Annotated in this window: 102 protein-coding genes and 6 tRNA genes; 44 read left to right on the top strand and 64 right to left on the bottom strand. The window is 60.7% G+C overall.

Annotated features, from left to right (window positions below; genetic code table 11):
• Positions 1–110 precede the first annotated feature (110 nt).
• Complete coding sequence (murA, locus tag WMP96_RS06025; protein ID WP_023019848.1) at positions 111–1,379, bottom strand: UDP-N-acetylglucosamine 1-carboxyvinyltransferase; 1,269 nt, start codon at positions 1,377–1,379, stop codon at positions 111–113.
• Between the two features lie 21 nt (positions 1,380–1,400).
• A complete protein-coding gene (gene ramA / locus WMP96_RS06030) occupies positions 1,401–2,240 on the bottom strand; it encodes an acetate metabolism transcriptional regulator RamA (RefSeq protein ID WP_005325834.1) in 840 nt (279 codons plus the stop codon).
• Positions 2,241–2,504: 264 nt separating this feature from the next.
• Between ramA and cysK the strand changes: the two genes are divergently transcribed.
• Complete coding sequence (gene cysK, locus WMP96_RS06035) at positions 2,505–3,440, top strand: cysteine synthase A (protein WP_023019849.1); 936 nt, start codon at positions 2,505–2,507, stop codon at positions 3,438–3,440.
• Positions 3,441–3,510: 70 nt separating this feature from the next.
• Positions 3,511–4,074: a serine O-acetyltransferase EpsC gene (epsC, locus tag WMP96_RS06040; RefSeq protein WP_034655513.1), complete on the top strand. Its 564-nt coding sequence runs from the start codon at positions 3,511–3,513 to the stop codon at positions 4,072–4,074.
• Between the two features lie 40 nt (positions 4,075–4,114).
• Here the strand turns inward: epsC and WMP96_RS06045 are convergent, their stop codons facing one another.
• The 6 genes from WMP96_RS06045 to WMP96_RS06070 all read right to left on the bottom strand — a co-directional run bounded on the left by WMP96_RS06045 (position 4,115) and on the right by WMP96_RS06070 (position 5,287).
• Positions 4,115–4,405 carry a GNAT family N-acetyltransferase gene (locus WMP96_RS06045; RefSeq protein WP_023019851.1) on the bottom strand — a complete coding sequence of 97 codons (291 nt, stop codon included), beginning with the start codon at positions 4,403–4,405 and terminating at the stop codon, positions 4,115–4,117.
• A gap of 49 nt (positions 4,406–4,454) precedes the next feature.
• A tRNA-Phe gene (locus WMP96_RS06050) sits at positions 4,455–4,527 on the bottom strand.
• A gap of 19 nt (positions 4,528–4,546) precedes the next feature.
• A tRNA-Asp gene (locus WMP96_RS06055) sits at positions 4,547–4,620 on the bottom strand.
• A gap of 83 nt (positions 4,621–4,703) precedes the next feature.
• Entirely contained in the window at positions 4,704–5,018 is a 315-nt protein-coding gene (locus WMP96_RS06060) for a DUF4288 domain-containing protein (RefSeq protein ID WP_023019852.1), read from the bottom strand.
• An 84-nt stretch (positions 5,019–5,102) separates the two neighbouring features.
• Positions 5,103–5,176 (bottom strand) — tRNA-Asp (locus WMP96_RS06065).
• A gap of 35 nt (positions 5,177–5,211) precedes the next feature.
• Positions 5,212–5,287: transfer RNA gene (locus WMP96_RS06070), tRNA-Glu, on the bottom strand.
• 82 nt (positions 5,288–5,369) lie between these two features.
• Here WMP96_RS06070 and WMP96_RS06075 point away from each other — a divergent pair.
• The gene (locus WMP96_RS06075) at positions 5,370–5,702 is read left to right on the top strand and encodes a metal-sensitive transcriptional regulator (RefSeq protein ID WP_023019853.1); all 333 of its coding nucleotides are present in this window, start codon (positions 5,370–5,372) and stop codon (positions 5,700–5,702) included.
• A gap of 31 nt (positions 5,703–5,733) precedes the next feature.
• On the opposite strand, the gene WMP96_RS06080 is transcribed toward WMP96_RS06075, so the two are convergent.
• A tRNA-Lys gene (locus tag WMP96_RS06080) sits at positions 5,734–5,806 on the bottom strand.
• A gap of 109 nt (positions 5,807–5,915) precedes the next feature.
• Positions 5,916–7,418 carry an acetyl-CoA hydrolase/transferase family protein gene (locus WMP96_RS06085; RefSeq protein WP_340432395.1) on the bottom strand — a complete coding sequence of 501 codons (1,503 nt, stop codon included), beginning with the start codon at positions 7,416–7,418 and terminating at the stop codon, positions 5,916–5,918.
• A gap of 191 nt (positions 7,419–7,609) precedes the next feature.
• On the opposite strand from WMP96_RS06085, the gene dusB reads away from it, so the two are divergent.
• Both dusB and phoU read left to right on the top strand, forming a co-directional pair.
• The gene (gene dusB / locus WMP96_RS06090; RefSeq protein ID WP_301716351.1) at positions 7,610–8,755 is read left to right on the top strand and encodes a tRNA dihydrouridine synthase DusB; all 1,146 of its coding nucleotides are present in this window, start codon (positions 7,610–7,612) and stop codon (positions 8,753–8,755) included.
• A 101-nt stretch (positions 8,756–8,856) separates the two neighbouring features.
• The gene (gene phoU / locus WMP96_RS06095; RefSeq protein ID WP_023019856.1) at positions 8,857–9,585 is read left to right on the top strand and encodes a phosphate signaling complex protein PhoU; all 729 of its coding nucleotides are present in this window, start codon (positions 8,857–8,859) and stop codon (positions 9,583–9,585) included.
• A 69-nt stretch (positions 9,586–9,654) separates the two neighbouring features.
• Here the strand turns inward: phoU and pstB are convergent, their stop codons facing one another.
• The 5 genes from pstB to mshD form a co-directional block, all read right to left on the bottom strand.
• Positions 9,655–10,428, bottom strand: a complete 774-nt coding sequence (gene pstB / locus WMP96_RS06100; protein ID WP_023019857.1) for a phosphate ABC transporter ATP-binding protein PstB — start codon at positions 10,426–10,428, stop codon at positions 9,655–9,657.
• Between the two features lie 52 nt (positions 10,429–10,480).
• Positions 10,481–11,395, bottom strand: coding sequence for a phosphate ABC transporter permease PstA (gene pstA, locus WMP96_RS06105; RefSeq protein WP_005325819.1), 915 nt, complete (start codon positions 11,393–11,395; stop codon positions 10,481–10,483).
• A 14-nt stretch (positions 11,396–11,409) separates the two neighbouring features.
• On the bottom strand, positions 11,410–12,456 hold the full coding sequence (gene pstC, locus WMP96_RS06110; protein ID WP_301716352.1) for a phosphate ABC transporter permease subunit PstC: 1,047 nt from the start codon (positions 12,454–12,456) through the stop codon (positions 11,410–11,412).
• Positions 12,457–12,577: 121 nt separating this feature from the next.
• A complete protein-coding gene (gene pstS / locus WMP96_RS06115; RefSeq protein ID WP_179386949.1) occupies positions 12,578–13,681 on the bottom strand; it encodes a phosphate ABC transporter substrate-binding protein PstS in 1,104 nt (367 codons plus the stop codon).
• A gap of 214 nt (positions 13,682–13,895) precedes the next feature.
• Positions 13,896–14,813, bottom strand: a complete 918-nt coding sequence (gene mshD / locus WMP96_RS06120; RefSeq protein ID WP_284798074.1) for a mycothiol synthase — start codon at positions 14,811–14,813, stop codon at positions 13,896–13,898.
• Positions 14,814–14,846: 33 nt separating this feature from the next.
• Here mshD and WMP96_RS06125 point away from each other — a divergent pair, with 33 nt between their 5' ends.
• Positions 14,847–15,674 (top strand): LmeA family phospholipid-binding protein, encoded by an 828-nt coding sequence (locus tag WMP96_RS06125; RefSeq protein ID WP_200288673.1) that lies wholly within the window; start codon positions 14,847–14,849, stop codon positions 15,672–15,674.
• Here the strand turns inward: WMP96_RS06125 and WMP96_RS06130 are convergent.
• Entirely contained in the window at positions 15,658–16,695 is a 1,038-nt protein-coding gene (locus WMP96_RS06130; protein WP_340432406.1) for a diacylglycerol/lipid kinase family protein, read from the bottom strand. The two genes, WMP96_RS06125 and WMP96_RS06130, sit on opposite strands and share 17 nt — an antisense overlap.
• A 53-nt stretch (positions 16,696–16,748) precedes the next feature.
• Between WMP96_RS06130 and WMP96_RS06135 the strand changes: the two genes are divergently transcribed.
• Positions 16,749–17,444, top strand: coding sequence for an FABP family protein (locus WMP96_RS06135; RefSeq protein ID WP_023019863.1), 696 nt, complete (start codon positions 16,749–16,751; stop codon positions 17,442–17,444).
• On the opposite strand, the gene WMP96_RS06140 is transcribed toward WMP96_RS06135, so the two are convergent.
• A complete protein-coding gene (locus tag WMP96_RS06140) occupies positions 17,441–18,304 on the bottom strand; it encodes an aminodeoxychorismate lyase (protein ID WP_301716353.1) in 864 nt (287 codons plus the stop codon). The genes WMP96_RS06135 and WMP96_RS06140 overlap by 4 nt on opposite strands.
• A 30-nt stretch (positions 18,305–18,334) precedes the next feature.
• On the opposite strand from WMP96_RS06140, the gene ygfZ reads away from it, so the two are divergent.
• Both ygfZ and WMP96_RS06150 read left to right on the top strand, forming a co-directional pair.
• Positions 18,335–19,399: a CAF17-like 4Fe-4S cluster assembly/insertion protein YgfZ gene (ygfZ, locus tag WMP96_RS06145; RefSeq protein ID WP_086588952.1), complete on the top strand. Its 1,065-nt coding sequence runs from the start codon at positions 18,335–18,337 to the stop codon at positions 19,397–19,399.
• Positions 19,400–19,539: 140 nt separating this feature from the next.
• The gene (locus tag WMP96_RS06150; RefSeq protein ID WP_023019866.1) at positions 19,540–19,734 is read left to right on the top strand and encodes a DUF3073 domain-containing protein; all 195 of its coding nucleotides are present in this window, start codon (positions 19,540–19,542) and stop codon (positions 19,732–19,734) included.
• An 86-nt stretch (positions 19,735–19,820) separates the two neighbouring features.
• Here WMP96_RS06150 and purM read toward each other — a convergent pair whose 3' ends face one another.
• The 3 genes from purM to WMP96_RS06165 are packed head-to-tail and all read right to left on the bottom strand — an operon-like array spanning position 19,821 to position 22,803.
• Positions 19,821–20,873 (bottom strand): phosphoribosylformylglycinamidine cyclo-ligase, encoded by a 1,053-nt coding sequence (gene purM / locus WMP96_RS06155; protein WP_023019867.1) that lies wholly within the window; start codon positions 20,871–20,873, stop codon positions 19,821–19,823.
• 18 nt (positions 20,874–20,891) lie between these two features.
• The gene (gene purF / locus WMP96_RS06160; RefSeq protein ID WP_301716354.1) at positions 20,892–22,388 is read right to left on the bottom strand and encodes an amidophosphoribosyltransferase; all 1,497 of its coding nucleotides are present in this window, start codon (positions 22,386–22,388) and stop codon (positions 20,892–20,894) included.
• Positions 22,389–22,398: 10 nt separating this feature from the next.
• Positions 22,399–22,803 carry a sterol carrier family protein gene (locus WMP96_RS06165; RefSeq protein WP_301716355.1) on the bottom strand — a complete coding sequence of 135 codons (405 nt, stop codon included), beginning with the start codon at positions 22,801–22,803 and terminating at the stop codon, positions 22,399–22,401.
• Between the two features lie 33 nt (positions 22,804–22,836).
• Between WMP96_RS06165 and WMP96_RS06170 the strand changes: the two genes are divergently transcribed.
• Positions 22,837–23,847, top strand: coding sequence for an acyl-CoA thioesterase (locus WMP96_RS06170; protein ID WP_239205537.1), 1,011 nt, complete (start codon positions 22,837–22,839; stop codon positions 23,845–23,847).
• 134 nt (positions 23,848–23,981) lie between these two features.
• A complete protein-coding gene (locus WMP96_RS06175; RefSeq protein WP_301716356.1) occupies positions 23,982–25,142 on the top strand; it encodes an asparaginase in 1,161 nt (386 codons plus the stop codon).
• On the opposite strand, the gene trhA is transcribed toward WMP96_RS06175, so the two are convergent.
• From trhA to purS, 8 genes are all read right to left on the bottom strand, one after another.
• On the bottom strand, positions 25,139–25,852 hold the full coding sequence (gene trhA / locus WMP96_RS06180) for a PAQR family membrane homeostasis protein TrhA (protein ID WP_340432510.1): 714 nt from the start codon (positions 25,850–25,852) through the stop codon (positions 25,139–25,141). The two genes, WMP96_RS06175 and trhA, sit on opposite strands and share 4 nt — an antisense overlap.
• A 117-nt stretch (positions 25,853–25,969) precedes the next feature.
• The gene (locus WMP96_RS11740; protein WP_436407013.1) at positions 25,970–27,004 is read right to left on the bottom strand and encodes a type ISP restriction/modification enzyme; all 1,035 of its coding nucleotides are present in this window, start codon (positions 27,002–27,004) and stop codon (positions 25,970–25,972) included.
• Positions 27,005–27,027: 23 nt separating this feature from the next.
• Positions 27,028–30,900: a restriction endonuclease gene (locus WMP96_RS06185; RefSeq protein WP_445292944.1), complete on the bottom strand. Its 3,873-nt coding sequence runs from the start codon at positions 30,898–30,900 to the stop codon at positions 27,028–27,030.
• 88 nt (positions 30,901–30,988) lie between these two features.
• Positions 30,989–32,197: an alpha/beta hydrolase gene (locus tag WMP96_RS06190; protein ID WP_200288664.1), complete on the bottom strand. Its 1,209-nt coding sequence runs from the start codon at positions 32,195–32,197 to the stop codon at positions 30,989–30,991.
• A 247-nt stretch (positions 32,198–32,444) separates the two neighbouring features.
• Positions 32,445–34,079: a histidine-type phosphatase gene (locus WMP96_RS06195; protein WP_301716358.1), complete on the bottom strand. Its 1,635-nt coding sequence runs from the start codon at positions 34,077–34,079 to the stop codon at positions 32,445–32,447.
• Between the two features lie 232 nt (positions 34,080–34,311).
• Positions 34,312–36,621, bottom strand: coding sequence for a phosphoribosylformylglycinamidine synthase subunit PurL (purL, locus tag WMP96_RS06200; protein ID WP_301716359.1), 2,310 nt, complete (start codon positions 36,619–36,621; stop codon positions 34,312–34,314).
• A 13-nt stretch (positions 36,622–36,634) separates the two neighbouring features.
• The gene (purQ, locus tag WMP96_RS06205; RefSeq protein WP_301716360.1) at positions 36,635–37,318 is read right to left on the bottom strand and encodes a phosphoribosylformylglycinamidine synthase subunit PurQ; all 684 of its coding nucleotides are present in this window, start codon (positions 37,316–37,318) and stop codon (positions 36,635–36,637) included.
• Positions 37,319–37,561 carry a phosphoribosylformylglycinamidine synthase subunit PurS gene (purS, locus tag WMP96_RS06210; protein WP_049360085.1) on the bottom strand — a complete coding sequence of 81 codons (243 nt, stop codon included), beginning with the start codon at positions 37,559–37,561 and terminating at the stop codon, positions 37,319–37,321.
• Between the two features lie 232 nt (positions 37,562–37,793).
• Between purS and WMP96_RS06215 the strand changes: the two genes are divergently transcribed.
• The gene (locus tag WMP96_RS06215) at positions 37,794–40,571 is read left to right on the top strand and encodes an ExeM/NucH family extracellular endonuclease (protein ID WP_340432419.1); all 2,778 of its coding nucleotides are present in this window, start codon (positions 37,794–37,796) and stop codon (positions 40,569–40,571) included.
• A gap of 213 nt (positions 40,572–40,784) precedes the next feature.
• Here WMP96_RS06215 and WMP96_RS06220 read toward each other — a convergent pair whose 3' ends face one another.
• The 5 genes from WMP96_RS06220 to purD form a co-directional block, all read right to left on the bottom strand.
• Positions 40,785–41,468 carry a DUF2334 domain-containing protein gene (locus WMP96_RS06220; RefSeq protein WP_023019880.1) on the bottom strand — a complete coding sequence of 228 codons (684 nt, stop codon included), beginning with the start codon at positions 41,466–41,468 and terminating at the stop codon, positions 40,785–40,787.
• Between the two features lie 56 nt (positions 41,469–41,524).
• Positions 41,525–43,648, bottom strand: coding sequence for a S9 family peptidase (locus WMP96_RS06225; protein ID WP_301716362.1), 2,124 nt, complete (start codon positions 43,646–43,648; stop codon positions 41,525–41,527).
• Between the two features lie 52 nt (positions 43,649–43,700).
• The gene (locus WMP96_RS06230) at positions 43,701–44,594 is read right to left on the bottom strand and encodes a phosphoribosylaminoimidazolesuccinocarboxamide synthase (RefSeq protein WP_340432422.1); all 894 of its coding nucleotides are present in this window, start codon (positions 44,592–44,594) and stop codon (positions 43,701–43,703) included.
• A 134-nt stretch (positions 44,595–44,728) separates the two neighbouring features.
• Positions 44,729–46,159, bottom strand: coding sequence for an adenylosuccinate lyase (purB, locus tag WMP96_RS06235; RefSeq protein ID WP_023019883.1), 1,431 nt, complete (start codon positions 46,157–46,159; stop codon positions 44,729–44,731).
• 41 nt (positions 46,160–46,200) lie between these two features.
• Complete coding sequence (purD, locus tag WMP96_RS06240; protein ID WP_340432424.1) at positions 46,201–47,475, bottom strand: phosphoribosylamine--glycine ligase; 1,275 nt, start codon at positions 47,473–47,475, stop codon at positions 46,201–46,203.
• Positions 47,476–47,510: 35 nt separating this feature from the next.
• Between purD and WMP96_RS06245 the strand changes: the two genes are divergently transcribed.
• Positions 47,511–47,942, top strand: a complete 432-nt coding sequence (locus WMP96_RS06245) for an HIT family protein (RefSeq protein WP_023019885.1) — start codon at positions 47,511–47,513, stop codon at positions 47,940–47,942.
• On the opposite strand, the gene WMP96_RS06250 is transcribed toward WMP96_RS06245, so the two are convergent.
• The 3 genes from WMP96_RS06250 to WMP96_RS06260 all read right to left on the bottom strand — a co-directional run bounded on the left by WMP96_RS06250 (position 47,939) and on the right by WMP96_RS06260 (position 52,093).
• On the bottom strand, positions 47,939–49,444 hold the full coding sequence (locus WMP96_RS06250) for a sensor histidine kinase (RefSeq protein WP_239205521.1): 1,506 nt from the start codon (positions 49,442–49,444) through the stop codon (positions 47,939–47,941). The two genes, WMP96_RS06245 and WMP96_RS06250, sit on opposite strands and share 4 nt — an antisense overlap.
• 12 nt (positions 49,445–49,456) lie before the next feature.
• Entirely contained in the window at positions 49,457–50,161 is a 705-nt protein-coding gene (locus tag WMP96_RS06255; RefSeq protein ID WP_023019887.1) for a response regulator transcription factor, read from the bottom strand.
• Positions 50,162–50,347: 186 nt separating this feature from the next.
• A complete protein-coding gene (locus WMP96_RS06260) occupies positions 50,348–52,093 on the bottom strand; it encodes a pyruvate dehydrogenase (RefSeq protein WP_239205519.1) in 1,746 nt (581 codons plus the stop codon).
• Between the two features lie 172 nt (positions 52,094–52,265).
• Between WMP96_RS06260 and WMP96_RS06265 the strand changes: the two genes are divergently transcribed.
• Complete coding sequence (locus WMP96_RS06265) at positions 52,266–53,777, top strand: MFS transporter (protein WP_239205517.1); 1,512 nt, start codon at positions 52,266–52,268, stop codon at positions 53,775–53,777.
• Positions 53,743–54,297, top strand: a complete 555-nt coding sequence (locus WMP96_RS06270; protein WP_284835443.1) for a TetR/AcrR family transcriptional regulator — start codon at positions 53,743–53,745, stop codon at positions 54,295–54,297. The genes WMP96_RS06265 and WMP96_RS06270 overlap by 35 nt, the downstream gene beginning before the upstream one ends.
• A gap of 27 nt (positions 54,298–54,324) precedes the next feature.
• Here WMP96_RS06270 and WMP96_RS06275 read toward each other — a convergent pair.
• A tRNA-Thr gene (locus tag WMP96_RS06275) sits at positions 54,325–54,397 on the bottom strand.
• Between the two features lie 151 nt (positions 54,398–54,548).
• Between WMP96_RS06275 and thrE the strand changes: the two genes are divergently transcribed.
• The 5 genes from thrE (at position 54,549) to otsB (ending at position 59,501) form a co-directional block, all read left to right on the top strand.
• On the top strand, positions 54,549–56,285 hold the full coding sequence (thrE, locus tag WMP96_RS06280) for a threonine/serine exporter ThrE (RefSeq protein ID WP_239208062.1): 1,737 nt from the start codon (positions 54,549–54,551) through the stop codon (positions 56,283–56,285).
• A gap of 86 nt (positions 56,286–56,371) precedes the next feature.
• Positions 56,372–56,731, top strand: coding sequence for a hypothetical protein (locus WMP96_RS06285; RefSeq protein ID WP_023019892.1), 360 nt, complete (start codon positions 56,372–56,374; stop codon positions 56,729–56,731).
• Between the two features lie 14 nt (positions 56,732–56,745).
• Positions 56,746–58,188 carry an alpha,alpha-trehalose-phosphate synthase (UDP-forming) gene (locus WMP96_RS06290; RefSeq protein ID WP_301716369.1) on the top strand — a complete coding sequence of 481 codons (1,443 nt, stop codon included), beginning with the start codon at positions 56,746–56,748 and terminating at the stop codon, positions 58,186–58,188.
• Positions 58,185–58,703, top strand: a complete 519-nt coding sequence (locus WMP96_RS06295; protein WP_239205507.1) for an META domain-containing protein — start codon at positions 58,185–58,187, stop codon at positions 58,701–58,703. Before WMP96_RS06290 ends, WMP96_RS06295 begins: the two co-directional genes overlap by 4 nt.
• Before the next feature lie 18 nt (positions 58,704–58,721).
• On the top strand, positions 58,722–59,501 hold the full coding sequence (gene otsB / locus WMP96_RS06300; protein ID WP_301716370.1) for a trehalose-phosphatase: 780 nt from the start codon (positions 58,722–58,724) through the stop codon (positions 59,499–59,501).
• Positions 59,502–59,526: 25 nt separating this feature from the next.
• Here the strand turns inward: otsB and WMP96_RS06305 are convergent, their stop codons facing one another.
• A complete protein-coding gene (locus WMP96_RS06305; protein WP_340432436.1) occupies positions 59,527–60,624 on the bottom strand; it encodes a LacI family DNA-binding transcriptional regulator in 1,098 nt (365 codons plus the stop codon).
• An 80-nt stretch (positions 60,625–60,704) separates the two neighbouring features.
• Between WMP96_RS06305 and WMP96_RS06310 the strand changes: the two genes are divergently transcribed.
• The 5 genes from WMP96_RS06310 (at position 60,705) to WMP96_RS06330 (ending at position 65,189) form a co-directional block, all read left to right on the top strand.
• On the top strand, positions 60,705–61,673 hold the full coding sequence (locus tag WMP96_RS06310) for a metal ABC transporter solute-binding protein, Zn/Mn family (protein WP_301716371.1): 969 nt from the start codon (positions 60,705–60,707) through the stop codon (positions 61,671–61,673).
• A complete protein-coding gene (locus tag WMP96_RS06315; RefSeq protein ID WP_023019898.1) occupies positions 61,673–62,374 on the top strand; it encodes a metal ABC transporter ATP-binding protein in 702 nt (233 codons plus the stop codon). The genes WMP96_RS06310 and WMP96_RS06315 overlap by 1 nt, the downstream gene beginning before the upstream one ends.
• Complete coding sequence (locus tag WMP96_RS06320; RefSeq protein WP_239205497.1) at positions 62,352–63,266, top strand: metal ABC transporter permease; 915 nt, start codon at positions 62,352–62,354, stop codon at positions 63,264–63,266. Before WMP96_RS06315 ends, WMP96_RS06320 begins: the two co-directional genes overlap by 23 nt.
• Before the next feature lie 11 nt (positions 63,267–63,277).
• Positions 63,278–64,114, top strand: coding sequence for an alpha/beta hydrolase family esterase (locus WMP96_RS06325; protein WP_301716372.1), 837 nt, complete (start codon positions 63,278–63,280; stop codon positions 64,112–64,114).
• Positions 64,115–64,178: 64 nt separating this feature from the next.
• Positions 64,179–65,189: an HNH endonuclease signature motif containing protein gene (locus WMP96_RS06330; RefSeq protein ID WP_301716373.1), complete on the top strand. Its 1,011-nt coding sequence runs from the start codon at positions 64,179–64,181 to the stop codon at positions 65,187–65,189.
• A 16-nt stretch (positions 65,190–65,205) separates the two neighbouring features.
• Here the strand turns inward: WMP96_RS06330 and rlmB are convergent, their stop codons facing one another.
• Genes rlmB through WMP96_RS06355 form a run of 5 tightly spaced genes read right to left on the bottom strand, consistent with a single transcriptional unit; the run spans position 65,206 to position 69,390 of the window.
• A complete protein-coding gene (gene rlmB / locus WMP96_RS06335) occupies positions 65,206–66,153 on the bottom strand; it encodes a 23S rRNA (guanosine(2251)-2'-O)-methyltransferase RlmB (protein WP_023019902.1) in 948 nt (315 codons plus the stop codon).
• A gap of 23 nt (positions 66,154–66,176) precedes the next feature.
• Positions 66,177–67,565: a cysteine--tRNA ligase gene (cysS, locus tag WMP96_RS06340; protein WP_340432441.1), complete on the bottom strand. Its 1,389-nt coding sequence runs from the start codon at positions 67,563–67,565 to the stop codon at positions 66,177–66,179.
• A gap of 44 nt (positions 67,566–67,609) precedes the next feature.
• On the bottom strand, positions 67,610–68,092 hold the full coding sequence (gene ispF, locus WMP96_RS06345; protein WP_023027768.1) for a 2-C-methyl-D-erythritol 2,4-cyclodiphosphate synthase: 483 nt from the start codon (positions 68,090–68,092) through the stop codon (positions 67,610–67,612).
• Positions 68,085–68,834, bottom strand: coding sequence for a 2-C-methyl-D-erythritol 4-phosphate cytidylyltransferase (gene ispD, locus WMP96_RS06350; RefSeq protein ID WP_301716375.1), 750 nt, complete (start codon positions 68,832–68,834; stop codon positions 68,085–68,087). Before ispD ends, ispF begins: the two co-directional genes overlap by 8 nt.
• Positions 68,806–69,390, bottom strand: coding sequence for a CarD family transcriptional regulator (locus tag WMP96_RS06355; protein ID WP_005325718.1), 585 nt, complete (start codon positions 69,388–69,390; stop codon positions 68,806–68,808). The genes ispD and WMP96_RS06355 overlap by 29 nt, the downstream gene beginning before the upstream one ends.
• A 191-nt stretch (positions 69,391–69,581) precedes the next feature.
• Here WMP96_RS06355 and WMP96_RS06360 point away from each other — a divergent pair, with 191 nt between their 5' ends.
• Together WMP96_RS06360 and radA are read left to right on the top strand one after the other, a co-directional pair.
• Positions 69,582–70,169 carry a hypothetical protein gene (locus tag WMP96_RS06360; RefSeq protein ID WP_034655526.1) on the top strand — a complete coding sequence of 196 codons (588 nt, stop codon included), beginning with the start codon at positions 69,582–69,584 and terminating at the stop codon, positions 70,167–70,169.
• Positions 70,170–70,242: 73 nt separating this feature from the next.
• Complete coding sequence (gene radA / locus WMP96_RS06365) at positions 70,243–71,604, top strand: DNA repair protein RadA (RefSeq protein ID WP_301716376.1); 1,362 nt, start codon at positions 70,243–70,245, stop codon at positions 71,602–71,604.
• A gap of 3 nt (positions 71,605–71,607) precedes the next feature.
• Here radA and WMP96_RS06370 read toward each other — a convergent pair whose 3' ends face one another.
• Both WMP96_RS06370 and WMP96_RS06375 read right to left on the bottom strand, forming a co-directional pair.
• A complete protein-coding gene (locus tag WMP96_RS06370) occupies positions 71,608–72,300 on the bottom strand; it encodes a hypothetical protein (RefSeq protein ID WP_301716377.1) in 693 nt (230 codons plus the stop codon).
• 63 nt (positions 72,301–72,363) lie between these two features.
• On the bottom strand, positions 72,364–72,978 hold the full coding sequence (locus WMP96_RS06375; RefSeq protein ID WP_023019909.1) for a carbonic anhydrase: 615 nt from the start codon (positions 72,976–72,978) through the stop codon (positions 72,364–72,366).
• 35 nt (positions 72,979–73,013) lie between these two features.
• Here WMP96_RS06375 and WMP96_RS06380 point away from each other — a divergent pair, with 35 nt between their 5' ends.
• Positions 73,014–73,874: an A/G-specific adenine glycosylase gene (locus tag WMP96_RS06380; protein ID WP_340432445.1), complete on the top strand. Its 861-nt coding sequence runs from the start codon at positions 73,014–73,016 to the stop codon at positions 73,872–73,874.
• Between the two features lie 56 nt (positions 73,875–73,930).
• Here WMP96_RS06380 and WMP96_RS06385 read toward each other — a convergent pair whose 3' ends face one another.
• Positions 73,931–74,101: a DUF4236 domain-containing protein gene (locus WMP96_RS06385; protein WP_080970400.1), complete on the bottom strand. Its 171-nt coding sequence runs from the start codon at positions 74,099–74,101 to the stop codon at positions 73,931–73,933.
• Positions 74,102–74,174: 73 nt separating this feature from the next.
• Here WMP96_RS06385 and WMP96_RS06390 point away from each other — a divergent pair, with 73 nt between their 5' ends.
• Positions 74,175–75,371, top strand: a complete 1,197-nt coding sequence (locus WMP96_RS06390; RefSeq protein WP_275434314.1) for a lipase family protein — start codon at positions 74,175–74,177, stop codon at positions 75,369–75,371.
• Between the two features lie 82 nt (positions 75,372–75,453).
• Here WMP96_RS06390 and WMP96_RS06395 read toward each other — a convergent pair whose 3' ends face one another.
• Entirely contained in the window at positions 75,454–78,210 is a 2,757-nt protein-coding gene (locus WMP96_RS06395) for an ATP-dependent Clp protease ATP-binding subunit (protein WP_239205481.1), read from the bottom strand.
• A 222-nt stretch (positions 78,211–78,432) separates the two neighbouring features.
• On the opposite strand from WMP96_RS06395, the gene WMP96_RS06400 reads away from it, so the two are divergent.
• Positions 78,433–79,662 carry a serine/threonine protein kinase gene (locus WMP96_RS06400; RefSeq protein ID WP_301716380.1) on the top strand — a complete coding sequence of 410 codons (1,230 nt, stop codon included), beginning with the start codon at positions 78,433–78,435 and terminating at the stop codon, positions 79,660–79,662.
• A gap of 66 nt (positions 79,663–79,728) precedes the next feature.
• Here the strand turns inward: WMP96_RS06400 and WMP96_RS06405 are convergent, their stop codons facing one another.
• Entirely contained in the window at positions 79,729–81,150 is a 1,422-nt protein-coding gene (locus WMP96_RS06405) for an MDR family MFS transporter (protein WP_239208073.1), read from the bottom strand.
• A 111-nt stretch (positions 81,151–81,261) separates the two neighbouring features.
• Here WMP96_RS06405 and WMP96_RS06410 point away from each other — a divergent pair, with 111 nt between their 5' ends.
• From WMP96_RS06410 to crtI, 3 genes are read left to right on the top strand one after another with little or no spacing between them, the layout of a single operon-like run.
• Positions 81,262–82,698: a GuaB1 family IMP dehydrogenase-related protein gene (locus WMP96_RS06410; RefSeq protein ID WP_301716381.1), complete on the top strand. Its 1,437-nt coding sequence runs from the start codon at positions 81,262–81,264 to the stop codon at positions 82,696–82,698.
• A 25-nt stretch (positions 82,699–82,723) separates the two neighbouring features.
• The gene (locus WMP96_RS06415) at positions 82,724–83,599 is read left to right on the top strand and encodes a phytoene/squalene synthase family protein (RefSeq protein ID WP_301716382.1); all 876 of its coding nucleotides are present in this window, start codon (positions 82,724–82,726) and stop codon (positions 83,597–83,599) included.
• 10 nt (positions 83,600–83,609) lie between these two features.
• Positions 83,610–85,139 (top strand): phytoene desaturase family protein, encoded by a 1,530-nt coding sequence (gene crtI / locus WMP96_RS06420; protein ID WP_023019917.1) that lies wholly within the window; start codon positions 83,610–83,612, stop codon positions 85,137–85,139.
• A gap of 4 nt (positions 85,140–85,143) precedes the next feature.
• Here crtI and WMP96_RS06425 read toward each other — a convergent pair whose 3' ends face one another.
• Complete coding sequence (locus WMP96_RS06425; protein WP_301716383.1) at positions 85,144–86,067, bottom strand: hypothetical protein; 924 nt, start codon at positions 86,065–86,067, stop codon at positions 85,144–85,146.
• A gap of 132 nt (positions 86,068–86,199) precedes the next feature.
• Positions 86,200–87,777 (bottom strand): lysine--tRNA ligase, encoded by a 1,578-nt coding sequence (lysS, locus tag WMP96_RS06430; protein WP_086588204.1) that lies wholly within the window; start codon positions 87,775–87,777, stop codon positions 86,200–86,202.
• A gap of 190 nt (positions 87,778–87,967) precedes the next feature.
• Between lysS and WMP96_RS06435 the strand changes: the two genes are divergently transcribed.
• From WMP96_RS06435 to WMP96_RS06460, 6 genes are all read left to right on the top strand, one after another.
• A complete protein-coding gene (locus tag WMP96_RS06435; RefSeq protein WP_200288635.1) occupies positions 87,968–90,070 on the top strand; it encodes a PhoX family protein in 2,103 nt (700 codons plus the stop codon).
• A gap of 221 nt (positions 90,071–90,291) precedes the next feature.
• Positions 90,292–92,004 carry a carbon starvation CstA family protein gene (locus WMP96_RS06440; protein ID WP_301716385.1) on the top strand — a complete coding sequence of 571 codons (1,713 nt, stop codon included), beginning with the start codon at positions 90,292–90,294 and terminating at the stop codon, positions 92,002–92,004.
• Complete coding sequence (locus WMP96_RS06445) at positions 91,988–92,245, top strand: cory-CC-star protein (protein WP_239205465.1); 258 nt, start codon at positions 91,988–91,990, stop codon at positions 92,243–92,245. Before WMP96_RS06440 ends, WMP96_RS06445 begins: the two co-directional genes overlap by 17 nt.
• Positions 92,236–93,177: an ArsA family ATPase gene (locus tag WMP96_RS06450; protein WP_301716386.1), complete on the top strand. Its 942-nt coding sequence runs from the start codon at positions 92,236–92,238 to the stop codon at positions 93,175–93,177. The genes WMP96_RS06445 and WMP96_RS06450 overlap by 10 nt, the downstream gene beginning before the upstream one ends.
• A 51-nt stretch (positions 93,178–93,228) precedes the next feature.
• Positions 93,229–94,527, top strand: a complete 1,299-nt coding sequence (locus WMP96_RS06455; RefSeq protein WP_301716387.1) for a C1 family peptidase — start codon at positions 93,229–93,231, stop codon at positions 94,525–94,527.
• A gap of 13 nt (positions 94,528–94,540) precedes the next feature.
• Positions 94,541–95,842, top strand: coding sequence for a C1 family peptidase (locus WMP96_RS06460; RefSeq protein ID WP_301716388.1), 1,302 nt, complete (start codon positions 94,541–94,543; stop codon positions 95,840–95,842).
• Here WMP96_RS06460 and WMP96_RS06465 read toward each other — a convergent pair.
• From WMP96_RS06465 to dacB, 13 genes are read right to left on the bottom strand one after another with little or no spacing between them, the layout of a single operon-like run.
• On the bottom strand, positions 95,839–96,459 hold the full coding sequence (locus WMP96_RS06465) for a GNAT family N-acetyltransferase (RefSeq protein WP_340432464.1): 621 nt from the start codon (positions 96,457–96,459) through the stop codon (positions 95,839–95,841). The genes WMP96_RS06460 and WMP96_RS06465 overlap by 4 nt on opposite strands.
• Positions 96,459–97,361, bottom strand: coding sequence for a pantoate--beta-alanine ligase (locus tag WMP96_RS06470; protein ID WP_301716390.1), 903 nt, complete (start codon positions 97,359–97,361; stop codon positions 96,459–96,461). Before WMP96_RS06470 ends, WMP96_RS06465 begins: the two co-directional genes overlap by 1 nt.
• A complete protein-coding gene (locus WMP96_RS06475; RefSeq protein WP_340432469.1) occupies positions 97,358–98,032 on the bottom strand; it encodes a 6PGD fold domain-containing protein in 675 nt (224 codons plus the stop codon). Before WMP96_RS06475 ends, WMP96_RS06470 begins: the two co-directional genes overlap by 4 nt.
• A complete protein-coding gene (locus WMP96_RS06480) occupies positions 98,033–99,070 on the bottom strand; it encodes a DUF6779 domain-containing protein (RefSeq protein ID WP_340432472.1) in 1,038 nt (345 codons plus the stop codon).
• Positions 99,071–99,075: 5 nt separating this feature from the next.
• Complete coding sequence (locus WMP96_RS06485) at positions 99,076–99,549, bottom strand: DUF3180 domain-containing protein (protein ID WP_023019930.1); 474 nt, start codon at positions 99,547–99,549, stop codon at positions 99,076–99,078.
• The gene (gene folK, locus WMP96_RS06490; RefSeq protein WP_023019931.1) at positions 99,546–100,031 is read right to left on the bottom strand and encodes a 2-amino-4-hydroxy-6-hydroxymethyldihydropteridine diphosphokinase; all 486 of its coding nucleotides are present in this window, start codon (positions 100,029–100,031) and stop codon (positions 99,546–99,548) included. The genes WMP96_RS06485 and folK overlap by 4 nt, the downstream gene beginning before the upstream one ends.
• Positions 100,031–100,411, bottom strand: coding sequence for a dihydroneopterin aldolase (gene folB, locus WMP96_RS06495; protein WP_284835460.1), 381 nt, complete (start codon positions 100,409–100,411; stop codon positions 100,031–100,033). Before folB ends, folK begins: the two co-directional genes overlap by 1 nt.
• Before the next feature lie 3 nt (positions 100,412–100,414).
• Positions 100,415–101,377, bottom strand: a complete 963-nt coding sequence (gene folP / locus WMP96_RS06500; protein WP_301716393.1) for a dihydropteroate synthase — start codon at positions 101,375–101,377, stop codon at positions 100,415–100,417.
• Between the two features lie 36 nt (positions 101,378–101,413).
• Positions 101,414–102,007: a GTP cyclohydrolase I FolE gene (folE, locus tag WMP96_RS06505; protein WP_023019934.1), complete on the bottom strand. Its 594-nt coding sequence runs from the start codon at positions 102,005–102,007 to the stop codon at positions 101,414–101,416.
• Positions 102,007–104,364, bottom strand: a complete 2,358-nt coding sequence (gene ftsH / locus WMP96_RS06510) for an ATP-dependent zinc metalloprotease FtsH (protein ID WP_301716394.1) — start codon at positions 104,362–104,364, stop codon at positions 102,007–102,009. The genes folE and ftsH overlap by 1 nt, the downstream gene beginning before the upstream one ends.
• 12 nt (positions 104,365–104,376) lie before the next feature.
• A complete protein-coding gene (gene hpt / locus WMP96_RS06515; RefSeq protein ID WP_023019936.1) occupies positions 104,377–104,964 on the bottom strand; it encodes a hypoxanthine phosphoribosyltransferase in 588 nt (195 codons plus the stop codon).
• 12 nt (positions 104,965–104,976) lie between these two features.
• On the bottom strand, positions 104,977–105,924 hold the full coding sequence (tilS, locus tag WMP96_RS06520) for a tRNA lysidine(34) synthetase TilS (protein ID WP_301716395.1): 948 nt from the start codon (positions 105,922–105,924) through the stop codon (positions 104,977–104,979).
• Positions 105,914–107,200, bottom strand: a complete 1,287-nt coding sequence (dacB, locus tag WMP96_RS06525) for a D-alanyl-D-alanine carboxypeptidase/D-alanyl-D-alanine endopeptidase (RefSeq protein WP_301716396.1) — start codon at positions 107,198–107,200, stop codon at positions 105,914–105,916. The genes tilS and dacB overlap by 11 nt, the downstream gene beginning before the upstream one ends.
• 82 nt (positions 107,201–107,282) lie before the next feature.
• Here dacB and WMP96_RS06530 point away from each other — a divergent pair, with 82 nt between their 5' ends.
• The 5 genes from WMP96_RS06530 (at position 107,283) to WMP96_RS06550 (ending at position 113,583) form a co-directional block, all read left to right on the top strand.
• Positions 107,283–107,756 (top strand): inorganic diphosphatase, encoded by a 474-nt coding sequence (locus WMP96_RS06530; RefSeq protein ID WP_005329894.1) that lies wholly within the window; start codon positions 107,283–107,285, stop codon positions 107,754–107,756.
• A gap of 254 nt (positions 107,757–108,010) precedes the next feature.
• The gene (locus tag WMP96_RS06535) at positions 108,011–108,832 is read left to right on the top strand and encodes an endonuclease domain-containing protein (protein WP_301716397.1); all 822 of its coding nucleotides are present in this window, start codon (positions 108,011–108,013) and stop codon (positions 108,830–108,832) included.
• Between the two features lie 55 nt (positions 108,833–108,887).
• On the top strand, positions 108,888–109,184 hold the full coding sequence (locus WMP96_RS06540) for a rhodanese-like domain-containing protein (protein WP_086588224.1): 297 nt from the start codon (positions 108,888–108,890) through the stop codon (positions 109,182–109,184).
• 37 nt (positions 109,185–109,221) lie between these two features.
• A complete protein-coding gene (locus tag WMP96_RS06545) occupies positions 109,222–109,680 on the top strand; it encodes a MarR family winged helix-turn-helix transcriptional regulator (RefSeq protein WP_023019947.1) in 459 nt (152 codons plus the stop codon).
• Positions 109,681–113,583: a Pls/PosA family non-ribosomal peptide synthetase gene (locus tag WMP96_RS06550; protein ID WP_250410823.1), complete on the top strand. Its 3,903-nt coding sequence runs from the start codon at positions 109,681–109,683 to the stop codon at positions 113,581–113,583. It begins immediately after the preceding gene.
• Between the two features lie 49 nt (positions 113,584–113,632).
• Here the strand turns inward: WMP96_RS06550 and WMP96_RS06555 are convergent, their stop codons facing one another.
• Positions 113,633–115,279 carry a metallophosphoesterase family protein gene (locus WMP96_RS06555; RefSeq protein WP_301716399.1) on the bottom strand — a complete coding sequence of 549 codons (1,647 nt, stop codon included), beginning with the start codon at positions 115,277–115,279 and terminating at the stop codon, positions 113,633–113,635.
• Positions 115,280–115,343 lie beyond the last annotated feature (64 nt).

The following is a 115,343-nucleotide window of genomic DNA, read 5'->3' on the forward strand; positions in this document are numbered from 1 at the left end:
ATCAAGTAACCTCCCGGCTACCTCCCGGCGACTTGGATTAATGTAGTCCACCACAACCAAACAACACAAATCCCCAGCACACAACGGAAAACTGTGTACTGGGGACGTCGTTAAAAGAGCTCTTCTTCCTGAGTTCTTTCGATCGTGGCGCCGAGACGCTGCAGGTTTTCTACAAAATTCGGATAACCGCGGTCGATGTGGAAAACATCGTGAACCGTAGTGGTCTCATCCGCACACAACGCAGAAAGCACCAAGCCCGCACCTGCGCGGATATCGGAGCTCCATACGTGAGTAGAAGACAGCCGCTCTTTGCCGCGGACTACTACATGGTGTCCATCAACCTGGGCATCGGCCCCCAGGCGCAGCATTTCATCTACAAAGCGGAAGCGGGATTCAAAGACATTCTCTGTAATGACCGTCGTTCCGTCCGCAATGGCGGAGATGCCAATGGCCATAGGCTGCAAATCAGTAGGGAACCCCGGAAATGGCAGGGTCTGATAGTCCACCGACTGCGGGCGCTGATCCATGCGTACGCGGAAGCCGTTCTCATAGGTTTCCAGTTCGGCACCGGCGGACTTCAGCTTTTCCAGTGGCAGGTGCAGGTGGCGCGGCGAGATACCGCCCACCGTGATGTCCCCCTGAGTCATGGCGGCGGCATATGCCCATGTACCTGCCACGATGCGGTCACCGATAACCTCGTGCTGGGTGGGCTGCAGCTTATCGACGCCCCGGATAGTCACCACCGAGCTTCCTTCACCTTCGATATCGGCACCCATGGACTTGAGCATGGTGCACAGATCGACGATTTCGGGCTCACGAGCCGCATTATGCAGAACGGTTTCCCCCTCAGCGAGAACCGCGGCGGTGAGGATGTTTTCGGTTGCACCCACTGACGGGAAATCAAGGCGAATATTCGCGCCACGTAGGTGGGTGGCTTCTGCCACGACGGCACCGTGCTCAATACGAGTGGTAGCGCCCAGCTTTTCCAGGCCCGTCTGGTGCATGTCTAGCGGGCGGGAACCAATCGCGTCGCCGCCGGGCAGCGCTACCTTGGCATGACCACAGCGGGAGGTCAGGGGTCCGAGCACACAAACGGAGGCGCGGAACTGGCGGACTGCATCAAAGTCCGCATTAGATTGTGGCTGCGCAGGAGTAGTAATCCGGACTTCAGAGCCCTCGATAACTACCTCGCAACCGAGCCCCTCGAGGACCTTCTTCATCAGGGGGACGTCCAGAATTTCTGGGCAGTTGGTCAGCGTCGTAGTGCCCTCCGCCAGCAAGGATGCGGCCATGAGCTTTAAGACGCTATTTTTTGCGCCATCTACTTTGACGGTGCCCTCTAAGCGGGCACCGCCGGAAACAATAAACTGATCTTTCACAACTGCCTACGCTACCGGTTCTTAAGGCAACGCGCCGATGCGACGGGCGGCATTGACCGCCTCGTAGCGGGTGTGCGCACCGAGTTTACGCATTACCGAGCGCAGATAAGACTTCACAGTTTCTGCGCCGATTCCCATTTCCTCAGCCGCTTCCACGTTGGTGTGGCCCAGGGCCACACAAGAGAGAACGTCGAGCTCGCGGGCGGAGAGCTTGGTGGATTGCTTCACGCGCACCGGAGAAACCATCTGGTCACATAGCGTCTCCAGTTCCTTGCGCAGCTCCTCGTCTTCCACGCGGTTAGCCAGCATGCGCAGCTTGGAGTGGGTGGAGCGTACCTGTTCCCACTCAGCACCGTTCATAACGTGGCCGCGGGCGGCTCCGCCTTTAGACCCATCGGCGCGGCGCATCGCGGAATTTACAGCTAGGTCCTGCTCAAGAGTGCGCGCGGTCATCGTCACTTCTTCGATGACCTTGTCGCCCAGGCGAACTGGTGAATGCACTCCCACGTAGAGGACGCCGCGGATTTCGCGCTGGACCGTAACGGGCACAGCCACGATGGAGTGCAGGCCCTCGTCTTGGATTACGCGATCATTCTCGTGCGAAATGGTAGTAGCACGGGTGTAATCGGAGACGCCTACCGCGCGGCGAGTGCTCACCACTCGCCCACCCACACCAACGCCTGAGTCAATGATCAGATTCTGCAGCGCTGGGGTACGTAGGCCCACCCACTGCGTAATCTGCAAGCGATTGTCTGGCAGCAGCGTGGCATACATCGTCACCGGAATACCTGTAGCGGTTTTCAGGGACGATAACGCCGCGCGTACGGATTCTTCATCATCTTTGAGGCGATGCGACTCCATGAGACTCTTTCCTCGTCGGGGGTAACCAAGCAGGTGTACCCGTCTTCCCCCGGGAATTTGGGGGCCAGCGGGCAACTGAGTGGAAGTATAGACAGCATGTGGGGGTAATTCGAAATCGCCCCTGGCTTATCCGGTGTTGTAATCCCACATGGAATGCCCGAATGCCCGGTCTAGAATATATATACTGACTGGTCTACTTGTGTAGTGTACCCTTGCGTTGTACACGATTTGAATCCAAATCCGATTCCCAAAGGAGTCAATACAATGGCTGTCTACAACAACATTATGGAAACCATCGGCGGTACCCCGTTGGTCCGCCTAAACCGTCTTACCGAGGGCAAGGGTGCAACCGTGCTTGCCAAGGTTGAATCGTTTAACCCCGCTAACTCCGTGAAAGACCGCATCGGCAAGGCCATCGTTGAGGCCGCTGAGAAGTCTGGTCAGCTCAAGCCGGGCGGCACCATCGTGGAAGCCACGTCCGGCAATACCGGCATTGCCTTGGCTCTGGCCGGCGCCACTTTGGGCTACAAGGTCATCTTGACCATGCCGGAGACCATGTCCAACGAGCGCAAGGTACTGCTGCGCGCCTACGGCGCAGAGATTGTGCTGACCCCAGGTGCGGCGGGCATGCAGGGCGCCGTCGACAAGGCGAATGAAATCGTCGCCGAGAACGACAACGCAATCCTGGCTGCACAGTTCGCCAACGAAGCAAACCCGAAGATGCACGAGGAGACCACCGGCCCGGAGATCTGGGAAGACGCCGAGGGCAAGGTTGATGCCTTCGTTGCTGGTGTAGGCACCGGCGGCACCGTTACCGGTGTAGGTCGCTTCCTGAAGTCCAAGAACCCGGACCTGCACTTGGCCGCCGTCGAGCCGTCCGACTCCCCTGTCCTGTCTGAAGGCCACGCTGGCCCGCACAAGATCCAGGGCATCGGCGCCAACTTCGTTCCTGAGGTACTTGACCGCGAGCTTCTCGACGAAGTCTTTACCGCCACCACCGAGGAGTCCATTAAGGCCTCCCGCGACCTGGCCACCCAGGAAGGCCTGCTGGTGGGCATTTCCGCCGGCGCTAACGTCTCTGCAGCTTTGAAGCTGGCAGAGCGCCCAGAGTTCGAGGGCAAGACCATCGTGGTTGTCCTGCCGGACTTCGGTGAGCGCTACGTCTCCACCATCCTCTTCGAGGACATCCGCGAGGCTTAAATCACTTCGGATGAATAAAAGCACCCGCCAACCTTGGCGGGTGCCTTTTTTATGCCAGTACTATGTGAGCATGAACATTATGAGCTACATCCGTGAAGACTTAGCGAATGCAAGAGATCACGATCCAGCCGCTCGCGGCGACGTCGAAAATGCAATAGTGTACTCCGGCCTCCACGCGGTGTGGTCTCATCGCATTTCGCACTGGATGTGGAAGCGCGGCCTACGCGGGCCCGCGCGCATATTAGCGCAAATTAACCGCTTCTTTACCGGCGTGGAAATCCACCCGGGCGCCACTATCGGTCGCCGCTTCTTTATTGACCACGGCATGGGCATCGTCATCGGTGAAACCGCCGAGATTGGCGATGGCGTCATGCTTTACCACGGTGTCACCCTCGGTGGCCAGGTACTCACTCAGACTAAGCGCCACCCCACCATCGAGGACAATGTAGTCATCGGCGCAGGCGCTAAGGTACTCGGCCCCATTACGATCGGTGAGGGATCGGCCATTGGCGCCAATGCCGTAGTGACGAAGGACGTGCCCGCCGAACATATCGCGGTGGGCATCCCAGCCAAGAACCGCCCACGCAATCCAAATGAGCGCATTAAACTGGTCGACCCCGATTACTACATCTAAGTTCTCTCCCAGCGGCCCACAGGCAACTGTGGGCCGCTTTTTATATGCCTTCTGGGCGCAGCAGGTCGCGGTATTCGGGGTTCTTTTCTATAAAGTGTGCCACGGCGGAGCAGGAAGCGATGACTTGCTTGCCGACGCCCCGGGCATCATCAAGCGCAGCCTTAATCAACGGCGCAGACAGTCCTTGGCCGCGAAAAGCGTCCTTGATGACCGTGTGGTTGAACTCGCGGGTATCGCCCGCGTCTACGTAGTAGCAAGCACCCGCCTCAGTACCGTCCACGGTGAGGACGTAACGGGATTTATCGGTCTGGTGTGCAATAGCGTGTTCCATGCACCCATACTAAAGCAAAAATGGCCCCTCTTAAGAGGAGCCATTGTTGTGGCCAGAGCCAGGATCGAACTGGCGACCCCACACTTTTCAGGCGTGTGCTCTACCGACTGAGCTATCTGGCCAGAAACCCGAAGGTTTCCGCGACCTTGACGGGACTTGAACCCGCGACCTCCGCCGTGACAGGGCGGCGCGCTAACCAACTGCGCCACAAGGCCATTTTAAATTATGTGTGCTCTCTGGCACGGATAGTTACTTTACAGAAGACTCCCAACACTCACCAAATCAGCACGTCATAACACTATTCGGGAGCCTGAAGAGGATCGCTTCCTCCTAATTTCATCTCAAAGCGCTCATAGTCTTCCAGTGCGGCAAAGTGTCGCGAGTAAAGGTCGCAATCTCGGTCCACATAGCCATACAGGGCCGGAGCAACATCTACAATGTGGCGCAACTTCAGCTCTTCATACTCTTGCTCGTGAGCTCGGTTAGCAACTTTGTGGTGCGCCTCCTCCTCAGAATCTGCGTAGACGAGGAAGAAGTCTTCCCGATAGAAATTCCTAAGCTCCGAATCCTGCGACACGAGCTCAAAGACGACAATCCCTACGTATGGTTCCACAGTGCTGACTCTCCTAATTCCTTAGTTGGCGCCAGCGTACCAAAACAAAAAGCAGCAATCGTAGAAACGATTGCTGCTTTTCTGCGACCTTGACGGGACTTGAACCCGCGACCTCCGCCGTGACAGGGCGGCGCGCTAACCAACTGCGCCACAAGGCCAATCGAATATTTAATTCGTACCAACACTTTCATGTTGGTACCCCCAACGGGATTCGAACCCGTGCCGCTGCCGTGAAAGGGCAGTGTCCTAGGCCGCTAGACGATGGGGGCCCGTCGCGCTATGGCGACCTCTAGAAATATACTGGAGACCTCACCTAGTTACAAAATCGCTCCCCCAGAAAGATTAGGAACCATGTCTGACCAGCATCAAACGTGCTCCTGTCACGAGCCACACGTGCACGGATATAACGCAGATTCACAAAGTAAAGATCGCTACCTCGCACGGCTCAAACGTATTGAGGGCCAAACACGCGGCATCCATCGCATGATCGAGGAAGACCAATATTGCATTGACATTATTACCCAGATTTCGGCCGTGAAGTCAGCGCTAGAAAATGTCTCACTCGCGCTCCTAGAAGACCATATCGAGCACTGCGTGGCCGGTGCTGCCGCCGAGGACGGCGAAGTGGCCACGGAGAAGCTAGAAGAGGCTATGCGCGCCATCAAGAAGATGGTGAAAAACTAAAAGGAGCCACCCGATAAGGTGGCTCCAGTTGTGGGCCCTGTGGGGATCGAACCCACGACCTGCGGATTAAAAGTCCGTAGCTCTACCAACTGAGCTAAAGGCCCAACGTCGCTACATCTTAGCTTGCGGCATTTGCAAAGTCCTAATTAGGGGGGCGTCGGCAAGCGAAAGGCGCCCAGCTTAGCACTGAGCGCCTGCCAGGACGCAGCTAGATTAGCCGCGCATATCGCCCTTTTCCATGAAGTTCACTTGGAAGTCGAAGGCGGTCTTCAAATCGTGCGGGGTGTGCTGGAACTTGTTTTCCTTGGCACGCTTGAAGTAGTCCTCCAGCAGCGGACGGTAGTCCGGGTGAGCCACAGAGATGACCTTCTCCACGCGCTCCTTCGGAGCCAGTCCGCGCAGGTCAGCTACTCCATACTCGGTAATGATGACCATGGTGTCATGTTCGGTGTGGTCCGTGTGGGACACGAAAGGAACCAGCGCGGAAATGGCGCCATCCTTGGCCACGGACGGCGAGACGAAGGTGGAGATATAGGCGTTGCGGGTGAAGTCACCCGAGCCACCGGTGCCGTTCATGATTCGGGAGCCGGAGACGTTGGTGGAGTTGATATTGCCGTAAATATCGGCCTCAATCATGCCATTGGAAGAAATCAAGCCGACGCGGCGAATGACCTCTGGGTGGTTGGAGACCTGCTGTGGGCGAAGAATGATGTGCTTGCGGTAGCGCTCTGCCTCCGCGTTCATCTTCTCGGCATACTCCGGGGAAAGGGCAAAGGAGGTAGCAGAGGCCATGGTCATCTTGCCGGCGTCAATAAGATCAAGCATGCCATCCTGGATAACCTCGGTGTAGGCCTGGATATTTTCAAACTTGGAATCCAAGAGGCCAGCCATCACGGCATTTGGCACGTTGCCCACGCCGGACTGCATGATGAACTTGTCATACTCAAGACGGCCGGCGGCTACCTCGCCTTCAAGGAACTCGATGAAGTTCGCGGCGATCTTTTCCGAGGTCTCGTCCGGCTCCTTAAATGGCGCGTTGCGATCGGGGGCATCGGTCTTGACCACTGCGACAACTTTGTCCTCCGGTACCTCCATGTAGGTGGTACCAATGCGGTCGCCCGGCTTGGTGATAGGGATAGGCTGACGGTTCGGCAGCTTTTCAATGCGGTAGATATCGTGCATGCCCTCGAGGTTGATGGACTGCCACTCATTAATCTCGATGATGATCTTATCCGCAGCCTCAATGTATTCGAGGTTATTGCCCACGGCGGAGGACGGGACGACGTGGCCTTCCTCGGTGATGCGCACAGCCTCGATGATGGCTACCTGGAAATCACCGTAGAAGCCCTCCTCTACTTGCTGGCCAGAGTGAGACAGGTGAATGTCCTGGTAGAGCGCGGTTCCGTCATTGAACTGCTTACGCAAGGTGGGATCGGAGTTATAAGGAGAGCGGAAGCGAATCGCCTCAGTTTCCGCGAGGACGCCATCGCAATCCGGAGCAGTAGAGGCACCAGAGAAGACATCGATCTTAAATTCCTCGCCCTTTTCGTGCAGGGCCTTGGCCTTTTCTGCAATGGCGGTAGGCAGGCCCTTAGGGTAGCCAGCGCCGGTAAAGCCGGAAATGCCTACGCGATCACCGTGGTTTACGTGCTGAGCAGCCTCTTCTGCCGAAACTACGAGCTTTTGAAACGGGGCATACGCGATTCTTTCGGACAAGGGTAATCCTCCTTCATCGAGAGACTAGCCAAAATAACGGCCGTCCTAATTAGTTACACAGACCACATTAGCGAATCTTTGCAAGATTTCCACCACATTTGTGTGACCCCCACCCCATAAAACGGAAATAAGGAACGCCACCACTGTGGCCCTAGTTGCTATTTTGGCCCGTCAACTAGCACAATTGGGGCGTGAATCTGCGCATTGGACACTACGATCTCTCCTCCCCCGTCATCCTCGCCCCGATGGCGGGGGTAACCAACGTTGCTTTCCGCACGTTGTGCCGCGAGCAGGAATTGGCGCGCACTGGCACGGTTTCCGGCCTCTACGTCTGTGAGATGGTCACCGCCCGCGCGCTAGTAGAGCGCAATGAAAAGACGCTGCACATGACAACCTTTGCTCCGCAGGAGGATCCCCGATCACTGCAGATTTATGCGGTGGATCCGGAATATACTTACAAGGCAGCAAAGATGATCGTGGACGAGAACTTGGCGGACCACATTGATATGAACTTTGGCTGCCCGGTTCCCAAGGTGACCCGTCGCGGCGGTGGATCCGCTTTGCCTTATAAGCGACGCCTCTTTGGCAATATTGTCTCCGCCGCCGTCAAAGCTACTGAGGGCACCGACATCCCAGTAACGGTAAAGATGCGCGTAGGCATTGACGATGAACACCATACGCATCTTGATGCGGGGCGCATCGCCGTCGAATCCGGCGCCGCCGCCGTTACCTTGCATGGCCGTACCGCCGCCCAGCGCTATTCCGGTGAAGCACGGTGGGACGAGATCGCCCGACTAAAAGAGCACCTAGCAGACACTGGAGTCCCGGTTTTGGGCAATGGCGATATCTTCCGCGCCGAGGATGCGCGCCGCATGATGGAACAGACCGGTTGCGACGGCGTGCAGGTCGGGCGCGGCTGCCTCGGCCGCCCGTGGCTCTTTGCGGAGCTCGGCGCTGCCCTTCGCGGCGAGTCCATCCCAGCTGAGCCCACCCTGGGTGGGGTTACCCAGGTTATTCTCCGCCACGCAGAGCTACTCGCAGAGCACGATGGCGAGGATAATGCTTCCCGCGACATTCGCAAACACATTGGCTGGTACCTGCGCGGCTTCCCAGTCGGCGGCCAAGTACGCGCGGGCTTGGCCAAGGTGGATTCCCTCGACGCACTGCGAGAGCTCCTAGCCCCATGGGCAGATTCCGACGCCTTGGCTGCCGACGCCGACGGTGCCCGAGGCCGCCAAGGTTCGCCTTCCAAGGTGGCATTGCCAGATGGCTGGCTCGACGATCCGGAGGATGAATGCGTTCCCGTCGCCGCAGATATTATGAATTCCGGCGGTTAACCTTATTAGGGCATCAGAGCACCCTGGGGTATATAGGTATCGTGCATTTATTTTCCACTTAAGTTGCGCGGGAATGGAAAGTTTTCGCTATTATTTCTGGCATGCGTGCTGCCTACAGGGAACACTTAGACAACTTCTCCCATGACCTCATCGTCATGTGCGATACCGTGCGCACCATCATGGATAAGGCCTCACAGGCGCTAATCCAGGGCGTTTTGGAATCTGCCGAAGAAGCTCTCACTATGACTGAGGAGCTCGATGAGATCCGCACTCGATGCTCGGAGCGCGCCGTAAAACTTTTAGCACTAGAAAACCCCATGGCGCAGGATCTCCGCCAAGTTGTCTCTTCCATCTATATCGTGGAAGACCTCTACCGAATGGGAAAGCTTGCCCAACACATCGCGGATTCCGCACGCCGCCGCCACCCCGATCCCGTGGTGCCTGCGAACTACATGGGCTACTTTGAGGAGCTGTACCGTCTCACTGAAGAGATGGGTTCTGTGCTGCACAATATTCTCGTTACTCCCGACGCGGATCTATCCGTGAACCTTCGCGCCGATGACGACGCCGTGGACGATATCAACTCTCATCTTTTGCGCCTCCTGACCCAGCGCGAGTGGGAAGGATCCGTCCGAGAGGCAGTGGAGACCTCGCAGATTACGCGCTATTACGAGCGCTATGCCGACCACTGCGTTTCGGTTGCCGGCCACATTATCTATTTGATCACTGGGCTGCTGCCCCACGACTATGCCAAGAAGCTAGAAGAGAGCAAGAAGGACGCGGAGTTCGAGGCCCGTATGGCCGAGCTGGAGCGTCAGTTCCGCCGCTAAGGAATAAAAACTAAGAAACGGGCCGGTTCGAATGAACCGGCCCGTTTTCTCGGACAATCTCTCTACTCTTTAGCCAAAGCGGCCAGAGATATAATCCTCGGTCTCCTTCTGGGAAGGATTCTCGAAGATCTTGGTGGTGTCATCGAACTCCACCAGGTGACCCGGCTTGCCGGTTGCTTCCAGGGAGAAGAAGCCGGTCTTATCGGACACACGGGCTGCCTGCTGCATATTGTGGGTCACGATGACGATGGTGAAGTTCTCCTTCAGCTCGTGGATAAGGTCCTCCACGGCGAGGGTGGAAATCGGGTCTAGGGCGGAACAAGGCTCGTCCATGAGCAGCACCTCTGGCTCCACGGCGATGGCGCGGGCGATGCACAGACGCTGCTGCTGACCACCGGAAAGGCCGCCGCCCGGCTTGTCCAGGCGGTCCTTGACCTCGTCCCACAGGTTGGCGCCGCGCAGGGACTTCTCCGCGACTTCCTTGAGCTTCTTCTTGTTCTTCTCACCGGAAAGCTTGAGGCCAGCCACGACATTGTCCTCAATGGACATCGTGGGGAACGGGTTAGCCTTCTGGAAGACCATGCCGATGGTGTTGCGTACGGATACTGGGTCAACCTTTGGTCCGTAGATATTGGTGCCATCGAGCAGGATTTCACCCTTTACCGAGGCGCCGGGAATGACCTCGTGCATACGGTTGATGGTGCGCAGCACGGTGGACTTACCGCAGCCGGAAGGGCCGATGAATGCGGTCACGGCCTGGGCCGGGATCTGCATATTCACGTTCTGCACGGCGTGGAAGTCGCCGTAGAAAATGTTCACGTCATTGAGCGCGAGCTTAGACATTTGGGAGTTTCTCCTCTAGCAAGTGTATGGCGGAATCGAGTGTTACGGCGTTTTACTTCTTAACCGAGAACTTTGCGGACACGATGCGGGCCGCAATATTGAGGACGGCGATGAGGATAACCAGCGTCAAAGCTGCACCCCAAAGCTTGTCCAGCACGGCTGGCTGAGCGCCGGCCTTGTACATATCCAGCATCATCAACGGGAGCGAGGACTGAGATCCCTTGAAAGCGTCCCAGTTGATGACGGAGGAGGAACCAACCAAGACCAGCACCGGCGAGGACTCACCCATCACGCGGGCAATCGCCAGCATGATGCCGGTGACAATGCCGGACAGGGCGGTAGGCAGAACGATACGGGCGATGGTCTTCCACTTTGGTACACCGAGCGCGTAGGACGCCTCACGCAAGTCCATTGGGACCACGCGCAGCATCTCTTCGGTATTGCGCACCACAATCGGAATCATCAGCAGTACCAGGGACAGCGCCACGGCGAAGCCAGAGCGGCCGAAACCGAAGAGGGTAATCCACATGGCGAAGATGAACAGGGCTGCGACGATGGAAGGCACACCGGACAGGATGTCCACCATGAAGGTAGTGATGCGGCCAAGCCATCCACCCTTGGAGTACTCCACCAGGTAAATAGCGGTGAAGATGCCGATGGGAATGGAGATGACGGAAGCCAAAATGGTTTGCACGAAAGTACCCACGATTGCGTGGGCAGCACCGCCGCCAGCCGAGCTATTCATGATGCCGCGCTGGGAGGCGGTCCACCACTCAGGGTTGAGGATTACGCCACTACCGCGGGCGATGAGTTCCCACAGAACCCACACCAGCGGGACCATAGCCAAAATCATTGCGCCCCAGACCACTGCAGTGGCGATGTTATTGGTCATCTTGCGGGAGCCGGAGATGTCCAGGAATGTCGCGCCGCCTTGGGAGGCAGGCTTGGCATTAGTTGTCGTAGTCATTGATCCTCCCCTCCTTACTTCTTCTTCACGATGGCGCGGGCAATTGCGTTGACCACGAAGGTCAGCAAGAACAGCATGAGGCCGGCGGCGATGTAGGCACCAGCGCGCATCTCGTTACCGAACTCGGCAGATGCCAGGGCGATGGCCGTGGCGAAGGTCGTGCCGCCATCGAAAAGCGAGAAGCGGAAGTCAATCAGCGGGGAGACGACCATGTACAGCGCCATGGTCTCACCCAGCGCACGGCCCAGGCCGAGCATGGAGCCTGCGATATAGCCGGACATGCCGAATGGCAGCACGGTCATGCGGATAACTTCCCAACGGGTAGCGCCCAGCGCCAGGGCGGATTCCACCTGGCCTGGAGGGGTCTGCACGAAGACCTCGCGGGCGGTGGCCGCGATGATCGGCAGAATCATCACGGCGAGCACGATGCCACCGGTAAACAAGTTGCGGCCGGTAGCAAAAGAGGGCGAGTTATCGAAGACATGGAAGAGGAAGAAGCCGCCGGCCCAAGACTCCATCCAGGAGTAGAAGCCGGATAGCGCCGGGCCGAGAACCTGCCAGCCCCACAGACCATAAACAATGGAAGGAACCGCAGCGAGCATGTCCACCAGGAAGCCGAGAGGTTTGACCAAGCGGGCAGGCGCGTAGTTGGACAGGAAGATGGCAATGGCCAGGGCCACCGGCATAGCCAGCAGGAGGGCGAAGACGGAGATAAGGACGGTGGTACCGAACATGGTCGGGATACCGAACTTCATCGCAGAAGTATCGGTGGTCTCCCAACGGCCACCATAGGTAAAGAAACCCAAGATGCCGCCGTCGTTGACTCCCAGGGCGGGAACTGCACGCCACAGCAGGAAGGCGGCAATAGCCGCAATCATGACGGTAATAAGTGTTGCCGAAGCAGTGGACAGGAACTCAAAGACACGATCGCCTGGGCGCTTTACGCCGCTATTGGAACTGGTGGTAGCTACTTCTTCGTGTCCGCTGGTGGAGACTCGCTCGGCAGCGGTGGTATTCGCGTCCGCCTGCTCTGGAGCCGTGGTGAGATTATTGTCTGCCATGAGACTGTTAATCCTTTTCAGCGTTGAAAATGGAAAATATCGTTACATACCTGCGCCCCCAAAGCGCGAATCGTGTGCGGCAGTGGGGGCGGGAGGTATTAAGCTTTTACAGCTTTAGCGCTTACTGCAAAGCGTCAACAGCAGCCTTCAGCTTGTCCAGGTGAGCACCCTCAACCGGGATGAAGCCTTGCTCAGCCAGCTGGTCGTCCTGGTGATCCAGGACGGTGGTGAAGAAGGACTTGACCAGCTTGGAGGTCTCCTCATCGTAGCCCTTGGAGCAGACGATGTTGTAGGTGGTCAGGATGAGCGGGTATGCACCCTCGTTATCGGAGGAGAACAGTGCCTCAGAGTCAACAACCATGTTGTGCTCGGAGTCGGTCTTCTTGAACTCCAGGTTTTCCAAAGCCTTGTTGACGGACTCGGTGGAGAGCTCAACTGGGCCGTGGCCGAAGTCAATCTTGGCCTTCTTAACGCCCTCGCCTTCCTTCTGGTCTGCAAAGCCAGCCTCGACGTAGGTGATAGCACCGTCGATGCTTGCAACCTGGTCAGCAACGCCGGAGGAACCGTTAGCGCCCTCACCAACAGAATCCGGGAACTGCTTGCCCTCGGAGTCCCAGTCGCCCGTAGCGGCCTTCAGGAACTTCTGGAAGTTTGCGGAGGTACCGGACTCGTCGGAACGGAAGATGACGGTGATGTCCTTGTCCGGCAGGTCGGTGCCCTCGTTGTCAGCGGCGATAGCCTTGTCGTTCCACTTCTTGATTTCGCCCTTGAAGATCTTGCCCAGGGTCTTGGTGGAAAGGTTGATCTCGGTGTCACCCAGGTTGTAGGCGATTGCAACCGGGCCGATGGTGGTTGGCAGATGCCATGCCTCGTTGCCGTCGCAACGCTTAGCGGCAGCCTCGACCTCGCCCTCGTCTTCCTTCAGGGCGGAGTCAGAACCAGCGAAGTCAGCCTGACCGTTGGTGAAGGCCTCAACGCCGGCGCCGGAACCGGAAGCATTGTAGGACAGGGAAGCGTCTGGGTGATCCTCGGAGAACGCGGTTTGGAAGTAAGACATTGCGTTCTGCTGGGAGGATGCACCGTCGCCGACGAGCTCGCCGGAGACGTCCTCGCCGCCAGCGGAATCGGAGGAGGAGCCAGACTCCTCAGAGCAAGCTACGAGAGCGGTAGAGGTTGCGGCTACGATGCCGAAGATTGCGGCGGTGCGCTTGAAGTTGCGAATCACGGGAAAACCCTTTCCGGTGCAGATCAGAGATTGATTGTCCGAGGAAACCGCATCTCCTAGAGAGATATTTCCCGCATCCCGCTTCGCTTTCTGGGGCGAGATGCAGGTGCGCAGGTGCGGTTAACTCACAAGGTGTAAAGCTATCCGCAGGATCTGACCAAAAGGGTGCCAATAGGTGAACACTGAGTGAACAAACACGGCTCACCCCATGACTTTAATCACATACACCCCATACGACGTGTTCTTCATCAACTTTAAAGCCCAGGCGCTCATATGCTTTCAGCGCCGGATCATTGTCCGCTTCCACATAAAGAATTACCCGCTGAGCACCCTTTTCCACCATGCGACGCAGACCAATCTGCAGCAGCGGTCCACCCAATTTCTTGCCGCGATAGTCCGCAGCCAAGCCCACCACGTAGACCTCACCGAATCCCGGGGCTTCCTCCGCATGCCATTTGGTCCAGTGGAAGCCGGCTAGGACCGGATCTCCTGCCGTATCCCACAAGAAGAGCAGGTCAGCGGGATCAAACCAATCCGCCTCCATGCCGCGGTGCAGGCGATCTATATCCCAGCCACCTTGCTCAGGGTGCCAGGAAAAAGCCTCATTATTTGCCTTGAGCCACTGCTCCTCCACAAACTCCTGCCCCCATTTTGCTACCGACTCGGAGTAATTGAGCGCCGTCAAAGGCACGTCCTCGGGACGGGCGACAGCAGCGAGCTCTTCTCCCCCAATACCCATAACCACTAGCTTACGGGTGACCTGCAGACCTCGGGAGTGTGCCAGGGCCTGTGCGGCCGGCAGGTTCCCGTGGGCCCAGGCCTGGAGATTGGGGGTTTCCGCGGCGGCGTCGTAAAGCAAAGCCCCATAGCCCTGTCCGCGGAAATCTGGGGCGATAAATAGCTCGGCGGTGGAACCATCCAGCCCAGCCACGCCGCACGGCTTCTTATCTACCCACGCCACCAAGTGGCGATGCTGCAGGCGGGAATCAGTGAGGCCATTAAGGAACTGCTCTGAAAGGGGCGCCATTCCATCCACACGTTCGGCCTGCTCAGCAAGCTCTTCTAGGCGGCTCGCCAGCTCCGGGGAGTCCGGCAGGTTTTCTTCCGTGATACTAAAGGCATTGCTAGTCATAGACCCCAGAATACGTAGGGTAAGAATGAAGGGGTGAGTGTTCTAAGAATTGACCGGCGCATCGTACACATCCTCCTCGTGGTGTGCGTATTCATTGCGGCCTGGGTGGCGGATGCCTGCGTGGCTATGCACACGGAACACAAGGTGGCACAGGCCGTAAAAGCCAATTCACGGCTGGAAAATACGCCAGATGTCTTTATCGGTGGCACCCCCTACGTGTGGGCTGCGGCCTCGAAGGAAATTCCCTATTTGGAGGTCAAGGCGCTCGACGTGGAGGTGCCCAAGCTGGGAATGGTCAATGCTTCGACCGTACTGCGCGATATTACGGTGACCCCAGAACAAGTAATGAACGGCGATATTGAGGGCGCGCCTGTTTCTACCTACTCGCGCGGCATTTCCTTAGACGGGGTGGCGTTGGGCCGCCTGCTGGGAATTACCGATCTATCCATTGCCAACCCAGACGATATCTCCCCTTCCGGTGGCACCTCCGCGGAAGCTGAGCTGACAGGCACCCTGCCTGGCGATACTCACAAGTCCACCGCCAAAGTCACCCTCCGCTTAGTCGGGCCGGAGTTTCGCATGCAGGTCTATGACACCGATGACGAGCGCCTGCAAAAGGCCTTTTCCCTCAACTTTGATACTCGCCAGCTTCCGCTTCCGGCCCAGGCTACCGCAGTAAAAATGCAGGGCGGCACCATCTCCTTCGAAATACAGCGCCGCAATATCAAGGTGCAGCTGGCCCAACTCTCTCCTCTGGAGATTGAAGGCTCGGAGCAAAAGGCCGTGGAAGAGGCAGAAAAGAAAGCCGCCGACACCAAGCACCGGGTGGGACCTGCGCCGCAGGCTAGCGCAGGCGGATAAAGTCCCGGAGCACTTCCTTCATCGTGCGCTTATGGACTTCTCTCCTATCCTGCGGGGCGAATACCTCGATGGCTTCCTTTACGGAGGCTAAGGTAACGGCATCGAAGCGCCCCTCAGATTCCCCGTCGGCCTGGAAGCGCTGCGGTTCGCGGCAGACCAGTTCGACGCGCATGGCATCGTCGAAGGCCACGGTCTTTTCTTTGGTGAGCTTATTGAGCCATCCACGTTTATCGGCACCAAAGAGGTGCAGCAGGCCGACGACGCCGCCAAGTCCGCTAAACTCCTCCAGGCCAAAAAGAGCAAGGCCCTCATCAAAAGAATTGCGCGGATTGGTCACAACCGGCAGAGGGCCTAGGAAGGTCCACGGGTTGGTATTGGAGGTAAACATGAGCGGCACATCGTCTTTGCGCAGCTGCTCGCCGATGCTGGATTCGGCCTTAACCGCAATATGCGGTGGATTCTTCCGCGCGCGGCTCCACGCCCGAATGGCAACATTGAGATAGTGCAGTGGAGTGGCAGAAAATCCTTGCTCGCGCGCTCGGTCCACGCGCGCCAAAACATCCGCATCCAAGCCGAAGCCGGCATTGACGGCAAACCAGCGATCGTTCCACGTGCCCAGGTAAATGGTGCGACGGAGGTTGCGCTCCAGCATGCGCGCCAATACGTGAGTGGCTTCCACCGGAGTGTTGGGAAAACCTAGAGCGCGCACGAAAACATTGGCAGACCCGGTAGGAATTACGGCCAACGCGGGGATGGAGTGGGGGTCGGGGCGCTGCCCATCGGCCGGGCCGAGGAGCCCGTTGACTACCTCGTTGACGGTCCCATCTCCGCCTACAGCGATAATGACGTCATAGTCATCCCTGGTCATTCCCTTGACCATCTCTTCGGCGTGGCCGGGGTGGTGCGTAAATTGCACCTTCAGGCGCAGCCCCTCCACCGCTTGTAGGCAAGGAACGATTTGGCGGAAAAGGGCGTTGGTTTGTGAGGTCGAGTTGGGATTCGAGATCATCAATGCATGCACGAGGCCCAAGTCTAGTAGTTAAATAGGCGGGTTCACGACTAGGCTGGACGCCCATGAGCGAAAATAAAAATGAAACCACTCCCGAAAACATCGAAACCACCGCGGCTTCCCACCCGGAAAATGATCCGGGAAAGCTCAACGGCAACGATGCCGTGAACCAGGCCGCCGAGCAGTGGAAAGACGCCGCTAGCCGCAATATCCCCGCTCTCGAGCTGGGCGATACCCCGGTACCGGACGATACCGCTAACCTGCGCCAGGGCCCATCGCTGCACGACGGCCTGCTAGGACTGCTCCCCCTCGTGGGCGTCTGGCAAGGCGAGGGCCAGGCACACGATACGCAGGGCCAGGAATATACCTTTGGCCAGCAGCTGGTCATCGCCCACGATGGCGAGAATTACCTCACGTTTAGCTCCCGTACCTGGAAGATTGATACCGAGGGCAAGCCGGAAGGCCCCTCCGTGCGCGAGACCGGCTTCTGGCGCATTTCTGAAAAGGATGAAATCGAGGTCACTTACACCTCTTCCAACGGCATTGTGGAAATCTTCTACGGCGAGCCGTTCAATGACCGCGCATGGCAGCTGGAGTCCGCCTCCACCATGGTCACCGAAACCGGACCGAAAAACCTGGGGCCGGGCAAGCGCATGTACGGCCTGATGCCCAATAACAACCTGGGCTGGGTAGACGAGCGCATGGTTGATGGGGAAATGCGCCCCTACATGTCCGCGGAGCTCACCCGTATCGCTGGCTAGTCCCCCAGCGCTTTATCAATAAGGTCTCGAATGACGTCCACGTTATCCGGGGCCTTTAATTTTTTGCCATTAAGCCGGGTGACCCGGGCGGCAACGCGCACCGAGGACACCAGCCACACTGAGTCCGCCTTTTCCAGATACTCCACGGTGAGCGGCTTGGCTTTGCAGCGATAGCCCTCCTTAGTGGCGTGGGCGAAAAGGGCCGCCTGCGTGGTTCCGGGAAGGATGCCGCGGCCGGCGGCGGTGCGCAGTTTCTCTCCCTTGACGGCCACCACGGTCGAGGTTGCGCCCTCGAGGATTTCTCCGGTGTCCGGATCGGTGAGGATGAGATCCTCAAAGCCCTTCTCTCGCGCCATGCGCAGCATCGCCATCGTGGCCGCATAGTTGAGCGTCTTGGCGGGTAATTCCTCAGCTACGTGCCACAGGCGCGGGCTGGTCATTACGGCTACGCCGTGCGCGCGCTGTTCTAGGACCCTTTCCTCGATGGGCTGCACCACGACCCAAGCGCTCGGCCGCCCCGTGGAGGCGCGTCCGCGGGTATAGGTCCAGGTGCATTTAGCATCCCCTGTCTCTTCCCCGCAGAAATCCGCAATTGCAAGGCGCGTGGCTTCTTCCCACTTCTCCATGGGTGGTTCCGGCAGATTCATGGTGCGCGCCGAATCGCAGAAGCGTTGCGCGTGCCGCTGCAGGTTAGCGGCTTTTCCTCCGCGTACGAGCAGGGATTCAAAGATGCCATCACCGCGGGTGACCGCGGCATCATCCGCATAGACGAGAGGCAGCGTGGGCATATGCCTGCGTACCGACCCTCCAAAGGGCTCCACAACGTAGATGACCGGCTCTTTTCGCGGCGAGAACTTCATAGTTTTGATTATGCCCTACCATCGGTAGTTGTGAGTTATTCTTCGCCTCTTTTGCAGCGCGCCGGTGCCGCAGAGCACCAGGACGCGACCGTACTCGATGCCCAGGGCGTGGCCTGGCACTATGGCAATCCGCTGGGTGAGCAACGGGCTGCCGATGGCGGCACCATAGTCATCGACCGCTCCCAACGCCGCGTCATCCGTGTCAGCGGCAAGGACGCCGCCGAGTTTCTTAATAATTTGCTTTCGCAAAAGCTGGATACCGCCCCCGTGGGCTTTAGCGCCGGTGCCCTTGACCTAGACATCCAAGGACATATCCTCCACCACATGGATATCGTCCGCACCGAAGACGCCTTTCTTATCGACGTCCCTGCGGCCCAATTCGACTCCCTTTTCAAGTTCCTCACCATGATGGTCTTTTGGTCCGAGGTCACCGTAGAGGAAGCCGATATCGCCATCCTCACTCTCCTGGGTGAGACCGATATTGCGCCCCCACCCATGGTGGAGTTTTCCCGCCAGGTTCAGTGGACCGGAATCAATCGCGTTGACCTGGGAGTTCCGCGCGAATCCTTGGTTGAGGCAACGAAGCTCTTGGAGGAATCCGGCGCGCGACTGGCCGGGCTTATGGCGTTTACCGCCGAGCGTGTGCGGGCCCGTGAGCCGGAGCTGGCAGCGGATCTAGATAATAAATCCATCCCCCACGAGGTACCGCAGTGGATTAGCCGTAGCGCAGATAATCCGGCCCACGTCCACCTCAATAAGGGCTGTTACCGCGGTCAGGAAACGGTAGCGCGCGTGGAAAACCTCGGCCGCTCTCCTCGCCTATTGGTGCAGCTACACCTCGACGGCTCAGCCCCGCAACGGCCGAATGTGGGCGATGACATTACTTTCAATGGACGTAAGGTAGGCCGCATCGGCACGATCGTGGATGACTGCGATTTTGGCCCCATTGCCCTAGGCCTCGTGAAGCGCTCTGCGCTGGACGCCGGCACCCTAGAGGTGGGCGATACGGCGGCTTCAATTGATCCTTCTTCCATCCCCGAAGATGAGGGCCCCAAGGCCGGACGTGAGGCGGTAAACCGGCTGCGCGGACGTTAGATCTCCCACTAGCTAGGGGGCGGTGCGGAATTTTTTCGTCACACAGGCTATTGTGTCTTACAGGAAGATACTCAATAGACAAGTCGATGGGGCGCCCAAGAATCCCTGGCGCGCCCTACTAACCCAAGGGGGTCATGCACATGGGACGCGGACGCGCAAAGGCAAAGCAGACCAAAGTTGCACGCCAGCTCAAGTACAACTCACCCGAGATGGATATCGAGTCCCTACAGCGGGAACTCGCCGCACAGCAAGAGGGTGACTCCCGCGATTATGAAGAGGATGACCCATACGCCGACTACGTCGATGAATGGGATGACGACCGCGACGAACGCTAATCTTCCGCTCGCCGCTGGATAGTTCAAGGGCCCTAGGATTTCCTAGGGCCCTTCCTCATGCCCTCCCTTGGCAGGGCAAGGCACTTTTAGAAATTTGGGTGCTCGCCGTGCATGAGCACGCGCGGCTCTTCGCCAGACGCGGAGCGAACGGTGCCCAACTCCCAGGCATCGATGTGGCGCGCGGTAAGCATTGCTAGGGCGCGGTCGCGGTCTTCAGGGTTGACCACGGCAATCATGCCCACGCCCATATTGAAGGTCTTCTCCATCTCAGCCAGCTCCACCTTGCCCACTGAGGAAATGAGCTTGAAGATCTGACCCGGAGTCCACGATGCGCGGTTAATATCGGCGGCTAGGCCTTCCGGGATGACGCGCTCAAGGTTGCCGGCCAGCCCACCGCCGGTGACGTGGCAGAAGGTGGATACAGAGCACTCACTGGCCAAAGCCAGGCAGTCCTTGGCGTAGATGCGGGTAGGCTCCAGCAGTTCCTCTCCGAGGGGACGGCCGAGTTCCTCCACGTGGCCGTCGAGAGGCATGCCAGCCTGCTCCAAAAGGACGTGGCGGGCCAAAGAGTAGCCATTGGAGTGCAAGCCGGAAGACCCCATGGCGATGAGCACGTCGCCATCACGGACCTTATCGGGGCCGAGCACGCCATCAGCCTCCACGACGCCTACCGCGGTGGCGGAAACATCGTATTCATTTTCTTCCATCATGCCGGGGTGCTCGGCGGTCTCGCCGCCCAATAGCGCGGCACCGGCCTGCACACACCCCTCGGCGATGCCCTTGACTACCTCGGCCACCTTTTCCGGCACGACCTTGCCCACGGCAATATAGTCCTGCAAGAAAAGCGGCTCCGCACCGCAGACGACGAGATCATCGACGCACATGGCGACCAAGTCGATGCCGATGGTGTCGTGCTTGTCCATGGCCTGGGCCACGGCCAGCTTGGTGCCAACGCCATCGGAACCCGCGGCCAAGATGGGCTCCTTATAATCGCCGAGCTTAAACAGGCCGGCAAAGCCGCCGAGGCCGCCAAGGACCTCGGGGCGGGTGGCGCGCTTAGCGTGCGGGGCGAAGAGCTCAACGGCGCGGTCGCCCTCTTCGATGCTGACGCCGGCTGCGGCGTAGGTATTGTCACTCATGGTTTCAAAAGTCCTTTGTTATTTGGTGCCGAGCAGGGTGCGCACGGCGTCTGCATTGGAGTTTCCGGCGGGCAGGCCGAGGGGGTACTCGCCCGTGAAGCAGGCGGTGCACAGCTCGGAACGGGGCTGCTCGGTGGCGGCCACCATCTCTTCAACGGAGACAAAGCCCAGGGAATCGGCGCCGATGGTGTCGCAGATAGTGGCGCAGACGGTTTCCGGATCGTCGGAGGGGCTGGCATTGGCAATCAGCTCGCCTGGGGAGGCGAAGTCAATGCCGTAGAAGCACGGCCACTTCACCGGTGGGGAGGCGATGCGCACGTGCACCTCGGCGGCACCGGCCTCGCGCAGCATGCGAATGAGCGCGCGCTGGGTATTTCCGCGCACGATGGAATCATCCACCACGACCAGCTTCTTGCCGTTGATGACCTCGCGCAGCGGGTTGAGTTTCAAGCGGATGCCCAACTGGCGCAGGGTCTGAGTCGGCTGGATAAAGGTGCGGCCCACGTAGGCGTTTTTGACCAAACCGTGAGCGAAGGTAATGCCAGATTCGCGGGCGTAGCCCACGGCGGCGGGGTTTCCGGATTCCGGGACCGGGATGACGAGGTCCGCACCCTCTGCGGGGTACTCGCGGGCTAGGCGGCGCCCGATGTCCACGCGGGAGGCATTCACGGAGCGACCCTTGATATCGCTATCCGGACGAGCCAGATAGACGTATTCGAAGACGCAGCCGTGACGCTTGGCCGGCGCGAAGTTTACGGAGCGGATGCCAGCCTCATCGATGGCGACGAGTTCACCAGGCTCAATCTCGCGGATGAACTGGGCGCCGCAGATATCGAGCGCACAGGTTTCGGAGGCCACGACCCAGCCCTTGGCCAGGCGGCCAAGGACAAGCGGGCGCACACCGTGCGGGTCACGGGCGGCGTACATGGTGTGCCCGTCAGTAAAGGTCAAGCAGAACGCGCCCTTAACGCGCGGCAGCAGATCGCGGGCGGAGTCAAAGACGGAGGTGTCTTCATCCACGCCGTCGGCAAGCAGTATGGACAAGCACATGGAGTCAGAAACGGATTCCTCATGCGGCTTGATGAGGCCGCGTTGCACGGCCTCCTCGCGCAGCTCCAGATAGTTGACCAGATTGCCATTGTGCCCAAGGGCAATATCTACCCCGGTGGAGGAGGTAGAAAACATGGGCTGCACGTTGGACCATTCCTTGCCGCCGGCGGTGGAATAGCGCGTGTGCCCCACCGCTACGTTTCCTTGGAGGGCAGACAGGGTGGATTCATCAAAGATATTGGCCACCAGGCCCATGTCTTTGAATACGACGATGCGGTCATCATCGCCCACCGCGATGCCGGCGGCCTCCTGGCCACGGTGTTGCAGGGCGAAGAGCCCGAAGTAGGTCAGCTTGGAGACTTCCTCCCCGGGAGCCCAAACGCCGTAGACGCCGCATTCTTCGCGGGGCTCCTGCTCGTTGTGATCGTCAAGATTGGTGATACTAGGAGTATGTACTTCTACCACGGCGTTTATATTAGCCTGTCGCGCCGCCGGAAACTAACGGAATGAGCGGCAACCACTGCGCGATTTCGCCCGCGCGGGAGCCGGAAGCATCCACGCTACCAGTGCCTACGGCCTCTTCCCAGTCCGCCAATCCGGTGGCAAGGCGCAGCCAGGTTTCCGGATCAGTCTCCACCACATTGGGTGGGGTGCCGCGGGTATGGCGGGGTCCCTCAATGCATTGCACCGCAACAAATGGGGGTACGCGCAGCTCCACGGAGTGACCCGGCGCGTCGGCTTCGAGGGTGCGAGCGGTGCGCCGGACGGCGTCGGCAAGCAGGGTCCTACCTGGCTTATCATGCTCCGCCGGGGCGGCAATCCAGTCTTTGATGGCCATGACGGCCGCGCGGGTGGCAGCGGGATCGACGGGCTTTTTCATAGCTACATCATAACTACTGTTATCTTGTTGTTTATGTCACCTACGCCTTCCGTTGCGGAAAATCAGAAATCGCCGGCGCTGACGCTGCGCTTTATGGCATCGCCAACCGACGTCACCATGGCCGGCGCCCCCGGCATCAGCGGCGGACGCGTCCTGGAATGGATTGATAAGGCCGCCTATGCCTGCGCCGTGCAGTGGTCCGGCCAATACTGCGTGACCGCATACGTGGGCCATATCCATTTCACTCGGCCGATCCCCTCCGGGCACATCGTGGAGGTACGCTCGCGCATCGCCATGACCGGCCGGTCTTCCATGCACATCGTCAATGAGGTGCTTTCGGCTGACCCGCGCGAAGGCATCTTCACTCGCGCCTGCGATTGCCTGGTCATCTTCGTAGCCAAGGACCCTGCCACTGGCAAGTCCACCCCAGTTCCGCCCTTCGTGCCGGAAACCGATGAACAGTGCCGCGTAGAAGAAGCAGCCAAGTCCCGCATTGAGCTGCGCAAGGCCATCGAGGCGGAGATGGAAGAGCAAACCTATGACGGGCCTTCCGATGCCCCGCGCATGGTCAACCGCTTCCTAGCCAAGCCCACCGACGTCAACTGGGGCGGCAAGGTCCACGGCGGCACCGCCATGCAATGGATCGATGAGGCCGGTGCGGCCTGCACCATGGAGTGGTCCGCCGAGCGCACCGTAGCTGTCTATGCCGGTGGCATCCGCTTCTACCGCCCGATTTCCATCGGCGACCTCATCGAGGTCGACGCCCGCATGATGCGTACCGATACCCGCTCGATGCAGATGTCCATCCACGTCCGCTCCGGCAACCCCCGCGGCGGCCGTGAGCACTTGCAAACCGCCATCCATGCCACCGTGGCCTATATCGCCCTCGATCATGATGGTCAGCCACAGGTGGCCCGCCCCTTCCATCCGCATACCGAGGAAGATAAGCGCTTGGCCGAGCACGCCACCGTGCTGCGCGAGCTACGCGCCAAGTACTCGCCAAAACCTTTGGTGGTGGCGCCGACAAATCAGCACATCGATTAACTGCTCTCCCCTCGTTTCGGTGTTAATAAGTCCATAGTGGGCGGCGAACACGCCTTCTTTCTGCTTTAGATGGACTTATACGCAGACGACGTTTCCTGCCGTCTGCTCTTATATCCACACAGAAACGAGGGAATATGCACACCCCAACTTTGCGCCGGTCGGTACGCACCGGCCTTGCCCTGATAGCTTCGGCCTGCCTCTTGGCGTCCTGCCAGAATCCGGATAACCGCCCAGCGGACGAAACTTCGGCCACCACACCCGAGTCTTCCGCCTCGCACAGCCCCACCAGTTCTGAGCCCGCGACCACAGAAGCAACCGAAACCTCCGCCACGGAAAGCGAGGGCCCACGCGCCACCGCCGAGGGACACGTGGTGGTCCTTTCTACCGGCGGCACTATCGCCAGTACACACGATAAGACTGGCGCGGTGGTGCCTACCGTTACTGGCTCCAAGTTGGTGGAACCGCTTTCTGACACCTTTGATAACAACAAACTCACGTTAGAGGTCAAAGACATTGCTAAGCTGGATTCTTCCGCGATGACCTTGGACGATACCGATAGCATTATCACGGCCGTAAACAAGGAACTGCGTCGCGATGATGTCGATGGTGTTGTGGTAACCCATGGCACCGATTCCATGGAAGAGACCGCCATCGCTGTCGATACCTTCCAAGACAGTGAGAAGCCGGTGGCCTTAACCGGTGCAATGCGCCCCTTTGATGATCCGAATCCAGATGGCCCGGATAACTTGGCGCTCGCGGTGAAGACCGTCACCGATCCCGCCAATAGGGGCCGCGGCACGTTTATCGCCTTTGCGGATCAGGTCATTCCTGCCCGCGGCGCTTTCAAGTCCGATACGTCCAAAGCCGATGGCTTTGCCAATAACAATGGCGAGAAGCAGCCTCAGCGCCCGAAGGCTCTGAAGTTTAAGCCACTGGGCAATACCCGCGTCGATATTATCGCCGCCTACCCCGGCGCGCCGGCTGATCTCATCCAGCGTTCCTTGGACAGCGGCGCCGAAGGCATCGTCATTGAGGGCATGGGCGCCGGCAATATTGGCGACGAGCTAGCCCAGGCTGCTCAGGCCGCGGCCAAGAAGGTTCCGGTGGTGCTCACCACCCGCGTGGATCACGGCCCAGTGGAGGGAATCTACGGCGGGGCCGGTGGCGGTGCCACGCTTGCCGACGCCGGCGTTATCTCCTCTGGCACCCTGCGCGCTCCCCAAGCCCGTATGCTGCTTGCCGCCGCGATTACGACCGATACCGATCCCGCGGAGCTTTTCCCTGACGCTGACTAAGCAGCGCCTTGGACTACGACCATCCACACCGCCACGAGGTGCACCACCGCGGCCGCGATGGTCGCGGTGTGGAAGTGCTCATGGTAGCCGTAGTAGCGCGCATTGCGCCCGGGCCATTTAAAGCCATAGACCAGGGCACCTAGCGAGTACACCACGCCGCCGGCAAAGAGCAGCCAGATCACCGCGGCCCCCGCCTGCGTCCACAGTGTGGGCAGAAGCGGCAGCACCAGCCATCCCAGCGCTAGGTAGACCACCACGTCTAACCAGCGCGGATGACTAATCCATACCAGGTTCAAAATCACGCCAAGAATCGCCCCTGCCCAGGCAACGCCTAGCATCCATGCCGCTTGCACCGGCGATAACACGATGAGGCACAGCGGCGTATATGTCGCGGCAATAAATACCGAGATGGTCGCGTGGTCCGCTCGCCGCCACCACTGCACCGCACGCGCGCTCGCCCACGGGTAGCGGTGATAGAGCGCTGAGACACCAAAAAGCCCCACCAGCCCCACGCCGTAGACAGTCACGCCAAGCCCTTGCCACCAGTGCAGCGTCATCCATGCATAGGTAATGAGCACGGTGGAGGCAATCACCGACAATAGCGCCGCTATTGCATGCCCCCAACCATGGCTAAGCGGCCTCGGGCCACGATCTGCCATCCAATAGGTTCGCTGGACAAGACCCGGCCCCGGCGCGCTATCTGCATGCATCTGTGCCACGAGGTACTTCCCTTCTGCTAGCCGCAACCAACCCCAATAAGAAACTTACGATACCGTAAGTCTACGGGCGTGGCCGGAGGGCTTCAAGGAAAATCGCCTCAAATGCTGCTAACTTTCCGCAGCCGAGCCTTCCTCTACCAGCCCATCAACAATGCGCACCGTCTCCATCGCCACGCGAGTAACCTTGCCAATTAGGTCCACGATGTAGCGCGGATTGCCCACCTCATCGGCCCAATCATTCGGGTCATTGACAATGCCGGAGGCCTTATCTTTTTTGACCTGGTAACGGTCAATCAACCACGCCACCGCTGAGCGCGAACCCAGCATGTACTCATCTGCCTCCGCAGGAATGCCAGCGATAGTCACGCGTTTGTTGTAGATCAACTTCGTCACGTCATTGACATTCTTGCCCGTCTCCGCGTCCTTGCGCTTGGCCCACTTCATCTTGAGCACGCGCCACGTCTCACGGTCGGACTCATCACCCTTGACCTGAATATCCAGCGGCCACGGCTCCACGGATTCATAGTTCACGTGCAAGTCCATTAGCTCTTTGCCCGCCGCAGCAAACTTGTCGAACTCCGCACGCGACGACGGCGTCTCAATATGCGGCAGCATCTTCTTCAAATCCGCCGCATACTTCGTGCGATAACCAGGATCATGCAGCTTGCCGTAGACAAAGTGGAAGATGTCGTCACCCGTGACATCAGCGCCCAACGCCTCCCGATACAGCGCCTTAATCTCATCAGTGATGTTGTCCACGCGCACGTACCCATCAACAACCTCACCGACCTTGCCATAGATGCTGGATTCGCTCTGCTTGACGACGTCCCCCTCACTAAACAGTCCTCCGTCGTCGGCCTCGACGGCGGACCAGGTGAAGCGGGGAAAGAATTGACTCGCAGTGAACACGTTCAAATCCGGAAGCAGAGTTGTTGCCAACAGACTGCCCGCAACGTTTGGATAAGGTCCGGCGATTGAGAACCCGATGTTGCTGTGTATTGGAGTCGGAAACATTGACGGCAATCGCCCCAACCGATCATTGTATTCTGAAGAATAATAGACATACTCTTTTGAATAAGGGCGGTATTGAGCAATACGTATGGACTGAGCTGAAAACCTCATCTGCGCTGCTCGGCGTTTCATTGCATCAAATTTCGAGGACCACTTTATGTTTTTTGATCAAAGGAACTTTCGTCAACAGCTTCATTGAATGCAATCATTGATGTATACACATTACGGCTAAGCTTCGCTCTAGAAAATTGATAAGCCCAAGCATCCCGGTTAGTTTTCAGGCCTGCCGAAAATTCATTGAAAAATTTGGTTGAGCCATTCTTCCTCTCACCAATAACCGGCCACCCTTCGAACTCTTCAGAGCGCTGGTTTAGCCAGTCACCTTCTTTGTTTGGTGTAATGGATCGCCAGTCAGTGGTTTCAATTGAGGAAGATTCGACGATACTAAGCTTCTCCTCGGCGGTGAGATAGTCGCCGATGTCACGGTAGTGCAGCGCGAAACCTGACTTTGTTGGATCTTTAACACAGACCGTTATAGCTACAGTACTGCGGGAACCAGATCCGAAGACTTTGCCGCCTTCCTTTCGTGATTGCTCACCTGCGGTACGTTGATTCCCTCGAAGGTTAACGACATAAAGGTCAGTGAAGTCCTCAGCCATCGATAAGCGCACACCGTCGCCAGTGTTGCCGTCTATCCATCCGCCATTGGACACGAAGGCTACTACGCCCTGGTCGCCGATGCGGTCGGTGGCCCACCTAAAAGCGCGCAGGTACGAGTCATACAAGGAGTTCTTCAACTGGGCCGTAGACTTCTCCGCGTAGGTTTCCGCAATGCGCTTATCCAGGCTCGGGTATTTCTGGTTGGCGTTCAGGTCATTAGCGGACTTCTGTCCTGCTGAATACGGCGGGTTTCCAATTACTACGTTGATGGGCGCATTCTTTTGGCGCTCAATGGTGGCGTTGTTTTCGCGGAAGACGTTAAGGTCCGGAATGTCGCCTTCCTCGTGGATTTGGAAGGTATCCGCTAGAGCGATGTTGGTAAAGGGTACGTAATCCGGAATTGGTTCCCCGTTGCGCTGCGCGGCTTCCTCGCGCAGGGCGTTATAGGTGGTCTCAATGTTGACGGCGGAGACGTAGTAGGCCAGCAGCATGATCTCGGTGGCAAAAAGCTCGTTGGCATACTTACGGGCAAGGTCCTCCGGCTTGATGAGGCCCGATTGCAGCAAGCGGACCATAAACGTCGAAGTACCTGCGAAGGGATCGAGGATGCTTACGCCTTCATCGCTCAGGCCCCTACCAAAGTGCTTCTGGGAGACCTCATCGGCCGCGCGCAGGATGAAGTCCACGATTTCGACTGGGGTGTAGACGATGCCGAGCGCCTCAGCTTGTTTCTTGAAGGCCTTGCGGAAGAAACGCTCGTACAGCTCCTTAATCACCTGTTGCTTACCGGACGCGGAGGTCACCTCAGAGGCGCGGACGCGTACGGACTCGTAAAACTTCTCCAGGGATTCGGTCTCGGTATCAAGGTTCGCTTTGGACAAGGCGTTGACCATCTTCTCCATGACCTGAGCCACGGGGTTATGGGTGATGAAGTCATGGTTTTCAAACAATGCGTTAAATACCGGTGCGGTGATGAGATGCTGAGAGAGCATCGAGATGGCATCGTCGTCGGTGATGCCATCGTTGAGGTTATTGCGCAGGCCTTCGACAAAGCTGTCGAATTCTGTGCGCAGGCTTCCATCGGCGCCATCGAGTAGCGTCTTGATGCGGGTGATCTGGTTCTCCGCGATGGTGGCCACGTCATCGGCCCAATCTTCCCAGTAGGTGCGGGTGCCCACCTTATCCACCAACTTGGTATAGATAGCCTCTTGCCATTGCTCTAACGAGAACAATGCAATCTGCTGCGTCATGGCCGTAGAATCGTCGAATGCCTCAGGGGACTTGGTGTTATCCGCCCCATCAAGCTTTTCTTTATCGTTTTTCTCTTTGTCACCAGACACGTGGTTGACGTCAATGGGCAGTTCATCTTGCGCATTCGCTCCGTTAAGCGCAATCGAATTCACCTTGGCGTTAAAGCGATCATCGTGGGCGCGCAGCGCGTTGAGGATCTGCCACACCACTTTGAAGCGCTGATTATCGTTGAGCGCTTCCGAAGGCGAAACATTCGGTGGCACCGCCACCGGCAAGATGATGTAACCGTAATCCTTGCCCGCAGATTTACGCATTACGCGACCAACGGACTGAACCACGTCCACCATGGAGTTGCGTGGGTTAAAGAATACGACCGCATCCAACGCCGGCACATCCACACCCTCGGACAGGCAGCGGGCATTGGTAAGCATGCGGCTTTCGTTTTCATCCGCCGGGGATTCGATCCAGGAAAGCTTGGTGCCACGCTCCATGGCGTTCATACCACCATCAACGTGCTGTGCAGCAACGCGCAGATCAACGTTGGTCAAGGAGACATCGTTCAGCACTGCCTTATCCTTGAGCAGCTCTTGGTGGGTGGCAATGAGCGAAGGATAGGTATCAGCGATGAGCTGTGAGGACTTAATGTCCTTGGCAAAGGCCACAGCGCGCTGCATAGGCTGGGCGTTTTCCTCAAAGCCGCCTTTTTTCCCCTGCAATTCACCAGAGCGCTTGGCCAAACCATTCCAGGCACCGATCATCGCCGAAGCCGTGGTGAGGTTTATCTGGTTGTCGTCGCTGCGGGCCATCGCTTCCGCAGCCACTGACTCATCAACCGTCATGACAAGAACCTTGTAATCAGTCAATAAGCCCTTGTCCACGGCCTCACCAAAGCCAAGGCGGTAGAACTCGGGGCCGTAGATGCCCTCATCATCCATGGAGGTCAGCTCGGCGGAGTGCTCAGCGGCCTTGCCCTTTACCGCGTCGTCATAAAGCCTTGGCGTGGCGGTCATATAAAGACGCTTTGCCGCCCTGATATAGCCAGCATCATGGATGCGTACAAAGTTGCTGGCATCTTCACCAGCCAAGGTGATGCCGGTGGTGCGGTGGGCCTCATCGCAGATGACCAAATCAAAATCATCTAGACCCTGCTGCTGTGCCTCGTGGACCGCCGGCAGGGACTGGTACGTAGAAAAGACGATATTGAGGCCCTTAGCGCGCTTGCCTGAAGCAAAGCGCTGAGTAATCTCCTCACCGTCCGTAGATACTGGAACCTCGAGGTCATAGACCGCAATGTCCTCCGCCTTCTTTGAGACCTTTGAATCCGAGCACACCGCGAAGGCACGCATGTCTAGGCGGCCTTGAGCGGTCCACTCCTTTAGTGTCTGCGATAACAAGGAGATGGAAGGAACGAGGAACAGAATGCGGGCTTTGCCACCATTCTCTTCTGCGACGCGCTCCGCCAGGCGCAGCGCGGTGAAGGTCTTGCCGGTACCGCAGGCCATGATGAGCTTGCCGCGGTCATGGGTCTTAAATCCTTCAATGGCCTTATCAATGGCCGTTTGCTGGTGCGGGCGTGGTTCAAAGGTTTCGCGCTGCGAAAGGTTGATTTGGATATTTTTGTCCCGGACCTCAGAGCCCGGGAACGCCACGTCCCAGTTGATCGGGGACTCGGCAATGGTCGAAATGCCGATGCGGCTGGTGGGAATCATCTGATTGGCCAACGCCGCTTCCGCATGTGAAGACCAATGATCCGTGGTGGAGATAATCATGCGGCTGCCAAAATATTCGCTGCCGTTTTCGGTCTCAAAGGAATGCCCTGAGGCCTCAAAGAAGGAATCGAGATGAGATTTCTGGATGCGAGCATTGGAAGCGTAGAACTTGCACTGGATGGCCATCCACGTGCCGTCATCCACGCGGCGGGCAACCAAGTCAATTCCCGTATCCGCCTTGCCGCCGTTATAGCGCCAATCAACCCAGCGGCTGACCTCATCAAATTGCGTTCTCAAAGTCGGATCGGTACGGAAAAAATTCACCATGAGCTTTTCAAAGGCGATGCCGTACTTCGCCTTTGGTTGGTTTTCGCGCAGCTGATCCAGTACCTCGGAGAATTTTGACATAAAGCATTATGCCTGACCTGCCAGCCATCCACTGGCTTACGCCGCCTAACTCTGGTCAATTTAGCACCGAGCGTTTAGGATCCTTCCCTTATAGGTCATCTTCTAAGTCATTGGCTTGAAAGAATTCAGTCATAGCCTGCAACAGGTGCTGGTTCCATACGCCGTGTGCGCTCAAGGCGGAAGCATGATCGGCATGCGGGCGCACGTACTCTTCAAGCTCTACGCCTTTGTCCTTCGCCCGCTGGCGAAAGTCATCGTAACTAGCCGGTGGAACTAACCGGTCGTGGTCACTGCGCACGATCATGATAGGCGGCATATCCGAGGTCAGATGCGTAGCTGAAGTCACGAAGTCCGCGCGGTCTGGATATTCCTTAGGCGTTCCACCCAGGTATTTCTCCACGGTATCGCGGGAGCCCTGCCCGGCATAGGGGTCGTCAGAATCATAAATGTGGCGCACATCCAAGGCCGGTGAATCCGCATAGACGGCGCTGGGAACAGCCGGCGTACCGGAACAGTCGGTGAAAGGCAGCTGGCTGGGGTGTGCGGCGACATCGGCAGTCGCATTCAGGACCAACTGCCCACCGGCGGATTCACCATAGGTAAAGAAGCGCTCCGAGTCGCCGCCATAATCTGCGGCATGGGCGTTGACCCAGTTCATCGCGCAGCCCACCTGCCCCGCCGCCACCTTCCACGTGGGCTGTTCCCAGCTAGACAATGTGTAGTCAATGGATAATACGAGGTAACCACGCTGGGCCATCTGCCGCATATTGAAAGCCTGGGAGCGCTTAGTCATCTGGTCCCAACCGCCGCCGTGGACATACATCATCACCGGGTGCTTGCGCGGATGGCTGCTGCCGGAGCGAATACTGTGTGTCTCCGGAGAGTAGATATCCATGGTGAGGTCATCGCCGTTGAAGGAGTCATATGTCACCGTATGATCCGGGCCTTCATCGGCCTTCTCAACGCCGGTCCAAGTAAAGGCCGCCGGGATATCGACGTCGGTTCCCTGCTCTTTTGCGGCATGAATCTGTGTTCCCAATAAACCCACGCTCGCTACCAAGGCAATGCCAGCTAACACACTTGGCACGTAGCAGCTGCGCGAGGCCAACGCGCCCAGCGCCGCCAAGATCACCAATACCAGCGCGATCAGCAACAGCGGCCCTATGTACTGCGGCCCGATGAGCGATCCAGCGCCCCAATATGAAATGTGCGGGGTAAAGGGCGAGACCGCTAGCCACAGCACCAGCATTGCTATAAGTGTCAACGGAATCGAGAGCAGCCGGGCGATAACCTTCATGCCCGCCAGGGTAGACCCTGGTGCTTAGAGTTCGTTGTGGCGGAGCCTACCTGGCCTTTGACAAAGACAAAGCAGGTTAGAAATACGGCTTAGCTGGCTGTGTAGCTCGCCTACAACGCCACTGGCACGCTATCCCGAACATAAGTCGGAATGAATGTGTATTGTTCCCGTCTCCCCACACCTATAACAGAGGCCAAGAGCGCCCAGCATCAACTCGGCAGTGGCCACTCAGTAAACCTTGCCGATACTAAAAGGGAAGTTGGATGCCGAACTTATGTAGCAGACTTTCTATCTGCTGCCGGTTAATGTACACAGTTCCAACTGCAATAGTCAGTACGCTGAAGAGGGCACCAACTACCGCCCATATCTTCGGCTGTGAAGAGGCAACGCTACTTCCTGTTTGTGGCTTGTACCCGCTGTCCGCTGTGGACTCGATATGGGCTTGGGAGTGGTCAGAGACAGAACCAAGCGGCAGACAAGCGGACAGCTCATCGATGGTATAAAACGTCGAGCCCTCACTTATTGGCTCACACCCCTCCTTGAAGGGAATTTCCTTCTCGTTGTACAGCATGCGCACGAGGGTCTCGCCATTGTCATTCTGGAAGGCATCCCACTGGATATTTGCTCCCATTGGGGAGACCTCGTCACCACGCCAATCCGAGTTCTGCCAGGTGTAGAGCTCTCCTGCGGGAACTCCATTCTCTGAGCCAGGCGTTTTCAGCAATGCGGCGAGCGGAATGATGGTTTCCGCGTGACCAAACCTATATTCCGCAGCTATATCACCACCGGCCGCGCGTTCCTGTACGCCCTCAATCATTTCCTCAAGCAGTGGCTCATAATTGTCGTAAGAAACAGTGCGACCCTCGATAGCCGGCCCCTTCTCATAGAAGTCTTCTACATCCAGTAGGTATGCAAAGGTGGGCCCGCTCGCATCGTCCATGTACTGATCAAATATCCACCCCTCAGCAGGGGTTTTCTTCTCATGAGCAAGTGCTGGAGCAATGATGTACAGGTTGTAGAACTGCAGCGCGGCGTCCACTATTCCTTCTACTGTCTTGCCATCCTTTTCACGGGCGCTAAATGAAATGGACCCATCTTTTAACTCATCGATAAAATCCGAGGTGAAAATCTTGGACAGCAACTCCTGCGATGCTTCTTGGGAGGCCGGCTTGGAATAAGCTTCCTGGATCTTTTCCTGTAGCTGCGGTGAGTCTTTCCACGCCGAATATTTTTCGTACGACGGTGACTTCTTATCTTTATGCGCATACATCAGGTCAGTGCGTGGCTCGATGGTGACATGACCATCGTTGGTTCCGTCCACGAGGTTGTCAGCAAGAGTGGGAGCTTCCTTCAGCCACGCCGCACCGAAATTCCAACCAGAGTCATTAGCGCGGTCCTCACCCGAAGAGATGAATTTCACCTTGGAGTCGTCCCTGTCGATGCTGTGCATAAGCTCAGCATTGCGTTGCGCATTGCGCTGACCAATCCCCCGCAGTTCTTCCCGCCCAACTGCGGTGAGGTTTCCGTATCCGGCGTCTTGTCCGGCGCCACCGGCCAATTCCTCATTCACGGAAATCATCGCTTCTACCTGCGGAATGAGCTTTTCTCCTAAATCCGTGAGCTCACCACGCTCCTGAGCATACTCCAGCATCTGCTGCGCGAGGTCGTCATACTTAAAGCTAGACAGACCACGCGAGCCATGCCGGTCCACCGTGGAGGTATAGATCTGTCGGAATCCTGCGGGAGCTTCGGAGTACTCCCGCCCCTGCGGTTCATAGTGCTGTTTGGTGGAGTAATAGGAACCATTCTCGGCGGCGGTGGCGGGCACTGTTACACCAGCACACGCAACGGCGGCAATAAGAGCGAGAGTACGAATACGCATTGGACGTTGGCTTCCATGAGTAGTGGATATCTTGAAGAGGGACACACCCACGGTAGGCCGCTGACGTTACGGAAAGGTTGCCTGAAAGGAAAATGATTGAAAAGAACTCGTCCCGACGCTGTTCTCTATAAGGCCGAGCCTTTGTCCCGGCTCCTAACGAGCATAAAAAGCCCGGCCGAAGCCGGGCTTTCCGCATTGTCGCTTAGTTGCGTTTGTCCAACGCCGGGAGTTTTTACTCCACCACGGAGTTAGCACCCACGGCATGGTCGAAGAGGTCCGGCAGAGTGGCGGACCAGGCGGAGACCAGCTGGGAGATGGCGACGGACTCGCCGCCGAGGGTAAGGGCGCCGGTTTCGGTGGTCTCGCCAACGATGGCGGCAGGAATGCCTAGCTCGCCGGCGCGGGCGAGGACTTGATCGGCGCGGTCGGCGGTGGTGGCCACGAGTACGCGGGAGGCGGACTCGGAGAAAGCGGCGACAAACTCGTCCTCGTGGACCGCGGTGAGGTCCAGGTTGAGGCCGAGGCCGGCGCCGTCGGCAGTAGCACCGGCGCGCTTTGCCATCTCAAAGGCGGTGACGGCAAGGCCGCCCTCGGAGATATCGTGCGCCGCGGTGAGCAAATCATTGCCGTGGAAGAACTCGGCCAGGCGCTTCTCGTTGGCCATGTCCACCTGCGGCGGCAGGCCATTGAGGGAGGAAGCCTCGGAGGTATCGGCGCTGACCTGCTGCCAGATGGAGCCGCCGAACTCGTCCTTGGTCTCACCTAGGGCGATGAGAACTTCCTTTTCACCTACGGTGCCCAGCTCATTGCCAATGGCCTTGTGCACGTCATCGATAACGCCCAGCACGCCCACCACCGGGGTAGGCAGGATCGGCTCCTCGCCGGTCTGGTTGTAGAAGGAGACGTTGCCGCCGGAAACGGGGATGGAGAGCTCCACGGCGGCGTCGGCAAGCCCATGCACTGACTCGCGGAACTGCCACATAACGTCGGGGTTCTCCGGGGAGCCGTAGTTTAGGCAGTTGGTAATCGCGACAGGCTTGGCGCCGGTGACGGCCACGTTGCGGTAGGCCTCCGCCAGCGCGAGGCGGGCGCCCATGTTCGGATCCAGCTTGGTGTAGCGGCCGGATGCATCGGCGGACACGGCCACGCCGCGGCCGGTCTCCTCATCGATGCGCAGCACGCCGGCATCCGCATGGTGAGACTGGACGGTATTGCCGCGCACGTAGCGGTCATACTGGTTCATGATGAAATCGCGCGAGCACAGCGCCGGAGAAGACACGAGCTTCTGCAGGGACTCAACCAAGCCGCGCTTGTCGGTGCCCTGGTACTTCTGCAGCTCGTCCTGCCACTCCGGGCGGGCATACGGGCGGTCATACTCCGGAGCCTCATCCGCAATGGTGCCGGCCGGGGCATCCACGACGACCTCGCCCTGGTGGCGGATGACCAGGTGATTACCCTCGGTGACCTCGCCGATCTCAGCACAGGTGACATCCCAGTGCGCGCAGATTTCGCGGAACTTCTCCACGTTCTCCGGAGACACAACGGCGCACATGCGCTCCTGGGACTCGGAGGCGAGGATCTCGGCCGCGGTCATATTCTGCGCGCGCAGCGGCACATTATCGAGGTTGACCTCCATGCCGCCATCGCCGGAGGCAGCCAGCTCGGAGGTAGCACAGGCCAAGCCCGCACCGCCGAGATCCTGGATACCTACGACCACGCCGGCGTGGTAGAGATCCAGGCAGCACTCGATAAGCACCTTCTCCGCGAAGGGATCACCTACCTGTACGGCCGGCAGCTTACGCTCGGCGCCGTCCTCGAAGGTATCGGAGGCCAGCACGGAAACACCGCCGATGCCGTCCAAACCGGTGCGGGAGCCGAAGAGCATGACCTTATTGCCCTTGCCGGACGCAAAGGCCAGCTTCAGGTCCTCCACCTTGAGGGTGCCCACGCACAGGGCATTGACCAGCGGGTTACCGGCATAGGTCTCATCAAAGACGGTCTCGCCACCAATATTGGGCAGACCCAGGGAGTTGCCGTAGCCACCCACGCCGGAGACCACGCCGGGAAGGACGCGCTTGGTATCGGGGGCGTCGGCAGGCCCAAAGCGCAGCTGGTCCATCACGGCAATCGGGCGAGCGCCCATGGCCATAATGTCGCGGACGATGCCGCCCACGCCGGTGGCCGCACCCTGGTAAGGCTCCACGTAGGAGGGGTGGTTGTGGGACTCCACGCGGAAGGTCACCGCGTTGCCGTCTCCGATATCCACCACGCCGGCGTTCTCACCGATGCCGGCGAGGATCTTCTCCCCCATCTCCTCGGTCATGGTCTCGCCAAAGTAACGCAGGTGCGTCTTGGAAGACTTATAGGAGCAGTGCTCCGACCACATGACGGAGTACATGGTCAGCTCCGCATCGGTGGGGCGACGGCCCAGAATATCGTGGATGCGCTGGTACTCGTCGTCCTTCAGGCCGAGTTCCGCGTAGGGCTGCTGCTCGTCCGGGGTGGACTGCGCCTTTTCTACGGTGTCATTATGAACGGTCATGAAAATGGCCTCCTTAAACCGCCGGCGCCTGGGCGACGGCCTTGATGGCGGATACGAAAAGTCCCAGTCCGTCGGTGGATGGGCCGGTTAGCGTGTCAATGGCGTGCTCGGGGTGCGGCATTAGGCCGACGATGCGGCCGGACTCATCGCTCACACCGGCAATGCCGTTGACGGAGCCGTTGTAATTGTCGGTATAGCGGAAGACCACGCGGCCCTCGCCTTCGATGCGGGCGATATCATCATCACCAGCCTGGAAGCGGCCCTCACCGTGCTTGGCGGGCACCAGGATCTTCTGGCCCTGCTCAAACTCGCTGGTCCATGCGGTGGTGGAATTGGCCACCTCGAGGTAGGTATCGGTGCAGTGGAAGTGCAGGCCCTTATTGCGGGTCAGCGCGCCCGGCAGCAGACCCGCCTCGGTAAGGATTTGGAAGCCATTGCAGATGCCAAGCACCGGCATGCCCTGCTTCGCACGATCGATAACGGACCGCATCACCGGCGCGAGCGCGGAAATCGCACCCGAGCGCAGGTAGTCACCATAAGAAAAACCGCCCGGCACTACGACCGCATCCACGCCGTGCAGATCCGTATCTGCGTGCCAGAGGCTTTTCGCCTCTGCGCCGGCGGTGCGGGCAGCGCGAGCGGCATCCACATCATCCAGGGTTCCGGGGAAAGTGATTACTCCGATTGTGGCGGTCACTTACTTGACCTCCAGCCCAACAACCTCGTAGTCCTCGATGACGGTATTGGCCAGCAGTGTGGCGGCTACCTTATCTAGGTCCTCTGCGGTTACAGAGTCGTCGACCTCGATTTCGAAGCGCTTTCCCTGGCGCACATCGCTGACACCGGATACCCCGATGCGACCCAGCGCGCGGACGACGGCTTGGCCCTGCGGATCCAGAATCTCCGCCTTGGGCATGACATTGACAACTACACGAGCCATGAAATATTTGCCTTACTGTATGGGGCTTTGGTCTGCGCGGCTTAGTCTAGTTGGCACCCCCGCCTTTTACCTAGACTCACCCCCGCTGTGTGGGTTTCACCCCGGTTGGGCAAACTCTACGTGAACCCCAAACGACGCTCTAGCAAACTTCGGCGTGCGCTCCCGCCTGGCCTGGCGCGGTGCTCTACTAATAGACGACGCACACTGTCGCTCTCTTTTTAAGGTTGAATCTATGTCTTCTCGCCGCCTCGGCGCGCTGGCACTTGCCACCGCCTTGTCTTCTGCCGCCCTTGCCGTTCCTACCGCCACGGCCGCAACCGATGGCTCCGCTGCCGTCATCTCCGAGGTCTACGGGGGAGGCGGCAATAAGGGCGCTGCCTTCACCCATGACTTCATCGAGCTCTATAACCCCACCGATGCTCCAATTGAACTGACCGGATACACCGTGGAGTACTTCTCCGCCTCCGGCAACACCGGCGGCAAGGTGGGGCTTTCCGCCACCATTGCCCCGCACGGCTACTTCCTGGTGCAGGGCGCGGCCGGCAATGGCGCGGGCGAGGCCCTGCCTGCCCCAGATGCCGAGGGCAGCCTCAATATGTCCGGCTCCAAGGGCTCCGTGCAGCTTGCCGACGCCACCGGTACCCCCATCGACGCCATCGGCTACGGCGCCGCTTCCCTCAAGGAAGGCACCGCCGCCGCTGGCCTGTCCAATGCCAAGTCCGCCTCCCGCGACGCCGCGGGCACCGATAGCGATGACAACGCCGCCGACTTCACCACCGGCACCCCTACCCCGACCAATTCCGGTAACGAGGCCCCTGCCCCGCAGCCTGAGAATCCGGCCGAGCCCGAGCAACCTGCTCCCGAGGGCGTCACCGCCATCGCGGATATCCAAGGCACCGGCGCTGAGTCCCCGCTCAAGGACCAGACCGTTGCCACCGAGGGCGTCGTCACCGGCGTGTGGTCCGAAGGCGGACTCAATGGCTTCACTATTCAGACCGGTGGTACTGGCACCGAGGCCACCGATGCCTCCCAGGCCCTCTTCGCGTACATGGGTGATAAGCCAGCCGACCAGTACCCGGACCTCGAGGATTCCGTTGCGGTCACCGGCAAGGTCTCCGAGTTCTATGGTTCCACCCAAATCACCGCCTCCGCGGTCACGCAGCTCGATACCCCGCTAGAGAAGGTCACCCCGCTCAAGGTGGACCAGCTTCCCGATGGCAACGAGGCCCGCGAGCCCTTCGAGCACATGCTCATCCAGCCCGGAGAACACACCGTGACCAATAACTACTCCCTCAACCAGTACGGCGAAGTCGGTCTCGCCCCTGGCAAGGAGGCCTTCCGCCAGCCTTCCGATATCTTTCCCCCTTCCACGGATCCCAATTCCGATATCCAGAAGCTGACCAAGGACAACGCCGATAAACTGGTCACCTTGGACGATGGCCGCACCCGCGATTACCTCAAAACCGACCAGGAAACCCCGCTGCCGTATATCGCCCAGGATGATGCCCAGACCATCAGATCCCTGCGCACCACCGATACCGTGTCCTTCCAGCACCCAGTCATCGTGGGCTTCTCTCATGAGCAATGGCGCTTCCAGCCCACCACCCCGGTCACCGGCAACACCGCGGGCGCAGACCTGCCCATCTCTTGGGAGAACTCCCGCGAGGCTGAGCTGCACGCCATCGATGACGTCAAGGGCGAATACACCATCGGCGCCTTCAACGTTTTGAATTACTTCACCTCCCTGGGCGAGGAATTCGGCGGCAGCGCCTACACCGATCGCGAGGGCAATAAGGTCACCGTCAATCGCGGTAAGACCCGCGGCGCCTATACCCAATCCGCACTCGCGGACCAGGAACGCAAGATTGTCGCGGCCATCAACGGCCTCGATGCCGATGTCATCGGCCTTTCCGAAATCGAAGATGGCTACGCTGTCACCGGTGACTTTGCCCAGCGCGATAAGGCACTCAAGCACCTGACGGAAAAGCTCAATGAGGCCGCCGGCTCCGATAAGTGGGCCTTCGTTCCTTCCCCGTCCAAGGACGCCGTACCAGACTCCCCGGATGTCATCCGCACCGCGTTTATCTACCACAAGGATGTGGTGAAGCCTGTCGGCGAGTCCCGCATCTTCCAGGACGATCGCTTCACCGGCACCGCCCGCGAGCCTCTTGCCCAGGAATTCCAACCGCTAAAGGAGGGCGAGGAGTCCTTCGTTGCCGTGGCCAACCATTTCAAGTCCAAGGGCTCGGTGGCCAAGGGCGATGCCGATTCCGGCGATGGCCAGGGCAATAACCCGAACGTGCGCAACGCGCAGGCACAGGCCGTCCTCGATGCCCTCCACAAGCAGGAAGACTGGAAGGATAAGCCACTTTTCGCCCTAGGCGATTTCAATACCTATACCCACGAGACCGCGCTCGACGTCTTCCGCAACGATGGCTTTACCGTGCCCGCCGAAAAATATGGTGCCGATCCCTCCTACCAGTTCTCCGGCCTGCTTGGCACCTTGGACCACGTGCTGGCAAACAAGGTAGCCACCGGCACGCTTGACGACGCCCAAGTCTGGAACATCAATGCCGACGAACCCGTCGCCTTCGAGTATTCCCGCCGCAACTACAATATCGTCGACTTCTACGATGACTCCCCGTTCCGCGCCTCTGACCATGACCCAGTCAAGGTCGGTTTCACCCTCGGTGCGGACGACTCCGCCGGCCAGCCAGACGATCCTGCGGATGATCCTGCAGATGATCCGGCGGATAAGCCTTCCGATGAACCTTCCGATAAGCCAGAGGACAAGCCGTCAGAAAAGCCCGGTAAGCCTGGCTTCGGTTCCAACTCCAGCACTAGCTCTGTCGGCGCCGGTATCGCCGCTGCCATCGCGGCTATCGCCGGCCTCGTCGCCATCCCCGGCTTCCTCGCTGTGACCGGCAATCTCCAGAAGGCCATCCCGGCCCCGATCTGGGGCATGCTGCCGCAAGAAGTAAAGAACTTCATCACCAGCCTGCAGCGCTAATCGCCCACAGACGCAGACCCCGCTCGCTTCGGAGAAATCCGAAGCGTGCGGGGTCTTAATTTTTGCGATTTCAACGATTTCGTCCATCTAAAACACTACAACCGTTGACGGAAACAGGGTTTTAGATGGACGAAATCGTGCTACCGGACATAGACACCACCAACCATCCCCGCCACTTTTGTTCGCAGAACCTCTGACGAGGGAATGCGCTCCCTAATTTGGCAGGAAGGCGCCATAATCGGCAGGGGTCGCCCCAGCGTTAATAGCCCGGTCGGCAGCTTTGACGAAGTCATGGATCACCTTGCGGTCATCTAGGTTGCGGCCGGACACGGACAGGCGAACGGTATTGCCGCGCTGCGCGGACCGCTCTGCTGCACGAATGATGTTTTTGCGCCACCACTTAGCGGAGCCAAAGCCCTCGCCAAAGGACAAGTTACGGGCCTGGTGGAATTTGCCGGAATTGATCTGCAAAACACCGCGGGTAGAGGCTGCCACCTCAAACTTAAACTGTGGCAATACCTGCAGGGTGCCGGGAGACATGCGCCAGCGCGGCGGGGCGAAAATTGTGGGTTCGAAGCCGATCTTGGCCATCTGACGGGTCGCACCCGCGAGTCGCAGCTTTGCCTCGTGGGAGTCGAGATTCGCAAACTCTGCACGACGTCCCTGCACCGAGCGGTCGAAACCGTTGAGGATGAGTATGCGGCCGGCATCGGCTTGGTCTCGGAGCCAGCTTTTGGTGTCTTTATCTTTCGCAAGGTGCCAGTTGCCGTCGATATGCGGGGCAATAAGCAGGGAAACAGGAATCTCCTCTCGATCAAGGATCGAGAGGAGCCGGCTAGCCTGCTTCCGTGTGTCATCAAAGATGCTGGAGATCGATACCAGAAGGTGGCCATTCATAAGAAAAATTATCGCACAGGAATTCAGGATTCGCGCGCTGGCCCCCTATCCGGGTTTTACTTCTCCAGACCGGTAGCCTTATTGATCGTCCACGCATACTCAAAGGCGTTTTGGCGCCACTTTTCATAGCGGCCGGACACGCCGCCATGGCCTGCGGCCATTTCGGTTTTGAGCAAGAACTCGCCGCCGGTGGCCGTCGTTCGCAGCTGGGCGATCCACTTGGCCGGTTCAACATAGAGCACGCGGGTGTCATTGAGCGAGGTAATGGCCAGGATGTCCGGGTAGTCTTTGGCCTCAATATTCTCGTACGGCGAGTAGGACTTCATGTAGTCATAGACCTCAGGATCGTGGTACGGGTCGCCCCATTCCTCCCATTCAGGCACCGTCAGTGGAAGCTCTGGCATGAGAATGGAGGTCAGCGGATCAACAAACGGCACGACGGCCTGGATGGCGGTGAAGCGATCCGAGGCCATATTGGCAATAGCACCCATAAGCATGCCACCGGCCGAACCGCCCTCGGCCACCATCTGGTCAGCGGTGGTCACCCCGCGGGCAATGAGGTCATCAGCGACGTCGATGAAGTCGGTAAAGGTGTTTTTCTTCTTGAGCATTTTGCCATCGTCGTACCATGTGCGCCCCATCTCGCCGCCGCCGCGCACGTGGGCGACCGCAAAAATCATGCCGCGGTCCATCAGGGACAGGCGGGTCACGGAGAAGGCCGGATCCACGCTGACCTCATAGGAGCCATAGCCGTAGAGCAGAGTCGGATTCGGCTGGGTGCGGTCAAGATCGGCGCGATGAACAATGGAGACGGGGATGTCGGTGCCGTCGGCAGCCGTGGTCCACAAGCGGTAGGCCACATAATCATCCGGATTATAACCACCGGGAACCTCTTGCTCCTTGAGCAGGGTGTACTCGCCGGTGTCCACGCGGTAATCGAAAAGCTGGGCGGGCTGGGTAAAGGACACATAGCTTACGCGAAGCACCGGCGCGTCCCACTCCGGGTTACCAGATACGGAAACGGTGAAAAGCTCTTCGTTGAAGTTGAGCTCTTCGAATTCGCCAAAGCCGTCGTTAATGCGCATGATGGCGGCACGGCCGATGCCGCCGCGGCGGTAACCCACCACAATTTGGTCGCGGTAGGTATCCACGCCCTCGATGCGGGTGGTTTCCTTATGAGGCAGCAGCGCGGGCAGATCCCGGAGAGCGGGCAGCTCGCCGTCGGCCTTGGTATAGCCTACCTCGAAGTTGGGGCCGGTGGCATTGTGGGTGACAATCCAGTAGTTCTCGCCCTTGACGACGGCGTGATCGACGTCGTAGTCCACGCCGGATTCACGCTCCCACAGCAGGCGGAAGTCGCCCTCGGGGTTGTCCTCTTCGAGCACCCATACCTCAGAGGTCACCTTGGAGCTTATGCCAAGGAAGAGGTACTTATCAGAGCGGGCGCTGCCGATGCCGACGTTGAAGTGCTCGTCATCTTCCTTAAACACCTGCACGTCCTCGGACTGCGCGGTGCCTACCTTGTGGCGCCAAATGGTATCGGGACGCCATGCATCGTCGACGGTGGTGTAGAAAATAAAGCCGTCTCCGGCCCAGGTAGCGCCGTAAAAGATGCCCTCTAGGTGGTCGTCGAGAAGCTCGCCGGTCTCCAGGTCCTTGATGTAGAGTTCAAAGCGCTCATCTCCGGCAAAATCCACCGAATAGGCTAGGTAGCGGCCAGAATCAGAGATGGAGGCGGCACCGAGCGCGAAGAAGTCCTTCCCCTCGGCCAACGCGTTGGCGTCGAGGATAATCTCTTCCCCGTCCGGGGTGCCTTCCTCCGGGATAATCGGGGCGGTCCAGGGATCAGAACCCTCCTCTACCGGAAGGCGGCAGGAATAACCGTAGCTCTTACCTTCCTCAGTGCGGCCGTAGTACCAGTAATCGCCGCGGCGGGAGGGCACGGACATATCAGTCTGTTTGATGCGGGACTTAATCTCCTGGAAGATATTCTCCGTCATCTCCCCCAAGTGCGCGGTCTTCGCCTTGGTGTAATCATTTTCGGCGTTGAGGTAATCCAGGGTTTCCTGGGATTCCTTATCGCGCAGCCACTCGTAGTTATCCACGAACTCCCGGCCGTGGAAGGAACGGGTCACGGGGTGGACGGCGGCTACGGGGGCGGAAAGATTCTCGTTGCTCATGCCGTCCCACTGTACGCGTGGCACCCCGTGGTGCGGGAGCTTCGGCGGGGAGTTAGTCCTCGGGCGAGAGGAAATCAGCGAAATGCTTGCCGGACAGCCGCTCGTAGGCCTCGATGTAGCGCAGGCGGGTGGCGGAAACGACGTCGGCAGGCAGCTGAGGCGGGGTGCCGTCGGCGGCTTGGTCCCATCCGGAGGCGTCGGAAGTCAGCCAATTGCGCACATACTGCTTGTCGAAGGATGGCTGAACCTCGCCCTCGACATAAGAATCAGCCGGCCAGTAGCGGGAGGAATCTGGGGTGAGGACCTCATCGGCCAGCACGAGCGTACCGTCCTGGTCGAGGCCGAACTCGAACTTGGTATCGGCGAGGATGATTCCCTTTTCCTCCGCAAGCGCGGCGGCCGTGGAATAGATGCGCAGGGTGGCCGCGCGTAGCTCCTCGGCGCGCTCGGCGCCTAGCTTGTCCACCACGTAGTCGAAGGACACGTTCTCATCGTGCTCGCCCTGTTCCGCCTTGGTGGCCGGGGTGAAGATGGGCTCGGGCAGGCGGGAAGCCTCCTCGAGGCCATCTGGCAGCTCGATGCCACACACGGTGCCATTGGCCTTGTACTCCTTCAAACCGGAGCCGGTGAGAAAGCCGCGGGCCACACACTCGAAGGGCAGCATGTACAATTTCTTGACTACCATCGCGCGGCCGAGGCACTCGGCAGGGATGCGCTCATCATCGAGCGGGCCGGCCAGGTGGTTGGGAAAATCGATGGAATCGAAGAAGAATTTCGAGGTCGCGGTCAGCACGCGACCTTTATCCGGGATGGCCGGCTCTAAGGCGTGGTCGTAGGCGGAGATGCGGTCCGAAACCACCATCAGCAGGGTGTTTTCGTCTACATCGTAGATATCGCGGACCTTGCCGGAGGCAAGATGGGTATATGAAGAAAGCTCAGGACGCATGGCTTTCATTCTAGCGCCCAGGGGTGGCGAGTAGGTTTCGATCAAATAAGCCCCGAAATCCGCGCGGGATCCGGGGACTATTTGATCGAAATGCGAAGGGGGCTGGAATTGCGAAGGGAGCCGGAAAATGCGGGCTAGAGGATTTCGCCCGGGGTATAGGCGGCGGCCTTGGGGTGCTCGCCTACCAAGGCGTTAATGCGGTTGAGCACCTGGTTGACCTGGGACTCGGCAGCGCCGATGAAGGCGTGCTTATCGGCCAGGGCGGCCTCGAGGTCGGACTCGTCCATGGGCAGGCGGTCATCGGCAGCAAGGCGCTGGACCAAGTCCTGCTCGCCGCCGTTTTCGCGCATATTAAGCGCAACGGCTACGGCGTTTTCCTTGATGACCTCGTGGGCAGTCTCGCGGCCCACGCCGGCACGCACGGCCGCCATGAGGATGCGGGTGGTAGCCAGGAAGGGCAGGTAGCGCTCCAATTCGCGGTCAATCATGGCGGGGAAGGCACCGAACTCGTCGAGGACGGTGAGGAAGGTTTCGAATTGGCCGTCGAGGGCAAAGAAGGCGTCGGGAAGCGCGACGCGGCGGACGACCGAGCAGAAGACATCGCCTTCGTTCCACTGCTGGCCGGCCAGGTCTGCGGCCATGGTGAGGTAGCCGCGGAGGATGACCTGCAGGCCGCCGACGCGCTCGCAGGAGCGGGCGTTCATCTTGTGCGGCATGGCAGAAGAGCCGACCTGGCCTTCCTTGAAGCCTTCGGTGACGGTCTCATTGCCTGCCATCAGGCGGATGGTAGTTGCCAACGAGGACGGGGCGGCGCCGAGCTCCACTAGGGCGGAGATGGCGTCGAAGTCGAGGGAGCGTGGGTAGACCTGGCCCACGGAGTTGAAGATGCGGTGGAAGCCCAGGTAATCCGCGATGGCGGTCTCCAGGGAGGCAAGTTTGTCTTCGGAGCCGCCCATGAGATCCAGCATGTCTTGGGAGGTGCCCATCGGCCCCTTAATGCCGCGCAGCGGGTAGCGCGCAAGAAGGTCTTCGACGCGCTCGATGGCCAGCAGCATCTCGTCGCCGGCCGTAGCAAAGCGCTTGCCCAGGGTGGTGGCCTGCGCGGCCACATTATGGGAGCGGCCGGCCATAACCAGGGACTGGTACTCGGCGGCGTGACGGCCGATGCGGGAGACCACGGCGATGGCCTTATCGCGGATGATCTCCAGCGAGGTGTGGATTTGCAGCTGTTCCACGTTCTCGGTGAGATCACGGCTGGTCATGCCCTTGTGGATATGCTCATAACCGGCCAACGCATTGAACTCCTCGATGCGGGCCTTCACATCGTGGCGGGTCACGCGCTCGCGCTCCGCGATGGACTCGAGGTTCACGTCTTCCACCACGGCCTCGTAGGCATCGATGGCTTTGGAGGGGATGTCTACGCCCAAATCCTTTTGGGCGCGCATAACCGCAATCCAGAGCTTGCGTTCCAGAATGATTTTATGCTCCGGGCTCCAGATATTGGACAGCTCTGCGGAGGCATAGCGGGAGGACAGGACGTTGGAAATCTTCTTCTTTTCAGCCACGTGACTATTATTCCATGCCTGCCCCACCGCGGGGTGAAGGATTAGAGAGAAATCTCACCGTCTTCTGCTCGCTTGCCGATGTCTCGGCGGACAAAACCACCCGCAAACTCGATGCCGTCGACGGTGGCGTAGGCGTCGGCACGTGCCTCGCCCAGCGTGGAGCCCTTGCCCAGCACGCTAAGCACACGGCCGCCCGCGGTGCGGTAGGCGCCATCGGTATGCACGGTGCCGGCATGGAGGACGCGCTGCGGATCGTCCAAGGCGGCGCCAGAGATGGCATCGCCCTTGCGCGGGGAGGCCGGGTAGCCTTCGGCCGCCATGACAACGATAACGGCGAAGCCATCCTCCCATTCCAGCGGCGCGAGCTCGGCCAGGGTGCCAGTCGCAGTGGCGTGGAGGGCCTCGGCTAGTGGCGACTTGAGAAGGGAAAGCACGGCCTGGGTCTCGGGATCGCCGAAGCGGCAGTTGAACTCGACTACGGCCGGGCCTTCTTCGCCCCACGCCAAGCCGGCATAAAGCAGGCCGGAATATGGAGTGCCGCGGCGCACCATCTCCTTGGCCACAGGGACGCAAACCTCGTCCACGATGCGCTGCACGCCCTCCTCCGGCAGCCACGGCAACGGGGTGTACGCACCCATGCCGCCGGTATTGAGGCCTTCGTCGTTGTCATAGGCGCGCTTGTGGTCTTGAGCTGGCAGCAGCGGGACGACGGTCTCGCCGTCGACCAGGCAGAAAAGCGAAATTTCAGGTCCATCGAGGAAAGACTCCAGCAGCACCGGATTGCCGGTGGCAAGGACGGTATCTACGTGAGCGCGGGCAGCGGCGCGGTCCGCGGTGACCACCACGCCTTTGCCGCCGGCAAGACCATCGTCTTTGACCACAAACTGTGGGCCGAAGCGGTCGAGCGCGGCCTCAATCTCTTCCTCGGCCGCACCTGGGCGTAGCTGTTCCGCGCGAGCGGTCTTGACTCCTGCCGCCTCCATAACGTCTTTGGCAAAGGCCTTGGATCCCTCGATCTGGGCTGCTTCCTTGCTGGGGCCGAAGACCGCGATGCCGGCGGCGCGCAGGGCATCTGCCACGCCAGCAACGAGCGGCACCTCGGGACCGATGACGACGAGATCTGCGGCGATATCCCGGGCCAGTTCTACCATGCGGTCCACGTCATCTACCTGGGAGTATTCCGGGTGGACCGTGGCGAGAGTGGACATGGCCGCGCTGCCCGGCGCGGCGTGGATTTCGGTGCTCTGGGGGTCGGCGGACAGGCCCTTAACAAGGGCGTGTTCACGGCCGCCCGAACCAATTACGAGAATGCGCATGCCCACCATCATAACCAGCGGGTAGCCTGGCACACATGGCTTCTGTATTTAGCAAGATCATTAACGGTGAACTACCCGCTCGCTTTGTCTACCGCGATGAGACCTGCGTGGCTTTCCTCTCCATCGAGCCGCTGCGCTACGGCCACACCCTGGTCGTGCCCATCGAGGAAGTAGATAAGTGGACCGACCTGGATCCGCAGACCTGGGCCCACCTCAACGAGGTCGCCCTGGAAATCGGCGGTGCCATCAAGACCGCGTTCAATACCCCGCGCACTGGCTATATCATCGCCGGATTCGACGTCCCGCATACCCACATCCATCTCTTCCCTACCGAGAAGATGGAAGAGTATGACTTTGCCAAGGCCTTCGACGCCGATAACACCGACGATGCCGCGATGGATGAGGCGGCCGCCCGCATCCGCCAGCACCTAGGCTGCAACGAGGAAGGCTTTCGGGAGGAGGACTAGGACTCAGAGGGGGCGTCGGCAAGCGCGGGCAGGCGCACCGTAAAGGTGGTGCCGCGGCCGAGCTCGGAGTCGACGCTAATGCTGCCATCGTGCTGTTCCACTAGGGAGTGGACGATGGCCAAGCCCAAGCCGGAACCGCCGGTATCGCGGGTGCGAGAGGTATCCGCGCGGTAGAAGCGCTCGAAGATATGCGCCGCATCTTCTTTGGACATGCCTTTGCCATCATCGATGACATCGACCAGCACGTCATTAGCTTCACGGCGCAGGCGCAGCGTCACCGTGGCCCCCTCGCCGCCGTGGCGGATGCCATTGGTCACTAGGTTAAGCAGCACCTGGTGCAGGCGGCTGGCATCACCATTGACCACGGGGATGGACTTGGCATCATTGGCCACCGAAATCTCGCGGCCGGGGAAGGCCGCACGCGCGGACGAGCCTACGGACAGGGCCAGTTCCAATAGATCCACCGGACGCAGGTCAAGGCGTGTACCCTCGGCGCGGGTAAGCGCCAGCAAATCCTCCACCAGCAGGGACATGCGCTTCGATTCATCATCGATCTTAGAAAAGACCATGTCCACGTCCTTGGTGGCACCGGAGCGATAAAGCTCGGTATAGCCGCGCAGGCTAGTAAGCGGCGTGCGCAGCTCGTGCGAGGCATCACCTACGAAGCGGCGCATCTGTTCCTCTTTGTCCTGCGCACGCACGACGGAGCGCTGTAGCTGCCCCAGCATAATATTGAGCGCGGCGGCCAGCTGGCCCACCTCGGTATGCAGCGGCCACTTGGGAACGCGCTTGTCCAGGTCGCCCGCCGCGATTTCCGACGCCGTCTTTTCCACCACCCGCAGCGGCCGCAACGCCCTGCGGATAAACCAGAATCCCACGGCCGCAATGGCGGCCAAGGCGATGGCGGCGATGGTCACCTGCACCATCGCCAGGCCGTGCAGGATTTCCTTTTCATGGGTCATATCCTTAGCGATGACCGTGATGACGCCATTAGAATCCGCAAAAGCCAGCGCGCGCCACTTGGTATTGTTCTCGATGGACCCAACGGTGGTGGGATAGCCGCCAAGCGGGATATTCTCCGCATTCGGTGTGGTCGAAGACGGCCCCGAATAGCGGATGGTGCCATTGGGCAGGTAGTTCAGCACCACGTATTCGGTAGGTGGGCGCTTAGTGTGATCACCGATAAAGAAGTCATTGCTGATATCGCGTGCCCACGTAGTCGATGCGGAGCGCAGCTCATCATCGACGTTATTAAAGAGCACATTGCGCATAATGGAGTTCACCGCAAAGGACGAGCCTGTAATACCCAGCCCAGAGACTACGACAAGGAGGATGACCAACCACGTTCGCAGCGGCATTGCCTGCGGAATCTGGGAAAACATCCGCCGCTTGGAGGACTTGTCCTCCCCCTCGTCTTGCCCTAGGCCTTCATGCCACATGGATTGCGGGCGCGCTGCCGCCGGCGCAGGCGCCTGGCCCTGGGTCTCCTGTGAATCTTCCATTACTACAGCACTTTAGGAGCGCGGGGTGCGCAGTACATAACCCACGCCGCGCACGGTGTGGATCAACTGGGTATCGCCCGTATCAATCTTGCGGCGCAGGTAGGAGATATAAGACTCGACCACGTTGCCATCGCCGCCGAAATCGTAGTGCCACACGTTATCCAAAATCTTGGACTTAGACAGCACCACCTCTTTGTTCTGCATGAGGTAGCGCAGCAGATTGAACTCAGTGGGGGAAAGCTCGATGAGCTCACCGGCCTTGGTGACCTCATGGGTGTCATCATTAAGCGTCAAATCTGCGTAGCTCATGGTGGCGTCGTTGGTGGATTCTTCCGCCGCACCACCGCGGCGCATGATGACACGCAGGCGGGTAATGACCTCTTCCAGGCTAAATGGCTTGGTCACATAATCATCCGCGCCGATGGTCAGGCCGTGGATGCGCTGGTCCACCCCATCCTTTGCCGTGAGGTACAGCACTGGGCCGTCCAGCCCCTCCTGACGCAGCTTTCCTAGCAGCTCGAAGCCGTCCATGCCCGGCATCATCACGTCCAGGATGTAGGCATCAGGGTTTACCTCACGGGCTACGCGCAGCGCCTCGTGGCCGGAATTGGCGCTGAAGACCTCGAAGTTCTGGAACTTCAACGATACGGTGAGCAGCTCCACGATATTGGGCTCGTCATCGACGACAAGAACCTTGGCGAGTTTTTTGTCTTCCATGTTCTCCTCAGACTCCCTTAAAGGTTGCGATTTTCTATCACGCAATCATGACACGCTTGCTTCCCAGCCTACTGAAGAGTTTCTGGCTGAATCCTGTGAACATAGATGCTCGCTCTGGTCGCCGCAAAAGAAAACCACGCCCCTCCCCTAGTGAGGAAGAGCGTGGTAGTTAGCGCGGCGCGCTATTTAGAAGTCCTGCGGGCGTGGGATGTTGCGCAGGTTGGACTTTGCCATGGTGATCATCTGGCCCACACCACCGTCCAGAACGGTGCGGGTTGCAGCCTTGGAGAAGCCCATGAGCTGCTCGATGGTCAGCGTTGGTGGCAGGGACAGGGCGTTGGGGTCAGTAACGACGTCGATAAGAGCCGGGCCGTTGTAGGCCAACGCCTTCTTGATCTGCTCCGGAGCTTCCTTCGGATCCTCGATGCGGAAGTGCTTGATACCGGAAGCCTCTGCAATCTTGGCAAAGTTGACAGACTCGTGGTCGGTCTCGTGCTCTGGCAGGCCCTGCACCAGCATCTCCAGCTTGACCATGCCCAGGGAAGAGTTATTGAACACGAACATCTTGATAGGCAGGTTGTGGAGCTTTACGGTCAGCAGCTCACCCATCAGCATGGATAGTCCGCCGTCACCAGAGAAGGTGATGACCTGGCGGCCAGGGTTAGCGGCCTGTGCACCCAGCGCCTGTGGCAGGGCGTTGGCCATGGTGCCGTGGCGGAAGGAGCCAATCTGCTCGCGCTTGCCGTTGGCAGTGATGTAGCGAGCGCCCCACACGTTGCACATGCCGGTATCGACGGTGAAGATGGCATCTTCATCCGCGTTCCTATCAATGAGGTCTGCAACGTACTCTGGGTGGATCGGGGTGTGCTTATCCACGTTGGAGGTGTAGGCCTCTACAACGTGCTCCAGCTTGCCGTAGTGCTTCTTGAGCATCTTATCCAAGAAGGAGCGGTCCTTCTTCTCATCCACGTGCGGCAGGATGTTCTCGATGGTAGCGGCTACATCGCCGGTAACCGGATAAGAAATCTTGGTGCGGCGGCCGATGTGGGAGCCGTTGATGTCCACCTGTGCCACATTGGCATCCGGCAGGAAGTCGTTGTACGGGAAGTCGGTACCCAACAAGATGAGCAGGTCAGCCTCGTGGGTGGCCTCGTGTGCTGCGCCGTAGCCCAGCAGGCCGTTCATGCCCACATCGAATGGGTTCTCGTACTGGATGTACATCTTGCCACCCAAGGCGTGGCCGATAGGAGCCTTAATCTTCTCCGCCAGCTTCAGCACCTGTTCGCGGGCATCCTTGACGCCAGCGCCAACGAAGAGGGTGACAGTCTTAGCCTCGTTGATGGCCTGGGTCAGGGCCGCAGCCTCGGCTGGGTCTGGGAAGACAACCGGGCGACCAGTAGAAATCTTGGACTCCACAAAGGAGTCATCGTCGGCGTCCTGCATAGAGACGTCGCCCGGGATGACCAGCACGGAAACACCGTTGCCCGCCATGGTGGACTGAATGGCGTGGTGCAGGACAACACCGCCCTGCTCAGCAGAATTGACCATCTCGCAATAACCAGAGCACTCCTGGAAGATTGCCTCTGGGTGGGTCTCCTGGAAGAACTTGGAGCCGATCTGGCGGGATGGAATGTGGGAAGCCAGCGCCAGAACCTTGGCGCCGTTGCGGTGGGCGTCATACAGGCCCTGGATGAGGTGAGTGTTGCCCGGACCGCAGGATGCAGCACATACTGCCAGCTTGCCGGTGGTCAGGGAATCTGCCTCAGCGGCGAAGGCTGCAGCCTCCTCATTGCGGACGTGAATCCACTCGATGGAGGAGCGACGAACTGCATCCACGATCGGATTCAGAGAGTCACCGACTAGGCCATAAATGCGCTCGACACCCTGCTTTTCTAGGGTGTCAACTAGCTGTTCTGCATAGTTACGTGCCATTAATTATCATCCTTAACTCTTAATTGGTGCTGATACCACTGTGCTACTTACACCGCAGGAAAGTCCACTATCCTCCTATACACTCACACAGTGTCCCCAGCTGTGAGGAAGGTAATACTAACCTATCTTCGACTGTAAACTATAACGACCGTTCGGTACTGTTTACTCTGCTATGAGTATCCACCCGCCCCGCGCACGAAGCCGCACCGCTCCGGCCTCCACGGCCGCACAACGGTGGTCTTTCTGCGCCGTCATCTCTCTGGGGTTACTCATGGTTGGGCTGGATAATTCCATCCTCTACACCGCATTGCCGCAACTATCGCAGCAATTGCATACCACCGATACCCAGCAACTATGGATTATCAACGCCTACGCGTTGGCACTCTCCGGTCTCCTTCTCGGTACCGGCACGCTAGGTGATCGCACCGGCCACCGGCGGATGTTCCTCATTGGTCTGGCCATTTTTGGCGGCGCCTCCCTACTCGCCGCCTATTCCCCCAGCGCCTGGACGCTGGTCCTAAGCCGGGCCTTCCTCGGCTGCGGCGCCGCCATCATGATGCCATCGAGCCTTGCGCTTATCCGCCTTACCTTTCCCGATGAGGTGGAGCGCAACACGGCCATTGGCATTTGGGGTTCCGTCGCCGTCATCGGCGCGGCGGCCGGCCCCACCGTGGGCGGCTTCTTTTTGGAGCACTTCTGGTGGGGCTCAGTATTCCTACTCAATGTCCCGGTCGTGGCCCTTGCCCTCGCGTTGACCTTGCTCCTAGCTCCGCCAAACGCCCCAAATCCCCTTAAACACTGGGACTTTCCTTCGTCCCTGTATTCCCTTATCACTCTTACCAGCCTGGTACTGGCCATTAAATCCCTGCCGCACGCGTGGCCGGTGAGCGTCGCTGCGGCTGCCGTCTTCGTCTGCGGCGCGCTCGCCTTTGCCCACCGCCAGACCCGCTTGGCAGATCCCCTTCTGACCTTCGACATCTTTGGTTCCCGCGTCTTCAGCGGCGGGGCCTTAGCGGCCGGCGGCGCCATGTTCGGAATGTCCGGCCTGGAGCTGCTCAGCACCCAAAAGCTGCAGCTTGTCGACGCCCTCTCACCCCTCCACGCCGGCCTTATCATCTCCGCCATGGCGCTATCTGCCATCCCTACCTCCATCTTGGGCGGCGCCACATTGCATCGCCTGGGATTCCTCCCGCTCATAAGCGGCGGATTCCTCCTTATGGCCACCGGCATGATCCTGCTGCTCGCAACCCGAGGCGAGGCGCTTGCCCTACTCGTTGTCGCGCTCGTCCTCACCGGCCTAGGCGCGGGCCTTGCCATGTCCGTATCCTCAACCGCCATCATCAATGCCGCGCCCCTCCACCGCACCGGCATGGCCGCTGGCGTAGAGGCGGTCTCCTATGAATTTGGCACCCTGATTTCCATTGCCCTGACCGGCACCCTCGTGCCTTTACTCATGGCCCGCGAACTCCCACCTCACCTCGCAGAACTAGGAACCGACGCGCTGCATCACCCCGCTTCCCACGCGACCGCCGCCAGCGCCTACAATGCCGGGTATCTTTCCACCATCGGCGGCCTGGCTTGCTTCGCCTTACTCCTAGCCGCGATAACCGCCTGGTGCTTCCGCGATAACCCCAAATCAGGAGATCCCCATGCCGCGAATCAACAAAAAGACCGCAGCCCTTGAAGCTGCGCTCGACATCATCGCCGCCGAGGATGTCTCCGGCCTTACCTATGACTCCCTGGCGCAGGCGACCGGCATGTCCAAGTCCGGTCTCATCTACCACTTTCCTACCCGCCACAACCTGCTGGTAGATTGTCACCGCTTTTGCGCTGAGCGCTGGGAAGAAGAGCTCGAGCAACTAGCCGGCGGCCACCCTGCCAGCGAGCTCAGCTTGGCCGAGCGCTCCCGCGCCTTGGTGCTATCCATGGGTAAAAAAGATCCCCTCGTCAAGCTGTTGATGTGCGTGCACTCCCAGACCCACCCAGATTTTTCTGCCCAGTGGGCAGATGTGGATGCACGGTGGATGGTGGATCCTTCCGCCGCCGAGACGGACGAGGATGACCTACTCGTCATGTTGCTTAGTACGGGGCTGTGGGTGCACGATCACCTCAACCAGCGCAAGCTCTCCCCCGCTAACCGCCAACGCATGGTTGACCGGCTTTTTGGGCTTATTGATGCCCCCACAAAACACCACGAAGGCTAGGCCCACGCTGGACCCAGCCTCCTTTTGAGCTGGAGACGAGACTTGAACTCGCAACCTACGCATTACAAGTGCGTTGCGCTACCAATTGCGCCACTCCAGCACCGCGGGAGATATCCCGCTCGTTGCATAGTACCCGAGCACCAACGCTAAAGGGAAAGCCGGTCCCCCATCTATGCATTGACAGGGTACAGGGGCTAAAGTTCAGGCAGAATCTATCCCACTTTCTCAGCGCTTTTTCGAGGGTTATTTCCGTGTCATTTTTGTCCGCTATGCGGGAGCGCCTGCGCGCTTCCTCGGGCCAAGTAGCCATCATCGACGCGGCTAAAGCCGCACCGCCGCCATCGCCACTCGCCCCGGTCGATCTCCATGATGCCGCCCAGGTCACCGGCGTCATGGAGATCGCCGCCCGCATTGGTGAAATCCTCATCGGCGCCGGTACGGCTAACTCGGATGCCCGCGCCCAGGTACACCTGGCGGCATCTTCCTATGGCTTGCACTACTGCCACGTGGATATCTTGATGAATACCATCACCATCCACACCACCATCGGCACCGGCGAGCAGCGCCAAAACCTGCACGTCTTCCGTGTGGTGCCGAGCATTGGCGTGGATTTTTCCAAGCTCTCGGCCGTCGATAAGCTCATTCGCTCTATCCACTCCGGCCAGATGCCACCGGCCATGGCGGAGCAGCGCCTCGACGAGATTGACCGCATGCCCGCCCCTTATAAGCCGGCCACGGTCATGCTCGGCTGGGGCGCGATGGGTGGCCTGATTTCCATGATGCTCGGCGGCGATCTGCTCGTCGGCGTGGTGGCCTTTGTGGTTTCCGCCTTCATCATGGGTCTGAACGCTTGGTTGGCCAACTATCGCTTGCCGCCCTTCTATCAGAATGTGGTCGGTGGCTTCTTCGCTGTCTTCCCTGCCGCCATTTTGTACAACGTGGCGGCCTCGTTCGGCATTAATTTCTCGCCGGCACAGATCATCGCCTCCGGCATCATCGTGCTGGTAGCGGGTCTAACCTTGGTGCAATCGCTGGTCGACGGCATCACGCGCGCCCCCGTAACCTCCTCCGCCCGCTTCTTTGAGGCGCTGCTATCTACCGGCGCCATCATCGCTGGCGTGGGCGTGGGCATCCAGCTGGCTGATTCGCTGGGCTTTAACCTGCCGCCGCTGGCCACGCTGGCCCCGCCGGTCTACCACGAGATTCCGCTGCTGGTGGTGCTCGGTGGCACCGGCTCCGCCGCCTTTGCGCTAGCCTGCGGGGCTGCCTGGATCGAGATCACCATGTCGGGGCTTACCGCCGCGGCCGGCATGATCTTCTATTACTTCGTGGTGGTGCCGTTTGGCATCGGCCCGGTGATTGCCTCGGGCCTGTCCGCTGTGGTCGTCGGCCTGGCCGGCGGCTTGATGTCGCGCCGTTGGGGCATCCCGCCGCTTATCACCATGATCGTGGGCTATACGCCGATGCTCCCCGGCCTCATGCTCTACCGCGGCATGTACGCCTCGCTCAATGAGCAGATGATTACCGGCTTTACCAACATGGCAATGGCGCTAGCCATTTCCGGCGCGCTGGCCGCCGGAGTGGTGTTAGGCGAGCGCGTGGCCCGCCGCCTGCGCCGCCCGCAGTACTTCCGCCCCTACTCCGCTTTCAAGCGCATCGGCCGCTTCTCCTTCCACAAGGCCACGCACTTGGCCCGCAAGGCCCCGCGAATCCCGCGTGTGCCGATGTCCCCATTTGCCCCGCGCGTCAATCGCCCGGAGTTACCACCCAAGCTCGGGCCGAAGCCGCCGCAGCAGCACCCGCGCCACGAGGCCCAAAACCACGGGCCGCATACCCGCTCCGCCGCGGACCTGTGGCCGGAGGATTCTCAGTGGCCGGCGCAGCCGCAGCAGCACGAGAAGACCACCTATACCGTGCCGGGCACCGAAACGTTTCGTGCCCAGAAACCGGAGCAGCCGGGCACCGAATCCGGACCCGAGCGGCCCTAAACGCCGCCGGTAGCGTACAATATTTGCTCTGATAGCTTTTCTTGCAAGCGCTTAAGTAGTTTCCACAACGTTCAGGAGGACACGTCGTGCCACCCAAGGTCCAAGACACCCACCCACAGGCTGACCAGAATCACGCCCTTGAGGAGGAGACCTCCCGCGCAGCCCGCCGCATCGTGGCCACCTACGCCCAGGACTTCCTCGACGGCGTGACCCTGATGTCCATGCTGGGCGTGGAGCCCAAGGGCTTGGTACACAAGAAGGTTCTGGCGGAGCAGGCCGATGCCGCCCCGAAGAAGTCGACCAAGAAATCCAGCAAGAAGTCCACGAAGAAGTCGACCAAAAAGTCCACCAAGAAATCGACAAAGAAGTCGACCAAGAAGGCCACGAAGAAAGCGACGAAGAAGGCCTCTAAGAAGGCAACAAAGAAGTCTGCTAAGAAGTCTTAAGTTATTCTTGCACCATGAGTGAGCATGGCAATGACTTCGTGGTGGTGGCCAACCGCCTGCCGGTTGATCTAGAAACCCGGCCCGATGGCAGCCATACGTGGACACCCTCGCCAGGCGGACTGGTCACCGCCTTGTCCCCGGTCCTGGAGTCCCATCAGGGCTGCTGGGTAGGGTGGCCCGGCGTGACTGACACCGCACCTGAGCCCTTCCGCACCGATGCCGGCGTGCTGCTGCATCCGGTCAAGCTCACCGAGTCCGATTTCGAGGGTTTTTATGAGGGCTTTTCCAATGCCACCCTGTGGCCGCTCTACCACGATCTCATAGTCACCCCTACCTACGACCGCGATTGGTGGCACGCCTATCGCGAGGTCAACCTGCGCTTTGCAGATGAGGTAGCCGAGGTCGCCGCCGAGGGTGCCACCGTGTGGGTCCAGGACTACCAGCTGCAGCTTTTGCCCGGCATCCTGCGCCAAAAGCGCCCCGATCTCACCATCGGGTTCTTCTTGCATATCCCCTTCCCCTCTGCCGATCTCTTCCGCCAGCTGCCGTGGCGCGAGGAACTCGTGCGCGGGCTGCTCGGCGCGGATCTCATTGGCTTCCACTTGGAGGCCAATGCCCGCAACTTCCTCGAGCTCGCCCACCGCCACGGCCTCGACGTGGAAGGCGAAGCCAGTACCCGCGAGGTCACCGCACATATTCACCTACCGCAGGGACGCACCATCGGCGTGGGGGCTTTTCCCATCTCTATCGCCGCGAAGGACTTTGCCAGGTTCACTGCGGAGGATGAGCGGGACGTCGCCAAGCTGCGCGAAGAGCTGGGCTCGCCCCAGCGCATTATCCTGGGAGTGGATCGCCTCGATTACACCAAGGGCATCCTGCAGCGGCTGACTGCTTTTGAGGAGCTGCTGGAGTCCGGAGCACTCGACCCGGAAGAAGTAGCAATGGTGCAGCTGGCCACGCCGTCGCGCGAGCGCCTTGATCATTACAAGGCCACCCGCTCCAAGGTGGAAGAGGCCGTCGGCCGCATCAACGGGCGCTTTGCCCGCGTGGGACACCCGGTGGTGCACTACCAGCACCGGGGCGTGGCTAAAAGCCTGCTGCGCAGCTATTACCGGATGGCCGATGTCATGCTGGTCACCCCCTTCAAGGATGGCATGAATCTGGTGGCCAAGGAATACGTGGCCTGCCACGACGATGGTTCGGGCGCGCTAGTGCTCTCCGAGTTTGCCGGCGCTGCCGATGAGCTCAGCCAGGCCTACCTGTGCAACCCCTTCGATATCGAGTCCGTCAAGGCCGCCTTGCTCAATGCGCTCACCGCGCTTGACGATGCCCCCTCTGCCATGTCCCAGCGCATGCTCGCCATGCACCAGCAGGTCACTGAGCACGACGTACAGCTATGGTCCCAGTCCTTCCTGAGCTGCCTGCGCCATGCCGACGCCGAGGAGGCTGGCGCATGATGCCTCGCTGTGCCCGCCTCATTACTCCGCTCGCCGCTGCGTGCGCCGCCACGCTGCTAGTTGCCTGCGGCTCCGGCGAAGAAGAGCCCCAGGCCCCTGGTGATGAGCAGATCCTGGATAAACAGTGGCAGGTAGTCTCCATCAACACCACCCCGGATGCTGCCTCTACCATCCCCGAATCCATCCCGCAGGCACCCACGTTGAGCTTTGGTGAATCTACGCTGGTAGGCACCACCGGCTGCACCCAAATGGTGGGAAAGGTGACCTATTCCGCCGATGAGGAGCGCCAAAATATCCAGGACGGCAACCGCCTGCACTTTGATGAGGTGGATTATGACGAGACCGCCCAGGATTGCCATGGCGCGTCCGTGTGGGCCGATAACCTGCTGCGCAACTTGATTTCCACTGGCCGCGATTTCCACTACACCGTCAATAGCAATAACCAGCTGGTCTTAGAGCTGGTTACAGATGAGGTGGACTCGCCGTCTATCAAGTTGGTTTCCCTCGGCAATTAAATACGTAGGCTGGAAGCCATGACGCTTTCCACCACTATCAAGGCTCTTGCCGCCGCCGAGCACCTCGCGGTGGTCTCGGATTTTGACGGCACGCTCTCCCCCTTTGCCACGGCCATCTACGACGTCGAGATGAACCAAGACTCCCTGCGCGCCTTGGATAAACTTGCTCACCTGCCGCATACCACCGCGGCCGTGCTGTCCGGCCGGCACCTCGCTGGCCTGCAGCGCGTGTGTCCACTGCGCGAGCCCGTACTATTCGGCGGATCCCATGGCGCCGAATCCTCTTGGGAAGAAACGGATCTAACTCCCGCGATGCGCGAGCATCTGGCCGCCAAGGAAACCGAGATCCGCGCAATTATGGAGCGCTTCCCAGGCGCGGATATCGAGGTCAAGCCCTTCCAGCGCGTACTGCACCTGCGGGCGCTCGAGGATACCGACCCAGAAGCTGCCGCCCAGGCTTATGAAGCCGGTCTCGCACTCGACCCGGGCGGCTTCCCACGCACGGCCGGTAAGTCCGTCGTGGAGTTTTCTGCCACTCAGGCCACCAAGGGCACGTGGTTAGACGAGCTACGCGAGCGTACCGGCGCCACCGCCATGGTCTTTTTGGGCGATGATGCCACCGACGAGGACGGTTTCCGCGCCCTCCACCAGCCGCCGGACGTCGGCGTCAAGGTCGGCGAGGGCGATACTGCAGCCGTAGTACAGCTTGCCGACGTCGACGCCGTCGCCCACTTCCTCACTGAGCTCGCCACCGCCCGCGCGGCCCATATAGGTCACTCCCGCGGCGACGACGCCTAGCCGGTAAACCCCGGCCTGCCCCGACTTAACGCGGTGGTGCCACGGTCCGCCCGGCCGCGAAATTCGTCCGCAGTACCCGCCGCGACACCGCCGGCACGGCCGCGGCCGCATTATCCGCGGCGGCGATGAGGTTAGAGAGCATGTGGCCGGCGGCGGCGCCTTTGGCCTTATTGGGCTGGATGATGGTCGTCAAGCCAAGGCGCTGCGCCGCATCGATGCCGTCGAAGCCGGTGACGGAAAGCTCGCCGGGGATATCGATGCCTCGTTCGCGCGCATAGGTCATCACGCCCAGCGCCATGGAGTCGGTGGTGCACAGGACTGCGGTGAGGTCAGGGTGGGCGTCGAGAAGCAACTGCGCGGCCGCCCGCGTGGTTTGCGCATCATTGATGTGCTGGGTGACCACGGGCACGGTTTCCGGCGCGATCCCCGCCTGCGCAAAGACGTCCATAGCGCCCATGACGCGGGCGTGCTGCACGTGCATATCGGCCTCTTGCAACTCCTCCCAGGAAATGGGGCCATCGTGGCGCTCACGTTTGAGGCGAATGGCCAGCACGCCAATCTTGCGGTGGCCGGCCTCCACCAGCGCGCGGGCAGCCGGCGCAATCGCGGCTCGGTCATCGATCCCTACAAAAGGCAGGCCCGAATCCGTCGGCTGATCGCAGACCACCACCGGCAGCCTGCGCCCGCGCGCCGCCTCCAGGTAGGCATCCCCGGCCGCCACGGAATAAACCACAAAACCATCCACGGCGGCCGAGCCGACCAAGCTGGTCGCCTCCGCTTCCCCCTCCGGGCCGGCCGGGATGAGGGTAAGCATGCTTTGCGCGCCGGCCGAGGCCTCCGCCATGCCGGCCAAGAAATCCACCGAGGCCATGTCTTCGAAGGCATAGGACAGGTGCTCAGTCAGCAGCACGCCCACCGCACCCGCACGGCGGGTGCGCAGGCTGCGAGCCGTGGGGTCCGGCCCGGGGTACCCTCGCGCTTTCGCCGCTGCCAGAATGCGCTCGCGCGTCGCGGCCGAGAGCTGGTCCGGCCGGCTATAGGCATTGGACACCGTCGTGCGCGAAACACCCAGTTCGGCGGCCAGCGAGGCCAGCGTCTTGCGGGTGGGGCTGCGTTTCACCATAGCCGTAAGTTTACCCCGCGGCCGCGTTTTCAATACATATTCAATTGACAACAATTACCATCAACAGCACACTGGGAGCTATGCATAACTCACTTCGCGCAACCGCCACCCTCCTCGCGGCCGGCGGCCTCCTCCTCACCGCCACCGCTTGCTCCTCCTCTGACTCTCAAGACTCGGCCGCCGAGCCCGGCGCTCAGAAGAAAATCTCTATCGTCGCTTCCACTTCTATCTGGGCCGATGTTGCCCAAGCCGTGGCCGATACCGCCTCCGGCGTGGACATTGAGGTCAAACCCATCGTGGAGGGCAATGGCGTCGATCCCCACCACTTCGAGCCTTCCGCGGCCGATATCGCCAAGGCCGAAGACGCGGACCTGCTCGTAGTCAACGGCGGCGGCTACGATTCTTGGATTTACCAGGCCGTCTCCGAGCAAGACAACATCATCTCCGCCCTGCCGCTGACCGACCACGGCAAGCTGGCCGATGACCCCAATGTCATGACCATCGACGCCGCCAAGGCCACCGCCAAGAAGGACCCAACGAAGGTCACCAATATCGAAGGCAACGAGCACATCTGGTACGACCCAGCTGCGCTCGACGAGGTCGCCGGTAATATCGCGGACCAGATCAATGAGCTCAATACCGATGCGCACGCCAGCACCGAGCGCGTGGACTCCCACGTCAACCGCCTGCGCGACAAGCTCAAGGAGCTACCGGGCGATCTCTCCTACGCCCAGACCGAGCCGATTGCGGACTACATCATGAAGTACACCTCCGGCAAGGACGTCACCCCAGACGGCTACCGCAAGGCCACCATTTCTGAGGGCGAGCCCACCGCGGCCGACCTTGCCGCCTTCACCAAGGCCATCAAGGACCACAAGGTGGACCTTCTCATCTTTAACCCGCAGACCGAAACCGATACCGCCGGCCGTATCAAGTCCGCCGCGGAGGATGCGGATGTCAATATCGTCGAAATCGGCGAGACCCCGCCGGATGGCAAGGAGTTCTGGACCTACTATGACGAGGTCACCGACTCCCTGGGGAAGCTCTAGTGCTCATCCAATTTCATGACGCAGCGGTTGCCCCGCTGTGGTCCAGCCTTAACCTCGCCGTTGACCGCGGCGAGTTTATCGCCGTTTTGGGCCCCAATGGCGTGGGCAAATCCACCCTGCTCGGCACCATCTTGGGCACCCGCAAACTCACGGCCGGCAGCGTCGACGTGGACTGCCGCGTCGGATTCATCCCGCAGCAGCGCATGTTCCCGGCCGACCTGCCCCTGCGCGCCCGCGACTTAGTATCGCTCTCCCTTGCGCACGGCGCTTTCCGACGCCGCCGCCCTCCCCGCCACCGCGTCGACGAGCTCCTCGCCGAGGTAGGTGCCACCGGCCTGCGCGACCGCCGCGTAGGACAGCTATCCGGCGGCCAGCAGCAACTTATCCGCCAGGCCCAAGCGCTGGCCAATGACCCAGAGCTCATCCTTGCCGATGAGCCGCTGCTCTCGCTCGACCCGGCGCGCCAGCAAGACACCGTGGAGAAGCTAGATGCGCTACGCCGCGAGCGCGGCACCTCCATCATCTTTGTCACCCATGGCATCAATCCGGTACTCGGAGTGACCGATAAGGTGCTCTACCTTGCTCCCGGCGGCCATACCTTCGGCGCGGTAGATGAGGTCATGCGCTCCGATGTCCTTTCCGAGCTCTACGGTTCCAAGGTCAACGTCTTAAACGTCGATGGGAGGCTTATCGTTGTCTAGCTTCATAGAAGACACCCAGTACCTGCTCAGCGTTGATTTTGTACAGTCCTCGCTCATCGCCTCCGCGCTGCTGGGCATTCTTTCTGGCGTGATGACCTCGCTCATCGTGCTGCGCCAGATGTCCTTTTCCGTCCACGCGACTTCCGAGCTCGCGCTCATGGGTGCCTCCGCCGCACTACTTTTCGGTCTCAACTTAGGCTTTGGCGCGGTCGCCGGGGCCATCGTGGCCGCCATCATCCTCGCCGTACTGGGCTTTAAGGGCCAGCAAGACAGCGCCATCGGCGTGGTCATGAGCTTTGGCCTAGGACTGTCGGTGCTATTTCTGCACCTCTACCCCGGCAACGCGAATACCGCGATGACGCTGCTGACCGGCCAGATCGTCGGCGTATCCTCGGCCTCGGTATGGCTTTTGGCCGCAACCACCGTAGTCATCCTCTCCGCCGTAGCCATCCTGTGGCGCCCCATGCTCTTCGCTTCGGCCGACCCAGTTATGGCCCAGGCGGCCGGCGTGCCGACCCGTTTCATCTCGGTCGCCTTCGCCGTACTCGTGGGCCTAGCGGCCGCGCAGTCGGTACAAATCGTTGGTTCACTTCTCGTCATGGCGCTGCTTATCACCCCCGGCGCAGCGGCCGTGCAGATTACTTCCTCGCCCCTGCGCGCGGTCATGTGGGCCACCATTTTCGCCGAGGTGTCGGCCGTAGGCGGCTTCATCTTATCGCTCGCGCCTGGTCTTCCGGTCTCGGTCTTCGTCACCACCATTTCCTTTGTCATCTATCTGGTGTGCCGGCTCATCGGCTGGCGGCGCAATAAAAGCGCAGTGCGCGACGAGGTCGCCGCTAAACGCTTCCACGCCGACTGCCACACCACGGCCGAGGAGCACCACGCCGACTAAACTGGGCGGCTATGCACGTACACCGCCGCACCGCGGATGTGGATGGCCGCACCCGCCGCTTCCTCATCATCACGCCGGATAATCCCGGCCCGCATCCAGACCTGCTGCTCTTCTTCCACGGCTCGTTGCAATCCGGCAACGTGATGCGCCGCTTTACCAATGGCACCTTCGACGAGCTTGCCGATGCCACCAACACCATCCTCGTCTACCCCGACGGCGTGGATCGCCATTTCAATGATTGCCGCAGCATCCTACCGGTCACCGCCCGCACGGAGAACGTTGATGACATCGCCTTCGCCACGTATCTCGTTGAAGCTATGCAGCGCGAGTTCGGCACCGCGCGCACCTTTGCTTGCGGCTATTCCAATGGCGGTCAGATGGTGCTCCGCCTGCTTTTCGACGCTCCCTTTACCCTCACCCGCGCCTGCATCTTCGCCTCCACCTTGGGCGAGGGCGATAACCACGCGCCCAGCAACCCGGATGACTACCGGCCCACGCCGCTGCTGTTTTTCCACGGCACCGCGGACCCATATGCGCCTTATGAAGGCGGTGTGGCCGGGCTGGACGCCGAGCGCACCCGCGGCCGCGTGCTCTCCGCGCCTGCCACCGCGGAATACTTTGCGTTGGCCAATGGCTGCCAGCCACCGCGCGACTACCACCCCGCCCCGGATGTCACCGCCACCGAATACGCCGGCGATTTTCCCGTCGAACTATGGACCATGGAGGGCCTTGGCCACGTGATTCCCTCTAGCATGAGAACCGACCCGCGCATAGGCCCCAATACAGATTCCTTCCGCGCTGTGGATAAGGTCCGCGACTTTTTCGGCCTCGGCACCGCGCAGTCCTAGTTATCCACAGCGGCGCGCCTTATCCCTCGCCCCAGCTCGCGTCCCGCACCTAATGTGTGGAGCCATGAACGCGCTGCACACTTTCTTGGCAGGCCTAGCCGCCGGCATGGACATCATCGCCGACTGCCACGGCCTAACTCAGCGCGCGCTAATCGAGGCCGGCTGCCCCGACACCACCGCCACCCGCCTGCTCGCCCTCGCCGATACCTACTTCGGCCCGACCGCGTTTAGCCGCCTCCAGCGCGAATCCATCGCCGCCGCTCGCACCAATGGGCACAGCCTTACCGCGCTGCTGGCCATCGAGCGCTACGCCACTCGGCTGAGAAATAAGCGTCAGGCCTGGGCGCTGCGTCGGGAGTTGTGTGGGATGAAGGGGGATGCCTCGGACGTCGAAAAGCGGGGGCGTAAACGCGTGCGCGAGATTAAAGGCCCGCCGCAGCGCACACCCGGTGTCAAGCTCTACCGCCGCGCCGAGGGCCCCTGGACTATGACGATTACCGGCAAATCCGCCGATATTGCGGATATGCATGCCGCGCTGGATAAAGATGCCCCGCTAGATTCGGTGCGCAAGATTTTCCAGGGCAAGACCGCCGCCTCCGGTGCGTCCGTGACCACCAATGTGGTGCTGCGCTTGGACGAGCTCGACCGCGTCGTCGACTGCGCGGGCGATGACGTGACACTGCAGCTCACCAATGGCGCCCGGATGACCGGCGCAGACCTCGTGCGCCGCGCATTTACCGAGCATGGCTATGTCACCCTCATCCATCCCGTTAAAGGCCCGGTGAATCTGTATCGCACGGAGCGGCTCGCCTCACCCAAGCAGCGCACCATGGCGGCCGCGGAAAATCCCACTTGTCCTTGGCCCCAGTGCAATTATCCCGCCGACGAATGCCAAGTCCACCATCTCACCGCCTGGCGCCACGGCGGCGAGACAAACCCCGAAAACCTCACCATCGCCTGCCCGTACCACAACGGCGTCAACGACGATGACCCCAACGCCCCGCCAGTTCGCGGCCGCCTGGCCCGGGTGAATGGCACCATTAGGTGGCTGCCGCCTTGGGCAGAAGGCGGCTAGAAACTCTCGCTAGAGACTACTGGGCCGCGCGGCGCTGGCGTGCGAATTCGGAAAGCACAGAACCGGCCGCGACGGAAGCATTGAGGGACTCGACCCAATCCGTCATAGGGATGGACATGATGACGTCGCAGTTTTCCCGCACGAGGCGAGAAATCCCCTTGCCCTCGGAACCGATGACGATGACCACGGGGTCCGTCGCGCCGTTATATGTATCCAGCGTGTGCTCGCCGCCGGCATCTAGGCCGACGACCTGGTAGCCGCTCTTTTGGAATTGCTGTACGGTGCGGGTGATATTCGTCGCGCGGGCGACCGGCAGGCGCGCCGCCGTGCCGGCCGAGGTACGCCACGCCACGGCAGTCACGGATGCGGAGCGGCGCTCTGGGATGATGACGCCGTCGCCACCAAAAGCTGCCACAGAGCGAATCACCGCGCCGAGGTTGCGCGGGTCGGTGATGTTATCCAAGATGACGAACATGCCCGGACGGGCACTTTCGGCCGCACGGGAGATGAGCTCGTCGACATCGGCGTATTTATACGGCGGGATCTGCAGCCCAATGCCCTGGTGCATGCCGTTACCGGTCATGCGGTCCATCTCGTGGCGCTGCACCTCGATGATGGGGATATTGCGGGTATTGCACATGGCCACGGCCTCAGACAGGCGCTTATCGTTGCGGGTACCGGCCACGATATAGAGCGTGGTGGCCGGAACCTTGGCATGCAGACACTCGATGACCGGGTTGCGGCCCACGACCATCTCGGCGGTCTCCTTCTGGTGACGGCCGGAGTTGCGGCGGTCGCGCTCCAGCTTGGCCTTGTGCTTGGCGTGGTAAATGCGGTCCTCTGCCTTGGGTGTCGGGCCCTTGCCGGCCAAGCCCTTGCGGCGCTGGCCGCCGGAGCCCTTGGTTGCGCCCTTCTTATTGGTCTTGCGGATTCCCGCGCCACCGCGGCCGTGGGTACGTGCCATAGTTTATTGTCCTTTCGGAGTGCTTAACGCTGCGCCAGCGACCAGGTCGGGCCGTCTGGGGTATCGGTGATGGTGATGCCGGCGGCCGTGAGGCGGTCACGGACGGCGTCGGCAGTAGCGAAGTCCTTGTCCGCGCGCGCCTGGGTGCGCCGCTCCAGTTCAGCCTGCACCAGCGCATCCAACGCGGCATCCGCCCCGCTAGCTTGCGCTCCATCTTCCCACTCCAGCGGGTCAAAGCCAAGTACGTGTGCCATCGCCCGTACCTGGCCGGCCAGCGTGCGCGCCCCGGCCTCATCGCCGGCGGCAAGGGCCTTATTGCCAGCGCGAACGGTGGTGTGGATTTCCGCCAGAGCCTTGGGCACCGCGATATCATCATTCATCGCGTCTTCAAAGCCCTGCGTCCACTCGCCCAGCTCCAGGTCATCGAAGTGAGCGAGGAAGTCCTCGATGCGGCGGTAGCCTGCGGCGGCCTCGGTCAGCGCGGCCTCGGAATACTCCAGCACGGAGCGGTAATGCGCCGAGCCCAGGTAGTAGCGCAGCTCCACCGGACGCACCAGCTCGAGCATATTCGGAATAGAGAGCACGTTGCCCAGCGATTTCGACATCTTCTCGCCCGACATCGTCACCCAGTGGTTGTGCATCCAGTAGTTGGCAAACTTATCGCCGGCCGCGTGCGACTGAGCAATCTCGTTCTCGTGGTGCGGGAACTGCAGGTCCAGCCCGCCGCAGTGGATATCGAAATTGGAGCCCAGGTAATAGGTAGACATGGCCGAGCACTCCAGGTGCCAGCCCGGTCGGCCGTCGCCCCAGGGGGTGGGCCAGCTGGGTTCGCCCGGTTTCGCGGCCTTCCACAGGGCAAAGTCTTGGGCGCCGCGCTTGGCGGAATCTTCGCCCTCGCCCTGTTCCATTTCTTCTACCTTGTTGCCGGACAGCGAACCATAATCCGAGCCTTCGGCCTTGGTCCATGCGGCAACGTCAAAGTAGACGGAGCCTTCGGCGGGGTAGGCAAAGCCGGCGTCGATAAGCCGCTGCATATAGTCGACCATCTGGGTGACAAAGCCGGTCGCGCGCGGCTCTACCGAAGGCGGAAGCACGCCCAGGGTGTTATAGGCCTTGGTGAACTCGCGCTCATACGTGGATACCCACTCCCACCAGGGGCGATTATTCTCGGCCGCCTTGGTGAGGATCTTGTCATCGATATCGGTGACGTTGCGCACCAAGGCTACGTCATAGCCCTGGGCGAGCAGCCAGCGGCGCAGGATGTCGAAAGCGACGCCGGAGCGCAGGTGCCCGATGTGCGGCTGGGCCTGCGGGGTGGCGCCGCACAGATAAATCGAGGCATGGCCGGGGCGGATCGGCTCGAAATCGCGTTGGCTGCGGGTGGCTGTGTCATAAATGCGCAAAGTACTCACGCCACTTAGTCTAATTGACGCGTGCGCGGGGTTAGTGCGGTGGGCTAGGCGCGCCAGACGACGGCCGTAGCAACCGCCGCACGCCCCTCCTTACGGCCGGTGAACCCCAGGTGGTCCGTCGTGGTAGCAGATACGGACACGGGGGCACCGAGGATTTCGCTCAGCACGGCCTCGGCCTCTTCGCGGCGCGGACCCATCTTGGGGGTCTGGCCGATGAGCTGGGCGGCGGCGTTGCCGATGATAAAGCCCTCAGATTCGAGGAGCTGGCGGCATTCGCGCAGCAACTTCGCGCCGGAAACGCCATCGTATTCGGGGCGGCCGACGCCCACGAAGGAGCCGAGGTCACCGAGGTGGGAGGCGGATAAAAGGGCGTCGACAAGCGCGTGCGCTACAACATCCCCATCGGAGTGGCCCTCGCACCCGTCAACGCCTTCGAAGAGCAGGCCGGCGATCCAGCAATCCTTGCCGGCCTCGATTTGGTGGGCGTCGGTGGCAATTCCAACGCGCGGGATAATCGGATTAGTCATGGGTCTCCTCGGTCAGGGCGTGGGCCAGGGTGAGATCGATGGGCGTGGTGATCTTGAAAGCCAGGGTATCGCCCGGCACGGTTGCCACGCGCTCGCCGTGCCATTCCATGAGGCTGGCGTCATCCGTGGCGGTAAATTCGGGCTGCTGGGCCCAATAATCGAGGTTGGCCTGGCGCAGCGCGGACAGGCGGAAGGCCTGCGGGGTTTGCACTGCGCGCAGGCGGGAGCGATCGGGGGTGCTCAACACGGCCTCATCCGCGACTTCCTTGATGGTATCGGCCACCGGAACCACCGGCACGGCCGCGGGAGCGCCTTCCAGCACCCGCTTGGCGACGCCCCGCACCATCGCCGGCGGCGTCAACGCACGGGCCGCATCGTGGATGAGCACCACGGCATCCTCGTCCGGGATTGCTTGCAGGCCGGCCCACACGGAATCGGCGCGCTCGCTGCCACCGTGAACGAGGCGAATCGGGGCGGCGCTTGCAGCGTCAGTAGCACCAACGGCGTCGATGCGGCCGATAATACGCGCGGCCTCAGCCTCCATGTCCGGGCTGACCAGGACGATAATTTCATCGACTGCCCCGGAGGCCAGCAATGCTCGCACGGAGCGTTCCAAGAGGGTGCGGCCGCGCAGCTCGACATAAGCTTTGGGCACCTCGGCGCCGAGGCGAGTTCCCTGGCCTGCGGCCGCGATGAGCGCGATGACGCGCGGTTTAGTCTTCGTCGTCGAAGGAGAGGTCATCGAGATCGATGTCGTTGTCGATATCGGTGGTGATGGACTTATCATCTACCAATCCGGCGGCGCGGTGGCGCTCGATGGTGGCATCGATTTCTTCCATCATGGTGTCGGCCTTCTTCTCATCGACCGGCTTGGCCAGTGCGAGCTCACCTACCAGGATGGTGCGGGCCTTGCCAAGCATGCGCTTCTCACCGGCCGAAAGGCCGCGATCCTGGTCACGGCGCCACAGGTCACGCACGACCTCGGCGACCTTATTAATATCGCCGGAAGCCAAGCGCTCCTGGTTAGCCTTATAACGGCGGGACCAGTTGCCGGCCTCTTCGACGTCCTCGTCACGCAGCACGGAAAAGACCTTTTCTAGGCCTTCCTTGCCCACGACGTCGCGCACGCCGACGTTATCGGCGTTCTTGATGGGCACGCGGACGACCAGGTCGGACTGGTTGATGTGCAGCACCAGGTATTCGAGCGTCTCGCCGCCCATTTCGCGGGTCTCGATATCCTCGATGACGGCCGCACCGTGGTGCGGGTAGACGACGACCTCGCCGACCTTATACTCCATTGCCACTCCTTGTGTTCCCGATTTATCCCGGTTGACTAAGGCCGCTATTTTATCACGCACGGTCACCCCGACTGCGGATACCCCCGTATACCCCCACGGTCTACCCGCCCGATTTGGGACAACTGTGTACTTTATTGCGAAAGGGACTAGGCTAAAGCGTTGACAAGCCCTGTGATCGCAATTGATGGAGGATGCTCAACGTGCAGTCCCTGAAGTCCGCCGCCCGCCGCGGTGCCATTATTTCCGTTACCGCCGTCTCCGCTCTGGCGTTGGCTTCTTGCTCGGCGGGTCATGTCACCCAGACCGCTGAAAAAGTGGCTGCGGTCGATGGCGCTTCTGCAAGCACGGAAGATAATAAGGCTGCAGTTCGCGATGTCACCATCCTGGTAGAGCCGGACGGCACTGCTGCACTGAAGTTCAGCGCCATTAACCAGGGCTACGACACCGATGTCATTTCCTTGGAGTCCGTGAAGGTCGATGGCCAGCGCGTTGAGATGAAGCAGCCACAGCCGCTGCACCGCGATGAGTCCATCATCGCTGATTCTCAGAAGAACCTGGAAGCTAACCCCCAGCAGGATTCCGAAACCGTCCAGTACATCGCCACCAAGTTGAAGAATGATGACTACGGCTACGCCGGTGACCGCCCGGTTACCTTCGAGTTCTCCAATGGCTCCATCGACGTAAACGCCACCATCGCTGCCACCCAGATGCAGTCCGGCGAGTTCGACCGCGACGTCGAGTCCTCCGAGGGCTACACCTCCGAGGCTCCGAAGAACTAAGCCACACTACTTTCCAGCCCCGCTCCCAGCCCGTTTCGGGCTGGGAGCGTCTGTGTGTTTTAGGCTAGAAGCCATGGCCAAGAAAACCCGCCCCATCCATACCTGTTCCGAATGCGGCTACGTCTCGCCCAAATGGCTCGGGCGATGCCCGGACTGCGGTGCGTGGGGCACGCTGGAGGAAAAGGCACCGGTGGTGGCGGTGCCAGGGGCGTCGGCAAGCAAGGGCGTAGCCCCGTCGAGTCCGGCACAGCCGATTACCAAGATTGGGGCGCAGGCAACAAAGACGGTGCGCACCGGTATCGGCGAGTTGGATCGCGTGCTGGGAAGCGGCATCGTGCCGGGCTCGGTGGTGCTTATGGCCGGCGAGCCCGGCGTGGGCAAATCCACGCTACTGCTGGAAGTAGCCTCGCGGTGGGCACAGCTCGGCCGCACCGTGCTCTACGCGACGGCCGAGGAATCCGCCGGCCAGGTCCGCTCCCGCGCCGAGCGCACCGGCGCCTTGCAGGAAACTTTGTATTTGGCGGCCGAGTCCAACTTGGATGGGGTCTTCGGGCACGTCGATAAGCTGCAGCCTAGCCTCATCATCGTCGATTCGGTACAGACCATGCATGCCGTAGGTGTGGAGGGTGTATCCGGTGGCGTGGCACAATCGCGCGCGGTAACGGCCGCGCTGACGTCATTGGCGAAATCCACGGGCATTCCGGTGCTACTGGTCGGCCACGTCACGAAGGACGGCAACGTGGCCGGGCCACGCGTGCTGGAGCACCTTGTCGACGTCGTCTTAAACTTCGAGGGCGACCGCCAATCCAGCCTGCGCATGCTGCGCGGCATCAAAAATCGCTTTGGTGCCACCGACGAGGTGGGCTGCTTCGAGCAGACCTCCGGCGGCATTCGGGAGGTAGCGGATCCCTCCGGGCTATTCCTCTCGCACCGCGGTTCTACGCCGGATGGCTCGGCCGTGACGGTCGCGATGGACGGGGTGCGGCCGATTCTGGCGGAGGTGCAGGCGCTGACGGTGGACCCGGTGGCGAAAAACCCGCGGCGGGTGGTTACCGGGCTAGATTCCAACCGCGTGCCGATGGTGCTCGCGGTGCTCCAGGCCCGCGCCGGCCAGCGCACCAATGATAAAGATGCCTACGTCGCCACGGTCGGCGGCATGCGCATTACGGAAACCGCGACGGATTTGGCGGTGGCGTTGGCGACGTGGTCCTCGTTGCACGAGCAACCGCTGCCGGCCAAGACGGTTGTCATTGGCGAGGTGGGCCTGGCCGGCGAGTTGCGTCCAGTGCCCAATGTGGAGCGGCGCTTAATGGAGGCCGCGCGGCTGGGTTATAAGAACGCGATTGTCCCACGCGGGGAAATCGAGCCAGTAGACGGCATTCGCGTCCACCAAGCTGGGACGCTAGGGCAGGCCATCGCTGTGGTGGCGGGCTAGCGCCTAGCGCAGCGTGAAGTCCTGCGGCGGGGAGGAGTTATCGCCGATGATGGTGTGGGCGAAGTAGGCGCCTGGCTCAGCCGCGGGGCGATTGGTGCATTCGCCTGGCTTGGAGGCTTGGCGGGACCATTCGGCCTCGAATTTTACGTCCTTGCCGGCCGGGAAGGTCTGCGAGCCGGTCTGCACGGAAGCATAGCAATCCGTATCGGACCACACGCGCTCGTTATCGGCCATCTTGTAGACCTCGAAGCGCAGCAGGTTCTTGTCTAGGTCGATCTTGCAGTCTGCGGCCGTGGGGTTGGTGACTGTCATGAAGAACTTCGGCAGTTCGCCCTCCGGCACGGAGTAGTTCAGCATGGAGGTGCGCACCTGGAGGTCTGCCAGGTCGCAGGTCTTCTTTGCTGCCTCGGCGCTCGCGGCCGCGGAGCTGGACGGCTCGCTTTCGGCAGACGCGCTTTCCGACGCCCCCTCGGCCGACGTCTCCGCGGAGGTCGCGGAGGTTTCTGGGGCGGCAGAAGATGAGGTCTGCTCCGGCGTAGGCGCGGGTGCGGCGGTATCGGCCGGCTCATCGCTGCTGCCCCCGAAGGCAGCCACAGCCGCCCAGATCAGCACCACGACCAGCACGAGTACGATGATGAGCGCCGCTACTCGTCGGCGCTTGTAAATCTCTTCTGGTAGGGGCTTTTTCTGCGTCACGCTGTCAATTTTAAGCGGTGGGCACGGGCCGGTGCGCTAAGCCCGCGCCGCGTGTCAGGCGGGCTAGTCCACCCCGAAGGTCTGCAAGGTTTCCACGCTGGAATCTTCCAGCAGGTAGCGCGCGCCGATAACGCCCAGGGCACCCTCGTCGAGCAGACGGCGGACGTTGGGCACGCTGGCAACCAGCTGGGCGACGGTCTGGCGGGTGTGCTCCCGCTCGACGTCGTCAGTCGTGGCATGTGGACCCGCCACCAGTGCGGAGGCGGCAACCTTCTCGATGATGGGGCGCTGCAGGCCGGTGGGCAGCTCGCCGCCGGATACGAAACCGGTAGCCGCGCCCACCGCGCCGCAAGATTGATGGCCGAGGACTACCAGCAGGTTGGGTTTGAGGGCAGCAAGGGCGTAGTCGAGGGAGGCTAGGACGGCGTCGTCAAGAATGTGGCCGGCAGTGCGGATGACAAAGGCATCGCCGAAGCCGATATTGAAGACGTGCTCGATAGGGGCGCGGGAGTCGGAACAGGAAATAACCACCACGCGAGGGTCCTGGCCGTGAGTTAGGCCCTCGCGGTTATAAATCTCGCGCACGTCGACGGTCTCGCCGTCCAATACGCGCTGATTTCCCGCCTTGAGGGCCTCCCATACGGCCTGCGGTTCGTGGGCAATATTACGTAAAGGCATAGGCCATATTCTAATGCCCTAGACTATCTCCCACGATGGATTCGCAAGCTCTTCTTTCCTGGTTCGATGCCAATGAACGAGACCTGCCCTGGCGCCGGCCTGGCACGAGCGCGTGGGGTGTGCTGCTCAGTGAGGTCATGAGCCAGCAGACCCCGGTCGCGCGCGTGGCTCCGGTGTGGGAGGACTGGATGCGGCGCTGGCCCACCCCGGCAGATTTTGCCCAGGCTACTCGAGCGGAGGTCTTGCGCGCCTGGGGCAAGCTGGGCTACCCGCGGCGCGCGCTGCGCCTGTGGGAATGTGCCGCGGCCATCGGCGAAGGCGAGGTACCGGCGGACGTCGATGAATTGCTGCGCCTGCCTGGCATTGGGGATTACACCGCGCGCGCCGTGGCCTGTTTTCATTTCGGGGTCAACGTGCCGGTGGTCGATACCAATGTGCGGCGGGTTTATACCCGCGCAGAAGAGGGCCGATTCCTCGCGCCGCAGCCTTCGAAGCGGGAGTTGGCGGCCGTGGCAGAGCTTTTGCCGGCCGAGAATGGGCCGCGCTTTTCAGCCGCGCTTATGGAGCTGGGCGCGCTGGTGTGCACGGCGAAGAATCCCGCCTGCGAGCAGTGCCCGCTGCGGGAGAGCTGTGCATGGCAGCTGGCTGGTCGGCCGCAGCCGAGTGCGGAGGAGCAGGCGCGGGCGAAAAAGCGGGTGCAGAAGTTTGTAGGCACAGACCGGCAGGTGCGCGGCAAGATTTTGGATGTGCTGCGCGCAGCGGACGAGCCGGTTCCGCAGTCTGAAATTGATGTGGTCTGGCCCGATGCGGCGCAGCGCTCCCGCGCGTTGGCTTCGCTGCTTGCCGACGGCCTCGCCGAGCAAAACGACGCCGGCCTATTCCACCTACCCATTTAGGTGACTAATAATGGCCGGCCATATCCGCAGGTCGCGATCCTGTGGGTGTGATCTGCTTAACGCCAGCGGCCGCGGAAATTGAAACCTCCGGGCAGATTCACCCACATGCCGCCGCGAGAATTGAATGTGACCGGTCCTACCTTGGTAGACATCGACGCGCCGGAGCCGGAAACGTTGATCCAGCTATTCTTGCCGGTCTTTTTTCTTGAACGATACTGAAGTCCCATAAGCATTTATTTTAGCAATTCCACTTCCACCGTTCCTACTGCGCAGTAGGTTTTGGTCATGGAAAAGATTTGTATGAGACTCCTCACAGTCTGTTCACTAATCCTCGGGTCGCTCTTTCTGCCGCCAGCTGCCAACGCGGCGGTGACTTCAGCTCACCCGGCGCCGCACCTGGCAGAATCGGCGGGCCAGGCGCAGGTGTTTACATATGACACCACCACCGATGCCGGCAAGCCGGTGCAAGCCTCGGCTACCTTGTACGAGCCCACTGCACCGTGGCGTGGCAAGGGCGAGCGCCCGACCATCGTCTTCGGACCAAGCACGCGTGGGCAGGGCGACCAATGCGCGCCGTCGCGCGCGGGCATGCAGCTGGGGTCGGTGGGCCTGAGCAAAGTGGGCTCTCCCACCATTAATGCCAGCTACGAGTACTCATTTTATATGATGGCCCTGCGCCACGGGGCACGCGTTATCGTTGCCGACCTTATTGGGTTGGGCATGCCAGGACACCACACGTATGTAAACCACATTGAAGAAGCACACGCGCTTCTCGACGCCGCCCGCTCCGGCCTAGAACTCGCGCACGCCCCGAAGGACGCCCCCATTGGCTTTGCGGGCTATTCGCAGGGCGGCGGCGCCTCGCTCTCCGCAGCCGAGTATGCCGAACGCTACGCTCCTGACCTCAACGTAGCCGGCACATACGCTGGCGCGCCGCCAACGGACCTGCCGGAGACTATGCGCAGCATTGACGGTTCAGCTATCGCCCACGTGCTGGGCTATGCCATTAATGGCTTTTCTGAGCGTAGCCCAGAATTCCGCGATGCAGTGTTGGCGGAACTCAACCCACGAGGCATTGACTTCTTACGTTCCGCGGCCACCAGCTGCACGGGCGATTCTGTTCTCATGTGGGGCTTTACAAATACCCGAATGCTTACCCGCACCGGGGAATCCTTGTCCGAGATTGTGGAACGCAAACCTGTCGTTAAGGAAACTTTAGAGCGCCAAAACCTGGGCAAAGCGGTGCCAAATGCACCGGTAATGATGGCTAGCTCACCTAGTGATGATTTAATCTCTCATGACCAGGTACGCAGGACTGCTGGAGCGTACTGCTCTATGGGCGGAACCATCGATTTCGTAGCCGCACCCGGCACCGCAACGATTCCACGCACTGGAATCGACCACGCCGTGCCCTTGTACCTAGAGATGCCGGTCGGGTTGCAGTATCTCTTTGACCGCTTTGAGGGCAAACCGGCACCCACTAACTGCACAGCATAAATAGATTCCTGGGCGCAAATAAAGCCGCCCAGTTCTCGCAGGGAAAGCGAGGGCTGGGCGGCTTTAAGGCGCTATAGCGCCACTACATCGGCTGGCCGGCGCCTGCTGGCGGCGGGTTATGGCCATCGTCATCGGAGTCGGAACCGGAGCCGGACTCTAGGTCGGTTCCGGCGGCGGTGGAGCCGCCATCGCCCGGAACGTCCGGGGTGATGGTGTCGGGCTCGCCGGCATCGGTGGAGTCGGCGTCGTTTTCGCGCACCTCGGCGTCGTCAAGCTGCGGCTCCTCGGTGTCCTCCGGCAGAGGCTTCGGGCGTGGGCTGAAGGTGAACTTCGCGCCAGTGTTGTCCTTGGACTCGCCGTCCCAGCCCTCGACGTCGACGGTGATGATCTCACCGGCGCCGATTTCGCCGAAGAGGATCTTCTCGGAGAGCTGATCCTCAATCTCGCGCTGGATGGTGCGGCGCAGCGGACGAGCACCCAATACTGGGTCGAAGCCTCGCTTAGCCAGCAGGTCCTTGGCCTTCTGCGTGAGCTCGATGCCCATATCGCGCTCCTCCAGCTGCTTGGCCACGCGGCCGATGAGCAGCTCGACCATTTCCACAATCTGCTCCTGAGTGAGCTGGTGGAAAACAACGATGTCATCGATACGGTTCAAGAACTCCGGGCGGAAGTGCTTCTTCAGCTCGTCGTTGACCTTCTGCTTCATCCGATCGTACTGAGCATCCGCATCATTTTCGGAAGAGCCAGTAAAGCCCAAGCCCACCGGCTTCGAGATGTCCTGGGTACCCAAGTTCGACGTGAAGATGAGAACGGTGTTCTTGAAGTCAACAACGCGACCCTGGCCGTCGGTAAGCCGGCCATCCTCTAGCACCTGCAACAAGGTGTTGTAGATCTCCTTGTGGGCCTTCTCAATCTCATCAAAAAGCACGACGGAGAATGGCTTGCGGCGAACCTTCTCGGTCAGCTGGCCGCCCTCTTCGTAGCCAACGTATCCCGGAGGAGCACCGAAGAGACGAGAAGCGGTGAAGCGGTCGTGGAACTCGCCCATATCGATCTGGATGAGGTCATCATCCGAACCGAAGAGGAAGTTAGCCAGGGACTTCGACAGCTCGGTCTTACCCACACCGGACGGGCCAGCGAAGATGAAGGAGCCGGATGGACGGCGCGGGTCCTTGAGGCCTGCACGGGTACGGCGGATGGCGCGGGAGACGGACTTGACCGCCTCGTCCTGGCCAATGATGCGCTTGTGCAGCTCTTCTTCCATGTTGAGCAGACGGTTGGATTCCTTCTCCGTCAGCTTCAGGACAGGGATGCCGGTCCAGTGTGCCAGCACCTCTGCAATCTGGTCCTCGCCAACCTCGGCGATTTCCTCGAGGTCACCGGAACGCCACTGCTTTTCCTTCTCAGCGCGCTCCTCACCCAGCTTGCGCTCCTTATCGCGCAAGCCAGCTGCCTTTTCGAAGTCTTGGGCATCGATGGCCGCTTCCTTCTCCTTGCGGACCTCAGCGATGCGGTCATCGACCTCGCGCAGGCCCTTTGGCGCGGTCATGCGCTTGATGCGCATACGGGCACCAGCCTCATCGAGAAGGTCGACGGCCTTATCCGGCAAGAAGCGGTCATTGATGTAGCGATCCGAGAGGGAAGCTGCAGCGTGCAGCGCCTCATCGGTATAAGACACGCGGTGGTGAGCCTCGTACTTATCGCGCAGGCCCTTCAGAATCAAGAAGGTGTCATCCAGGGAAGGCTCGTCTACCTTAACCGGCTGGAAACGACGCTCGAGGGCGGCGTCCTTTTCGATGTGTTTGCGGTACTCATCCAAGGTGGTAGCACCGATGGTCTGCAGCTCGCCACGGGCCAACTTTGGCTTGAGCAAGGAAGCTGCATCGATAGCACCTTCAGCAGCACCAGCACCGACCAAGGTGTGGATCTCATCGATAAACAAGATGATATCGCCGCGCTGGTTAATCTCCTTGAGGACCTTCTTCAGGCGTTCCTCGAAGTCACCGCGGTAACGAGAGCCGGCCACCAGGGAGCCTAGGTCAAGCGAGTAGAGCTGCTTGTCCTTGAGGGTTTCCGGGACCTTGCCGTTGACGATGTCGAGCGCCAAGCCCTCGACCACGGCGGTCTTACCAACGCCCGGCTCACCGATGAGGACCGGATTATTCTTTGTGCGGCGAGAGAGCACTTGCATGATGCGCTCTACCTCGGACTCGCGGCCAACGACAGGATCAAGCTTGCCGTCCTTGGCAGCCTGGGTGAGGTTGCGGCCGAATTGATCAAGCACCAGGGAATTGGAACGCTCACCGGAACCACCGGAGCCGCCACGAGCGCCGGCGCCAGCACCTGCACCGACTGGACCGGAGCCTTGACCATTGGAGGAGCCGCCCTCCTGCTGTCCACCTTCGTAGCCGGACAGCAACTGGATAACCTGCTGGCGCACGCGTGGCAGGTCGGCGCCGAGCTTGGTCAGCACCTGCGCGGCGACGCCATCGCCCTCGCGAATGAGACCCAGCAGCAAGAACTCAGTACCGATGTACTTGTGTCCCATCTGCAGGCCCTCACGCAGGGAGAGCTCAAGAACCTTTTTGGCACGTGGAGTAAAGGGGATGTGGCCGGTGTGTGGCTGGCTACCCTGGCCGATGATTTCCTCGACCTCACGGCGGACATCCTCCAGGGAAATACCCATGGATTCCAGTGCCTTGGCAGCGACGCCTTCGCCTTCATGGATAAGGCCGAGCAAGATGTGCTCGGTGCCGATGTAATTGTGGTTAAGCATGCGTGCTTCTTCCTGCGCCAAAACGATGACGCGGCGAGCACGATCGGTAAACCTCTCGAACATGATTCCCCTATACTTTCGCTTCTAATGTGTCACCCACTCTAACGCGGCAATCCGCCGATCATTTCCGGTTTTACTCCCAGATGCCCGCAATACCGCGATAATTCCCCATCTTCGCAGCTCACACGGGTGTACGCCGGTAGCGAACAGGGGCACGGGCATGTAATCTGGAATCGTTTTATTGTTCCCCGCCCCTCTTCCGCACTGTTTAAGGAAATCTCCACCGTGCCGCAACTTCCTGAGTTCTTCGCCACCCAACACAACCTGCACGAATTGGCAGTAGTGGATGAAGCTCCTTCCTCTACACTCTTTGCCGTGGAAGACGGGGCCACGCACCAGCCGCTGAGCGTGGAGATTTTCGCCCCAGGAATCACCGGCATGGTGGAAAAGTCCACCGCGTTACATGGATTGCATCACCCGGCTATCGCACCGCTGGTAGGCACGGGCACTACCGCAGACGGACAAGAGTTTATTGTGCGCGAGGGGTTTGTCGGCACCCAGCTTTCGCAAATACCCAATAATCTCAGCCGCACGGACGCGGCGGACATCTTTGGCCCCCTGGCCGGTGCGGTGGACTTTTTGATCTCTCGCAAGCAGGCAGACTTTGCGGTCCATGGGCTAAGGGAGGCCCGGGTGGGCGTCGACAAGCAACGGCAGATTTCGGTACTGGCCGCGGCCGGCCCGTCTCCCGAGGAGCACGGCGAAGCGGTAGAGGCATTCGAGCAACTCGTCGCGCGCAAGTGCCCGGACTATAAGGCCACCGGCACGGCGGATAGCGCCAAGGATGTGGTGGCGCATCTGCGCCCGCAGGGAGAGTTCGATACCGCGCAGATCCCGCGCGTGCAAGCCCCCGAACCGCGCCCCCAGCAGCAATTCGCCCCGCCGCAGCCACAGCCACATCCGCAGCCGCAGCAGCAGGCGATGGCCCAGCCCATGGGGCAGCAACCCATGGGGCAACAGCCCATGGCGCCAGCGCCGCAGAAGAAGGGCAAGGGCGGTCTCATTGCGTTGATTAGCGTGTTGGCGGTGGCCGCGATTGCTGCCGCGGCGGCGCTGTGGTTCTTCTTGTCCTACCCCAGCTGGAATGACAAAGAACAAAACCTGGCGGATGCGTACCCGAACCTGGTGAGCTCCCGTAGCGGCCAGGAGGGCTTCGATGGGGCAAAGTGTTCCTCGCGTGAGCCGGAGTCTGGCCAGGAGGCCAAGATTTCCTGCGTGGGCGATGGGTTTAGCTATATCGTGACCTACTACCCCAGCATAGAAGAGCGCGATGCCATGCTTCCCGACGCCGAGCCGGTGGAGCTTTCCAATGACCAGTGCACCATCCAAAGCTATGAGACCACCGCGGATGTTCCTACTTACGTCATGGCCGTTGAAGGCACCCAATCCGCGTTCCTCGTGTGGGGCGATAAGGCTGAAAACGAGCGGCTGAACCTGCCGCTGTGCGCCTCTTAAATCGCACTCTCAGAGTTTCCGGCCCGCCGCGCATAGCGTGTGCGGGCCTTATGCCTGTCCTAGTGGCTACTCCGTCGACGGCACGCGCTTGAGGAAGGGGGCCAGCACAATAACCACCAGCGAGAGCACGCCTGCAAAAAGGAATGCCCAGTGCGCACCGTGAGCGGTGGCAGCAGCATCATTCATGCCTTGTGCCAGGCCAGCCTTGGTGCCACGGCTAAGGAACGTCATCAAAAAGGCAGTGCCGGCCGCGCCCGCCAGCTGCTGCAAAGTATTAAGGATGGCGGAGCCGTGTGAGTAGAGCTCATCCGGCAGGGAGGCCAGGGACGTCGTCATCAGTGGCGTCATCATGAGCGCAATGCCGAGGGCGAATAGGACGTGCATAGCAATGACCATCCACACAGCGCTGTCCTCAGTGAGCAGGGTCATCAGCCACGTACCCGCGGCAAGGAGAAGGGCACCTGGAATCATCAGCGGACGGGGCCCGTGGACATCATAGAGGCGGCCTACCATCGGGGAGATGCCGCCTTGCAGCAAGCCGCCGGGCATGACGACGAGCCCGGTGACCAGGGAACTTACCGCCAAAGAGGTCTGCAGGTAGATGGGCAGGACATTGACCACGCCAAGCAATAGCCCGAACATCAAAAGCATGCCGAGTACCGCCACGGTGAAGTTCGGAACCTTAAATGGTCGCATATCCAGCAGGGCGCGATTGTCTTTAGCCAGGCGCACTTGCCGGAGGGTAAAAAGCGCCAAGGCCACAAGTCCTATGGCGAGGACGAGGATGTCTATGAGGCCTTCGCCCTCCAGAATATTTTCTAGGGACGATACGGCATATACCAACCCGCCAAAGGCAAGGACGGACAAAATAACTGAGGGGAAATCCAGCGGGGTATCGCGTTTATCGCCCACGTTGACTAGGCGGAGGTAGCCGGCGACGCCGATGAGGCCGAGCAGCGGAACCATGGTCCAGAAGATGACGTGCCAGGTGAACATGCTAAGAACCAGACCACCCACCGTAGGTCCGAGCGCCGGGGCCACGGAAATGACCACGGAGATAATGCCCATGACGCTGCCGCGACGCTGCGGCGGGACGAGGGTCATCGCCACCGTCATCAAGGTGGGGATCATCAACGCAGTACCCGCCGCTTGGAAAACGCGCCCCACCAGCAAGATGCCGAAGGCTGGGGCGAGTGCCGCAAAGACTGTACCGGCAAGGAATACACCCGCGGAGGCGAGAAAGATCTGGCGGGTGGTGAATTTATCCATGAGAAAGCCGGTGGTCGGGATGACCACGCCCATGGTGAGCAGGAAACCGGTAAGCAACCACTGGGCGGAGGTAGCCGGGATGTCAAAGTCCGCCATGATGGCAGGCAATGCCACCGAAAGGGCGGTCTCGTTCAGGATCATCACCATCGCACCAAGGACGAGGATGGTGAGGTTGATTTTTACCTCTGCGGAAATGTGCGGATCTGGTTTCTGAGACACCCAGATAGGATACTGAGGCCGCCGATATGGGGAAAGTCGGGGAGTATAATTTTAATGTCTTCCTCCGCGCGGTCAGACCGCGCCACCCGAATATATAGAGAGGCCATCCCAGTGCGTTTTCTCCAGGATTCCCGCCCGCCGTACGAATTGACCTATTCCGATGTGTTCATGGTGCCCAGCCACTCCGAGGTGGGCTCGCGCCAGTCGGTGGATCTCACCACTGAGGACGGCACTGGCAATACCATCCCGCTCATCGTGGCCAATATGACCGCCGTGGCCGGTCGCCGCATGGCCGAGACCATCGCGCGCCGCGGCGGGCTCACTATCCTGCCACAGGACCTATCCCTGGATGCGGCCGCAGAGACCATCGCCTCCGTGAAAGCGGCTGACTTGGTCTATGACACCCCCATTATCGTGAAGCCGCACCATACCGTGGGCTATACCAGCAACCTTTTGCACAAGCGCGCTCATGGCGCGGCCATCGTGGTCGACGGGGACATGCCCATCGGCATTATCACACCGAAGGATCTGCGCGGGCAGGATAATTTCACCGCCGTCGGCCAATTGATGACCACGGATCTGGTAACGCTGCCGGTGGGCATTGACCCACAGGAGGCCTTCACCAAGCTGCGCAAAACCTCGCGGAAGTTGGCACCGGTGGTCAACCCGGATGGCACCCTGGCCGGAATCCTCACCAGGAAGGGGGCGGTGAGGGCGAAGATGTATAAGCCGGGCGTCGACAAGCAGGGCCGGTTACACATTGGTGCGGCCGTGGGCATCAACGGCGATGTGGAAGGCCGCGCCCGTGCCCTAGCGCAGGCGGGAGCCGACGTCCTAGTCATTGATACCGCACACGGGCACCAAGACAGCATGCTCAGCGCGCTGCGCAAGGTAAAAGCGCTGGACTTGGGGCTTCCCATTGCTGCCGGCAATATCGTCACAGCGGAGGGCGTGCGCGAACTGGTGGCCGCCGGCGCGGACATCATCAAGGTCGGCGTGGGCCCAGGCGCGATGTGCACCACCCGCATGCAAACGGGTGTGGGCCGCCCGCAATTCTCGGCCGTCCTGGAGTGCGCTGCGGCAGCCCGCGAGGTTGGCGCCCACGTCTGGGCCGATGGCGGCGTGCGCGACCCGCGCGATGTCGCTCTTGCTCTGGCCGCCGGTGCCTCCAATGTCATGATCGGCTCCTGGTTCGCCGGAACCTTTGAATCCCCAGGTGACCTGCACAAGGACGCCGATGGCGCCTTCTACAAGGAATCCTTTGGCATGGCTTCGCGCCGGGCAGTGCGCGGCCGCAACTCCGATACGGAGGCCTTCGAGCGCGCCCGCCGCGAGATGTTTGAAGAGGGGATTTCTACCTCTCGTATCTACCTCGACCCCGAGCACGGCGGCGTGGAGCATCTAGTGGACCGAATCATTTCTGGCGTCCGTTCCTCGTGCACTTACGCCGGCGCCAATTCCTTGGCTAGCTTCCACGAACGCGCCACTGTGGGCGTGCAGTCCGCCGCCGGGTTCGCGGAGGGGCAGCCGCGCGCCACGAACCGTTAATAGGCTGCATGCTACGTTGACAGATATGCTAACTCGCTATGACCAAGCGGCCTCCCGCGCGGCCGCACAGGTTATGGGGCGCTACTCCACCAGCTTCTCGCTGGCCACGCGGCTCTTGCGCGGGCGGGTGCGCGCCGATATCCGCCACTTATACGCGGTGGTGCGCATTGCCGATGAGCTTGTCGACGGCGCCGCTGCCCAAGCCCACACCGACCCCGCCGCCGCATTGGATGCCTACGAGAAAACCATCCTGGCCGCACCGCAGCAGCGACTGCACACGGATCTCGTGGTCCACGCTTATGCCTTAACCGCGCGTCGCTGTGGCTTCCCCCGCGAGTACCTTGCTGCCTTCTTTCACTCCATGCGCGCGGATCTTGAACAACGCGAGTATTCTTCGGCCGAGCTGCAAGACTATATCTACGGCTCGGCGGAAGTCATTGGGCTTTTGTGCCTACAGATTTTCCTAGCCGAGGAAAGCGTTTCACCCGCCGACCGCACTGCCATGGAACGCGGCGCCCGCGCGCTAGGTTCGGCATTCCAGAAGATAAACTTCCTGCGTGATTTGGGCGAGGATAGCTCTACTTTGGGGCGCACCTATTTTCAGCAGGCCCCATCCGGCCGGATTGATGAGGCCACCAAGTCCGCGCTCATCGCAGAGATCCGCCAGGAGCTTGCTACCGCCGCGCTCACCATCGACTTGCTACCTGCCTCCGCACGGGTTGGTGTGAGCGCGGCGGCGGATATCTTTGCCGAGCTGACCAATCGCCTCGCCGCAACCCCTGCTACGGACCTCGCCACCACGCGCGTATCCGTGCCCAACCACACCAAGGCTTGGTTAGCGGCCCGCGCAGTGCGCCGCCGCGGCCACAGCAAGCACGCCCCACACCCAGCCGAAGATTAAGGAGAACGTCATGCACGCCGTCGTCATCGGAGCCGGCATCGCTGGACTCGCCACCGCCGCCTTGCTCGGCCGCGAAGGATACGAGGTCACCGTGGTGGACTCGCTGGATGAGGTGGGAGGCCGCGCCGGCAGCTTTGCAGAAGACGGCTTTCGCTGGGATACGGGCCCGTCCTGGTATCTCATGCCCGAGGCTTTCGATCATTTCTTTGCGCTCTGCGGCACCTCTACCGAGGCGGAGCTAGATCTGGTGGACCTCTCCCCCGCCTACCGTGTTTTTCATGGGGATGCGCCCGTAGACGTGCACTCCGGTATCGAGGAAGTCACCGCGCTGTTCGAGTCCTTGGAACCCGGCGCGGGAGACAAGGTCCGGCAGTACTTGGCGCAGGCCAGCGATACCTATGACATGGCGCTCGAGCACTTCCTCTACACCACCTTCTCCGCGCCGCTCAATTTGGTGCACCGCGATATTCGCACCCGGCTTTCTCGCCTCGTGGCGCTGCTTGCGGCAAACCTGCAGCAGCACGTGGGCCGTAACTTCGCTGATGCCCGCCTGCGCCAGATTCTGAGTTATCCGGCGGTCTTTTTATCCTCCGAGCCGGCCGCCGCCCCAGCCCTATATTCCCTGATGAGCCACACCGACCTGGTGGAGGGGGTGCGCTACCCACAAGGTGGTTTCGCCGCCGTGGTCCAGGCCGTCTACCGACAAGCGAAGAAGTTTGGCGCAACCTTCCGTTTGGGCGAGGAGGTTACCTCCATCAAGGTATCTAATCGGCAGGTAACGGGCGTGCGCACGAACAAGGGCGCCATCCACGCCGATATCGTGGTCTCCGCAGCGGACTTGCACCACACCGAGACCCAGCTTTTGCCGCCGCAGCTGCGCACCTACCCGGAGCGTTACTGGGGCCGGCGCAATCCGGGCCTGGGTACCGTGCTCATCTTGGCCGGGGTGAAGGGCAAGCTGCCCGAGCTGGCACACCATACGTTGCTCTTTAGCAAGGACTGGGATCCGGATTTCCGCGCCGTCTATTCCGGCCCAGAGCCCTCCCGGCCGTTGGGGGCCTCCGAGTCCATCTACGTGTCCAAGACCTCCGCCACCGACCCAAGTGTCGCCCCCGAGGGCCACGAAAATCTCTTCATTCTGGTGCCGGTGCCGGCCGCGGAGGCGCCCGGGTTTGGCAATGCCTATCACGCTGAGGAGTCCGAGCGCGTTGCTGCGATTGCCGACGCCGCCCTCAACCGCATCGCGGCCACGGCCGGAGTGCCGGATTTGCGAGAGAGGGTCGTCGTCAAGCGCACGCTCGGCCCGGCCGATTTTGCCGAGCGCTACCATGCCTGGTCGGCCGGCTCCATCGGACCGGCACACACGCTGCGACAGTCGGCGTTTTTGCGCGGACGCAATGCCTCACGCAAGGTAAACGGCCTCTACTATGCGGGGGCTACCACCGTGCCGGGCGTCGGTGTGCCAATGTGCCTGATTTCGGCCGAGAACATCATTAAGCGCCTGCGGGGCGATAAATCCGCCGGCCCACTCGTGCGCTAAAAACTTAGATATCCAGGAGAACTACTCGCCCGCTGCCACTCGAATCCACGCATTTGGGCAAGCGGTTTTCCGGCTTTGCGTCATCTAAGAACTTTGGCGCGGATACATCGCACGCCCAACCTTCGAGCCTGAGGAAGCCGCGGGTATTTACTTCCTCCGGCTTAAAGTCGTGGTTCACGTAGCTATCTACGACCTGCATAGCTTTGGTGCAGTTCGTGCCATCGACTTGCACGTAGACGTTCTTTCGTCCCCATTTTGTATCCATCTGCCCACAGATAGTGCCCATTTTGGCGTTGCCATTGGAATCGGGCTTAGGTGGGAAGGTATCGGAGTAGTACTGACCGTTGTCTTTTACGGTGAAATGATGTCCCTTCGCTGTGACCGTGAACTCATCCGAGTTTGGTGCCTCGAAGGTAACGCCTTCAATTTCTACCTTCTCCCCTGCCTTGAGCTGTTTCGACGGAGTCATATCACCTGGATCCACCGCGCCAGATGGGAAGAATCCCTCCCCCTTTTTGAAGCTGACCATACTAGCCTCCCACTGCGGCTGGTTTGGGTCTGGCATTAGGGGTGGATCTGCGAACTGCACGGTGCACCACGGGCCTGCGGAGAGCTCTTTAAAGGAGCACGAAACTTTTCCATCGGGACTTTTAACTCCCCACGCCTTCGACTGCGCGTATTCGGGGCCCTTCGCCAAAAAGTCCTCGGCCGAACGCATGGTCAGCCCCGAGGAATCCACCTTCTTTTCTGATTCGGTAGTTTCTTCCGCTGTGCTCTCTGGGGAGGAAGCTTCCGCCGAGCTAGTTGCGGTGCTTTCGGTCATCCGTGGACGGAATTGGGGCGCTTCCTCGTTACTGTCAGCAGAGGAACATGACGCAAGCCCAACGGCCAATACAGGTAGGGCAAGGATAGGGAGAATTCTTTTCATGCCTCGCATTTTTCCATGCGGTGAGAAACTGCGCTGGTCTTTTGCAGCAGGGGTGCAGGAACGAACATGAGCAGGAAATAGCAAAGCCGTCAGCCCGCGCGGGCTGACGGCCAAGCGATAGGACGCTAGGTGCTACTTCTGCTCGGGTTTGACCAGCGGGAAGAGCACGGTTTCGCGGATGCCCAGGCCAGTCAAGGCCATGAGTAGACGGTCCATGCCCATGCCCGTACCGGCTGTAGGCGGCATGCCCTGCTCCATAGCCGCGAGGAAGTCCTCATCCAGCACCATGGCCTCATCATCGCCACCGGCGGCCAGGCGGGCCTGATCCTCAAAGCGCTCGCGCTGGATAACCGGGTCCACGAGCTCGGAGTAGCCGGTTGCCAGCTCGAAACCGCGCACGTAGAGGTCCCACTTTTCGGTCACGCCCGGCTCGGAACGGTGCTGGCGGGTCAACGGGGAGGTCTCAACCGGGAAATTCTTGACAAAGATAGGGCCTTCGAGCTGGTCCTCGCACAGGACCTCCCAGATTTCCTCGACCAACTTGCCGTGGCCCCAGCCGCCGTCCTTAGGGACGTCGAGACCAATGACGTCTGCAATGCCCTTGAGCGTCTCGACGTCAGTATCGATGGTGACCTCCGGCTGGCCCGGGAACTTACGCTGCAGGGCCTCATTCAGGGAGGGGTACATCTCGATTTCCGGCCATTCTTCGCCACCGAAATCGAACTCGGTGCCATCGGCAAGGGTGACGGTGGTCGAGCCGAAGACATCGCGGGCAACAGCCTGGATGGACTCACGCGTCATGCGGGCACAATCGTTGTAATCGCCCCACGCAGCGTAGGTCTCCAGCATGGCGAACTCTGGCGAGTGGGAGCGGTCAACGCCCTCATTGCGGAAGTTGCGGTTGATTTCAAAGACGCGGTCAATGCCGCCCACGACCGCGCGCTTCAAGTACAACTCTGGAGCGATGCGCAGGTAGAGGTCAATATCCAGCGCATTGGAGTGGGTGATAAACGGGCGAGCGGCTGCGCCACCGTGCAGGGTCTGCAGCATCGGGGTCTCGATTTCTACAAAGTCCTGGCTTTCCAGGTAATTGCGCAGCGCGCGCATGACCTTGACGCGAATCATGGCGTTCTTGCGGGCATCTTCGCGGATAATGAGGTCGTTATAGCGCTGGCGCACGCGGGTATCTTCAGCCATATCGGCGAAGGACACCGGCAACGGGCGCAAGGACTTAGCGGCCATGGTCCATTCGGAGACCATGATGGACAGCTCGCCGCGGCGCGAAGAAATCACGCGGCCTCGCACGGAGATGAAATCGCCCAAGTCGACGTCGGACTTCCAGGCGTCGAGACGCTCTTTGCCTACCTCTGCGAGGGAAAGCATGGCCTGCACCTGGGTGCCATCGCCATCTTGCAAGGTGGCGAAGCACAGCTTGCCGGTATTGCGCATAAAAATAAGGCGACCGGCAATGGCATGGGTGACCTCGGTTTCCTCACCAGGGGCCAGGTAGGTTACGCCCTCTTCGTTGCCAGGCTCTTCGCCTTCAGCCACGACGCGGAAATCATGGCGCAAATCCTTTAAAGAGATGGTGCGCTCAACGGTTACCGGGTAGGCCTCTACGCCGGATTCCAGCAGGCGATCGCGCTTTTCGCGGCGGATACGCAGCTGCTCAGGGACATCGTTTACTTCATTATTCTTCTGCTCGCTCACGTTAGCCAAGGGTAGTCGATCCCCACCGCAGCACGCGATTTAGCCCACGCCACCCTCTCCCGGGAAAGGATTTACGCATAATTCACTTCACTGTCACCTCGGGGTCAACACACAGTTACGAAGATGACCTTTTATATATGACTGTCCCCATATGTAATCAATATTTTTCGACATTTTTGGAGCACTACCCATGGCGCTTAAGGGCCGCAATCTTCTCTCTAGTCTCTTCACATCCTCTCGTTCCAGCCTGACTTGCACCTACAAGTGCGGTAATGCCTGCTTTGGAGAGTGCGAGAACAAGTCCGATAACCCGTACTTCGGTGACCAGTTCTCCCGTCGTACCGCCCTGCGCGCGGGCAGCCTGTCCGTCGTAACCGTCGGCGGCGGCGCCGCGCTGGCTGCCTGCTCTAGCCCAGACGATGCTTCTACTGAGGCGTCTTCTTCCGAGGGCAAGGGCGGCAAGACCTCTGAGGCGAACGTCGAGCTAACCTCCGCAGAGGGCATGAAGTTTGACCCAGTACAGCCGAATGAAAAGGACGAAGTAGTCATCCCTGATGGCTACGAGCAGTCCGTGCTCATCGCGTGGGGCGATCCGCTGTTTAAGGACGCGCCGGAATTCGATGACAAGAATCAGACCGCCGAGGCAGCAGAGAAGCAGTTCGGATTCAACAATGACTTCGCCGGCCTCATCGAGCACCCGGACGATGACAACCGCCTTATCTACGTTTGCTCCCACGAGTACACCACCGAGCCGCAGATGTTCCCCAACTACGATGCGGACAACCCCACCGAAGAGCAGGCCAAGATTGGCTGGGCTGGCCACGGCCACTCCATCGTGGAAGTATCCAAGGTAGGAAACACCGGTGAGCTCAAGCGCGAGTTTGGCCCGCTCAACCGCCGCATTACCGCCACCACCGAATTCACCTTGGTCGGCCCGGCTGCCGGTTCCGATTTTGTAAAGACCTCCGCCGATAAGACGGGCAAGAAGGTCAAGGGCACTCTGAGTAACTGCTCCGGTGGCATCACCCCGTGGAACACCATGCTCTCCGGCGAAGAGAACTTTGACCAGTACTTCGCTCACGCCAAGCTGGATGACAAGAAGGCGCAGGAGTCCCTAGAGCGCTTCGGCATGGAAGATGGCGAGTCCCAGCGCAAGTGGGAGCGCTTTGATAAGCGTTTCGACGTCTCCAAGGAGCCGAACGAGCCGAACCGCTTCGGCTGGATCGTCGAGATTAACCCACTAGATCCTAAGTCCACCCCGGTCAAGCACACCGCTCTGGGCCGATTCAAGCACGAGGCCGCCAACATCCACATCGCCTCCGATGGCACCGTGGTGTGCTACGCCGGCGATGACTCCCGCTTCGAGTACATCTACAAGTTCATCTCCACCAAGAAGTACAAAGAGGGCGACATCGAGCACAACCTCACCATCTTGGACCACGGCACCTTGTACGTAGCCAAGGTAGAGGGCAACTCCCCAGCCGACGAGATTGACGGCTCCGGCGTACTGCCCGAAGACGGTGCCTTCGACGGCGAGGGCAAGTGGATTAAGCTGCTGACCTCCGATACGGAAAACAATAAGTTCGAGTCCCACGTCGACGGCATGTCTGCAGAAGAGGTTGCGGTCTACACCCGTGAAGCCGCCGATAAGGTGGGCGCGACCAAGATGGACCGCCCTGAGGATATGCAGGTCCACCCAGACTCGGAGAAGGTCTACGTTGCCCTGACCAACAATAAGTACCGTGGCGCTACCGGCGAGAACGCCAAGAAGAACAAGGAAGAGCCTATGGAATGGGCTCCTATCAAGGAGAACAAGAACGGCCTGGTCATGGAGATTGAAGATGACCACGCTGGCGAGAAGTTCACCTGGAACCTCTTCTTGGTCTGTGGCGATCCGAAGGAGGCTAATACCTACTTCGGTGGCTTTGACAAGGAGAAGGTCTCCCCGATTTCCTGCCCGGATAACCTGGCCTTCGATAGCCACGGCAATCTGTGGATCTCCACCGACGGTAACGCGCTGGAGTCCAACGATGGCCTCTACGCGGTGACCACCGAGGGCGATACCCGCGGTGAGCTGAAGTGCTTCCTTACCGTTCCGGCAGGTGCCGAGACCTGTGGCCCCATCGTCACCGATGAGCGCGTGATGGTCAACGTCCAGCACCCAGGTGAAACCGATGATGCCACCTTTGAAAAGCAGACCTCTCACTGGCCTGACGGTGGCAAGTCCACCCCACGCCCGGCAGTGGTTGTGGTGTGGAAGAAGGACGGCAATATCGGCGTCGATAAGAAGTAACCACCACCTGGTTTAAGTACCCACCACGCGGCCCTTGTTCCTGCTCGAGCAAGGGCCGCGCTTTCGTCTATCCACGGCGACTGAACCAAAAGTCTCCGGGTACCCTTCAAATATAAATCCACCCATCGGTCTCCCCCACAGGCAAACACATATGTGAGTTATGGCATACTATTCGCACGTGTGATGCACGACACCTGCCCGTCTATGAGGAGACACACACTATGAACTCTCTTGTCCTCGCCATCATCGGTATCGCGATGATGGTCGCCGGCTATCTGCTCTACTCCAAGTTCCTAGGGCGAAGAATTTTCCGGCTATCCCCGAAATACTCCACCCCGGCCCACACGATGGAGGACGGCGTGGATTATGTACCCACCAATAAATACGTCCTGTGGGGACACCACTTCACTTCCGTAGCGGGTGCAGCACCGATTATCGGTCCTGCTGTAGCCGTTATCTGGGGGTGGGTACCGGCATTTCTCTGGGTCACCATCGGCACCATATTCTTCGCAGGCTTGCACGATCTCGGCGCTCTGTGGGCCTCCCAACGCCACAAGGGCCAATCCATTGGTACCTTGTCTGGGCGCTATATCGGCAAGCGCGGGCGCAACCTCTTCCTCATCGTCATTTTCCTGTTGCTTTTGATGGTGAATACTGCCTTCGCAGTGGTCATCTCCAACCTGTTGGTATCCACTCCCACGGCCGTCATTCCCACGTGGGGCGCCATCGCCGTCGCGCTGCTTATCGGCCAGGCCATCTACCGCCTGAAGTGGAACCTACCGCTGGTATCTATCGTGGGTGTGATCGCGCTCTACGCACTGATGATCATCGGTGACCGCGTTCCCGTGGTCTTGCCGGATACCGTCCTGGGGATTCCCGCCAACGGCGTGTGGATCATCTTGTTATTCATCTACGCCTTCATCGCTTCGATGCTGCCGGTATGGGTGCTGCTGCAGCCACGCGATTACATCAACGGCCTGCAGCTTTTCGTAGGTTTGGCCATCTTGTACGGGTCTTTCCTTATCACTCGGCCCTCGATTATGGCGCCAGCGTTGCGCGATAACGTACCAGACGGCACCCCGGGCATCTTTCCACTGCTCTTTGTCACCATCGCCTGCGGCGCTGTCTCCGGATTTCACGGCGTGGTGGCCTCCGGTACCTCTTCCAAGCAGGTGGATAAAGAAACCGACGTGCGCTTTGTGGGCTACTTCGGCGCGGTGGGCGAGGGCTTGCTCGCACTGGGCACCATCATCGCTACTACCGCTGGCTTCAAGACCGCCGCGCAGTGGGAAGAAATCTACTCCGAGTGGAACGCCGGCGGCGTGGACGCCTTTGTGCAAGGCGGCGGCGCGCTCATGAATGAGGGCTTGGGTATTCCTACCTCCCTTTCCGGCACCATCTTGGCCACCATGGCCGTGCTTTTTGCGGCTACCACGATGGACTCGGGTGTGCGCCTGCAGCGTTTGGTGGTCCAAGAAATCGGCGAAATCATAGGCGTACGCATCAAGGCTTTGGCCGCCACCGTCATTGCGGTGGGCTTGGCCTTTGGGCTGACCTTCTCCGCCGGCGTGGATGGCTCTGGCGGCATGACCATCTGGCCGCTATTCGGTACCACCAACCAGCTCATGGCAGGACTCTCCTTGGCCATCGTGGTAGTCATCCTCACCCACCTACGTCGGCCGACGTGGCCAGTGGTCATCCCGCTCATCTTCGTTACCGCCATGTCCCTGTGGGCCGCGCTCCTGCAGCTAAAGTCGCTATTTACTAGCCAGAACTGGCTGCTGTTCTGCATGGACGCCATCATCGTGGTCGCCACCATCTGGGTCATTGTGGAGGCCGTCGGTGCCATCTCTCGTGCCCGCAAGGAGGCCCCACTGGAGTGGTCCGATGATGATCTTGACGCCCCGCTGCCCGAGCATGCTCGACAAGCTTAGGGCGTTCGGGGCTGGTCTCAATGAGTTCTACCAGGCCCCGTACCGCGCCAGTTTTGCCAAAGCCCAGCAGCAGGAAGACGATCTCTTCATGATGCTGGTGGTCTCGGAGGCCCTGGGCATTCCCAACCCGGCCAGTTACTACACCCTGGAGCTTTTGCCGTTGGTCTATGAGGATTTCCACGCCTGGCATACGCGCATGGGAATGGAAAGATCCCCGCTGGAGAATATTCAATGTTGTTAGAGACTGCACCCATCATGTTCTTTGGGGGCAAGGGCGGGGTGGGAAAGACCACCCTGGCTACCGCCACCGCGCTGCGCCTGTCCCGCGATCACCGCGTCTGCTTGGTCTCTACGGACCCAGCGCACAACTTGGGGCACATCTTTGGCACCGCGCTTGGCGATGCCCCCGTGGCCCTCACCCCTTCCCTCTCCGCCATCGAGATCGACCCGGCGCGCGCCACGGAACAACATCTTGCGCAGGTAGGTTCTGCGATGCGCCGTTTCATGCCCGAGCATCTGCATGGCGAGGTCACAAAGCACCTGGACTTGGCCCGGCAATCGCCCGGCACGCAGGAGGCAGCACTATTGGAGCGTATCACGGCGCTCGTCGGCGAAGAGTCCGACGTCGATTTCCTCATCTTCGATACCGCCCCGTCTGGGCATACCTCGCGGTTGATGGCTTTGCCAGAAATCATGGCCGCCTATACCGATGGCTTACTTTCCCGGCGCGAGAAATCCGATAAATTCGGCTCGCTAGTACGCGGAATGTCGCCCGGCAACAGCGCGAATAATGACCCCGTGGACCGGCGCAATCAGGAAATTCGCGCCACTCTTTTCCAGCGGCGCGAGCGCTTTTCCCAGCTGCGCGCGGCGCTGACTTCACCGCGCACGGTCTTCCATATTGTCCTTACCGCCGAGCGCCTGCCCGTACTCGAGTCAGCCGAGTTCCACGCGGACCTCACCGGAAATGGCGTGCGCGTGGGGTCCATGCTGGTTAACCGCCGTACCCCTGCCAACCAGGGAGAATTCCTCGCCGCCCGTCGCGCGGCCGAAGATGAGGCGCTCGCACTTCTCCGCGCCAAGCTCCCGCAGACCCCAGTGCGCGAGGTTCCGTGGCTGCCGGAGGAAGTGGGGACTCCGGGGGCCGTCGAAAAGGTGGCGGAATTTCTCTAGCTCTTCCCCCAACCAGCCCCATCAGGATTTCTAGTCTGCTAAAACCGAAATATGACTTTGCTCACCAAGGAATACCTGTCCCAGTTGCGCAAGGAGGCTGCGGCCGATTCACGGCTGCGGCTGGCCCGCAACGCCATCACCAACGTTGGCGCGGCCAAGGCGGCGCTTGACCGCGACCGCATTACCGCCTTATACCCCACCACAGAGACCAAGCTGGATAGCTTGGAGGTAACGGATCAAAAGCGCTCCGGCCGCTGCTGGATGTTCGCTGCGTTAAACGTCTTCCGCCACCGCGCTGCGCAGGAACTCAACGTAGATAATTTCGAGTTTTCCTTCACCTACCTGCAGTATTTTGACAAGCTGGAGCGGGCCAACCTGGTTCTCAACCAGCTGCTGGATAAAAAGGACGCTGGTTGGGATGAGCGCACCGTGGCCGCAGTGCTCGACCACGCCGGAGCCGACGGAGGCTGGTGGTGCTTCTTTAGCAACCTGGTGGCCAAGTACGGCGTGGTACCTGCCGAGGTCATGCCGGAGGTCCGCTCGTCTGGACATACCGCGGAAATGAACCGCGATCTCGCCACGGTGGTGCGTCGCGCCGCCGCGCTAGATGGCCCGCGCGAGGACATCCTTGCTCAGGCACGCAAAGATTTCCACCGCATCCTGGCCATCCACCTGGGCACCCCGCCCGAGGAATTTACCTGGGCGTATCGCACCAAGGACGAGCAATTCGTGCGCCTGCACTCCACCCCGCGCGAGTTTGCCAAGAAATACCTACCCCACCTCGACGAGTTCGTGGTGCTGGCTGATGACCCCCGTTCCACCAACCCCAAGCATCGCGTATTTAGCAGCGCTGATGAAAGCAATGTGCTGGGTGGCGCGCCACAAGAGTACTTAAACGTCACCGTGGAAGAGCTCAAGGAGACCGCCAAGCGCAGCCTAGCCGCCGGCGAGCCGGTGTGGTTTAGCTGCGACGTCAACCGTCAATTCTCTTTCCTCAACGGCGTATGGGACGAGGGACTGGTGGATACCGATGGCCTCTACGGCATCGATTCCACCATGACTAAGGAGGAGCGTTTTACCTCCGGCGAGACCGCGCCTACCCACGCGATGGCGCTCACCGGTGTGGATGGGGACCGAGCTTGGCGCGTGGAGAACTCTTGGGGCTCCAAGCCACCACGCAAGGAAGACGGCGAGGATGTGCCCGGCAAGGGCTTTGCCACCATGTCCGATGCCTGGTTTGACCAGAACGTCTTCCAGATCGCCGTGTGCAAGGAGCACCTGAGCGATGAGCTTTCTCAGGCGCTAGATACCGAACCGATTGAGCTTCCCCTCTGGGACCGGATGAACTAAGGAGAATCGAGAAATGACCGAGATTAACCCGAACGAGGTTCATGCCGCCAATGCTGAGCTCGCCAGTGATGCCGCGCTGCGCTTGGTACGCAATGGGGTGGCTCAGGAAGGCGTCGATAAGCTCAGCCTCGACCGCGAGGTACTGCACACCCTTAACCGGGTGACCAGCCATAAGCTAGATTCCTGGGGCGTGGCCGACCAGAAGGCTTCGGGCCGCTGCTGGATTTTTGCCGGCCTGAATTCCCTTCGCGGTGGGCTGATGGACAAGGCCAAGCTTAAAGATTTTGAGCTTTCCCAGACCTATATTTACTTCTTTGACAAGCTCGAGAAGGCCAATTGGTTCCTTAGCGCCATGGCTGAGCTGAAGGACCGCGATATTACGGACCGCACCGTAACCAAGCTCATGGATGATCCGATCGATGACGGCGGCCAGTGGTCCATGTTTGTCGCACTGGTGGAAAAATACGGTGTAGTACCGCAGTACGCCATGCCGGAAACTGCGTCCTCGGAGGCCACGGCGATGTTGAACCTTAACCTGCAGACCGTGCTGCGCCGCGCCGCCCACCGGATCCGCCGCGGCGAAGAGGGCACGCACGAGCAGGCGCTTGCCGACGTCTACCGTATCCTCACCGCCAACCTGGGTCTGCCTCCCGAAGACTTTGTCTGGCAGTATCGCGATAAGGATGATGAGTTCCACCGCGCGGGCACCTTTACCCCGCAGGAGTTTGCCAAGGAATACCTGCCCGCAGACCTCAGTGAGTACGTGTGCGTGGTCAATGATCCCCGCAATGCCTACGGCAAGCTCTACACCGTGGAATACCTGGGCAATGTGGCCGGCGAGCGCGTAACCTATCTGAACGCGCCGGTGGAGGTGCTGCGCGATGCCGCGCGTGACTCCATCAACGATGGCCAGCCGGTGTGGTTCGGCTGCGATACTGACCAGCAATCCGATGATGAGCACGGCGTGTGGGCCAAGCACCTGCACGATTATGAGGCCTTCTACGGCGTGGAGATGGATCTGGACAAGGCACAGCGTTTGCGCCTGCACGAGTCCATGATGACCCACGCGATGGTGTTTACCGGCGCCGATATCGCCGAAGGCGGCGCAGTACAAAGCTGGCGCGTGGAGAATTCCTGGGGTCCAAAGAAGGCCGATAAGGGCTTTTGGACCATGGCCGATGACTGGTTCGATGAGTTCGTCTTCGAAATCGCCGTACACCCTTCCCGACTGCCGGAGCAATACCAAGCGGCTTTGCAGTCCGAGTCCGTGACTACCCTGCCGGCCTGGGACCCGATGGGTGCCTTGGCGCGCTAGGTCTGCGGTGAGCCCAAGCGCCGCACATAGAGCATGCACACCAAGTCGCGGTCCTCGTTGACCGCGATGGTGCGCTCGCCTACCTGGCTAAAGCCGCGGGCGTCATAGAACTGATAAGTGCAGCCGTCATCGGTAAACAGGTAGATATTCTTCCCGGAATGGCGGGATTCGAAGGCCTCAAGTAGTGCCGTGCCCACGCCGCTCACGCCGGAATTGGGATCCGCGACGAGGAAACCGATTTCGCCATCAATGGGGTGCTCGCCCAAGTACTTGAGCAGCATGTCCTGATTGGCGGCATCGTAATCATCGCGGTGCCCGCCCGGGCGCAGATTATTAAAGATTTCCACCGCGCGGACAAACGCCTTGCGCCACCACGGATATGGCAACGCGGGCTTGCCCTTCATGGAGGCCAGCAGCACGCCGAGGAAGCGGTCGCCATCGTAAGCGGCCAAGATATCGGTGGCCTTGGCGCGCTCTAAATCCCAAAAATAGCGGCCATAGGCGCGCTCGAAGCGAGGATTTTTCACAAACCAGTGCAGATGCATGCCTTCAATGGCAAAGGAAATGGCCTGGGGTTCATCGCGCGGGTCTAGGTCGCGGATCTGGATATCGGTCATTAGTCCTCCGATAGCTGTTGGGAAGCGGCATCTTGTGCGCGCTGTTGCTCGCGTTGCTGTTCGCGTTCGAGCTCGGCCTTGGCTTCGTGTTCTTCAATATTATTAAAACCGATGCCCAGCGGCAGGCCCACATTATCGATGAGCCGGACGCCACCGATTGTCGCGGCAACAAGCAGGCGGGCATCACCTTCTACGGGAGGGGCCCCTAAATCTCGACCGCGCACCTCGAGATACTCGGGTTCAACCCCCGCGGCGCGAAGCACCTCCGCGGCAACCTCACGTACCTTCTGCGCACCGGCCTCGGCGGCGTGCGCGCCAGCGGTGAGCGCGGCAGATAGTGCCGCGGCCTGCTCGCGGGATTCGGCCGGCACGTGGGTATTGCGCAGGCTCATTACCACGCCGTCGGGCATGCGCACAGCGGGTACGCCTTGCACACGGACTCCTAGGTGGAAGTCCTGGACCGCATGGTGAATGGCAAGGAGAAGCTCGTAGTCCTTCTCGCCTAAAAGGACGTCGGTTGGCGCAAGCGTCAAAATGAGCGCGAGGTAAAGCGTGAGATCCCCGCTGAGATCCGGCTCGAGAGCGGTGGCGGCGTCGGCCGATGCTACGGCGATGCGGCGTCCGTGTGGCCACAAGGACTCGGGCGAGTACTCCCACACGATGTCCACTCCTTCGGCCCGCAGAAGCTCAAGGTCCTCCTTCTGCGGGGACTGCAGGGCCACGACGGTAACGGCGCCCCGGATGCGCTTCGCCGCGCGCACCAGCGCGATATGACCGGCGTGCACGCCGGTAGTCAGCGGCACGAAGGCGACCGGGCGGCCAGTCTTGTGAAAAGCACTACCGACCATGCGGATGCGCTCAATATCGTTGATGACGGTAGCGTTTCCCAGCTCCAGGCTCATCGGCTCTCCTCTTGTAGGGCCCACATTTCTAGCTCTTCGCGGCCGTCCACCTCTCCTAGGCGGCGGGCAACTTCCACGTAGCTGCGCCGCAAGCCGGGATCGGTGGCGCCGCGGTAGGCGGCGATAATTTCTTCGGTGTCCATGTCCTCACCCACCAGGGGTGGCTCTTCTGAGGGCGAGAGGAAATGAGCATCAACCGCCGCAGAGATATGCAAGCGCCGCAGCATTTCGGCGTAGTAGGCGCGGGCGGCAAAGGGGGCACGTTCGGCGTCGGAAAGCGCTACGGTCTCTGCGTAAAACTCGGCGATATTAAGTTCCACCACGGTCTCGCCCAACTCATCCAGGGTGGTCACCGCCCAGCGCTTAAGTGTAAATGGGGCGAGCGCCGCGACAACGCAGCCGTGGGTTTCCAGGGGATCCAATACCTGCACTCCGCGCGAAAGGCAGGTGTGGAAGACGATTAGTCCGCGATGGACGTGTGGCTCGAGTAACTCCACGGTAGCTTCCAGACGGGCATCGCCCACGGCGATAATGAGAGTCTCGAAGGAAGGAAGCTCGGCTGGATCCGAGAGCATCTGCACCTCATGGCCGGCGCGTTCCATGGCATTGGCCAAGGTAAAACCGGCCAAGCTACGGCCAAAGAGAGCTACCCGCATGCGTGGCGGGCGCATTTATTTATCCTTCTTATTCTTTGCCTGGGCCAGCAGCTCGGCCACGGAGACCGCGCCCTCGCGCTTATCGTCGCTGCGGCGGCGGCCACGCGACTCCGGCTCCTCAGCAGCCGCGCGATGATGCGAGCGGGCCGCCTTCTGGCGTACTGGCTCGGACTTTTCTGGGGCCACGTGCTGGCCGGAGCCCGGGTACTCCGCGCGCTCATCGCGCTGCGATGCCGGCTGCTGCGGGATGTCCTGGGTCTCGTCATTGGCCGTGGTCGCAGCCTCCGGCTTACGGTGGCTGCCGTGGTGCTCACTGGAGGCGGAAGCGTGGGTGGTCTTCAGGGAGTCATCGCCACCGGTATCCCAGCGCACGGCCTGGAAACCGCCGGTATTAAAGGTAGAGGCGCCAGAAGACTTGCCGGAGGTACGCTGCGCGCGCGTCTTTTCACAAATGATGTCATTGAGTGGGTTGGACTCAGCGTGCGCCGCGGACGGCTGGTTCCCCAGGCGGCCGGCGATAGCATCGGCGGACGGGGCGCCGGAAGAAGACTGGGTGAAGTCCACGTTGCCTTCCTCCGCATCCGGGCGCGCGGCGGCCGCGGTCTGGGCCTCCAGCTGCATGATGCGGCGGGCTTCTGCGTGTAGGGCGGCCGGCTCATAGGTGAATTCGTGGCCGGAAAGATCCTCAATCTGCTTGCGGATGGAAGCGAGCTCGGTGCGGATCTCATCGAGCAGTTCCTGGTCCGGTAGGGGCTGGCCATCGGCCGCGCGGGCTTGCTTCAGCTCGGCGCGGTGGGCGCGCTCCTGCAGTTCCAGCTTGGTCACGGATTCTTCGGCCTGGCGGCGGTAGCGCATCACTAGGAAGAAGCCGAGCACAGCGGCCCACAGGGCAGCAATGAGCGCAATCTTTAGCGCTGCGGCAGAGCCGGAAATCAGCATGACGATGCTGGCTAGGACGGCCAGCACCACGAGGACGATGAGCCCGATCTGGCCCAGATCCGGCTTGGACGTCTTGGCAGAAGTAGTGTGAGAAGAAGAGCGCGGCTCAGTCATGCTCACTAATGTACCGTTTGTACCCCATCTGGTGGGGGCGGGGTCTCACAGTGTCGCTCCAGCCGCAGGCCAGCAGCGCACATGGCAAGGCCACCGAGCGCCGAGGCAATGACCCCCACCAGGTCATCGGAGGCGGCCGCAAGCGTGCCGGCGTTGGGGATAACGTAGACGGCCACGCCTGCATAGATTCCCCCCACGATGGCTCCGGTCCACGCCGAGGCCTTGCCCACCAGCATGAACTGCGTGATGGTCATGGGATTAAGCTGCGAACTATCTAGGCCGATGCCATGCTCGTCCTCGGTGGCTTGGTCCACCTTCCAGGTCAGCACTAAGCAGATGACCGCCATGAGCCACAGCGTGGCCGAAACCGTCACTGGGATGTGCAGCATGGAGCCATAAAAGCGCGTAGTGAGGATGGCCGCGGCGGCGGCAAAGAAGACCCCGGTGCCAATGAGGGCACCCAACGAGGTCCGTTTCATAGCTCCTCCATCATGCCCAACCGGCGAATATCGGCGCGCTCCTTCGGGTCGAGTGCTGCCACCCGCTTGGCGACGCCCTCCCCACTCAACCTAGCACCACCATCGGCCGCCAACCAGGGAATCAGCACGAAGGCGCGCTCGTGGGCATAAGGATGCGGGACGGTGAGCTCCGGGTCATCGGAGGTGTATCCCTCGATGTCCACGATGTCTACGTCTAACGTGCGCGGGCCCCAGTGACGCACCCGCACCCGCTCCGCGGCCTCCTCGAGCTTCTGCCCGCGGCGCAGCAGTTCCTTGGGTGACTCGTCCACATCCACAATGAGCACGGCATTGAGGAATTCATCCTGGTCCGTTACTCCCCACGGCGGGGTGGCATAGACCGGCGAGGCGGCAACAATGTCGCCGGCGAATTCGTCGAATACCGTGCGCAATAGCTTCACGCGGTCATCCATATTGGATCCGATGGATAGCACCGCGCGCATTAGAGCGTCCTCGCGTGCTTGCGGGAGCGGCGGGCGACCACGGCGACATCGGCAAAAGTGCGCGGAATCGGTGCCTTCGGCTTATGAAGCGTGACCTCGACGGCGTGCAGGCCCTCGAAGATGGCCATGATGGTATCGGCCACCTCGCTAGCGACGGTCTCGATGAGGTCGCGGGCGGGGCCTTCGATGATGTTTGCAGCGACGTCGGCAAGCTCGGCGTAATTGATGGTCTTGGTCAGATCATCGGTAGCGGCGGCCTCGGCGAAATCGGACCAACAGGTGATATCCACGATGAAAGGCTGGCCGGTACGCTTTTCTTCCTCAAAGACGCCGTGGTAGCCAAAGCATTCCAGGCCGGTGAGTTCAATGCGGTCTGCCATGATTTACTCCTCAGGTTTACGTGATAGAGCCGTGGACTTCATAATTCCATTGCCATCAGCGCCATTGCTATAGCTGCCGCTGGCGTTGACCCCGCCTGTGTAGTCATTGCCGGCGTTCCAAGCGGCCGCCACATCCACGGCGTCGCGGGAGACGGCAACCTCATGCACGCGCACACCCCACGCCCCCATCTGGGCGGAAATGGCGGTTACGGCCGCGGTAGCGGGATCGGCCAGCAGCGGGCTGGACTCGACGCCGCGATCCTCCCGAATGGCGGCCAGGAAGCGTTTACGGGATGCTCCTACCAGGAGGGGGAATTCGCCGCCGAGGAACTCCGGCAGGGCCTTGAGCAACGCCCAATTATCCTGCGGGGTTTTGGCAAAGCCCAAGCCCGGATCGAGCACGATATTATCGCGGCGCACGCCGGCGTCTAGCGCGTTATTCGCCAGGCGTTCTAGGGTTTCTCGCACATCGCGCACCACATCGCCGCCGTGATCCGCGCTGCCGGCCGCGGAGCCGAATGCGCCCTCCTGCAGCGTACGCCAGTGCATGAGGCACACGGGCACGCCGGCCTCGGCCATCGCGCGATACATCTCAGGATCCGCCAGGCCACCAGAGACATCATTAATCATGTCCACGCCGGCCGCTGTCGCCGCACGTGCCACCGAGGCGCGCATCGTATCCACGGAGGTGCGGATGCCGAGCTTGCTCAAGGCCTGAATGACGGGCACCACGCGGCGCTCCTCGACGTCCGCCTCCACGCGGACCGCGCCCGGGCGGGTGGATTCGCCGCCGACGTCAATCATGTCAGCACCCTGTGCCACGAGCTCGCGGGCGTGATTAATGGCGGCATCAAAGTCCAACCACCGGCCGCCATCGGAAAAGGAATCCTCCGTAACGTTGACGATGCCCATCACTAGAGTGCGATTGCTCCTGGTGAGATCCGAAACCGAGGTTGCCTGCTGCATGGCGTGCTCCTTAAGGCTTTTAATGGTGAACCGAATTTAGCTACGAATCAGGCTGAGTACCTCTGCACGAGAGGCGGCATTATTTTTGAAGCCTCCGCGCACCGCGGAGGTGGTTGTCGTCGCACCGGGCTTGCGGATGCCGCGCATGGCCATGCACAAATGCTCGCACTCGATGACCACGATGACGGACTGCGCGCCAAGGACCTCCACCAGGGCATCCGCGACCTGCTGGGTCAGGCGCTCTTGGACCTGGGGGCGCTTGGCGTACATATCCGCTAGTCGGGCAAGCTTGCTCAAGCCGGTGACGTGGCCGTCTTTACCTGGGATATAACCAATGTGCGCCACGCCGTAGAACGGCACCAAGTGGTGCTCGCAGGTGGAGTAGATAGGGATATCGCGCACCAGGACCAGTTCTTGGTGGTCCTCGGCGAAGGTCTTGTGCAGGACCTCGGTTGGGTCTTCGTGCAGACCGGCAAAGACCTCGCGGTAGGCGCGGGCTACGCGGGCCGGGGTTTCGCGCAAACCCTCGCGGTCGGGGTCCTCCCCCACCGCAAGGAGCAACTCGCGTACCGCCGCCTCCGCCCGGTCCTGGTCGAAGGGGGCACGGGCGGGAATGTGATTATCAGGCATTAGTTATCTTCTTGCTTGTCGTCCTCGCGCGCATAGGGATTCTTGCGGCGATCCTTCTCGTCCCAGCCCGGGCTAAACCACTGGCTGGTCTCAGCCTCAGCATCCGCGCCGGCATCCGGCTTGTGATGCTTACCGCCGCCCGTAGCGGGGCGTGCGGCAGGGCGTGCCGTCGGACGCTCAGCGGGTTCGGAAGGCTGAGCCGGCCGATCAGGCTGTGCGTCAGCTCGTTTGGTGTCTGTGGACTCCTTGCCCTGGTTTGTTGGGGTGCTTCCCAACTCGCGGGCGGTGTCCGGATCGACGTAATCGCCAGCGTGCTGGCCAAAGTTGAAGCCCACTTCACCCTTCGGTTCTTCACCGGCGAGGCGGCGCTCACGGGCGGCCCGGGAGGCATCGAGAAGCGTCATGCGCTTAGGCAGCTCCTCGCCGCGCTCCTTAGCCAGCTCGACCGGGGTCTTGACCGGCGCATAACCAATCTGGCGGGGGAAGCGATCATCCTCGCCTGGGAAAACGTCGAAGGCTTCGCGTGGCTCGATGCCATCGAAGATTCGCTCCAGGTCGGGGCGGCGCAGGGTTTCCTTCTCCAGCAAGGCCTCTGCCAGCTTATCCAGGTAGTAGCGGTTATTGCGCAGGATGTCATAGGCCTGCTCGTGCGCGCGCTCGAGCAAGTAGCGCATCTGCTCATCGATCTTGGAAGCAACCTCATCGGAGTACTCGATGGAGCCGCCGCCACCCATCTGGCTAAAGGGATCGCCCTGCTCCTTGCCGTACTTCACGGTGCCGAGCTCCGGCGAGAAACCGTACTCGGTGAGCATGGAACGAGCGATCTTGGTGGCGTTTTCGATATCGGAGGACGCACCGGTCGTCGGCGCACCGAAGACCAGTTCCTCGGCCGCGCGACCGCCCATGGCAAAGACCAGGCGGGAGAAAAGCTCATCGCGGGTGTACATGCCCTTGTCATCTTCCTGCGAAGTCATGGCGTGGCCGCCGGTGCGACCGCGGGCCAAGATGGTGACCTTGTAGACGCGCTCAATATCCTTAAGGGCCCACGCGGAAAGGGTATGCCCGCCTTCGTGATAAGCAGTGACCTTCTTCTCGTGCTCGGAGATGATCTTGCCTTGGCGGCGCGGGCCACCCACCACGCGGTCAGTGGCCTCTTCCAAAGCGTCATAAGTAATGACGTTGCCGCCGATGCGAGCGGTAAGCAGGGCGGCCTCGTTGAGCACATTGGCCAGGTCCGCGCCGGACATGCCGGCGGTGCGCTTAGCTAGCTGCGCTACGTCGACCTCTTCTGCCAGCGGCTTATTCTTCGCATGCACGCGCAAGATCTGCTCGCGGCCGGCTAGGTCGGGGTTGGTAACCGGGATCTGGCGGTCGAAGCGGCCTGGGCGCAGCAGCGCCGGATCGAGGATGTCTGGGCGGTTGGTAGCGGCGATGAGGATAACGCCCTCGCGGTCACCAAAGCCGTCCATTTCTACCAAGAGCTGGTTGAGGGTCTGCTCGCGCTCATCGTGCCCGCCGCCGGTGCCGGAACCGCGCTGGCGGCCAACGGCGTCGATCTCATCAACGAAGATAATGCAGGGGCTGTTTTCCTTCGCCTGCTTGAACAGGTCGCGCACGCGGGAGGCACCCACACCAACGAACATCTCCACAAAGTCAGAGCCGGAGATGGAGTAGAACGGTACGCCGGCCTCGCCGGCCACGGCGCGGGCAAGCAAGGTTTTACCGGTGCCGGGAGGGCCGTAGAGCAGCACGCCGCGCGGGATCTTGGCGCCTAGATCGTGGTAGCGGGTGGGGTCTTCCAGGAAGTCCTTGATTTCCTGCAACTCGTCTACGGCCTCGTCCGCGCCGGCCACGTCCTCAAAAGTATTGGTCGGCATATCCTTGGTCAGTTCCTTAGCCTTGGAACCGCCGATGCCAAACATGCCGCCTGCACCCTGCTGCATGCGGGACATGAGCCAGAAGAGCACGCCGAAGAGGATGAGCATAGGCAGCAGCATGCTGAGCATGGAGCCGAGGAAGGATTCCTGCGTGACATTGGTCTGGTACTTCTGGGCACCAGAATCCTTAACAGAGTTAAAGACCTGCTCGGAGGCGCGGGCCGGGTACTTGGCCACAATCTCCTTCACGCCTTCGCGCTCATCTACCGTGATTTCGTCCTTGAGCTTGATGCGCAAGCGCTGCTCGCGGTCATCAATTTCCACCTCATCGACGTTTTTGTCTTTAAGCTGGGTCAGTGCAACGGAGGTATCCGCTTGCACGTAGCCGCGGGCATCGTTGCTAAAGAAGGTAAAGGCGTACAGCGCGATAAGGATAAGTGCCGCTATCCCGCCGTAGCGAATAATCTTGTTGTTTTTCATTACTGCGCGATTTTAGTCGGTGGTGTAGACATCAGGGTGAAGGGTGCCCACGTAGGGCAGATCGCGGTAGCGTTCCGCATAATCTAGCCCGTAGCCGATGACGAATTCATTAGGGATATCAAAGCCCACATCCAAAAGGTCAATATCGGCCTTTACTACCTCCGGCTTGCGCAGCAGCGTGACCACATCAAGCGAGGCTGGGTTTCGCCCCTTCAGGTTCCGGATAAGCCATGACAGGGTAAGGCCGGAATCGATGATGTCTTCCACGATGAGCACGTTGCGCCCCGCAATATCGCGGTCCAGGTCCTTCAAAATGCGCACCACACCGGAAGAAGAAGTGGAGGCGCCATACGAGGACACGGCCATAAACTCCAACTCGGAAGGGATGGATAGCTTGCGCGCGAAGTCCGTAAGGAAGAAAGCCGCACCCTTGAGCACGCAGACCAAAAGCAGGTCTTGCTCAGCGTCGGCATACTTTTCAGAGACCATATCCGCGAGTTCTTGGACGCGGTTTTGCAGTTCCTCTTCTCCAATGAGGATTGCTTCTACATCGTCACCGTAGCGGTTTGCGGGAACGGCGAAGTCTTTCTTGTCGTGCACGAGTGGGCTCCTTTAATGACCAGACAACAGTGCCAGTTTGCCACCTATACGGGCTACTTCCAACCTCTGCCCCACCTGCCGCGCCGATCGCACAGCCACCGGCCCTTGCCCATGCCAGTGGGTACACAGCTTAGCGACGTCCCCCACTCCCCTCCGCGTCACCTCTACCCCTTCGCTGACTAGCCACGCCGCGATCGCTCGCCGACGCCGCGGTTCTGCCATTGCCGCCAGCTCCGCGCAGTCCGTGGTGGGTGGGGTGTAGAGGGCGGCGTCGTCAAGCGCGGCGTCGGTGGCCGCTTGCGCCAGCGCTGGCACCGCATCCCCGCCAATGATGCGGCTCAGCTGCGGGATTACCTCGCGGCGCAGCGCCACGCGGCGGAAACTCGTGTCCGCATTCTGCGGATCCTGCCACACCGAAAGCCCCAATTCCGCGCAGGTGCCCTCGGTATCGGCGCGGCGCACGCCTAATAGTGGGCGCACCACGCGGGCGCCTTCCACCTCGCTGCGCTCGCTCATGCCGGTCACTCGCCCGCGCAGCGCCCCCAGCAGCAGCGTTTCCGCCTGGTCATCGGCCGTGTGCGCCACGGCTACTTCTAGCTCTTCGGCCGCACTGGCGGCGGCTAGGGCCCGGTACCGCGCCACCCGCGCGGCCGCCTCCATCGACTCTGGACCCGCCCCGCCGGCCTCAACGCTGAGCACCCGCGCCCGCGCGCCCAGTTCTCGGGCTTGCTCAGCAGCGCGCTCGGCTTGCGCCCGCGACCCCTCTTGCAAGCGGTGGTCCACGCATAATGCGAGCACGTCGTGCCCCTCAGCCACCAGCGCCGCCAGCAGCGCCAAAGAATCCGCGCCTCCGGAAAGTCCCACCGCCACGGTGCGGTTGAGGGAGGCGGCGCGCACGCCGCGTCGACAAGCTAAAAAGTGCGGTGAGACCCGCGGCCAAAAGGGCTTTTTAGAACTCATGCAGCGCAGAAGCCAACGCGTCTTGGGCCTGGCGAGCGGCCTGGATATCGCCGCCATTGACGAGGAAGGCAAAAGCATACACACGCCCCGAATTGCCCTGCGCGGTACCGGCCAGGGCCGAAACACCCGTCAGCGTGCCGGTCTTGGCACGCACATAGCCCTTGGCCGCGGAATCGCCGTAACGCTCATACAAGGTGCCATCGCCACCTGCCACCGGCAGGTAGGACACCAACGGGCGTAGGTGCGGATCCTTCACCGCCCCATTAATAAGTTGCGTCAAAAGCCCGGCCGTGAGCCGATTGTCTTCCGATAACCCGGAATTGTCCTTAATATCCACGCCCTCAACGTCGAATCCCTGCTCCCGCAGGACCTCAAGCGTGGCCTGCGTATCGCCTTCAAAGCTGGCCTCTTTACCGCGGGACACAGCCAACTCGCGGGCAATGGCCTCGGCCATGACATTATCGGAATGACGCACCATCTCTCGGGCGCGGTCCGACAGCGGCGCCGAGTCCACACTCGCTACTTCCTGCGCATTCTCGGCCACGGAGCCCATGCCTGCCTCGCTTGCGCCGAGGCGTTCGCCCAGCTGCTTAGCGACGTCCAAAGCCGGCGTATGGCTGCGCGGCACATCCCCCGTCGTCGCCCCCAAACGTCCGCCGTAGAGCATGGCCGGTTCCATCGGCGCGACGAAACCGCCGTCCACGTTTTCCGGGTCCCAGCCCGGAGCCTGCGGCTCGCCTTTCCACGCAGAGGTATCAATGAACACGCCATCGACCTGATCGATGTTCTGAGAAATCTGCTCAGCTAAGTCATCGAGCTGCTCGTGGGTCATCCATACATCACCCGCAGCCTTGATGACCACGTTCTTCTCATTCGCACCGCGGTAGACCTTAGTGGTGATTTTCTCGTTCTCATCCAGCGCCAACGTCGCCGCCGCGGTAGTGAGCACCTTCGTGGACGAGGCCGGGGTCAGCCGCTTATCCGCGTCCCGCTGCCACACCACGTCCCCGGTCTCGGTATCAATTACCTCGCCGCCGAACGTGGCAAGGTCCTTATTCTTAGAGAGCTCGTCCAGCTTCGCGCTTAGCGCATCCAGGTCCGCTTCCCCCGGCTCGGCGGTGCGCAAAGGCTCCTCAGGAGCCTGCACCGCCTGTGCTTCTCCGTGTGAGAGATCGCCGTATTCGCGCTGGAGGGTAACGCCCAGCGCAGCCGTACCTCCGACCGCTGCCGCTACCACGAGCGCGGTCGCTGACCACCAAACATGCTTTGTTTTCATTGCCTTTAACCCTAGCGCGAATCCGCAACGCGCTAGACTATGGGCAGTAATTGATACCCAATCCCCCATGGAGGACATCGCTGTGAGCGTTGAAGTAACCATTGAAATCCCGAAGGGCTCCCGCAACAAGTACGAGGTTGACCACGAGTCCGGCAAGGTCTACCTCGACCGTTACCTGTTCACCCCGATGGCCTACCCGGCTGACTACGGCTTCATCGACCACACCCTGGGCGAAGACGGCGATCCTCTCGACGCCCTAGTCATCCTGCCGGAGCCGGTCTTCCCGGGCGTTGTCGTTGAGGCCCGCATCGTCGGCGTGTTCAAGATGACCGACGAGGCCGGCGGCGACGACAAGCTGCTCGCCGTCATCGATGACCCACGCTGGGAGCGCTACCAAGACATCAACGATGTGGAGCAGCACATCAAGGACGAAATCGAGCACTTCTTCGTCCACTACAAGGACCTGGAGCCGAACAAGGAAGTCACTGGCTCCGGCTGGGGCGACAAGGCTGAGGCAGAAAAGATCCTCGACGAGGCAAAGGCTCGCTTCAAGTAAGCTTTTGAGCCCCTGGCGCGGGGCCAGGGCCGGCCCCAGGGCGCCTCCCGGGCGTTTCGATCAAATAGCACCGCGAAAGCGGCGGTTTCCCAGACCGTATTTGATCGAAACGCCCTTTTTCCTGCTTCCCCTCCTCCGTACGCTCTCCCCGCGACACCGACCCGCCCCGGCAGTACAATTCGATCACATAGCAGGCCGAAACCACCGGCCTCGGGGGACCTAAATGATCGAATTAAACGCCTAGGGGTGGGCGCATGAAAATCTTCACCACGCGCACGGCCGCGCGCCGTGCTACCAATAACCAAGCCTTGAAAATCTGCCACGGCCTCTACACCGAAAGGGAGCCTTCGCCGCGCGAACTCGCGGAAATCGTCTCTCAGCACTGGCCGGACTCGGCACTCGACGGCTACTCGTGCGCCCACCATCACCTAGGCAAAGCCCTACGCTTCCCGCTCTATTTCCTGCGCGCGGGAACCATGGCTTCCAGCCCGTACTTTCGCAGCCGCCGCGCCCGGCCGAAAGCGCTCGGCCAGCTAAATGGAATTAATGTGTGCAATCCACTACAAGCCACAGAAATCATGGCCGAAGAAGACGCTGTCGCCTTCCTGGAGGCCTACTTTTCGGGCCAGTACGGGGCTGCACAAATGGAGGGCCACATGCTCGACTTCCAGCGCTTCCCGCGACACACCCGGCGCGTAGTGGAAAACACCATCCTTGGCGCCGATAGCGTGCCGGAGCGCAGCCTCACCCGCGCGCTCCGGCGGCATGTCACCGTCCGCAATAACAGCTACATCGGCCCTTACCGCTGGGACTTACTCTTAGAGGATCACAAGCTGGCCATAGAGGTTGACGGCTACGCCTACCACCACGGCGAGAACCGGCAACGGTTCGAGATTGACCGCCAGAAGCTTAACGACGCCGTCCAAAGAGGTTACAAGCCCCTCCACTTCACCGCCGCCACGATTGATCACCACCTCGATGTGGCCGTCAACCAGGTACTAGCCATTGTGCGGGGGAAGGGCGAGTTCATAAACCCACCCTGGCAGTGGCACCACTACTGGCGGTTCCAGCACTAGCGCACCGACACCGCGCGGCTGATCCACAAGCACACGAGTAACTAAGGTAAATGGCATGAAAAACGTTCAACCACATGAAGTACCAGAAGGCGCACAGCTTATTGACGTCCGCGAAAACGACGAGTGGGCAGTGGAACGTGCGAAAGGCGCAACCCATATCCCGATGAGCGAGATTACGGGTCGCATCCAGGAAATCGACCCAGATAAGGATATCTACGTAATCTGCCACGCAGGCGGTCGCAGCATGCAGGTCTGCCAGTATCTAGAACATGCGCTGGGCTGGGACACCATCAATGTGGATGGCGGCACGGATAAGTGGAAGGCTTCTGGGCTCCCCATCGAAACGGATTAATTGGCCTTAACCAATCTTTTGGGATTATGATGATGGTATGGCTTCCACGAATAATTCTGTAATCCCAACGACCCTGCTCGAGTCCCCGTCGTTCCAATTGGAGCGCCTCCGCCGCCGCACCCGCGATGGCGTAGAGGCTGCTTTGCAGACCAAGCAGACAACGCTGCGCGAGTACTGGGTCCTTACCTGTCTGGTCGACGCGGATGCCGCGTCGCAGTCTTATCTGTCCGAAACCCTGGCCATTGACGCCTCTGACATGGTGCGTCTTATCGACGCCCTCGAGGACCGCGGCTGGGCAAAGCGCGAACGCGACCCAAAGGATCGCCGCCGCCAGATCGTCGCTTCCACCAAAAAGGGCACAAAGGCCCACAAGGACCTGGCGGTGCTGGTCGCTACCGCCGAGGACGAGGCATTGGATGAGTCCACCAATAAGCAGCTCAAGCATCTGCGAAAGTTGGCTAAGTCCATCATTGCCGCGGACGAAGAAGAGGCATAAATGGCGGGTCCCGAATCGCTCGTCCCACAGCAGTACCTTCTAGGAAGCGCGGCACCGCGGCCGCGCACGCTGTGGGACATCATTACCACCACCGCGGAAATGAACCCCGATGCCGCCGCGCTTGATGACGGCGAAATCATCACCTATTCCGAGCTCATCCACGAGGTCGAGGCATGGGCTGCCGAGCTGCACGCCAATGGCGTGCGCCGCGGCGATCGCATCGGCATTAGGATGACCTCCGGCAAACGCGAGCTCTACCTCGCCATTTTGGCGACCTTGGCGGCAGGCGCAGCCTATGTGCCTGTCGACGCCGATGACCCTGACGAGCGCGCCGAGATGGTTTTCGGCGAAGCCGATATCGATGGCGTTTTCACGGACGACGGATTCCGCTTCCTGCGGGACTCCGCGCGCCCGGACGCCCCTGCCGAGGAGACGAATGCTCCACGCCCGGAGGACACCGCGTGGATCATCTTCACCTCAGGTTCGACCGGCAAGCCTAAAGGCGTGGCCGTCAGCCATCGTTCCGCGGCCGCCTTCGTGGACGCGGAAGCGAGCCTCTTTTTGGTCAACCACCCGCACGGGCCCTTAGGTCCTGAGGATCGCGTGCTCGCCGGCTTGTCCGTCGCCTTCGATGCCTCCTGCGAGGAGATGTGGCTGGCCTGGGGCCACGGCGGCTGCCTGGTCCCAGCACCGCGGTCTCTGGTGCGTTCCGGCATGGATTTGGGCCCATGGCTCATCCGCCGCGACATCACCGTCGTGTCTACCGTGCCCACCCTGGCGGGCCTCTGGCCGGCCGAGGCTCTCGACAATATCCGCCTACTCATCGTCGGCGGCGAGGCCTGCTCGCAAGAATTGGTGGACCGTTTGGCCACCGAGGACCGCGAGATGTGGAATACCTACGGCCCCACCGAGGCCACCGTCGTCGCCTGTGCGCAGCAGATGCTGCCGGGCCGGCCGGTGTCCATTGGATTGCCGCTTAACGGTTGGGACCTGGTGGTCGTCGATAAGCAGGGCATGCCCGTGGAAATGGGCGGCGTCGGCGAGCTGGTAATCGGCGGCGTGGGACTGGCGTCCTATCTGGATCCGGCCAAGGACGCGGAAAAATACGCACCGCTGGAGTCCATGGGCTGGCAGCGCGCCTATCGCACCGGTGACCACGTTCGCCTGGAAGAAGACGGGCTGTACTTCGTCGGCCGCGTGGATGACCAAGTAAAGATTGGCGGGCGCCGCATCGAGCTCGGCGAGGTCGAAGCTAATGTTGCGGCGCTAGATAACGTCTACAACTCGGCCGTGGCCGTGCAAAAGACTCCCGGCGGCGAGTCCGTTCTGGTGGGCTATGTTTCCCTCGAGGATGAGTCCAAGGGCTTCGATCATGAGGCCGCGCATGCGCGCCTGGCCGATACCATGCCGGCTGCACTCGTCCCGCGCATCTGCGTGATGGAGGAGCTACCGGTGCGCACCTCCGGCAAGGTGGATAAGAAGGCCCTGCCGTGGCCGCTGCCTGGAGTGGGCGTGGAATCGACCACGCTGACCGAGACCGAAAAATGGCTCGCGGAGCTATGGGTGGAAACCCTCGGTGTATCCGTGGAGGATGAGAACGCCGACTTCTTCTCGCTCGGCGGTACCTCCCTGGCGGCCGCGACCCTGGTGGGGCATATCAGGGAGCGCTACCCCACCGTGGCCGTGCGCGACCTCTACGATCACCCGCGCTTGGGTTCTCTGGCGGAGCTCATCGGCGGCGCCGAGCCGCGCCCCGCGGCTGCCGACGTCCCCATGCGCGAGGTCACCAAGGTCGGCTTTGGCACCCGCCTCGCCCAGACCTTGATTCAGATTCCGGTCATGACCCTGGCCGCATCCAGCTGGCTGGCTTGGCTTATGTTGGGCTCCACCGTGGCGGCATCACTGGGCTTCGAGTGGGCCACTGCTTTCCCGTGGTGGCTGGTCATCGCCATGCTCATTGTCTTTGTCACCCCGGTGGGGCGCATCCCCCTCGGCGGCTACGGTGCGCGGCTCATTACGGCCGGCATTAAGCCTGGAGACTACCCGCGCGGCGGTTCTACGCACCTACGCATCTGGGCGGCTGAGCGCTGGGCTAATGCCGCTGGCGCGAGCTCCCTGGCCGGTGCCACGCGCGTGAATAACTACGCCCGTGCGCTCGGAGTCAAGGTCAAGCGCGGCGTGGACCTGCACTCCCTGCCGCCAGTTACCGGCCTGCTCACCCTGGGCAAGCACGCCGCCATCGAGCCCGAGGTGGATCTTTCCGGCTACTGGCTAGACGGCGATATCTTGCACGTGGGCGCCATCGACGTGAAGGAAGGCGCCCGCGTGGGCGCGCGCTCCACGCTGCTGCCTGGCACCGTGGTGGGCAAGTACGCCCACGTGGAGGCCGGTTCCACCGTCACTGGCCGAAAGAAGATCAAGGACGGCCAGCGCTGGTCCGGCTCCCCTGCCCAAAAGGTGGGCCGCTCCAAGCACCGCTTCCCGTCCCATACGCCAAAGCGTCGGCCGTGGTGGGTGGCCATCTATGACGCCACCTCCGTCCTGCTGGCCATCCAGCCGGTCGTGGCGCTGGCGGTTGGCGCGGCCCTTGTTCTCACCCTCGTGCAGTCCACCGGCGGCGATGGCTTTATCGGCGCGATCTTCTTCGCACCTGTCGGTGCGCTGGCAGCCTTTGCCACCTATATGCTGCAGACTTGGTTGGGCGTGCGCATTCTCTCCCTCGGCATTAGCCCGGGCGTAACGCCTGTGCGTTCGGTCAAGGGCTGGCGTCTGTGGGCCATCGAACGCCTCATGGACGAGGCGCGCACCAAGCTCTTCCCGCTCTATGCCTCGCAGCTCACCCCGACGTGGCTGCGCACGCTCGGCGCGCAGATCGGCACCAACGTGGAAATTTCCACCGCGGTGATGATCCCCAAGCTCACCGAGGTCAAAGAAGGCGCCTTCCTGGCCGATGACACCATGATTGGCGGCTACGAACTCGGCGGCGGCTGGATGCGCACCGGCGAAACCAAGGTAGGCAAGCGCTCCTTCGTGGGTAACTCCGGCATCACCGCACCCGGCCGCAAGCTATCGAAGAACTCGCTCGTTGCCGTGCTTTCTTCTACTCCGAAGAAAACCAAGGCCGGCGCCAACTGGTGGGGTGCTCCTCCAGAGCGCATGCGCCGCGTGACGGTGGAGGTAGACTCCCCCGCCAACTCGGGTGAGGCGCTGACCTATAACCCGGGCTTTGCGGTGAAGGCCGCCCGCGGCGTGGTGGAAACCATGCGCCTTCTGGCGCCCATGTTTTCTGCCATGCTGCTTGCCGCGACGCTTGGCGTGTACTACTCGCTTCTCGACGCCCTCGGTTTCCCCCTCACCTGGCTCCTCTCCGGCCTCATCCTCATGGGTATGGGTGCCGTGGCCATGGCCGTCACCGTCGCCGTCAAGTGGATCTGCGTGGGCAAGCACCGCGCGGCCGACCACCCACTGTGGTCCGCTTTTGTCTGGCTCAACGAGCTGCAGGACGCCTTCGTGGAAGTTGTCGCCGCGCCGTGGTTCTTCCAACACACCTACGGCTCCGGCGAGATCAACCTGGGCCTGCGCGCCCTCGGCGTGAAGATCGGCCGCGGCGCGTGGATCGATTCCTATTGGTTCCCGGAAACGGACCTCATCCGCATCGGTGAGGCCGCCACCGTTGGCCCTGGCACCGTGGTGCAAACCCACCTTTTCCAGGACCGCGTGATGAGCTTGGATACCGTTACCATCCAGGACGGTGCCACGCTGGCCGCTCACTCGGTAGCTTTGCCGGCCTCGCTCATTGGCACCGCCTCCACCGTGGGGCCCGGCTCGCTGGTTATGCGCGGTGACCGCGTGCCCACCAACGCCGTGTGGCAGGGCAACCCCATCGAGCCATGGCGGCGGTAGGGCTACAGGAGCCACCTTCTCCTATGTCGCGGTAGGCCGCACCTGCTGCCTACCGCGCAAAATCTTGAAATTTAATCATCTCGCCGGACTTGAAGTCCCAGGCCTCCACCCGGACACGGTCAGCAAACACCTTGACCCGCAGTCCGGTGGAGGCCTCTTCCTTTTCCTTAACAATTTTTTCGTCGTTATCGCCATCCGGTAGGTACTCATTGAGAATGGCGCCGGTGTTGACCACGGGGAAGCCGGTACGGCCAGCCTCACCAGTGCCGTCATAGCGGCGGGTTCCCCACCAGTTATTCTGACGCAGCGAAGAGTGGCTGTGGCTGCTAAACCACACGATGTTGTTGTACTTATTGACCACGTTGGATAGCGCCTCGAGGTCCTCAAAGTCATTCTGGTACCACGCCGAATGAGACATCGATACCGTCTGCGGCAGCAGCGGATGGCTAAAGACCAACGCCGGAGTGCCCTTAGCATCCCAATAAGCCAGGCGCTCATCTAGCCAATCGAGCTGCTCCTTGCTGATGCGCTGGAACGGCTCCTTGCCGTGGCGCAGAATATCGGAATAAAACTCGGTATTTACCGAAATGAGCGGCACCCCATCCACCACTTCTTCCTTCCACGGTTTATCCTGGCCGGAGTATTTGAGAAAGCGATCCAGGTAAGTCTTAGAGCCTTCCTTGCCATACATTTCGTGGTTGCCGATGGTCCACAATTCCTTGCCCGAATCGTGCGGCACCTCGCTGTGCGCGGCCAAGAAATCATCCCACTGCTGCTGCGAGCCATCGTCCACGAGGTCGCCGTTGAGCACCAGCGCCTCGGCCTTGTCCTCCATACCGTTCAACTGGCGGACCGCGTCTTTGTAGTCTTGGGGGTCGCCCTGGACGTCGGAAAGCACGTCCACGGTAGCCTGCGGCGAGCCCTGAAGCTCACCGAGCGGCTTGACGACGCCCACGTTATCCACCGCCCACCACCAGTCATCATTGCCGTTGTTGTAGCTGAAGCTAACCTGCATATTCTTCGCGCCGGCTGGCACGTCCACGCCAATGGACTCGTGCTTGGAGAAGACATCCTTATCAAAGACGGCGATTTCCTGGGCTTCCCCGCCATCGAAGGAGACAGTCACCTTGGCATTTTGCCCGTCCTTGCCCTGGCGGTAATGGTGGTCGAATTCCACATTCACCCGCTCCTGCCCCGCCACCGGGATGGCCGGGCTCTTTAGACCCGCGGTCATGGAATCGCCTTCGGCCAAGCGCTGCTGCTTGTTGTCGATGATGGCGAAGGTGTCATGCGCCTGGGTGAAATAGTGGCGCATATCGGTACCAGATGCCCAGGTCCAATGGCGCATATCGCCAAAAGTCCAGCCCTTCCAGCGGGCCTCGCCCGAGTCCACGCCGTGCACGTCGGTCTTCCACCCTTCCGGCGCGCGGTGAGTAAACCATGCCGGGGTATCCACCCCGTCGAAGCTTTCCAGCCACAGCACCCGCGATTCTGTGCCTTCCCCCGGCTGCACATCGTCTCCCGCCGAGGACCCCTCGGACGAGCTCTGGGAAGACCTCCAAGAAGAGCCTAACGATGACCCCAAAGAAGAACCAAAGGAGGAACCCGGAAGCGACGACTGGGCCGCCGCAACAGGTGCGCCCACCATTCCGGTGAGCGCCAGGATAGATGAGAAAGCACAGAGTTTATTTTTCATAATTCAATTTCTATCCGTCCTGGGCAACGACACGGTTACATATACGTAAACTCTTGGCAAGCAC

The organism is Corynebacterium sp. KPL4035 (assembly GCF_037908325.1).
Taxonomy (GTDB): Bacteria; Actinomycetota; Actinomycetes; order Mycobacteriales; family Mycobacteriaceae; genus Corynebacterium; species Corynebacterium kefirresidentii.

Bases quoted from the DNA above. Each gene is read 5' to 3' on its own strand.
- WMP96_RS06325 (WP_301716372.1), top strand. From the start codon at position 63,278: ATGCACGTACACCGCCGCACCGCGGATGTGGATGGCCGCACCCGCCGC.
- tilS (WP_301716395.1), bottom strand. From the start codon at position 105,924: ATGAGTTCTAAAAAGCCCTTTTGGCCGCGGGTCTCACCGCACTTTTTA.
- purS (WP_049360085.1), bottom strand. From the start codon at position 37,561: ATGGCTCGTGTAGTTGTCAATGTCATGCCCAAGGCGGAGATTCTGGAT.
- rlmB (WP_023019902.1), bottom strand. From the start codon at position 66,153: ATGGCACGTACCCACGGCCGCGGTGGCGCGGGAATCCGCAAGACCAAT.
- dacB (WP_301716396.1), bottom strand. From the start codon at position 107,200: ATGAAAACAAAGCATGTTTGGTGGTCAGCGACCGCGCTCGTGGTAGCG.
- WMP96_RS06230 (WP_340432422.1), bottom strand. From the start codon at position 44,594: ATGCGTCCTGAGCTTTCTTCATATACCCATCTTGCCTCCGGCAAGGTC.
- cysK (WP_023019849.1), top strand. From the start codon at position 2,505: ATGGCTGTCTACAACAACATTATGGAAACCATCGGCGGTACCCCGTTG.
- WMP96_RS06380 (WP_340432445.1), top strand. From the start codon at position 73,014: ATGGATTCGCAAGCTCTTCTTTCCTGGTTCGATGCCAATGAACGAGAC.
- ispF (WP_023027768.1), bottom strand. From the start codon at position 68,092: ATGACTAATCCGATTATCCCGCGCGTTGGAATTGCCACCGACGCCCAC.
- WMP96_RS06480 (WP_340432472.1), bottom strand. From the start codon at position 99,070: ATGACTGAGCCGCGCTCTTCTTCTCACACTACTTCTGCCAAGACGTCC.
- WMP96_RS06485 (WP_023019930.1), bottom strand. From the start codon at position 99,549: ATGAAACGGACCTCGTTGGGTGCCCTCATTGGCACCGGGGTCTTCTTT.
- otsB (WP_301716370.1), top strand. From the start codon at position 58,722: ATGACGCTTTCCACCACTATCAAGGCTCTTGCCGCCGCCGAGCACCTC.
- folB (WP_284835460.1), bottom strand. From the start codon at position 100,411: ATGGCAGACCGCATTGAACTCACCGGCCTGGAATGCTTTGGCTACCAC.
- WMP96_RS06455 (WP_301716387.1), top strand. From the start codon at position 93,229: ATGACTTTGCTCACCAAGGAATACCTGTCCCAGTTGCGCAAGGAGGCT.
- WMP96_RS06375 (WP_023019909.1), bottom strand. From the start codon at position 72,978: ATGCCTTTACGTAATATTGCCCACGAACCGCAGGCCGTATGGGAGGCC.
- epsC (WP_034655513.1), top strand. From the start codon at position 3,511: ATGAACATTATGAGCTACATCCGTGAAGACTTAGCGAATGCAAGAGAT.
- WMP96_RS11740 (WP_436407013.1), bottom strand. From the start codon at position 27,004: ATGAAACGCCGAGCAGCGCAGATGAGGTTTTCAGCTCAGTCCATACGT.
- WMP96_RS06445 (WP_239205465.1), top strand. From the start codon at position 91,988: ATGCTCGACAAGCTTAGGGCGTTCGGGGCTGGTCTCAATGAGTTCTAC.
- WMP96_RS06140 (WP_301716353.1), bottom strand. From the start codon at position 18,304: ATGAAGTTCTCGCCGCGAAAAGAGCCGGTCATCTACGTTGTGGAGCCC.
- WMP96_RS06175 (WP_301716356.1), top strand. From the start codon at position 23,982: ATGCACACCCCAACTTTGCGCCGGTCGGTACGCACCGGCCTTGCCCTG.
- WMP96_RS06195 (WP_301716358.1), bottom strand. From the start codon at position 34,079: ATGCGTATTCGTACTCTCGCTCTTATTGCCGCCGTTGCGTGTGCTGGT.
- WMP96_RS06245 (WP_023019885.1), top strand. From the start codon at position 47,511: ATGGCTTCTGTATTTAGCAAGATCATTAACGGTGAACTACCCGCTCGC.
- WMP96_RS06165 (WP_301716355.1), bottom strand. From the start codon at position 22,803: ATGAAAAAGCCCGTCGATCCCGCTGCCACCCGCGCGGCCGTCATGGCC.
- WMP96_RS06385 (WP_080970400.1), bottom strand. From the start codon at position 74,101: ATGGGACTTCAGTATCGTTCAAGAAAAAAGACCGGCAAGAATAGCTGG.
- WMP96_RS06185 (WP_445292944.1), bottom strand. From the start codon at position 30,900: ATGTCAAAATTCTCCGAGGTACTGGATCAGCTGCGCGAAAACCAACCA.
- WMP96_RS06170 (WP_239205537.1), top strand. From the start codon at position 22,837: ATGTCACCTACGCCTTCCGTTGCGGAAAATCAGAAATCGCCGGCGCTG.
- ftsH (WP_301716394.1), bottom strand. From the start codon at position 104,364: ATGAAAAACAACAAGATTATTCGCTACGGCGGGATAGCGGCACTTATC.
- phoU (WP_023019856.1), top strand. From the start codon at position 8,857: ATGCGTGCTGCCTACAGGGAACACTTAGACAACTTCTCCCATGACCTC.
- WMP96_RS06045 (WP_023019851.1), bottom strand. From the start codon at position 4,405: ATGGAACACGCTATTGCACACCAGACCGATAAATCCCGTTACGTCCTC.
- WMP96_RS06265 (WP_239205517.1), top strand. From the start codon at position 52,266: ATGAGTATCCACCCGCCCCGCGCACGAAGCCGCACCGCTCCGGCCTCC.
- WMP96_RS06255 (WP_023019887.1), bottom strand. From the start codon at position 50,161: ATGGAAGACAAAAAACTCGCCAAGGTTCTTGTCGTCGATGACGAGCCC.
- WMP96_RS06305 (WP_340432436.1), bottom strand. From the start codon at position 60,624: ATGGTGAAACGCAGCCCCACCCGCAAGACGCTGGCCTCGCTGGCCGCC.
- trhA (WP_340432510.1), bottom strand. From the start codon at position 25,852: ATGCATGCAGATAGCGCGCCGGGGCCGGGTCTTGTCCAGCGAACCTAT.
- WMP96_RS06395 (WP_239205481.1), bottom strand. From the start codon at position 78,210: ATGTTCGAGAGGTTTACCGATCGTGCTCGCCGCGTCATCGTTTTGGCG.
- WMP96_RS06190 (WP_200288664.1), bottom strand. From the start codon at position 32,197: ATGAAGGTTATCGCCCGGCTGCTCTCGATTCCGTTGACACTTATAGCA.
- folK (WP_023019931.1), bottom strand. From the start codon at position 100,031: ATGCGCGCGGTGCTATCCATCGGATCCAATATGGATGACCGCGTGAAG.
- pstA (WP_005325819.1), bottom strand. From the start codon at position 11,395: ATGACTACGACAACTAATGCCAAGCCTGCCTCCCAAGGCGGCGCGACA.
- WMP96_RS06545 (WP_023019947.1), top strand. From the start codon at position 109,222: ATGGCTTCCACGAATAATTCTGTAATCCCAACGACCCTGCTCGAGTCC.
- WMP96_RS06440 (WP_301716385.1), top strand. From the start codon at position 90,292: ATGAACTCTCTTGTCCTCGCCATCATCGGTATCGCGATGATGGTCGCC.
- folP (WP_301716393.1), bottom strand. From the start codon at position 101,377: ATGCAGCAGGCAACCTCGGTTTCGGATCTCACCAGGAGCAATCGCACT.
- folE (WP_023019934.1), bottom strand. From the start codon at position 102,007: ATGCCTGATAATCACATTCCCGCCCGTGCCCCCTTCGACCAGGACCGG.
- mshD (WP_284798074.1), bottom strand. From the start codon at position 14,813: ATGACTAGCAATGCCTTTAGTATCACGGAAGAAAACCTGCCGGACTCC.
- WMP96_RS06355 (WP_005325718.1), bottom strand. From the start codon at position 69,390: ATGGAGTATAAGGTCGGCGAGGTCGTCGTCTACCCGCACCACGGTGCG.
- purD (WP_340432424.1), bottom strand. From the start codon at position 47,475: ATGCGCATTCTCGTAATTGGTTCGGGCGGCCGTGAACACGCCCTTGTT.
- WMP96_RS06450 (WP_301716386.1), top strand. From the start codon at position 92,236: ATGTTGTTAGAGACTGCACCCATCATGTTCTTTGGGGGCAAGGGCGGG.
- WMP96_RS06390 (WP_275434314.1), top strand. From the start codon at position 74,175: ATGAGACTCCTCACAGTCTGTTCACTAATCCTCGGGTCGCTCTTTCTG.
- WMP96_RS06475 (WP_340432469.1), bottom strand. From the start codon at position 98,032: ATGCGCCCGCCACGCATGCGGGTAGCTCTCTTTGGCCGTAGCTTGGCC.
- WMP96_RS06290 (WP_301716369.1), top strand. From the start codon at position 56,746: ATGAGTGAGCATGGCAATGACTTCGTGGTGGTGGCCAACCGCCTGCCG.
- WMP96_RS06320 (WP_239205497.1), top strand. From the start codon at position 62,352: ATGGGAGGCTTATCGTTGTCTAGCTTCATAGAAGACACCCAGTACCTG.
- WMP96_RS06460 (WP_301716388.1), top strand. From the start codon at position 94,541: ATGACCGAGATTAACCCGAACGAGGTTCATGCCGCCAATGCTGAGCTC.
- WMP96_RS06220 (WP_023019880.1), bottom strand. From the start codon at position 41,468: ATGAATGGCCACCTTCTGGTATCGATCTCCAGCATCTTTGATGACACA.
- WMP96_RS06225 (WP_301716362.1), bottom strand. From the start codon at position 43,648: ATGAGCAACGAGAATCTTTCCGCCCCCGTAGCCGCCGTCCACCCCGTG.
- WMP96_RS06310 (WP_301716371.1), top strand. From the start codon at position 60,705: ATGCATAACTCACTTCGCGCAACCGCCACCCTCCTCGCGGCCGGCGGC.
- WMP96_RS06135 (WP_023019863.1), top strand. From the start codon at position 16,749: ATGAGCGAAAATAAAAATGAAACCACTCCCGAAAACATCGAAACCACC.
- ispD (WP_301716375.1), bottom strand. From the start codon at position 68,834: ATGACCTCTCCTTCGACGACGAAGACTAAACCGCGCGTCATCGCGCTC.
- purL (WP_301716359.1), bottom strand. From the start codon at position 36,621: ATGACCGTTCATAATGACACCGTAGAAAAGGCGCAGTCCACCCCGGAC.
- WMP96_RS06435 (WP_200288635.1), top strand. From the start codon at position 87,968: ATGGCGCTTAAGGGCCGCAATCTTCTCTCTAGTCTCTTCACATCCTCT.
- ramA (WP_005325834.1), bottom strand. From the start codon at position 2,240: ATGGAGTCGCATCGCCTCAAAGATGATGAAGAATCCGTACGCGCGGCG.
- WMP96_RS06465 (WP_340432464.1), bottom strand. From the start codon at position 96,459: ATGACCGATATCCAGATCCGCGACCTAGACCCGCGCGATGAACCCCAG.
- WMP96_RS06540 (WP_086588224.1), top strand. From the start codon at position 108,888: ATGAAAAACGTTCAACCACATGAAGTACCAGAAGGCGCACAGCTTATT.
- WMP96_RS06415 (WP_301716382.1), top strand. From the start codon at position 82,724: ATGCTAACTCGCTATGACCAAGCGGCCTCCCGCGCGGCCGCACAGGTT.
- WMP96_RS06295 (WP_239205507.1), top strand. From the start codon at position 58,185: ATGATGCCTCGCTGTGCCCGCCTCATTACTCCGCTCGCCGCTGCGTGC.
- purM (WP_023019867.1), bottom strand. From the start codon at position 20,873: ATGAGTGACAATACCTACGCCGCAGCCGGCGTCAGCATCGAAGAGGGC.
- pstC (WP_301716352.1), bottom strand. From the start codon at position 12,456: ATGGCAGACAATAATCTCACCACGGCTCCAGAGCAGGCGGACGCGAAT.
- WMP96_RS06215 (WP_340432419.1), top strand. From the start codon at position 37,794: ATGTCTTCTCGCCGCCTCGGCGCGCTGGCACTTGCCACCGCCTTGTCT.
- WMP96_RS06330 (WP_301716373.1), top strand. From the start codon at position 64,179: ATGAACGCGCTGCACACTTTCTTGGCAGGCCTAGCCGCCGGCATGGAC.
- radA (WP_301716376.1), top strand. From the start codon at position 70,243: ATGGCCAAGAAAACCCGCCCCATCCATACCTGTTCCGAATGCGGCTAC.
- WMP96_RS06250 (WP_239205521.1), bottom strand. From the start codon at position 49,444: ATGGAAGATTCACAGGAGACCCAGGGCCAGGCGCCTGCGCCGGCGGCA.
- WMP96_RS06470 (WP_301716390.1), bottom strand. From the start codon at position 97,361: ATGAGCCTGGAGCTGGGAAACGCTACCGTCATCAACGATATTGAGCGC.
- WMP96_RS06150 (WP_023019866.1), top strand. From the start codon at position 19,540: ATGGGACGCGGACGCGCAAAGGCAAAGCAGACCAAAGTTGCACGCCAG.
- WMP96_RS06535 (WP_301716397.1), top strand. From the start codon at position 108,011: ATGAAAATCTTCACCACGCGCACGGCCGCGCGCCGTGCTACCAATAAC.
- WMP96_RS06270 (WP_284835443.1), top strand. From the start codon at position 53,743: ATGCCGCGAATCAACAAAAAGACCGCAGCCCTTGAAGCTGCGCTCGAC.
- WMP96_RS06425 (WP_301716383.1), bottom strand. From the start codon at position 86,067: ATGAAAAGAATTCTCCCTATCCTTGCCCTACCTGTATTGGCCGTTGGG.
- WMP96_RS06360 (WP_034655526.1), top strand. From the start codon at position 69,582: ATGCTCAACGTGCAGTCCCTGAAGTCCGCCGCCCGCCGCGGTGCCATT.
- WMP96_RS06550 (WP_250410823.1), top strand. From the start codon at position 109,681: ATGGCGGGTCCCGAATCGCTCGTCCCACAGCAGTACCTTCTAGGAAGC.
- crtI (WP_023019917.1), top strand. From the start codon at position 83,610: ATGCACGCCGTCGTCATCGGAGCCGGCATCGCTGGACTCGCCACCGCC.
- WMP96_RS06260 (WP_239205519.1), bottom strand. From the start codon at position 52,093: ATGGCACGTAACTATGCAGAACAGCTAGTTGACACCCTAGAAAAGCAG.
- pstB (WP_023019857.1), bottom strand. From the start codon at position 10,428: ATGTCTAAGCTCGCGCTCAATGACGTGAACATTTTCTACGGCGACTTC.
- WMP96_RS06075 (WP_023019853.1), top strand. From the start codon at position 5,370: ATGTCTGACCAGCATCAAACGTGCTCCTGTCACGAGCCACACGTGCAC.
- WMP96_RS06555 (WP_301716399.1), bottom strand. From the start codon at position 115,279: ATGAAAAATAAACTCTGTGCTTTCTCATCTATCCTGGCGCTCACCGGA.